At 38.3% G+C, this 115,343-nt stretch carries 101 protein-coding genes, 1 riboswitch and 1 other annotated feature (1 of these 103 running past the window's edge); of the genes, 84 read left to right on the top strand and 17 right to left on the bottom strand.

Annotated features, from left to right (window positions below; translation table 11 throughout):
* The first annotated feature begins 48 nt into the window (after positions 1–48).
* From TEPIRE1_RS09765 to TEPIRE1_RS09695, 14 genes are all read left to right on the top strand, one after another.
* Positions 49–1,107 carry a TRAP transporter substrate-binding protein gene (locus TEPIRE1_RS09765; RefSeq protein ID WP_013779009.1) on the top strand — a complete coding sequence of 353 codons (1,059 nt, stop codon included), beginning with the start codon at positions 49–51 and terminating at the stop codon, positions 1,105–1,107.
* Between the two features lie 94 nt (positions 1,108–1,201).
* On the top strand, positions 1,202–1,684 hold the full coding sequence (locus TEPIRE1_RS09760; protein WP_013779008.1) for a TRAP transporter small permease: 483 nt from the start codon (positions 1,202–1,204) through the stop codon (positions 1,682–1,684).
* Between the two features lie 3 nt (positions 1,685–1,687).
* Positions 1,688–2,962, top strand: a complete 1,275-nt coding sequence (locus TEPIRE1_RS09755; RefSeq protein ID WP_013779007.1) for a TRAP transporter large permease — start codon at positions 1,688–1,690, stop codon at positions 2,960–2,962.
* Between the two features lie 14 nt (positions 2,963–2,976).
* Complete coding sequence (locus TEPIRE1_RS09750) at positions 2,977–3,849, top strand: sugar phosphate isomerase/epimerase family protein (protein ID WP_013779006.1); 873 nt, start codon at positions 2,977–2,979, stop codon at positions 3,847–3,849.
* 16 nt (positions 3,850–3,865) lie between these two features.
* The gene (locus TEPIRE1_RS09745; RefSeq protein ID WP_013779005.1) at positions 3,866–4,684 is read left to right on the top strand and encodes a transketolase; all 819 of its coding nucleotides are present in this window, start codon (positions 3,866–3,868) and stop codon (positions 4,682–4,684) included.
* A gap of 2 nt (positions 4,685–4,686) precedes the next feature.
* Positions 4,687–5,637, top strand: coding sequence for a transketolase family protein (locus TEPIRE1_RS09740; protein WP_013779004.1), 951 nt, complete (start codon positions 4,687–4,689; stop codon positions 5,635–5,637).
* Positions 5,638–5,702: 65 nt separating this feature from the next.
* A complete protein-coding gene (locus tag TEPIRE1_RS09735) occupies positions 5,703–6,443 on the top strand; it encodes a FadR/GntR family transcriptional regulator (protein WP_013779003.1) in 741 nt (246 codons plus the stop codon).
* Between the two features lie 174 nt (positions 6,444–6,617).
* Positions 6,618–7,574, top strand: coding sequence for a 3-hydroxyacyl-CoA dehydrogenase family protein (locus TEPIRE1_RS09730; RefSeq protein ID WP_015295679.1), 957 nt, complete (start codon positions 6,618–6,620; stop codon positions 7,572–7,574).
* A gap of 1 nt (position 7,575) precedes the next feature.
* Positions 7,576–9,240 carry a dihydroxy-acid dehydratase gene (gene ilvD, locus TEPIRE1_RS09725; RefSeq protein WP_013779001.1) on the top strand — a complete coding sequence of 555 codons (1,665 nt, stop codon included), beginning with the start codon at positions 7,576–7,578 and terminating at the stop codon, positions 9,238–9,240.
* 607 nt (positions 9,241–9,847) lie between these two features.
* Positions 9,848–10,483: a cyclase family protein gene (locus TEPIRE1_RS09715; protein ID WP_013779000.1), complete on the top strand. Its 636-nt coding sequence runs from the start codon at positions 9,848–9,850 to the stop codon at positions 10,481–10,483.
* A 190-nt stretch (positions 10,484–10,673) separates the two neighbouring features.
* A complete protein-coding gene (locus TEPIRE1_RS09710) occupies positions 10,674–11,849 on the top strand; it encodes a M20 metallopeptidase family protein (protein WP_013778999.1) in 1,176 nt (391 codons plus the stop codon).
* A 53-nt stretch (positions 11,850–11,902) separates the two neighbouring features.
* A complete protein-coding gene (gene hflX, locus TEPIRE1_RS09705) occupies positions 11,903–13,144 on the top strand; it encodes a GTPase HflX (RefSeq protein WP_013778998.1) in 1,242 nt (413 codons plus the stop codon).
* Positions 13,145–13,244: 100 nt separating this feature from the next.
* Positions 13,245–13,425: riboswitch (cobalamin riboswitch) on the top strand.
* Positions 13,426–13,528: 103 nt separating this feature from the next.
* Entirely contained in the window at positions 13,529–15,364 is a 1,836-nt protein-coding gene (locus TEPIRE1_RS09700; RefSeq protein ID WP_013778997.1) for a ribonucleoside triphosphate reductase, read from the top strand.
* Positions 15,358–16,050, top strand: coding sequence for an anaerobic ribonucleoside-triphosphate reductase activating protein (locus tag TEPIRE1_RS09695; protein ID WP_013778996.1), 693 nt, complete (start codon positions 15,358–15,360; stop codon positions 16,048–16,050). The genes TEPIRE1_RS09700 and TEPIRE1_RS09695 overlap by 7 nt, the downstream gene beginning before the upstream one ends.
* Before the next feature lie 22 nt (positions 16,051–16,072).
* Here the strand turns inward: TEPIRE1_RS09695 and TEPIRE1_RS09690 are convergent, their stop codons facing one another.
* Positions 16,073–16,402 (bottom strand): hypothetical protein, encoded by a 330-nt coding sequence (locus tag TEPIRE1_RS09690; RefSeq protein WP_013778995.1) that lies wholly within the window; start codon positions 16,400–16,402, stop codon positions 16,073–16,075.
* Positions 16,389–17,801 carry a [FeFe] hydrogenase H-cluster radical SAM maturase HydG gene (hydG, locus tag TEPIRE1_RS09685; RefSeq protein ID WP_013778994.1) on the bottom strand — a complete coding sequence of 471 codons (1,413 nt, stop codon included), beginning with the start codon at positions 17,799–17,801 and terminating at the stop codon, positions 16,389–16,391. The genes TEPIRE1_RS09690 and hydG overlap by 14 nt, the downstream gene beginning before the upstream one ends.
* 809 nt (positions 17,802–18,610) lie before the next feature.
* Between hydG and ilvB (TEPIRE1_RS09680) the strand changes: the two genes are divergently transcribed.
* The 9 genes from ilvB (TEPIRE1_RS09680) (at position 18,611) to ilvE (ending at position 29,445) form a co-directional block, all read left to right on the top strand.
* On the top strand, positions 18,611–20,284 hold the full coding sequence (gene ilvB, locus TEPIRE1_RS09680) for a biosynthetic-type acetolactate synthase large subunit (RefSeq protein ID WP_013778993.1): 1,674 nt from the start codon (positions 18,611–18,613) through the stop codon (positions 20,282–20,284).
* Between the two features lie 3 nt (positions 20,285–20,287).
* On the top strand, positions 20,288–20,791 hold the full coding sequence (gene ilvN / locus TEPIRE1_RS09675) for an acetolactate synthase small subunit (protein ID WP_013778992.1): 504 nt from the start codon (positions 20,288–20,290) through the stop codon (positions 20,789–20,791).
* Between the two features lies 1 nt (position 20,792).
* Complete coding sequence (gene ilvC, locus TEPIRE1_RS09670; RefSeq protein WP_013778991.1) at positions 20,793–21,791, top strand: ketol-acid reductoisomerase; 999 nt, start codon at positions 20,793–20,795, stop codon at positions 21,789–21,791.
* Between the two features lie 144 nt (positions 21,792–21,935).
* Positions 21,936–23,471 (top strand): 2-isopropylmalate synthase, encoded by a 1,536-nt coding sequence (locus TEPIRE1_RS09665; protein WP_013778990.1) that lies wholly within the window; start codon positions 21,936–21,938, stop codon positions 23,469–23,471.
* Positions 23,472–24,746, top strand: coding sequence for a 3-isopropylmalate dehydratase large subunit (gene leuC / locus TEPIRE1_RS09660; protein WP_013778989.1), 1,275 nt, complete (start codon positions 23,472–23,474; stop codon positions 24,744–24,746).
* The gene (gene leuD / locus TEPIRE1_RS09655) at positions 24,736–25,239 is read left to right on the top strand and encodes a 3-isopropylmalate dehydratase small subunit (protein WP_013778988.1); all 504 of its coding nucleotides are present in this window, start codon (positions 24,736–24,738) and stop codon (positions 25,237–25,239) included. The genes leuC and leuD overlap by 11 nt, the downstream gene beginning before the upstream one ends.
* Entirely contained in the window at positions 25,227–26,297 is a 1,071-nt protein-coding gene (gene leuB, locus TEPIRE1_RS09650; RefSeq protein WP_013778987.1) for a 3-isopropylmalate dehydrogenase, read from the top strand. The genes leuD and leuB overlap by 13 nt, the downstream gene beginning before the upstream one ends.
* Positions 26,298–26,352: 55 nt before the next feature.
* Positions 26,353–26,620, top strand: a binding site (T-box leader).
* A gap of 164 nt (positions 26,621–26,784) precedes the next feature.
* A complete protein-coding gene (gene ilvB, locus TEPIRE1_RS09645) occupies positions 26,785–28,467 on the top strand; it encodes a biosynthetic-type acetolactate synthase large subunit (RefSeq protein WP_013778986.1) in 1,683 nt (560 codons plus the stop codon).
* Positions 28,468–28,566: 99 nt separating this feature from the next.
* Entirely contained in the window at positions 28,567–29,445 is an 879-nt protein-coding gene (gene ilvE, locus TEPIRE1_RS09640; RefSeq protein ID WP_013778985.1) for a branched-chain-amino-acid transaminase, read from the top strand.
* Between the two features lie 269 nt (positions 29,446–29,714).
* Here the strand turns inward: ilvE and TEPIRE1_RS09635 are convergent, their stop codons facing one another.
* The 5 genes from TEPIRE1_RS09635 to steA all read right to left on the bottom strand — a co-directional run bounded on the left by TEPIRE1_RS09635 (position 29,715) and on the right by steA (position 34,524).
* Positions 29,715–30,794 (bottom strand): DUF3866 family protein, encoded by a 1,080-nt coding sequence (locus TEPIRE1_RS09635; RefSeq protein WP_013778984.1) that lies wholly within the window; start codon positions 30,792–30,794, stop codon positions 29,715–29,717.
* Positions 30,795–30,801: 7 nt separating this feature from the next.
* Entirely contained in the window at positions 30,802–31,623 is an 822-nt protein-coding gene (locus TEPIRE1_RS09630; RefSeq protein ID WP_231848388.1) for an MraY family glycosyltransferase, read from the bottom strand.
* 197 nt (positions 31,624–31,820) lie between these two features.
* A complete protein-coding gene (locus TEPIRE1_RS09625; protein WP_013778982.1) occupies positions 31,821–32,519 on the bottom strand; it encodes a glycosyltransferase family 2 protein in 699 nt (232 codons plus the stop codon).
* On the bottom strand, positions 32,509–33,393 hold the full coding sequence (locus TEPIRE1_RS09620; RefSeq protein ID WP_013778981.1) for a copper transporter: 885 nt from the start codon (positions 33,391–33,393) through the stop codon (positions 32,509–32,511). Before TEPIRE1_RS09620 ends, TEPIRE1_RS09625 begins: the two co-directional genes overlap by 11 nt.
* A 12-nt stretch (positions 33,394–33,405) precedes the next feature.
* Positions 33,406–34,524: a putative cytokinetic ring protein SteA gene (gene steA, locus TEPIRE1_RS09615; protein WP_013778980.1), complete on the bottom strand. Its 1,119-nt coding sequence runs from the start codon at positions 34,522–34,524 to the stop codon at positions 33,406–33,408.
* A gap of 176 nt (positions 34,525–34,700) precedes the next feature.
* Here steA and TEPIRE1_RS09610 point away from each other — a divergent pair, with 176 nt between their 5' ends.
* From TEPIRE1_RS09610 to TEPIRE1_RS09550, 14 genes are all read left to right on the top strand, one after another.
* Positions 34,701–36,905, top strand: coding sequence for a hypothetical protein (locus tag TEPIRE1_RS09610; RefSeq protein WP_013778979.1), 2,205 nt, complete (start codon positions 34,701–34,703; stop codon positions 36,903–36,905).
* Positions 36,906–36,933: 28 nt separating this feature from the next.
* Complete coding sequence (hisS, locus tag TEPIRE1_RS09605) at positions 36,934–38,250, top strand: histidine--tRNA ligase (RefSeq protein ID WP_013778978.1); 1,317 nt, start codon at positions 36,934–36,936, stop codon at positions 38,248–38,250.
* A gap of 223 nt (positions 38,251–38,473) precedes the next feature.
* The gene (locus TEPIRE1_RS09600; RefSeq protein ID WP_013778977.1) at positions 38,474–39,760 is read left to right on the top strand and encodes an amidohydrolase; all 1,287 of its coding nucleotides are present in this window, start codon (positions 38,474–38,476) and stop codon (positions 39,758–39,760) included.
* Between the two features lie 13 nt (positions 39,761–39,773).
* Positions 39,774–40,553 (top strand): MTAP family purine nucleoside phosphorylase, encoded by a 780-nt coding sequence (locus tag TEPIRE1_RS09595; RefSeq protein ID WP_013778976.1) that lies wholly within the window; start codon positions 39,774–39,776, stop codon positions 40,551–40,553.
* Between the two features lie 351 nt (positions 40,554–40,904).
* Entirely contained in the window at positions 40,905–42,134 is a 1,230-nt protein-coding gene (locus TEPIRE1_RS09590; protein WP_013778975.1) for a dicarboxylate/amino acid:cation symporter, read from the top strand.
* Between the two features lie 310 nt (positions 42,135–42,444).
* Positions 42,445–42,657: a fumarate hydratase C-terminal domain-containing protein gene (locus TEPIRE1_RS14270; protein ID WP_081460141.1), complete on the top strand. Its 213-nt coding sequence runs from the start codon at positions 42,445–42,447 to the stop codon at positions 42,655–42,657.
* 234 nt (positions 42,658–42,891) lie between these two features.
* Entirely contained in the window at positions 42,892–44,079 is a 1,188-nt protein-coding gene (locus TEPIRE1_RS09585) for a trans-sulfuration enzyme family protein (RefSeq protein WP_041591443.1), read from the top strand.
* 44 nt (positions 44,080–44,123) lie between these two features.
* Entirely contained in the window at positions 44,124–44,930 is an 807-nt protein-coding gene (locus TEPIRE1_RS09580; protein ID WP_013778973.1) for a sugar phosphate isomerase/epimerase family protein, read from the top strand.
* Positions 44,931–45,255: 325 nt separating this feature from the next.
* Entirely contained in the window at positions 45,256–45,945 is a 690-nt protein-coding gene (pcrB, locus tag TEPIRE1_RS09575; RefSeq protein ID WP_013778972.1) for a heptaprenylglyceryl phosphate synthase, read from the top strand.
* A 100-nt stretch (positions 45,946–46,045) separates the two neighbouring features.
* Positions 46,046–48,685: a cation-translocating P-type ATPase gene (locus TEPIRE1_RS09570; protein ID WP_013778971.1), complete on the top strand. Its 2,640-nt coding sequence runs from the start codon at positions 46,046–46,048 to the stop codon at positions 48,683–48,685.
* Positions 48,686–48,767: 82 nt separating this feature from the next.
* Positions 48,768–49,064 (top strand): hypothetical protein, encoded by a 297-nt coding sequence (locus TEPIRE1_RS09565; protein ID WP_013778970.1) that lies wholly within the window; start codon positions 48,768–48,770, stop codon positions 49,062–49,064.
* A 185-nt stretch (positions 49,065–49,249) separates the two neighbouring features.
* Positions 49,250–50,146 carry an MBL fold metallo-hydrolase gene (locus TEPIRE1_RS09560; protein WP_013778969.1) on the top strand — a complete coding sequence of 299 codons (897 nt, stop codon included), beginning with the start codon at positions 49,250–49,252 and terminating at the stop codon, positions 50,144–50,146.
* Between the two features lie 25 nt (positions 50,147–50,171).
* Complete coding sequence (gene typA / locus TEPIRE1_RS09555; protein ID WP_013778968.1) at positions 50,172–51,995, top strand: translational GTPase TypA; 1,824 nt, start codon at positions 50,172–50,174, stop codon at positions 51,993–51,995.
* A 125-nt stretch (positions 51,996–52,120) separates the two neighbouring features.
* Entirely contained in the window at positions 52,121–52,300 is a 180-nt protein-coding gene (locus tag TEPIRE1_RS09550; protein ID WP_013778967.1) for a hypothetical protein, read from the top strand.
* A gap of 198 nt (positions 52,301–52,498) precedes the next feature.
* Here the strand turns inward: TEPIRE1_RS09550 and TEPIRE1_RS09545 are convergent, their stop codons facing one another.
* Positions 52,499–53,311, bottom strand: a complete 813-nt coding sequence (locus TEPIRE1_RS09545; protein WP_013778966.1) for a hypothetical protein — start codon at positions 53,309–53,311, stop codon at positions 52,499–52,501.
* 219 nt (positions 53,312–53,530) lie between these two features.
* On the opposite strand from TEPIRE1_RS09545, the gene TEPIRE1_RS09540 reads away from it, so the two are divergent.
* Both TEPIRE1_RS09540 and TEPIRE1_RS09535 read left to right on the top strand, forming a co-directional pair.
* Positions 53,531–54,526, top strand: a complete 996-nt coding sequence (locus TEPIRE1_RS09540; RefSeq protein WP_013778965.1) for a biotin--[acetyl-CoA-carboxylase] ligase — start codon at positions 53,531–53,533, stop codon at positions 54,524–54,526.
* Between the two features lie 104 nt (positions 54,527–54,630).
* Positions 54,631–54,834: a hypothetical protein gene (locus TEPIRE1_RS09535; RefSeq protein WP_013778964.1), complete on the top strand. Its 204-nt coding sequence runs from the start codon at positions 54,631–54,633 to the stop codon at positions 54,832–54,834.
* On the opposite strand, the gene TEPIRE1_RS09530 is transcribed toward TEPIRE1_RS09535, so the two are convergent.
* A complete protein-coding gene (locus tag TEPIRE1_RS09530) occupies positions 54,827–56,161 on the bottom strand; it encodes a CCA tRNA nucleotidyltransferase (protein WP_013778963.1) in 1,335 nt (444 codons plus the stop codon). The two genes, TEPIRE1_RS09535 and TEPIRE1_RS09530, sit on opposite strands and share 8 nt — an antisense overlap.
* Positions 56,162–56,351: 190 nt before the next feature.
* Here TEPIRE1_RS09530 and TEPIRE1_RS09525 point away from each other — a divergent pair, with 190 nt between their 5' ends.
* The 31 genes from TEPIRE1_RS09525 (at position 56,352) to TEPIRE1_RS09375 (ending at position 86,575) form a co-directional block, all read left to right on the top strand.
* On the top strand, positions 56,352–56,738 hold the full coding sequence (locus tag TEPIRE1_RS09525; RefSeq protein WP_013778962.1) for a GntR family transcriptional regulator: 387 nt from the start codon (positions 56,352–56,354) through the stop codon (positions 56,736–56,738).
* Positions 56,728–57,597 (top strand): ABC transporter ATP-binding protein, encoded by an 870-nt coding sequence (locus TEPIRE1_RS09520; protein WP_013778961.1) that lies wholly within the window; start codon positions 56,728–56,730, stop codon positions 57,595–57,597. The genes TEPIRE1_RS09525 and TEPIRE1_RS09520 overlap by 11 nt, the downstream gene beginning before the upstream one ends.
* Positions 57,594–58,256 carry an ABC-2 transporter permease gene (locus tag TEPIRE1_RS09515; RefSeq protein WP_013778960.1) on the top strand — a complete coding sequence of 221 codons (663 nt, stop codon included), beginning with the start codon at positions 57,594–57,596 and terminating at the stop codon, positions 58,254–58,256. Before TEPIRE1_RS09520 ends, TEPIRE1_RS09515 begins: the two co-directional genes overlap by 4 nt.
* A gap of 106 nt (positions 58,257–58,362) precedes the next feature.
* Positions 58,363–59,046 (top strand): DUF6391 domain-containing protein, encoded by a 684-nt coding sequence (locus TEPIRE1_RS09510; RefSeq protein ID WP_013778959.1) that lies wholly within the window; start codon positions 58,363–58,365, stop codon positions 59,044–59,046.
* Between the two features lie 159 nt (positions 59,047–59,205).
* Entirely contained in the window at positions 59,206–59,496 is a 291-nt protein-coding gene (gene gatC / locus TEPIRE1_RS09505) for an Asp-tRNA(Asn)/Glu-tRNA(Gln) amidotransferase subunit GatC (RefSeq protein ID WP_013778958.1), read from the top strand.
* A gap of 22 nt (positions 59,497–59,518) precedes the next feature.
* Positions 59,519–60,997 carry an Asp-tRNA(Asn)/Glu-tRNA(Gln) amidotransferase subunit GatA gene (gene gatA, locus TEPIRE1_RS09500; protein WP_041591442.1) on the top strand — a complete coding sequence of 493 codons (1,479 nt, stop codon included), beginning with the start codon at positions 59,519–59,521 and terminating at the stop codon, positions 60,995–60,997.
* Entirely contained in the window at positions 60,987–62,405 is a 1,419-nt protein-coding gene (gene gatB, locus TEPIRE1_RS09495; protein WP_013778956.1) for an Asp-tRNA(Asn)/Glu-tRNA(Gln) amidotransferase subunit GatB, read from the top strand. Before gatA ends, gatB begins: the two co-directional genes overlap by 11 nt.
* A gap of 561 nt (positions 62,406–62,966) precedes the next feature.
* Positions 62,967–64,625, top strand: coding sequence for an ABC transporter substrate-binding protein (locus TEPIRE1_RS09490; RefSeq protein ID WP_013778955.1), 1,659 nt, complete (start codon positions 62,967–62,969; stop codon positions 64,623–64,625).
* A gap of 87 nt (positions 64,626–64,712) precedes the next feature.
* Entirely contained in the window at positions 64,713–65,639 is a 927-nt protein-coding gene (locus TEPIRE1_RS09485) for an ABC transporter permease (RefSeq protein ID WP_013778954.1), read from the top strand.
* Positions 65,640–65,653: 14 nt separating this feature from the next.
* Positions 65,654–66,571, top strand: a complete 918-nt coding sequence (locus TEPIRE1_RS09480) for an ABC transporter permease (RefSeq protein WP_013778953.1) — start codon at positions 65,654–65,656, stop codon at positions 66,569–66,571.
* 11 nt (positions 66,572–66,582) lie between these two features.
* Positions 66,583–67,569, top strand: a complete 987-nt coding sequence (locus TEPIRE1_RS09475; protein ID WP_013778952.1) for an ABC transporter ATP-binding protein — start codon at positions 66,583–66,585, stop codon at positions 67,567–67,569.
* Positions 67,570–68,544, top strand: a complete 975-nt coding sequence (locus tag TEPIRE1_RS09470) for an ABC transporter ATP-binding protein (protein ID WP_013778951.1) — start codon at positions 67,570–67,572, stop codon at positions 68,542–68,544.
* Between the two features lie 154 nt (positions 68,545–68,698).
* Positions 68,699–69,949: a DUF1015 domain-containing protein gene (locus TEPIRE1_RS09465; RefSeq protein WP_013778950.1), complete on the top strand. Its 1,251-nt coding sequence runs from the start codon at positions 68,699–68,701 to the stop codon at positions 69,947–69,949.
* Positions 69,950–69,988: 39 nt separating this feature from the next.
* On the top strand, positions 69,989–71,047 hold the full coding sequence (locus TEPIRE1_RS09460; RefSeq protein ID WP_013778949.1) for an FAD:protein FMN transferase: 1,059 nt from the start codon (positions 69,989–69,991) through the stop codon (positions 71,045–71,047).
* Between the two features lie 133 nt (positions 71,048–71,180).
* Positions 71,181–71,810, top strand: coding sequence for a redox-sensing transcriptional repressor Rex (locus TEPIRE1_RS09455; protein WP_013778948.1), 630 nt, complete (start codon positions 71,181–71,183; stop codon positions 71,808–71,810).
* Positions 71,810–72,610: an ATP-binding protein gene (locus tag TEPIRE1_RS13505; protein ID WP_013778947.1), complete on the top strand. Its 801-nt coding sequence runs from the start codon at positions 71,810–71,812 to the stop codon at positions 72,608–72,610. The genes TEPIRE1_RS09455 and TEPIRE1_RS13505 overlap by 1 nt, the downstream gene beginning before the upstream one ends.
* A gap of 24 nt (positions 72,611–72,634) precedes the next feature.
* Positions 72,635–73,957 carry a [Fe-Fe] hydrogenase large subunit C-terminal domain-containing protein gene (locus TEPIRE1_RS09445; protein ID WP_015295657.1) on the top strand — a complete coding sequence of 441 codons (1,323 nt, stop codon included), beginning with the start codon at positions 72,635–72,637 and terminating at the stop codon, positions 73,955–73,957.
* Positions 73,958–73,969: 12 nt separating this feature from the next.
* On the top strand, positions 73,970–74,314 hold the full coding sequence (locus tag TEPIRE1_RS09440; RefSeq protein ID WP_013778945.1) for an HPr kinase: 345 nt from the start codon (positions 73,970–73,972) through the stop codon (positions 74,312–74,314).
* Positions 74,314–75,060, top strand: a complete 747-nt coding sequence (locus tag TEPIRE1_RS09435; RefSeq protein ID WP_013778944.1) for a PHP domain-containing protein — start codon at positions 74,314–74,316, stop codon at positions 75,058–75,060. The genes TEPIRE1_RS09440 and TEPIRE1_RS09435 overlap by 1 nt, the downstream gene beginning before the upstream one ends.
* Before the next feature lie 62 nt (positions 75,061–75,122).
* Entirely contained in the window at positions 75,123–75,611 is a 489-nt protein-coding gene (gene nuoE / locus TEPIRE1_RS09430; protein WP_013778943.1) for an NADH-quinone oxidoreductase subunit NuoE, read from the top strand.
* Positions 75,612–75,613: 2 nt separating this feature from the next.
* A complete protein-coding gene (locus TEPIRE1_RS09425) occupies positions 75,614–76,162 on the top strand; it encodes an ATP-binding protein (RefSeq protein WP_013778942.1) in 549 nt (182 codons plus the stop codon).
* Position 76,163: 1 nt separating this feature from the next.
* Positions 76,164–76,538 carry a (2Fe-2S) ferredoxin domain-containing protein gene (locus TEPIRE1_RS09420; protein WP_013778941.1) on the top strand — a complete coding sequence of 125 codons (375 nt, stop codon included), beginning with the start codon at positions 76,164–76,166 and terminating at the stop codon, positions 76,536–76,538.
* A 33-nt stretch (positions 76,539–76,571) separates the two neighbouring features.
* Positions 76,572–78,365 carry an NADH-quinone oxidoreductase subunit NuoF gene (gene nuoF / locus TEPIRE1_RS09415; RefSeq protein WP_013778940.1) on the top strand — a complete coding sequence of 598 codons (1,794 nt, stop codon included), beginning with the start codon at positions 76,572–76,574 and terminating at the stop codon, positions 78,363–78,365.
* Positions 78,366–78,392: 27 nt separating this feature from the next.
* Positions 78,393–80,147, top strand: coding sequence for an NADH-dependent [FeFe] hydrogenase, group A6 (locus TEPIRE1_RS09410; protein WP_013778939.1), 1,755 nt, complete (start codon positions 78,393–78,395; stop codon positions 80,145–80,147).
* Positions 80,148–80,359: 212 nt separating this feature from the next.
* Positions 80,360–81,199 (top strand): formate/nitrite transporter family protein, encoded by an 840-nt coding sequence (locus TEPIRE1_RS09405; RefSeq protein WP_013778938.1) that lies wholly within the window; start codon positions 80,360–80,362, stop codon positions 81,197–81,199.
* Positions 81,200–81,428: 229 nt separating this feature from the next.
* Positions 81,429–82,751 (top strand): electron transport complex subunit RsxC, encoded by a 1,323-nt coding sequence (gene rsxC / locus TEPIRE1_RS09400; RefSeq protein ID WP_013778937.1) that lies wholly within the window; start codon positions 81,429–81,431, stop codon positions 82,749–82,751.
* A 77-nt stretch (positions 82,752–82,828) separates the two neighbouring features.
* Positions 82,829–83,752, top strand: a complete 924-nt coding sequence (locus tag TEPIRE1_RS09395; protein WP_013778936.1) for an RnfABCDGE type electron transport complex subunit D — start codon at positions 82,829–82,831, stop codon at positions 83,750–83,752.
* Positions 83,749–84,291: an RnfABCDGE type electron transport complex subunit G gene (locus TEPIRE1_RS09390; protein ID WP_013778935.1), complete on the top strand. Its 543-nt coding sequence runs from the start codon at positions 83,749–83,751 to the stop codon at positions 84,289–84,291. Before TEPIRE1_RS09395 ends, TEPIRE1_RS09390 begins: the two co-directional genes overlap by 4 nt.
* Positions 84,292–84,293: 2 nt before the next feature.
* Positions 84,294–84,890, top strand: a complete 597-nt coding sequence (rsxE, locus tag TEPIRE1_RS09385; protein ID WP_013778934.1) for an electron transport complex subunit RsxE — start codon at positions 84,294–84,296, stop codon at positions 84,888–84,890.
* A gap of 31 nt (positions 84,891–84,921) precedes the next feature.
* A complete protein-coding gene (gene rsxA, locus TEPIRE1_RS09380; RefSeq protein ID WP_013778933.1) occupies positions 84,922–85,512 on the top strand; it encodes an electron transport complex subunit RsxA in 591 nt (196 codons plus the stop codon).
* 25 nt (positions 85,513–85,537) lie between these two features.
* Positions 85,538–86,575 (top strand): RnfABCDGE type electron transport complex subunit B, encoded by a 1,038-nt coding sequence (locus TEPIRE1_RS09375; RefSeq protein ID WP_013778932.1) that lies wholly within the window; start codon positions 85,538–85,540, stop codon positions 86,573–86,575.
* Positions 86,576–86,715: 140 nt separating this feature from the next.
* On the opposite strand, the gene TEPIRE1_RS09370 is transcribed toward TEPIRE1_RS09375, so the two are convergent.
* From TEPIRE1_RS09370 to TEPIRE1_RS13500, 3 genes are read right to left on the bottom strand one after another with little or no spacing between them, the layout of a single operon-like run.
* Complete coding sequence (locus TEPIRE1_RS09370; RefSeq protein WP_013778931.1) at positions 86,716–87,288, bottom strand: manganese catalase family protein; 573 nt, start codon at positions 87,286–87,288, stop codon at positions 86,716–86,718.
* A complete protein-coding gene (locus tag TEPIRE1_RS09365; protein ID WP_013778930.1) occupies positions 87,275–87,556 on the bottom strand; it encodes a spore coat protein CotJB in 282 nt (93 codons plus the stop codon). The genes TEPIRE1_RS09370 and TEPIRE1_RS09365 overlap by 14 nt, the downstream gene beginning before the upstream one ends.
* A gap of 19 nt (positions 87,557–87,575) precedes the next feature.
* Entirely contained in the window at positions 87,576–87,752 is a 177-nt protein-coding gene (locus TEPIRE1_RS13500) for a spore coat associated protein CotJA (protein WP_013778929.1), read from the bottom strand.
* 356 nt (positions 87,753–88,108) lie between these two features.
* Between TEPIRE1_RS13500 and TEPIRE1_RS09360 the strand changes: the two genes are divergently transcribed.
* The 3 genes from TEPIRE1_RS09360 (at position 88,109) to nhaC (ending at position 92,945) form a co-directional block, all read left to right on the top strand.
* Positions 88,109–89,686: a sigma-54 interaction domain-containing protein gene (locus TEPIRE1_RS09360; protein ID WP_013778928.1), complete on the top strand. Its 1,578-nt coding sequence runs from the start codon at positions 88,109–88,111 to the stop codon at positions 89,684–89,686.
* A 189-nt stretch (positions 89,687–89,875) separates the two neighbouring features.
* Positions 89,876–91,255 carry a tyrosine phenol-lyase gene (locus TEPIRE1_RS09355; protein ID WP_013778927.1) on the top strand — a complete coding sequence of 460 codons (1,380 nt, stop codon included), beginning with the start codon at positions 89,876–89,878 and terminating at the stop codon, positions 91,253–91,255.
* A 295-nt stretch (positions 91,256–91,550) separates the two neighbouring features.
* Positions 91,551–92,945 (top strand): Na+/H+ antiporter NhaC, encoded by a 1,395-nt coding sequence (gene nhaC / locus TEPIRE1_RS09350; protein ID WP_013778926.1) that lies wholly within the window; start codon positions 91,551–91,553, stop codon positions 92,943–92,945.
* Between the two features lie 266 nt (positions 92,946–93,211).
* On the opposite strand, the gene TEPIRE1_RS09345 is transcribed toward nhaC, so the two are convergent.
* Positions 93,212–93,718, bottom strand: coding sequence for a hypothetical protein (locus TEPIRE1_RS09345; RefSeq protein ID WP_013778925.1), 507 nt, complete (start codon positions 93,716–93,718; stop codon positions 93,212–93,214).
* Between the two features lie 324 nt (positions 93,719–94,042).
* On the opposite strand from TEPIRE1_RS09345, the gene brxF reads away from it, so the two are divergent.
* From brxF to TEPIRE1_RS09310, 7 genes are all read left to right on the top strand, one after another.
* The gene (gene brxF / locus TEPIRE1_RS09340) at positions 94,043–94,528 is read left to right on the top strand and encodes a BREX-3 system P-loop-containing protein BrxF (protein ID WP_013778924.1); all 486 of its coding nucleotides are present in this window, start codon (positions 94,043–94,045) and stop codon (positions 94,526–94,528) included.
* A 44-nt stretch (positions 94,529–94,572) separates the two neighbouring features.
* Positions 94,573–98,238, top strand: coding sequence for a DUF6079 family protein (locus tag TEPIRE1_RS09335; RefSeq protein WP_013778923.1), 3,666 nt, complete (start codon positions 94,573–94,575; stop codon positions 98,236–98,238).
* A 13-nt stretch (positions 98,239–98,251) separates the two neighbouring features.
* Entirely contained in the window at positions 98,252–100,801 is a 2,550-nt protein-coding gene (locus tag TEPIRE1_RS09330; RefSeq protein WP_013778922.1) for a DNA methyltransferase, read from the top strand.
* A 12-nt stretch (positions 100,802–100,813) separates the two neighbouring features.
* The gene (gene pglZ / locus TEPIRE1_RS09325; RefSeq protein ID WP_013778921.1) at positions 100,814–102,733 is read left to right on the top strand and encodes a BREX-3 system phosphatase PglZ; all 1,920 of its coding nucleotides are present in this window, start codon (positions 100,814–100,816) and stop codon (positions 102,731–102,733) included.
* Positions 102,734–102,736: 3 nt separating this feature from the next.
* Positions 102,737–103,444 carry a hypothetical protein gene (locus TEPIRE1_RS09320; RefSeq protein ID WP_013778920.1) on the top strand — a complete coding sequence of 236 codons (708 nt, stop codon included), beginning with the start codon at positions 102,737–102,739 and terminating at the stop codon, positions 103,442–103,444.
* Positions 103,445–103,508: 64 nt separating this feature from the next.
* Positions 103,509–103,862, top strand: coding sequence for an HIRAN domain-containing protein (locus TEPIRE1_RS09315; RefSeq protein ID WP_013778919.1), 354 nt, complete (start codon positions 103,509–103,511; stop codon positions 103,860–103,862).
* Positions 103,863–103,957: 95 nt separating this feature from the next.
* Entirely contained in the window at positions 103,958–106,693 is a 2,736-nt protein-coding gene (locus TEPIRE1_RS09310; RefSeq protein ID WP_013778918.1) for a sigma 54-interacting transcriptional regulator, read from the top strand.
* A gap of 107 nt (positions 106,694–106,800) precedes the next feature.
* Here the strand turns inward: TEPIRE1_RS09310 and TEPIRE1_RS09305 are convergent, their stop codons facing one another.
* From TEPIRE1_RS09305 to TEPIRE1_RS09290, 4 genes are read right to left on the bottom strand one after another with little or no spacing between them, the layout of a single operon-like run.
* Complete coding sequence (locus tag TEPIRE1_RS09305; RefSeq protein WP_013778917.1) at positions 106,801–107,757, bottom strand: DUF7916 family protein; 957 nt, start codon at positions 107,755–107,757, stop codon at positions 106,801–106,803.
* A gap of 22 nt (positions 107,758–107,779) precedes the next feature.
* A complete protein-coding gene (locus TEPIRE1_RS09300) occupies positions 107,780–108,106 on the bottom strand; it encodes a PTS lactose/cellobiose transporter subunit IIA (protein ID WP_013778916.1) in 327 nt (108 codons plus the stop codon).
* Positions 108,107–108,120: 14 nt separating this feature from the next.
* Positions 108,121–108,429, bottom strand: coding sequence for a PTS sugar transporter subunit IIB (locus tag TEPIRE1_RS09295; RefSeq protein ID WP_013778915.1), 309 nt, complete (start codon positions 108,427–108,429; stop codon positions 108,121–108,123).
* Positions 108,426–109,691 carry a PTS sugar transporter subunit IIC gene (locus TEPIRE1_RS09290; RefSeq protein ID WP_023211563.1) on the bottom strand — a complete coding sequence of 422 codons (1,266 nt, stop codon included), beginning with the start codon at positions 109,689–109,691 and terminating at the stop codon, positions 108,426–108,428. Before TEPIRE1_RS09290 ends, TEPIRE1_RS09295 begins: the two co-directional genes overlap by 4 nt.
* A gap of 295 nt (positions 109,692–109,986) precedes the next feature.
* Here TEPIRE1_RS09290 and TEPIRE1_RS09285 point away from each other — a divergent pair, with 295 nt between their 5' ends.
* From TEPIRE1_RS09285 to TEPIRE1_RS09270, 4 genes are all read left to right on the top strand, one after another.
* The gene (locus TEPIRE1_RS09285; RefSeq protein ID WP_013778913.1) at positions 109,987–111,735 is read left to right on the top strand and encodes a sigma-54 interaction domain-containing protein; all 1,749 of its coding nucleotides are present in this window, start codon (positions 109,987–109,989) and stop codon (positions 111,733–111,735) included.
* A gap of 288 nt (positions 111,736–112,023) precedes the next feature.
* Positions 112,024–113,256, top strand: coding sequence for a diaminopropionate ammonia-lyase (gene dpaL, locus TEPIRE1_RS09280; RefSeq protein WP_013778912.1), 1,233 nt, complete (start codon positions 112,024–112,026; stop codon positions 113,254–113,256).
* A 22-nt stretch (positions 113,257–113,278) separates the two neighbouring features.
* Positions 113,279–114,460, top strand: a complete 1,182-nt coding sequence (locus tag TEPIRE1_RS09275) for a YgeY family selenium metabolism-linked hydrolase (RefSeq protein ID WP_013778911.1) — start codon at positions 113,279–113,281, stop codon at positions 114,458–114,460.
* A 17-nt stretch (positions 114,461–114,477) separates the two neighbouring features.
* Positions 114,478–115,343 carry the 5' portion of an N-acyl-D-amino-acid deacylase family protein gene (locus TEPIRE1_RS09270; protein WP_013778910.1) on the top strand. The gene runs 730 nt beyond the window's last position, so only the first 866 of its 1,596 coding nucleotides appear in the window; its start codon is at positions 114,478–114,480; its stop codon lies off the right edge, out of view.

The following is a 115,343-nucleotide window of genomic DNA, read 5'->3' as shown; positions in this document are numbered from 1 at the left end:
AAAGCAAAAAATTGCCAAAAACAAATTAAAAGACAGGAGGAAAAAATCATGAAGAAGGTTTTTGCTTTAATGATCTGCGCAACACTGATATTTACTACCTGCGCATGTACAAAGCAGACTCCCGAAGAAGGCACTCCCAATGGGCAGCAATCCGGTGCTTCTGAGATTGATGAAGCTATAGGTCCTGAAATCACTCTCAAAATAGGTTACTCTACTAGCGAGGAAGATCCTAGAGGTTACGCGTCCGAGAAGTTCAAGGAAATTGTTGAAGAGCAAGCTAAAGGGACAATTGCTGTTGAGATTTATCCTGCAGGCCAATTAGGAAGCGATGCTGCTCTGATAGAGGCTTTAGCTATTGATTCTGGTACCGTTGATATAGTAATCTCAGATGCCAGTAATTTTGCTACATATGAACCCAAAATGGGTATCTCTGCACTTCCCTTCCTTTTTAAAGACTTTGAAGATGCATGGGCATTTATGGACAGCGATATAGTTGCAGAGGTTGAAGAATCTATAATTGACGACAATATGCGAGTTCTTTCACACTTTTGTAATGGTTTCCGCTGCGTAACAACCTCTAAAGTCAAGGTAGAGTCTCCCAAAGATATGAAAGGCCTACTTATACGCACTCCTGAGAACCCTGTTATAATGGCTACCATGCGAGCATTAGGAGCAAATCCGCAGCCTCTTGGATTTTCTGAAGTATACATGGCTCTAAAACAGGGCACATTTGATGGGCAGGAGAACCCAATACCCGTTATATATAACAACAAACTTCATGAGGTTCAGTCATATCTGTCAATAACAAATCACATATATTCCGGAATGTGTTTTACTATAGCTGAGAGCACTTGGAATAAAATGAGCCCTGCACAGCAGGAAATTGTTACCGCTGCTGCTAAAGAAGCAGAGGTGTTCAATAGGGACCTTAACAAGAAAATGACCGAGGAATTTATAACAAAGCTTGAAACAGAAGGTGGGATGACTATCATCGAACCGGAATTGGATCCTTTTATTGAAGCAACCAAGGGAGTAATAGCTGATTTTAGCGACTCCTATGGAAAGGAACTGCTTGACAAACTAGCCAAATGGCAAGCCAACAACTAAGAATAGTACAAAGCTTTAACGAACTGCCGATACAAGACGAAGTGCATTAATGCACTTCGTCTAATGTAACAGACAAAAGAAACGGAGGATGCTTATGCAAAAGCTGCAGCAGAGGATAGATTGGATAGCAACAGCCATATCCAGTATTCTGCTTGGTATCATGATGATAATCCTTGTATATAATGTTATAATGCGTTTTGCTATTGTTGGTGGTGGAGTGCAGTGGTACATGGAAAGCTCACAGTATCTTAACATATGGGCAATGTTTATAGTAGGTATAAGCCTGTGCGCAACTTCAGACCATCTACGAATAACAATTATTGAGGAAATGCAAACAGGTTGGCTTAAAACTGCTAATAAGATTGTCGTTGAGTTGTTGACTGTTATTTTTTATATTTTTTTGGCTTACGGAACATTCTTACTTGCAAGTAAATCCAGACAGCAGATTGCGACTATGCCCACATTAAAGATGGCTTATGTTTATTGGCTTTTGCCAATAACTTCAGTTTTAAGTGCAATTTCCACGATTATAAGTTTGATTGCAGAGCTCACAAGCAAAGACAAAGGAGGGGCATAGTAATTGATTAAATTTCTACTGATCAGTTTTTTTGTGATTTTGGCATTAGGAGCACCAATCGCTGTTGCTTTAGGGCTCTCATCAATTTTCGGTATAATCTTCGTAGGCGGAAGCAACATGGTTACCGTAGGTCAGCGTGTATTTGAGGGTATGAATTCCTTTGCTCTTTTGGCAGTTCCTCTATTTACATTTGCCGGTCTTGTTATGGGTAAAGGCGGAATAGCTAAACGTATCATAAACTTTTGTTATTCTATAGTAGGTCATGTGATTGGCGGCTTAGCTCATGTTAACGTTTTGGTAAGTATGATATTTGGCGGCATTTCCGGGGCGGCAGTTGCTGACACAGCAGGTGTAAGCGGACTTTTAATGCCTGAAATGATGGAAAAAAAATACAGCAAAGAATTTACCGTTGCAGTTACAGCCATATCCTCAACTATAGGCATAGTCATACCGCCAAGTATTCCAATGGTTGTTATATCAGGTATTCTAGGAATTTCTACAGGCAAGCTTTTCCTGGGTGGTATCATTCCCGGGATTCTGATGGGTATTAGCCAGATGATAGTATCTTATTTCATAGCAAAGAAGGAGGGTGTTCCGAAAGAAGAAGGTCATATTCAATTTAAGAACATAGTTAAGACCTTTAAAGAATCCTTTTGGGCACTTTTAATGCCATTCATTATTATCGGATCGATTATGAGCGGTATAGTTTCCCCCACAGAGGCAGGCGTTATTGCAGTTATTTATGGTTTAATTATTGGAGGTATAGTGTACAAAGAATTAAAGTGGGATGATATCAAAGCGGCTATGATGGATACTGCTAAGACTAGCGGCAAAATATTTATTATAATCGGCACGGCTGCCTTATTTACAAAGCTTTTGACTACAGCTGGATTTCATATATTCGTCAAAGATTTGCTGCTTTCAATTTCAACAAACCCAACAGTTATACTTCTGATTACTCTGTTAATAATATTGCTGGTAACAACATTTATGGAGGTTAATGCGACGATTACGCTGCTTATACCGGTTTTGTATCCGGTAATTCAGGCCGTAGGTATTGATGCTACGCTGTTTTGTGTATTGGTAGTTATTTGCTGCGGAGTTGGCCTTGTTACTCCTCCCGTAGGTATGTGTCTGTACGTAGCGTGTGATTTAGCAAAACTTGATATGGGCTCTGCTACGAAGGCATTGCTGCCATTTATACTGGCTACCCTAATCGTTATAATTATATTAATAATTTTCCCGGGTTTAATTTTATGGCCTGCAAGTTTAATTTAGCAAGGAGGTAAAAAATGGAATTAATAAATAGTGTTTGCACAACCTTGTTTTTCCCCAAATCACGCAACAGTATTGATGAGTTTTCCCGCATGGCGCATTTCCTTTCTGAAAAAGGAATGGACTGTATTGAATTTTACCATGACGGCGATGACCGTGATAAGGTTGGGAATATACTCAGTGATGCAGGATTAAACGGTGTATATATAGCAGTCATACCTTCCAAGGAGAAAAAGCTGCACCTTTGCGATGAAAATGAGGATGGAAGAATTGCGGCGGTAAAGCTGTTTAAGAATTGTATTGATGAGGCTCAGGCTAATGGCATAACAGAGGTAATGATGAATTCAGGGCATATTGGAAACAGTGTAGATAAGGGTCTTGATGCATTAGCCAAGTCCGTAGAAGAGTTGTTTGACTATGCAAAGAAAAAAAACTACAAGCTGCGTCTTTTAATGGAACCCTGTGACAGTAAAATGGATGCCTGCCAGTTGGTCGGACCGTATAAACGTGCATTAAAATTTCTTCAGCGAATGCATGCAGAAGGTATTCCTTTAGAGCTTACTATGGACACTGCACATACCGTTGAGGAAGGTGAAGATTTCTTAGAAGCACTGACAGCGGTCAAACCTTATTGTAATCATATACATTTTGCAAATTGCTACATTAAAGATGAACAAAGCCCATTGTATGGAGATAAACATTTGGGATATGAATATCAAGACACCGAATGGACAGTGCCTGCATTAGCATCTTTATTTGAAGGCCTGAAAGTTTTGTATAAAAATGAAGAGACTCTACGCATCGGGCTTGAAGTCCTTTGCAGGGTTGATGATTCATATAAGTATTTTAATGATGTTTGGAATAGTTTGGAGTTTTTACATAAACATTGATGAGGAGGAAGCAATTATGACGAATACGGAGCTGCAGCGTATAGCAAACAGGCTTCGCATGGATGTAGTAGAAACAGTATATGCAGTTAAAGATGGGCACCCGGGGCCTTGTATGTCTATAGCTGAAATTATGGCTGTACTGTATTTTGATGAAATGAACATTAACCCTAAAAATCCTCAATGGACAGAACGTGATAGATTTATACTTTCAAAAGGACATGCCTGCCCCATTATGTATGCTGCTCTTGCTCGCAAAGGTTATTTTGAGATGGAGGAGCTGAAAAAGTTGCGTATGTTTGAAGGCTCTCTTCAAGGACATCCGGATATGCATAAAACTCCCGGTGTAGATATGACATCCGGTTCTCTCGGCAACGGTGTCGGTATCGGACTGGGCATGGCACTTGGATGCAGAATGCAAGATATAAACAATTACATTTATGTTATAGTTGGAGATGGTGAACAGCAGGAAGGAGTTATCTGGGAAGCAGCAATGGCCGCTGCCAAGCATGAAGTTGGCAATCTGATTGTTTTTGGTGATTGCAACAACAATCAGTCAGGAGGGAAGGTTACAGAGCTCAGCTCACTTTATCCCACAGCAGATAAGTGGAGAGCTTTCCATTGGCATGTGCAGACTATTGATGGACATGATATTGATTCCATAAAAGAAGCAATAGCAAATGCTAAAGCAGTTAAAGATCAGCCTTCATATATAGAATGTAAAACTGTTAAAGGCAAGAATATTCCTTATATGGAAAACAATAATGCATGGCATAAAAAGACACCGACCGCAGAAGAGGTCGAAATTGCCAGAGAAGCTTTGAAAGGTGGCATGTAATAATGAGTATCAGTATAAAGAGTACACGTGAAGCAGTTATGCATGCTATTATAGAATTAGCTCAGTATGATGAGCGCATTGTTATCGTGTCAGCGGATTCCGTCTTAGCGGCTCGTGCTGTTCCGTTTGCGAATAAATTTCCGGACAGATTAATTGAGGTTGGTATAGCTGAACAGAATTCTGTTTTGGTAGCTGCCGGTTTAGCTGCTACAGGTATGCGGCCCCTGGTTTTCACTTATGCGGGTTTTTTGACTATGCGTGCCTGTGAACAAATTCGCACTTTTGTAGCATATCCTGAGCTTGATGTAAAGTTTGTGGGCTTAAACGGCGGCATGCTTGGCGGCGAGCGAGAAGGGGTTACCCATCAGTTTTATGAAGATGTAGGAATAATGCGTGCCATCCCCGGTGTTAAAATTATTACACCTGCCGATGCAGGTCAAGCATACAAAGCGGCAAAAGCGATGATGGAGCAGAAAGGACCTGTTTATCTTAGAATTGGCAGCGGACGGGAACCGGAAGTATTCCCTGATGAAACTCCGTTTGAATTTGGAAAAATTAGAGAGGTTAAACGATACGGTGACGATGTTGCTATATTTGCCAGCGGATTCATAATGAATCGGGCGATTGCAGCATTAGAGCAATTGAAAAATGAGGGAATAAATGGTACATTAATAGATGTTTCTACCGTCAAGCCATTGGATAGTGAAGGTGTCATAAAGGTATTAGAAAAAACAAATTGTGCTGTGGCTGTTGAAGATCACAATATCTATTGCGGCATGTCCAGTGCAGTTTGTGAAGTTGCGTCTAGTTATCATCCCTGCCCTATTGTACGTCTTGGTTTACGCGATATATATCCGCGCAGCGGTCATGCAGATAAGCTTCTGGATGCATATGGATTATCTGTTAAAGATATAGTAGACGGTGCAAAACAAGCAATGGCAAAGATAAAATAAGGGCGGTTATCAAAAACAAATGCAGGTTGGTTGCTTCGATTAATCCACAGGAGGTATCAAACAAAATGAATCAAAAACCAAACAATAATAATTTTGGAAGTCTTATGAATCCAGTACCCAACGAATCCGTTGTGGACCAAATTATAACTAGAATAACAGATGCGATTATAAGCGGTGAATTACAACCAGGGCAGAAAATACCAACAGAAAACTCACTTTCTGAAGCTATGAATGTAGGCCGTAACTCTGTGCGTGAAGCAATCAAAGTTCTTGAAGCGATGGGTGTACTCAATATCCGTAGACCGGAAGGTACATTTGTGGCAGAAGGATTTTCTGATAGGATGTTAAACCCAATGATATATGGGTTAATTCTCGAAGGCGGGAGTTCACCCGCTATGATTGAATTAAGACAGCTTTTTGATGTAGGTATCTTAAAGCTTGCCATTGAGAAAGCAACAGAGAAGGATATCAAACATATTTTCGAAACATTGACAGAACTGCGTAAAGTGGTTCAAAAGCAGCAACCTGATAAAAATGAGATTTTAGACGCAGATATAATGTTTCATAGGGCATTGGAAGCAGCTGTAAAAAATCCGTTAGTTAATAAAATAGGTATTGTAATAGAGCGGCTGTCGTATCCTACGCGTGCACGTGCTGTCGAGCAATTTATTCGAAATGGTGAACTAAATGAATTATTAGAAATGCATGAGCAGATGCTTAACGTCGTAATAGAGAGGAATGAGGCAGTAGTAGGCCAAATCATCGATGAACACTATAAGTATTGGAAAGAAGAATTGCATAAATAATAAAATTGAATTATAAGTTAAATGTTATCTAAAAAACTAAGTTGCTGTTGTATAGTTTTATGAAAAAATTTAGGATAAAGTTTGGATATTAATGGCTTTGGTTTTTATAAGTCCAAAGCCATTTCTTTAGATGTATATTTTGCAGTAAATCATATGAAAGAGAGGTTGCTTATTATGCAAGCAAAAGACGTCTGCCGGATTGCAATCGGCGGAGCTGGAATTATGGGAACCTCTATCGCCCAGATATTTGCAAAATACGGCTATAGTGTTGTTCTTTATGATATTGTTACAAAAAGTATCGAAAACGGAAAAAAACTAATTGCCATAAATCAAGAAACAGCTATTGCGGAAGGTGAAATCAAACCGGAAGACTCCAAGGAGCTCCTTGACCGCATCAGTTTTTCCATGGACCCCAAATGTTTTTCAAATGCTGATTTTGTAATTGAAGCTATAGTGGAAGATATGAAGGTTAAACATGACTTTTGGTTTCAGGTTTCTGAGATAGTGCCGACTGGTGCTATACTAACCACAAATACATCAGGACTATCTATAACTGAAATCGCAAAGGCAGTAAAAAAACCTGAGCGGTTTGCCGGTATGCATTGGGTAAATCCACCGCATATTGTTCCTTTGGTGGAAGTGATTTGCGGTGAAAAGACCGATCTGGCGGCAGCAGAAACCATTGCTGAAGTTGCTATAAAAATTGGCAAAAAACCGGTTATGGTGAAAAAGGATGCCCAAGGTTTTATTTTAAATCGATTACAGTTTTGCATTTTGAGGGAAGCCATGCATATCGTTGAAAGCGGAATCGCCGGTATTGAGGATGTAGATGCGGTGATGAAGTATGGATTGGGTATGCGCTATGCTTGCTTAGGACCATTTGAGATTGCCGACTTAGGCGGATTAGATACCTTCTATAGTATTGCTAGCTATTTATTTGCAGATTTAAGTGATATGAAGGAACCGCCAAAAATGTTCTCAGACCTGATTGATCAGCAGTTTTATGGAACAAAGTCAGGGAGAGGCTTCTATGATTACAGCAATGGCAAAGCCGAGAAAGTCATTGAGAAGCGGGATAAGGATTTCATCAAGATTGCTAATTGCTTGTATAAAAGCACAGGGAGGAAATGAAATGCGCAGTAATTTAATGAAAGAGGGAGTAAATAAGGTTCCCCACAGAGCACTGATGAAAGCCAGCGGCTTAATTGATGAAGAAATTTATCGGCCTATTATCGGTGTAGTGAATTCTTTCAATGAGGTGGTACCCGGCCATATCCATCTACGGACAATTGCTGAGGCAGTAAAAGCAGGTATTCGCATGGCAGGCGGCACGCCGATGGAATTCCCGACCATTGCTGTTTGTGATGGTATTGCTATGAACCATGATGGTATGAAGTTTTCTCTGGTAAGTCGAGAGCATATTGCCGATTCCGTTGAAATCATGGCTAATGCCCATCCCTTTGACGGTCTTGTGTTTATACCCAATTGTGATAAGATTGTTCCTGGCATGCTGATGGGTGCTCTAAGGGTAAATGTGCCTTCCATATTTATAAGTGGAGGTCCTATGATGGCTGGTCGGCATAAGGGAAAGAAAATGACGCTGACTACTGCCTTTGAATCAGTTGGTGCATATACTTCCGGAAAGATTGACGACCAAGAACTGTTAGACATTGAAAATTACTCCTGCCCCGGGTGCGGCTCCTGTGCCGGCATGTTTACCGCCAATTCTATGAACTGTATGACTGAGATTATTGGCATGGCACTTCCGGGTAATGGTACGATTCCTGCTGTACATGCTGAGCGGATTCGCTTGGCAAAAAAGACCGGTATTAAGATTATGGAATTGGTAGAGCGCAATATCCGGCCAAGCAATATTATGACTGAGAAGGCATTTAAGAATGCAGTGACAGCAGATATGGCTCTGGGATGTTCCACAAATACCATTTTGCATTTGCCTGCCATAGCCCACGAAGCAGGATTAAAAATTAATCTTAAAGATATAAATATTCTTAGTGCCAGCACGCCTCATCTGGTAAAATTGAGTCCTGCCGGTGATGACTGCTTGGAAGATTTGAATGAGGCCGGTGGATTACAGGCATTATTGAAAGAGCTTTCTAAACACGGTAAGGTAGAATTAGATACATTAACTGTGACAGGAAAAACTGTTGGCGAAAATATTGCACAGGTAGAAGTCTTGGATTATGATGTGATTAGAAAGTATGAGGCACCCTATTCTGAAAGCGGCGGTTTGGCAGTGCTTTGGGGCAATATTGCTCCCGACGGTTGTGTTGTGAAAAAGGGAGCTGTACTGCCTGAGATGATGCAGCATAAAGGACCGGCAAAAGTGTTCAACTCCGAGGAAGACTGTGTAAATGCTTTGTTGGACGGTAAAATTATTGCCGGTGATGTAATAGTGATAGCTTACGAAGGCCCAAAGGGTGGTCCCGGCATGAAGGAGATGCTTTCGCCTACATCGGTTTTGACTGGCATGGGCTTGGGCGGCTCTGTGGCTCTTGTTACCGATGGCCGTTTCTCTGGTGTAACCAGAGGCGCTTGCATAGGGCATGTTTCACCAGAAGCTGCAGAAGGTGGTCCTATTGCTTTAATACAGGACGGTGATCAAATTGAAATTGATATCCCAAATAACAAGATTAACCTTCTGGTGGATGAGGAAACATTAAATGAACGAAAGAGCCATACTAAGATTTCCTTAAAAGACGTGAAAAGTCCGTACTTGCGGAGATATCGCAGTCTTGTAACTTCAGCTAGTACGGGTGCAATTCTCAGAGACTGCTAAACAGATGCGATCTAGCATTACCAAAAGAGCCAATAATAAAGGAAATGGCATTAACAAAAGTTATGCCGTTTCCTTTATTTTTTGCAGTATTAATATGTGCTGTGTGTATTGTTGAATGTAACCTCGAGCTGGATAAAGCTGGCAGCCACAGGAACAGGGAATTAGTGTTTTCTATACCTTTAACACAGGGTGTGTCAATTGCAAGAGATGTTCTTGAAACTATAGGGAATCTTATCTAGAGTATAAACCTTGTTTGGAGATAAGCGGAAAGAAATGCAGGAGGAATTTTCATTAAAGATGTAGAAATATAACAAATATAAATGAAATTAAAGAGGGGGTATCATACCAAAAGTGCGCTGAAAAAAATGAAATTTATTAAAAATACTGTTTATATATTTTTATTGTTGTTATTTTTGTGATATAGATTAATAGGCAGACCAATGGAGCAGATTGGGCGGTTTCTGCCCGGTTTGAAATAAGTAATACATATTTCATCAGACGGCCATATTATTCCTTGAGATAATATTAATATATGAGAGAAAACAGCACGTATAAATCTGTAGGTATCTATTTTACTTATTATATTATTAGTATAAGGAGGATTGCCATGAGGATAATTGATCTGTCACAACTTTATGAAGTGGGAATGCCTCTGTTTCCGGGGACATCTCCTATTGTTATTGAGCAAATTGCCCAGATAGATGAGGGGGGTTTTACGGTTACGGATTTTCATGCCGGTGTCCATGTCGGGACGCATTGCGATGCACCTGCTCACTGCATAAAAGGAGCAAAAACATTGGATGAGATTCCCTTAGATACTTTTATAGGTTATGCGGTGATTGTAGATGCTCCGGTAGACGGAAAAAAGGCAATCGAGGCGGATGTATTAGAAGGCTGTGATATCAAACCCGGCGACATAGTGCTTATAAGAACCGGATATTCCAAATACTGGGGCAACCCCAAATATATTGAGGATTCACCTTATCTTTCGGAGGAACTGGCACAGGCTTTAGTAAAACTGAATATAAAAGCACTTGGAATTGACTTTATTTCACCTGATCCTGTAGAAAGCACAACCGCACCCGTGCATAAAATCCTTATGGGAGATGGCATACCAATAATAGAAAATCTTAACCGGCTTGATGAAATAGATGTGCAAAGAGTGTTCTTTTCTGCTGCCCCACTGCTTATAGATAAATCCGATGGTGGCTTTACGCGTGCATATGCCGTATTGGAGAAATAAGCGGTTTCCACTCATCAGCTATTAGCAGGGCAATTGTGATTTAAGTGCAGAACTCTTATTATGTAAAGATGAATATGACAACAAATGATTACATTTTAGAATAACATGTCTTGCTTGATGCTAAGGCACGTCAAATTTGCTAATATAATTTCCTGCACTGAAATCAATTATTACTAAAGGAGAGTTCGTAATGGATTATTTAAAAAGAGCAATGGAAATCAAGGAAGAAATAATTGCAAATCGCAGGTATCTGCACCAAATTCCGGAACTCGGAATGGAGCTTCCCAAGACCAGTGGTTTTGTGGTTGAAAAGCTAAAAGAAATGGGTTATGAGCCTAAACTAATAAGCGGTTATGGAGTAACAGCCACTGTCGGCAAAAAAACAGACGGCAAAGTAATACTGCTTCGAGCTGATATGGACGCACTGCCCATGGAAGAAGAAAGCGGCCTGCCTTTTGCAGCCAAGGGGAAATGTGCTCATACATGTGGACATGACTTGCATACGGCTATGCTGCTTGCTGCTGCAAAGATGCTAAAGGAATCCGAAGAAGAACTTGAAGGTATTGTCAAGCTTGTTTTCCAGCCTGGCGAAGAAACACTTGAAGGTGCGAAAGCTTTAATAGCGGATGGAATCCTGGAAAATCCGAAAGTAGATGCAGCTATGGCAGCACATGTTATACCGCTTTTGCCCACAGGATTTATAGGTTACAACAAAGGTGTAGTAGCTGCATCTGCCGATTATTTTATAATCACACTCCATGGCTTGGGAAGCCACGGTGCGTGCCCTCAGCTTTCAATTGATCCAATTAACATGGGAGTCCATCTGCACCTAGCACTTCAGGAACTTGTAAGCCGTGAAGCCAATCCTGAAGAAATGGTTGTTTTAACGGTAGGCAAATTTCAGTCCGGAGCGGCAGGAAATGTAATTCCCGAAAAAGCTGTTTTAGAAGGAACTCTTAGGACATTTAACGAAGAAGTGAGAAGCTATATGCTAAAGAGAATACAAGAGGTAACGGATGGAGTGGCTTCTACTTTCCGCGGCAGTGCAGAGATTAAATATAAAGGGTCTGTGTGTTCGCTCAGTATAGATTCTCAGATGGCTGATATAATAGGTGAAGCCTTAAAAGAGATGCTTGGTGAAAAGGGCGTAGCCCAAGTTAGTCAACGCATGAGCGGTTCGGAGGATTTTGCCGAAATTGCTGCTAAAGTTCCCTCCATGTTCTTTATAATAGGTACCGGCAGTGCTGAGGAAGGATATTGCTATGGTGGGCATCATCCCAAAGTGATTTTCAATGAGGATTGCCTGCCAATTGGAGCAGCAGCATATGCTCAAGGTGCGGCAAGATGGCTGGAGAGGGCAAAGTAATCTGCATTTCTTTGCTAATAAGATATATGTAACAAAATACAAGAGGTGTTGCAATGATTTCAACTTCAGATAAAAGCACAAGAGCACTGCTTTTAAGTATGTGCAATGATATATCTGATGAAGATTCCTTTCAGGAACTAAGACTCTTAGCCCAAACCGCGGCAGTGGAGGTAGTTGGGGAGGCAGTACAAAAAAGAAATAAAATAGATCCTGCTTACTATGTAGGCAGAGGCAAAGCCGAAGAAGTGGCACAAGCGGTAAAAGCTCTTGGGGCAAATGCTGTTATCTGTGATGATGAGCTTTCGCCGGTTCAAATTAGAAATCTGGAAAATCTCACAGGTGTTCAGATAATTGACAGGACTATGCTTATACTTGATATATTTGCCCAAAGAGCTAAGACCTCTGAAGGCAAGATTCAAGTTGAGCTTGCACAACTTCAGTATATGATGCCGAGGCTTACGGGAAAAGGTATAGAGCTTTCCCAAGAAGGCGGTGGAATTGGTACTCGTGGACCCGGTGAAACCAAGCTGGAAACCGATAGGCGCCATATTCGCCGTAGAATTCATCATCTAAAAGAGGAGCTTAAAAATGTACAAAAAAGCCGAAAGATTATCATCCAGTCCCGCAGCTATCCTGTAATAAGCCTTGTAGGCTATACAAATGCTGGTAAATCTACCTTGATGAATGCCTTAACAGATGCCGATGTAAAAACAGGAGACAGGCTTTTTGAAACACTGGATACCACCACTCGCAATCTTGTTCTTCCTGACGGGCGAAAGGTACTCTTATCAGATACAGTAGGATTTATACGCAAGCTTCCTCACCACCTGGTGGAAGCCTTTCGAGCCACATTGGAAGAAGTAAAGGAAGCAGATCTTTTAATTCATGTGGCTGACGGTTCAAGCCCCACAATAGACGAAGACATTTTTGTAGTAAATTCAGTCTTAAAAGAACTAGGCGCAGAACAAACACCTATAATAATTGCCATAAATAAAATAGACATAAGCGGGGATGCAAGTGTTTTTATCGAAGGATATAACAAAGATAATACCATAGGAATTTCTGCATTGACGGGCAAAAACCTAGATAAGCTTTTAGAGGCGATATGCCGTATACTTCCCTCCAATCGCCGCAAGGCTGAGCTTTTTATACCCTATGATAGCGGTTCGGCTGTTGATGAAATCCATAAAAACGGTCTGATTAATGAAATTGAATATAAGGACGATGGAGTAAAGATAAAAGGTGAAATTGACATTGCCATATTAAAAAAATACGAAAAGTATCTTATTAACTAAAGAAATACAGAATTTCTAAGATAAGTTTCCTCCATAATGTGGTAAGAGTATTGACACAATATATAGTATGAGTTACAATATAACTATCTATATGTTGATAATTTAATATTTAAGCACAGGTGCCGATACAATATTTCGGTTAAAAGGGAAGCAGGTAAAAATCCTGCACGGTCCCGCCACTGTGTTGGTGAGGTGCTGTAAATTTGCCACTGAATTTTTCGGGAAGGCCTACAGTATCCATGAACCTAAGTCAGAAGACCTGCCTGTGCCAAACATCTTACTCTACGGTCGATAGGGGGCAGGATATGAAATTTATATTCTATGGTTTTTTATAACCTCTTGACTACTTGTCGAGAGGATTAATTTTTTTGTGGAGGAATATCTATGATTACTCAAAGAATAAAATGCGATGAAGATAATGCACTCATCGAAGCCACAGTTGAAATGTTTTCAGATTACCTAAGCAACCGAGATTGGCATGTAGAGGAAAATGCCAATACCGGAAGAAGCGTAAATGGCCTTAATAATTATGTGCGAGAAGTATTTACGAAAAAGTACTGGCTCTATGAAGTATACCCTCCAGATGTGAGATTTGCTCATGAATCCGGCGACATACACCTTCATGACCTGGGTTTTTTCGGCCCTTACTGTGCAGGCTGGGATTTAAGGCAACTTTTAATGGAAGGTTTTGGAGGCGTTAAAGGAAAAGTTGAAAGCCGGCCGGCTAGACATCTTCGCTCTTTTCTCGGCCAGATTGTAAATTCAACCTTTACAACTCAGGGTGAAGCGGCAGGAGCTCAAGCATGGTCCAGCTTCGATATATATTGCGCTCCCTTTATTCGCTACGACGGCCTTTCATATACCCAAGTCAAACAATGCCTTCAAGAGTTTGTATTTAACTTAAATGTTCCCACGCGAGTCGGCTTTCAATGCCCCTTTTCAAATCTTACCTTTGATATCAAAGTGCCGAGGGGTCTAAGGAATCATTCGGTTATTATCGGCGGACAGGCTATGAGGGAGGTTTATGGTGATTTTCAAGAAGAAATGGATATATTCAACAGGGCGTTTTGCGAAGTTATGTTAGAGGGTGATGCAAGAGGCAGGGTATTCACCTTTCCTATCCCTACAATCAACATCACCTGGGATTTTGACTGGGAAAACCCGGTAGTTGACGATTTTATGAAAATTACTTGCAAATATGGCATACCTTATTTTGCAAATTTCATAAATTCGGACCTCTCACCGGAAGATGCTATATCTATGTGCTGCAGACTGCGGCTTGATACTTCGGAAATAAGAAAAAGAGGCGGCGGCCTTTTCGGCAGCAATCCTATGACTGGTTCTATCGGCGTTGTTACAATAAATTTGCCAAGGATAGGCTATCTTTCAAAAACAAAAGATGAGTTTTTTAAGCGATTGGAACAGATGGCGGAACTAGCCAAGATTTCCCTTGAAATAAAGCGAAAGGTCATCGAACGGCAATCCGAGGCAGACTTATATCCCTATTCGACCCATTATCTGCGCCATATCAAGGATAGGACCGGCGAGTACTGGTACAATCATTTTAACACCATCGGAATTATTGGGATGAATGAAGCACTGGAAAATTTTGTAGGTGCCGGGATAGCTGCTAAGGGCGGGCTCCAGTTTGCATTAGATGTTATGCACTTTTTACGGAAAAAGCTTGTCGAGTTTCAAAAAGAAACCGGTCATTTTTATAACCTTGAGGCAACACCGGCCGAAGGAGCTTCTTACCGTCTGGCGATGCTTGATACAAAAAAATATCCGTTTATTAAAACCGCAGGTAAGAATGTTCCCTATTATACAAATTCAACCCAGCTTCCGGCAGATTACACAGATGATATTTTTGAAGTTATGGAGCTGCAGGATGAGCTGCAAGCACTATACACCGGCGGCACCGTTTGCCATATTTATTTAGGCGAGTGCATAGAAGACATATCATTATGCAAAAACATCATACGCAAGATTTTTACCCATTATAAAATACCTTATATATCCATAACGCCCACTTTCAGTATTTGCCCAGACCATGGATATCTTCGAGGGGAACAAACTATATGCCCTAAGTGCGGCAAGGAAACTGAGATATGGACGCGGGTTACCGGATACCTTAGACCTGTAAAGAACTTTAACAAAGGTAAACGGGAAGAGTATGCTAATCGCAAGATGTTTAAAATCAAGGAACATCAATTATGCTGATAGGCGGGCTGCATAAGTGTTCAACAGTAGATTATCCGGGTTTGCTTGCATCTGTAGTATTTACATGCGGTTGTAATATGAATTGTATTTACTGCCACAACCGGCAGCTTATTTCAAAAGGCCTGGATTTCCCATATGAAGAAAATGAAATAATCAAGTTTCTACAAAAAAGAAAGGGCTTGATAGATGCGGTGGTTATAAGCGGAGGCGAGCCTACATTGCAAGAGGACCTCGTAGCTTTTGCACTAAAAATCAAGGATTTAGGCTTTAAGCTTAAACTTGATACAAATGGCACAAGGCCCGAAGCGCTCAATCAGCTTATTAAAAGCAATTTACTTGATTTTATAGCCATGGATATCAAAGCTCCACCGAAAAAATATCCGGCAATATGCAAAGGCTCAGTATCTTGCGATTCTATTTCAAAGAGTATGCAACTTATAAAACAAAGCGGCATTGATTATGAATTTAGAACTACCGGTTGGCCGACGCTTTACGAAGATGATTATGTCCAAATTTTAGAATGGATTTTTCGAGCTAAAAGGTACGTAATCCAGCGTTGCAGAACAAAGGATAATAAGCCTGTGAGAACTTCTTGCTTTGAAAATGCTCAAGCTATATCGTCCTTTTCAATAAAAGCTAAAGAATATGTTGAAATATTTAAAGCCAGGGGCTTTCAATTTACATAGAGAGCTCCTGGCTTTCTTAGATTTATTGGTGTTGGATGGTGGTGATTATCCTGAAAAGGTCTGTCAAGACGTCCTTTTCCTGCTCTTGCCTAAAAGCAAAGTTTTGCAAAAATGCTGCATAACCATCCTGATATTCGATTCTTTGAGGCTGAATGAAGGAGTCTACCCCTGCCCCGGCAATAAAGGACCATCTTTTGCCAAAACTTTTTGTAAACCATAACTTAGTATTTGGATAAAATGCTGTTATAATCTTAGAGGATTTTTCAAGGGCAGATTTTAGGTCTTTGGCATTTAGTGCCTCTGTAAGGCAAGATACTATCATATCTTTAAACTCATTATCAAACATAAACATCACGTTGACCTTGCTCGATCAGCTTTAGTTTGTCCTCAACATATTTCCTTCTTTCAGGGCTTTCCTTTTCAAAGGCCTCGAGCTGTTTTTGTATGGCTGCCTCGCCAACTGCACGTGTTTCTTCGGAAGCATAGTCTAAAAGATATTCTTTGAAAGTCAGCACAGCATTTGGCATGCAGTAGTTATGAACAAAACCGGGTTTAGCAAGGGACATAAAGTGATCGCCGGTTCTGCCTGCTCTATACCCTGCTGTACAGAAGGATGGAATACACCCAAAGCTGCAAATTTCACGGACAACTTCATCAAGTGACCTTATATCTCCCAAATGAAACTGCTCCTTCTCGGGGATATAGCCCTTTGCGGCTTCGGCATAGCCGCCGATGCCTATTCTTGAGCCTGCATCAATCTGCGATACCCCAAGCGGTATAACTTCTTTCCTTACTTGGGGGCTTTCTCTGGCGGTTAAAATCATTCCAGTATAGGGCACCGAAAGCCGGATTATGGCTACGAGTTTTTTAAAGTCGTCATCAGATACCCTATATTTTGTCTGCTGTACAAATGGTGTATCTAAAGCCGGTTCAAGTCTTGGAAAAGAAATAGTGTGAGGACCGACGCCTCCAAAGGTTTCTTCAAGATGAATAGTATGATACAAAAGGCCCATTACCTCAAACTTCCAGTCATACAGACCAAAAAGTGCTCCGATTCCCACATCATCTATTCCCGCTTCAAGAGCTCTGTCAAGCCCATAGAGCCGCCACTGATAGTCGCTCTTCATATCTCCTTTAGGATGTATCTTCGCATATGTTTCATGATGGTAAGTTTCCTGGAATATTTGAAATGTGCCGATTCCGGCATCCTTAAGTTTTCGATAACCTTCCACATCCATAGGGGCAGCATTGATATTTACTCTGCGAATCTCACCATTTCCCGTTTTTGTTTCATATGTTGTCTTAATGGTTTCAACTATAAAGTCGGCATCATACATGGGATGTTCACCGTAAACAAGTATCAGTCTTTTTTGCCCGCTGTTTTCAAGGGCGATAACTTCATCTCTTAGTTCATCCATTGTCAATGTCTTCCTGACGATAGACTTATTGTCGCGCCTGAATCCGCAGTATAGGCAGTTGTTGATGCAATTGTTTCCGATATAAAGGGGTGCAAAGAATACTATTCTGTTGCCGTAAACATCTTCCTTTATCTGCCTTGCCAGTGAAAACATCTCTTCCAGCAAATCTTCATCCTCGATTTGCAAAAGTTTTGCCGTTTCTTCCGGCTCCAGGCGATTTTTTTCCTTGGATTTGGCAAAAATCTCCCTGATTTCCGACTTTTCTGTGTCCTTCCCCTCCTCTAAAAGCCTTATAATCTTTTCATCATCAATAAAATCTTGTGTTTTGGACATCAAAAAACCTCCTAATTTTAATATTTATGGAGGCTAAAACACATATAACATATAGATTTTAACCTCCTCAATCCCGGAACGCATCCAAGATTTTAGAATATAAGCTAATGCAACCTCAAGGTCAGTAACTACTTTCCTCTTGGTGTACTGCATTTCTTTGTACATTTTATCACTATCTCAAGGAATTTACAATATCAAAACCGTTTACTCGATAATTTATCCAACGAAGTTGGACTATAATTTGCTTCCTCTGAAAAGTTGTAATGGGTATTGTTAAAAAGCTCGTTTCGTTTCTTAACTCTATTTATCTCATATGACTTATATACGAATGGAAAAATATCATTACCGGATAATGTAAACTTGATTGTGACTTTTTCATGTATTAACTCCTCATATGTGGCATTTTGCCGGAATAAATTTAACATGACATTATCGTAGAATAACTACAAAAATTAAAAATAACTCTTGACATAATTGAAAATCGTGATAAAATACATACCAACACTTAAAAGTTTATAGGTTAATTGTAATGATGGAGAGAATGATGAAGAAAGTGGCTAAAGAGAACCGGGTAAGGTGAAAGCCGGTCCGCCTATTCATTGTGTGCTCGCTCCTGAACAGCCCGAGCGAAGCAGTAGTAGTTCGGTGCCGCAATATTGCGTTAGAATGAAGTAGTTTTCTACTTCCCGAGGCCATTACATAAGGTAAGGCAAAACAGGGTGGTACCACGAGAAAAACCCCTCGTCCCTGAGATTTTATCTCAAGATGAGGGGTTTATTTTTATTAGTTTATGAAAGGTGGTGCAATAAATGAAAATTACCGGAGCACAAGCACTTATAAAATCATTAGAAATTGAAAAAGTAAAATACGTTTTTGGATATCCCGGTGGGGCGATACTTCCTGTGTATGATGCGCTTAATTATTCTAAAATAAAACATATTCTTACTCGTTCAGAACAGGCTGCTGCTCATGCGGCAAGTGGTTATGCACGTGTTTCCGGCAATGTGGGAGTGTGTATGGCAACCTCGGGACCTGGAGCAACTAATCTAGTAACAGGAATAGCCACAGCTTATATGGATTCAATTCCCATTATAGCTATTACCGGTCAAGTTTCCACATCGGTAATAGGCAAGGATGTCTTTCAAGAAGTTGATATAACCGGTGCTACAGCACCTTTTACAAAACATAATTATCTAATTAAAGATGCAAATGATATTCCGAGAATTCTTAAAGAGGCTTTTTATATCGCATCAACCGGCAGACCCGGACCGGTCTTGATAGACCTGCCTAAAGATGTAGCCGAAACTAAGATTAATTTTAAATACCCAGAAAACATCTCATTAAGAGGCTACAAGCCCAATATAATAGGGCATTCGCTGCAAATATCAAGAGCGGCGGAACTGATAAATAAATCCCGATGTCCGGTTATTTGCGCAGGCGGAGGTATAAACTCTGCAGGTGCTGAAGAAGAATTAATGCAGTTAGCCGAGAAGGCATGTATTCCGGTTGTAACTACATTGATGGGAATAGGGGCATTTCCGGCAAACCACCCGCTCCACATGGGCATGATTGGCATGCACGGCATACCAGCAGCCAATAAGACTGTTACCGAGGCAGATTTAGTAATTGCTGCGGGTTCGAGATTTGCCGATAGAACCGTAGGAAAGGTCGAGGGGTTTGCACCAAAAGCAAAGATAATACACATTGACATAGACCCAGCAGAGATAGGAAAGAACATCCAGGCACATATTCCTATTGTCGGTGATGTTAAGCAAATTCTTGGAGAAATAGTAAAAAAAGTAGAACATAAAGTGCCGTCTGCATGGAACGAATATGCTTCAAGCTTAAAAAAGTTAAAAGAAGAAGAAAACTTGGGCAGTCATAGCGATGAGCGCTTAAATCCCATTGAGATTATCCGGCAGCTTTCAAATAAGACTAAAGGAAAAGCAATTATTACTACTGAAGTAGGTTGCCACCAAATGTGGACTGCTCAGTATTACGAGTTTATTAAACCTCGCACATTTATTTCATCGGGTGGACTTGGCACCATGGGATATGGCCTGCCGGCAGCTATTGGAGCTCAAATGGCAAAGAAAGACGAAATGATTATCAATATTTGCGGTGATGGAAGTTTTCAGATGAATTTAACTGAGATGGCCACAGCTGTAGAGAATAACCTTCCGGTAAAGATTGTTCTATTTAACAACTCCGGTTTAGGTCTTGTCCGCCAACTTCAGGAATTCTATTGTGATAAGCGCTATAACCAGGTGTATTTCAGTTTTGTGCCGGATTTTATAAAACTTGCGGAAAGCTACAACTTTAAAGCAATGAGGATACAAAAGCAAAGCGAAATTTCTGATGCGATTGACAGCTTGATTTCACATGAAGGTCCGTTTTTACTTGAATGTATTTTAGATATTAATGAAAACGTATATCCAATGGTGTTAAACGGTTCTCCTATCAATGAAATGATTGGAGGGTGAGACATGAAAACGACGCTTTCAGTGCTGGTAGAAAACCAACCAGGTGTATTGTCTAGAATAGCCGGCCTTTTCAGCCGCAGAGGTTTTAATATTGACAGTTTAGCTGTTGGTACTACAGAAAATCCTGATATATCCAGAATGACTATAGTTGTTGAAGGAGATGAATATGTAGTAGAGCAAGTAAAAAAACAGCTAAATAAATTAGTAGATGTTATAAAAGTGAGTAAAATTATTCCGGAGGATTCGGTTACAAGAGAATTGGTTTTAATAAAAGTTGATGCAGATTCCCACATGAGGTCGGAGATAATTCAAATAGCGGAAATCTTCAGGGCAAGCATTGTAGATGTTAGTCAGAAATCACTTACAATAGAACTTACCGGTGATAAAGATAAAATAGCTGCATTTGAAGAACTTTTAAGACCATTCGGTATAAAGGAATTAGTTAGGACCGGCGTTATCGCCGTAAATAGAGGTGCTAATACCATAAAAATTGAGGAGGAAGTTTAAAATGGCAAAAATGTATTATGACAGCGATGCTGATTTACAATTATTAGAAGGGAAAACAGTTGCTATTATTGGCTATGGAAGTCAAGGGCATGGCCACGCATTGAATTTAAAAGAAAGCGGCATCAATGTAGTTGTAGGCTTATATGAAGGCAGTAAGTCATGGAAAATTGCCGAAGAAGCCGGCCTTAAAGTAAAAACCGTAAGTGAAGCATCTGAGGAAGCTGATATCATAATGATATTAATTCCGGACCACATACAGGGCAGGGTTTACGAGCAGGAAATAAAACCACATTTGAAACCGGGTAATGCCCTTGCATTTGCACACGGATTTGCTATTGTTTACAGTCAGGTTATACCGCCGGAATATGTCGACGTTTTTATGATTGCACCGAAAGGACCGGGCCATCTTGTAAGAAGGACTTATGAGCAAGGCGGAGGTGTCCCGTGTCTGGTAGCAGTTGAACAAGATTATTCAGGGCGAGCCAAAGACATTGCATTGGCTTATGCTAAAGGCATAGGAGGTACTCGTGCAGGTGTCATAGAAACAACCTTTACCGAGGAAACCCAGACAGATTTATTTGGAGAACAATGCGTCTTATGCGGCGGAGTTTCTGAACTAATCAAAGCTGGATTTGAAACTCTAGTAGAGGCAGGCTTTCAGCCGGAGATAGCATATTTCGAATGTTTACATGAAATGAAACTAATTGTTGACTTGATATATGAAGGCGGTTTAAGCCGGATGAGATACTCAGTCAGTGATACCGCCAAATATGGAGACTTTACCGTAGGTAAACGAATCATCACTGAAGAAACCCGCAAAGAAATGAAAAAGGTGCTTGATGAAATCGTAACAGGACAATTTGCTAAAAACTGGATACTGGAAAATCAAAGTGGCAGACCGGTCTATAGAGCCGTCCAAGCTAAAGAAGCTGAGCATCCTATTGAAAAAGTAGGAGAACAATTGAGAAGTATGATGCCGTGGCTCAAAAAAGATAAGTAACTGCTATACTGTTAAATATTAAATACAAGATTACTTATAAAGGGCAGGGCTTTCTTTAAAGTCGCCCTGCCTATAAAATATAACACTTTATTGAAGATGTTCAATAAAATAAATCAGAATTATCAAAAAAAGGTGGTATAAAAAATGCCCAAAAAAATAGAAATCTTCGATACCACTCTGAGGGATGGAGAGCAAACCCCCGGAATTTCTTTAAATGTTAAAGAGAAACTTGAAATAGCTCGACAACTTGAAAAACTCTCGGTGGATGTAATAGAGGCAGGCTTTCCCATAGCCTCCAACGGTGACTTTAACGCAGTCAAAGCTATAGCGGAAAATGTAAAAGGGCCGGTGATTACAGGCCTTGCCCGAGCTAATTTTAAAGATATAGACAGAGCTGCCGAGGCATTGAAAGCTGCAGAGCGGCCGCGAATTCATACCTTCATAGCATCATCTCCGATTCATATGAAATACAAGTTGAAAATGACAGAGGAACAAGTTTTAGAAGCTGCAGTAGCCGCAGTAAAAAGGGCTAAATCCTTCGTGGAAGATGTCGAGTTTTCAGCCGAAGACGCATCAAGATCCGATGTGGAATTTCTCTGTAGGTTATTTTCAGCTGCAATTAAGGCAGGTGCTACTGTCATAAATATTCCGGATACAGTAGGGTATACAACTCCCGGAGAATTTGGGCAATTAATAAAAACTATTATAGAAAAAGTGCCCGAAATTGACAAAGTAAAGGTAAGTGTTCACTGCCATGACGATTTGGGAATGGCTGTTGCTAACTCATTGGAAGCTGTAATTTATGGGGCAACTCAAGTAGAATGTGCGGTAAATGGCCTTGGTGAGCGAGCAGGCAATGCTGCATTAGAAGAAATTGTAATGGCGCTTGATACTCGAAAGGATTTTTACCAGGTCGAACATGGTATAAATACAAAACAGATTTATCGCACAAGTAAAATGGTAAGCACCATAACCGGGATATTCATACAGCCTAATAAAGCTATTGTAGGCGCAAATGCCTTTGCACATGAATCTGGAATCCATCAGCACGGTGTTTTAACAGAAAAATCTACTTACGAAATAATGACTCCGCAGTCTATAGGCCTTACTACTAACACTCTGGTGCTTGGCAAGCATTCAGGCAGACATGCTTTTGCTGAGAGGTTAAAGGAAATGGGATATGAATTGTCACAAGATGAACTTAACAAAGCATTTGAAAGGTTTAAAGACCTAGCGGACAGGAAGAAGGAGATATCAGATTTGGATATTGAAGCAATAGTTGAAGACCAGGTAATGAAACTTCCACAGCATATTGAATTGGAATGTTTCCAGGTTTCAACAGGCAATAAAGCTATTGCTACTGCAACAGTAAGAGTTAATGTGAACGGTAAGGTTATTGAAGAGGCATCCACCGGTGACGGTCCTATTGATGCAATATATAAAGCCCTTGAACGTGCCTGCAACATGAATTGTAAGCTTGTTGATTATTCAATAAGATCCGTTACTGCAGGAAAAGATGCTTTAGGTGAGGTTACCGTTAGAGTTGAAAAAGATGGGAGAACATTTTTAGGTCGAGGCCTTAGTATAGATATCATAGAAGCTAGTGCAATGGCATATACGAATGCTATGAATAAAACAATGTGGAATAACGGCTACAGCAAACCCCGGGAGGTGGATTAAATGGGGATGACTATTACTCAGAAGATACTTGCCAAACATTCCGGTAAGGATTTTGTGGAACCGGGTGAACTTGTTATGGCTGAAGTTGATTTAGCTCTGGCCAATGACATAACCGGACCTGTTGCTATAGAAGAGTTTAAAAAAGCAGGAGGCCGCACAGTTTTTGACCGCGAGAAAATAGCTCTGATTCCCGACCATTTTGCACCAAATAAAGATATTAAATCCGCAGAGCTTTGCAAAATGCTAAGAGAGTTTGCGAAGACTCAGCAGATTAAACATTACTATGAAGTGGGGCGTATGGGAATAGAACATGCCTTTTTGCCGGAGCAGGGCATTGTCCTTCCCGGAGATTTAGTAGTCGGTGCCGATTCACATACATGTACTTATGGGGCACTTGGGGCTTTTTCTACAGGTGTTGGTTCTACAGACCTTGCATTTGCTATGATGACCGGCAAATGTTGGTTTAAAGTACCGGAAACTATAAAATTTATTTATCACGGGAAACCAAATCCATGGGTAACAGGTAAAGACTTAATTTTGCATACCATAGGAGATATAGGAGTGGATGGAGCACTATATAAAGCCATGGAATTTACCGGTGATACCATTGCACATCTTACTATTGACGAAAGGCTTACGATGTCGAATATGGCCATTGAAGCCGGTGGGAAAAATGGTATCATGGAACCGGACGAGATAACCTTGGAGTATGTTAAAAATAGGGCTAAAAAACCTTATGAGGTGTTTAGAAGTGATCCGGATGCAGCGTATTCGGATATAATAGATTATGATGTTAAAAAAATACAGCCCAAGATCGCATTGCCTCATCTTCCGGAAAATGTAGTCGATGTAGAAGCTGTAGATAATATTGTAATAGATCAGGTAGTTATAGGTTCGTGCACTAATGGAAGGCTGGAAGACATGAGACTTGCGGCGAAAGTGCTTAAAGGTCATAAGGTTCATCCTTATCTGCGATTAATTATAATCCCTGCAACGCAGCAAGTTTACCAGGAGATGATAAAAGAAGGAATTACTGAAATTTTCGTTGATGCTGGTGCAGTTGTAAGTACGCCTACATGTGGGCCTTGTTTGGGCGGATATATGGGAATTCTTGCTAAAGGCGAAAGAGCTGTAGCAACGACTAACAGGAACTTTGTAGGCAGAATGGGCCATCCTGAAAGCGAGGTATACCTTTCAAATCCTGCAGTAGCAGCAGCCTCTGCAGTAAAAGGAAGAATAGCTCATCCCAAGGAGGTGGTTTGCTGTGATATTTAAGGGAAAAGCGTGGATTTATGAAGATAATATCGATACAGATGTAATCATTCCTGCTCGCTATTTAAATACTACAGATCCCAAGGAACTGGCCTCACACTGTATGGAGGACCTGGATCCTGATTTTTCGACAAAAGTTGAAGCCGGGGATATTATTGTTGCAGGAAATAACTTTGGATGCGGGAGTTCCCGGGAGCATGCACCACTAGCTATAAAGTCGGCCGGCATTAGTTGTGTGGTTGCTTCCTCTTTTGCACGAATATTTTACAGAAATTCTATCAATATTGGACTTCCAATTTTAGAATGTAAAGATTGTAATAAAAAAATAAAAACAGGTGATATACTAGAAATCGACACAGACAAGGGTATTATAAGCAATATAACTTCCGGAGAAATATTCGAAGCAAGGCCATTTCCAGAATTTATAAAAGGTATAATAAATGCAGGCGGGCTTATGAATTACGCAAAAGAGGTGGACAAAAAATGCAGACAATAGCCCTTCTACCAGGTGATGGCATAGGACCTGAAATAATTGACGAAGCAGTCAAGGTTTTAAAAGCTGTAGAGGCAAAATATGATTTAAAATTCCAGTTTAAAAAGAGTTTAGTAGGAGGTGCATCCGCAGATATTTACGGAACTCCTCTTACAGAAGATACAGTAGCTCTTTGCAAAGATTGTGATGCGATTTTATTTGGAGCAGTGGGAGGACCGAAATGGGACAAATTACCAAAAGAATTTCGACCCGAACAAGCTATTTTAGGTCTTAGAAAAAGCCTTGGTCTTTATGCAAATCTCAGGTCTGTGATTCTGTTTAACGCTCTTTCTGATGCATCACCGATAAAAAAAGAAATTATCGGTGAAGAACTGGATATTATGATAGTTCGTGAGCTTACAGGCGGACTTTATTTTGGCAAACCCAAGGGAATAGAGAGAACTCATGATAAGACACGAGCTTTTGATACCATGGAGTATACTGATGAAGAGATAAAGCGAGTGGCTCGTATTGCCTTTGAAACAGCCCAACGTAGGCAGAAACGCCTTACTTCGGTAGATAAGGCTAATGTCCTTGAAACCTCACGATTGTGGAGGACTATTGTAACTGATATGGCTGCCGATTACCCCGATGTAAAACTTTGCCATATGTATGTAGATAATTGTTCGATGCAGCTCGTGCTAAACCCTGGTCAGTTTGATGTGATTTTAACTGAGAATACTTTTGGCGATATATTAAGTGACGAGGCATCGGTGCTGACAGGTTCGATAGGCATGCTGCCGTCAGCCAGTATAGGTGACGGCAAACCATATCTTTATGAGCCGATACACGGATCTGCACCTGATATAGCAGGTAGCGGCAAAGCAAATCCTATTGCCTGCATTTTATCGGTCGCAATGATGTTGGAATATTCCTTTGGAGCCAAAGATGCCGCATCTGCTATAAAAAATGCGGTGGAAAGAGCTTTAAACGAAGGATATAGGACTTTTGACATTCAAGTCGGAGCAAAAAAAGTTGTTTCCACATCAGAAATGGGAGATATTATTGTTGAAAATTTATAGTTGTATTTTCCTGAATTAGGTGGTATAATCTAAGCTAATATATTTTATTTCGTTTTTAAAAGCTGTGAAGAGAAGAGTAGCGGTTTTTTCAGACTAAAGAGAGTCGGGTAAGGTGAGAGCCGATGTTGGAAATTACCGGTGAAAATCATCTCGGAGCTGCCAGGGTGAACTTTAAAGTAATTCTGGCCGGGTTCCCTGCAAGAGGGAAATAGGTTACCGTTAAAATAACCGGGTATCGGGCGCACTGCCCCGTACCTATTGAGATTTATACCGCGAGGTATAAATGAATACAGGGTGGTAACGCGAGATCCTTCGCCCCTTTTATAAAGGTTAGGCGCAGGATCTTTTTCATTCTTTAATGTTCTAATACAGTTTCAAATTATTAAGCTAGTAACTTTTAGGAAATTGTCGATTATAAACTTGTGTTTTATACTACTTTGCAGTTGACATAATTTTAATATTTATTACCATAAAAGAAGGTGAGAAAATGACTGGTGCAGAACTTTTGTTAAAAACATTGGATGAGTTGGGTGTTGATACCATTTTTGGCTTTCCAGGCGGTTCGGCTTTGCCGATTTATGATGCCCTTTATAACTATAAAAGAATAAGACATATACGAACTGTCCACGAACAGGGAGCAGCACATGCCGCAGACGGATATGCAAGGGCAACTGGGAAAGTTGGAGTAGTTCTGAGCACCTCCGGTCCCGGAGCCACAAACTTAGTTACCGGTATTGCTAATGCTTACATGGATTCGGTACCTATGTTGGCTTTCACAGGGCAGGTTGCTTTAGACCTCTTGGGCAAAGATTCATTTCAAGAGGTGGATATTACGGGGGTTACCCTTCCAATTACAAAACACAGTTTCTTAATTAGAGACAAAAAGGATATTGCAAAGAAAGTCAAAGAAGCATTTCATATTGCAACAACAGGAAGACCAGGACCTGTACTGGTAGACTTACCCAAAAACATAATGGCCGAACAGGTTAATGAAGATGAAATAAGAAGAGACATGAATGGATTTATTGCAACTTATTCTTTGAAACAACATTTGCCGGAGAACTTCAAGATATTACTTGAAAAAGCTGCGACTATGATTGAAAAAGCAGAAAGGCCGGTTATATATGCCGGCGGTGGAATTATAAACTCTGACGCCACTGCGGAGTTATTAAGACTAGCTGAAAAAATAAATGCACCGGTAACAACTACCCTAATGGGTATTTCGGGTTTTCCCACAGAACATCCTCTCTGCTTAGGCATGCTGGGTATGCATGGCACTGCTTATGCTAATATGGCAGTTACCGAGTGCGATTTACTGTTGGCTTTGGGAGCGCGATTTGATGACAGGGTTACCGGTAATGTAAAAAAATTTGCACCGAATGCAAAGATTATTCATGTTGATATTGATATGGCTGAATTAGGTAAAAATATAGATATAGATTTGGGAATCAAGGGAGATGTAAAGCGGTTTTTAACGGAAATATTAGAAATACTCCCCCAAAAGAAAAATGAACAATGGATAAAAACAGTGGCGAATTGGAAGGACTCTTACCCGCTAAAATATTGCTCAAAAGGCTTAAAACCTCAGTATGTAGTAGAAGAAATTTGCCGGCAAACCAAAGGAGAAGCTATTATTGTAACTGAAGTAGGCCAACATCAGATGTGGGCAGCACAATTTTACAAATTTAAGGAACCGAGAAGTTTCGTATCTTCTGGCGGATTGGGTACCATGGGCTTTGGCCTGCCGGCAGCTCTCGGAGCTAAACTTGGAAGACCGGATAAAGTTGTGTTTAATATTGCAGGTGATGGTAGCTTTGAAATGAACTGTCATGAATTGATAACTGCTGCCAGATACAACATTCCGGTTATAACGGTGATATTCAACAATCGCAGTCTTGGAATGGTTAGGCAGTGGCAAGAACTGTTCTTCGATGAAAGATATTCCCATGTGCATTTAGACGGTGCCAACGTTAATTATGTGAAATTAGCCGAAGCTTGTGGCGTAAGAGGTTATGAGGTTACTGAAAAAAGCGACTTACCGAAGATAATAAAACAAGCCGCAAAAATCCAAGAACCTGCTGTAATAGATGTCAGAATAGATCCCAAGGAAAATGTTATGCCGATGGTTCCAGCAGGTAAGGCCATAAATGAAATGCTGGGTTTTGATTAATTTTCTTAAGTATAACCTGATATATGAGTATAAAACATTTTGCCATATTTTTCTTATGAGCAAACATCAACTATATAATTATGAAGGAGGAAGCTTTACATGAGTATTCAAGTTTATGTAAACGGTCAGTACTTTCCAAAGGAAGAAGCCAAAATTTCTGTATTCGACCATGGGTTCTTATACGGTGATGGAGTTTTTGAAGGTATAAGGGCATACGGTGGTAAGGTCTTTAGACTTAATGAGCATATAGATAGGTTGTACAACGGTGCAAGAGGAATAATGATTGATATTCCTTTAAAAAAAGAAGAGATGGCTGAAGTTGTTTTAGAAACTCTTCGTAGAAATGAGCTGAAAGACGCATATATAAGGCTGGTAATATCCCGCGGAGCCGGCGATTTAGGCCTTGACCCAAGAAAGTGCAAAACTCCGACAATTATATGTATTACGGATAAGATAGTGCTCTATCCTGAAGAGCTTTACAATAAAGGGATGGAAATAATTACAGCGGCTACTCGAAGGAATAGACCAGAAGGTGTAAATCCTCAAATGAAATCACTAAACTATCTGAATAATATAATGGCAAAACTAGAGGCAAATTTAGCCGGAGCTCCTGAAGCTATGTTGTTGAACAATGAAGACTATGTAGCAGAGTGCACAGGCGATAATATCTTTATTGTAAAAGACGGTGTGCTAATAACTCCACCACCTTATGTCGGTATTTTGGTTGGAATAACGAGAAATGCTATTATGGAATTAGCGGAAAAAATAGGGATAAAAGTGGAAGAAAAAGTATTTACCAGATATGAAGTCTTCACTGCCGATGAATGCTTTTTATCAGGTACAGCTGCCGAAGCTGTTCCAGTAGTAAAAGTAGACGGACGACAAATCGCAGATGGCAAACCCGGGCCAATCACCAATAAAATCTTAAAAGAATTTAAAGAACTCATTAAAACCGAAGGAACAGAAATATATTCCTAAATATCAAACTGCTCAACGGGACAGAAATCGTAATTCCGATTCAAAAACCTTAATTTTTCAATTTAATTATCAACCAGTAGGGGCGGTCATCGACCGCCCGCCTTTTACAACAAAAACATTAAATATTAAATAGATATTTTTACGTCAAAACTGACTTTCTACAGTAGAATTAATTATAATATATGAAACCAATAAAAAATATCAATAAACTCCCAACAATACAGGAATGCAACTGTAGGGGCGGTCATTGACCGCCCGCCTTTTATATCTTATAAAATATTAGATGCAAAATATCCGGCTGCCCCTGCAGTTATGAAAAACTCCGGTTCCAGATCAATGCCTCTGCCCATGGTTGATAAATGAAAGTCAAAGCATGAAAGGTTTTCTAAAACTGATGAAGTTTCTTTAACATAGACAATCTCATGTTTTTTATCAATTTCATTTTGTGTGATTTGGTTTTTAATATATTCCATTCTATCTTGTTCCATTACAGGTATGACCACTTCAGCCCGGGTTTTGGCAATTTCCTTAAGTACAAGGATACTATGGTGACTGATGCCATGGTGTCTAATTCTTTTATCAGCAAAGCTTATTCTGGGGATGAAAATCGGCCTGCCGCCAAGAGTATTTACCGCATCTATAATGGGCCCTTGTTCGATACCGGAAAACCCATATTTCGTTCCTGTCCCGGTTATACCGGGTCCCATGGCTATAACTGCAACATCTGATTTTAAAATATCAAATGCGGTTATTAAAGCCGTATAAATATTAACTGCCTCGAAATCACCGCCGAAGGCCTGACCAAAAGTGACGGTGCCGTTTATTAAATCTTTTTGTTTTAAATAAGCTACACTTTTACTAAAGCTTATAGGCAAAGCACCGCCATCGGTCATTATATAAGATACACACGTATCCGGTCGATTTCTTTTTATATTAAAAACTACCGGCGGCAGCATGCTGTGTAGTTCGCCGATTATTACAGGCTTTCCTTGAAGACTTTGAAAATCATTAAAAATATGATGATAGGGACTTTGCTGCTCCTCGGCACTTAAAACGGAAAATTGAAGAGGGGTATACCGAAGCTTCATTATATGACCGATTTCTTTAGTGAAAGGGAAAAAAGTATTACCATCATTAACAGATACTACAAAGTGGTATCCGCCGCTTCCCAGTTTTAAATCTTGTGCTGTTGTATTTAAAAGCACGTAGTCGCCGGCCTTAACCGAACCTGTTAAACAGTCATAATTTACCGCATTGTAATCTTTGTTATTAATAATAACTGTTATTTCAGTGCAGCCTTCTCTTTTTTGTATAATATCTTTTACCTTAGCCTTTGTATAGTTAATCATAAATACCTCACGATCTTCCCAGATTATCCAGATAATTCAAAAAGCGATTGTTTTTAATCAAATCAGTCAGTGAATATTTTTCCGTAAAAACATGTATTCCTATAAGAAATGCCAGAACCAAAATTTTTACATATAGACCAAAAGTAGAAGTGATTAAGACACCAATTGAGATACCTAGCACATTAGAACCGGCATCTCCCATCATACATCTTGCCTTTAAGTCATAAGGCATGTAGCCGATAATAATACCTAGCAAAGGCATAAAGGGCAATATAACAACAGCTTTTTGGATGATAACTAATCCAAGTGATATGACAAGGAAAGAAAAAATATAAACCTTGATAGCTCTGCCCGGCCTTAAGTCCAGTAAGTTAAAGAAGTTGGTAAAAAGTGCTATTGTTAGTGTATTTATAACAGTTTCCAGAAAATTTGAAGTAAGATTTGAACTGATGATAAATGAAACGAGAAGCCCAACAATAGCCTTTAAAGCCCCGGTAGTAAGCCTGCCCGTAAATAAACTTTTAAAATGCCCCTTAAAACCCAGCACATCTCGGGCACCTAGCATATCATCAATAAAACCAATAAAACTTGCTGCTGTAATGGCAAATTGAACCAAGAGTGTATTTGCAGAACCGTTCTTAAACAACAATAAGAATAAGGCATACCACAACAAGGTTTGTATTGAAAACATAATACCGATTCCCTGGGGTATCATATCACCTTTATAATTTTTTACGAGCCTGCCACCTCCCTCGAACAAATCAATAAAGGCAGGAGTCAGAGCATAACTAACAATGGCAGCGGCAAAAAAAATCATGAATCTGCACATGTATATCAATATATTGTCCTCCTTAAAGTGATTAGGAGATCTCTAAAATTATATGATTCTCTTCAGATAATACCGTTCGCTCAGGTTTCTTTTTTTTGATGATTCTAAACCTCAATTTTTGCAAAAATCTCAGTAAGAACTATTAACAAAAAATAAAATTCGCTCTCTGGTATTATCTAAAGACCGAGATAGTTACTTTATATACCATAATTAATCATTTTAGAAACTAATACCTTCAGAATATGCCAAAACTGTTTTCCCCTATGCAAAAAACCTTTCAAATCTCTGTCCGTCACATCATGATGCATGTCCACATCAACTTCTTTTACGGTATAACCTTTTTTAAGTATGTCAATTAGCATTCCGACTTCTATGCCAAAGCCTTCAGGAATAGTTCCGATGTCATTTAGAACATCCTTCTTAAAGGCTCTTTGCCCGGATAAAGCACTTGCCACTTCTTTTCCGGTAAAAAATCTTACACCATAAAAAGCGAGAGCTTTGACAAAGCCAAAGCCCTTCTTTTTGTCAGGCGGTTTAAACTTTGCAATTGTCACATCGGCTTCGCCTTTTAAAATCGGTGAAACAAGTTTATATACTTCACTAGAGCTTTCCTGCAAGTCTGCATCCAAAAAAACAAAAATATCACCATCGGTACTCTTGAGACCCTCTCTGAGTGCACTGCCCTTTCCCATATTTTTGTTTAAGCTCAAGACCTTAGCACCGGCCTTTGATGCCTTTATGCCTGTTTGATCGGATGAGCCATCATCAATTACCAAGATTTCCAAATCCATCTGATTTTCCGTACAAAAAGTATCTTTAAAATACCCAAGACCTTTTAGAGTCTGTTCGATATTTTTTTCTTCATTAAAAGCCGGTATTAATACACTAACCTTCACCTGCTTTTTCCTCCTTGCTCAAAAAAGGCATAAGGGAATTAGCACTTTTCTTAACACCATAATGTCCTTCTTTTCCGGTCATCACTAAAACCAATGAAGTTTGACCTATAATAGTATCTACATTATCAATAGTTGACAACTTTTCCTTTTTATAAATATCGATATAAGAATTTTCCACATCGGTAATTTCTACACCTACAACAGGCAATGATAATTTTTTCATTTCTCTAATCAAAGGAATATCTATTACCTCATGCTTATTATCTTGTGTATGACTGCCGCCGGCCATTACAATATAATCGGCAGGATTTTGCAAATCTCCGCTTACATAAATAATGCCCTTTTCAATCAAGAATGCAATGTCATCTGCATTGTCTTTTCCTGCTGCGGTTTCTGCAATTTTTTTAAGAATAACCGGAACAATATTTTCGCTGATGCCGAAATGCTCCATTAATTGTTTTTGATCTTCGTCACTTATATAAAGCAGTTTTTCACTTATTATGGTTACGGAAGTGACATCGGCACCTGCCATCTTTAAGGCTTGTCTCATGTCGGTATATGTGTAATCATCAGTAGTTTCAATTGTTACAACATGTAAATCGGATAACTTATTCTTAATATAATCGGGGAATATGTTTTCGATATAAGTCTTATTTAATTCGTTAGAAGTCGAAAGCTGTTTTATTTCATTTTGAAGATCAAGGTTGATGCGATTAAGCTCATCAAACTTGTCTTCCATTTTTTGAACAGTAATTTCCTGCTGTTCAAAAATTATTTTCTGAGAATCAACTTGTATACCGATTAAAATACCTATACCAAGTGCCAAAAAAATAGATATTACAGTAATAACCAAATATTTTATATTGATTAACATGTCTTTGCTCCTTTAAGGTAAAAGCAATTTTAATCTAAGTTCCAAAAGCTTTATTGCATGCTTGATTGGAGGAGAAATGGTAGAAATTACAATAATAGGAACCATAGCAGCGGCGAAAAGACTTATCATATAAGAAGGTTTTAATTTTTGGTTGTAAAGCTTACTTACGCCTTTAGCATCTACTAAAATTGAACCGATTTTTAATCTGACCAAAAAAGTACTGCCCATTCCTTTGCGACCTTTTTCCAAAAAATCAATCATGCTTGAGTGCGTTCCTACGGCTACTATCAAATCAGCTCCTTTTTCATATGCCAAAAGCATGGCGATATCTTCACTTGTGCCCGGAGATTTAAAAATTACCGCGCCAAGACCTAATGCCTGCACTCTTGCAAGACCGGGAGCTCTGCCGTCGGAATAAGCATGAACTATGATGTCTTCACATATTTTTAAGGCATTATCAGATACACTATCCATATCCCCAATAATAATATCCGGAATATAACCGTATTCCAATAGAGCGTCAGCACCGCCGTCTACACCAACCAAGACGGGTTTTACCTCATCAATATACGTTTTTATGGCGGCTAAATCTTCTTTGTAATTATTGCCGCGTACAACAATCAGAACATGTCTGCCTTTAATAGCTGTTTTAACTTCAGGTATTTCAACTCCGCCCATTATTAAATACTTTTCTTTTTTGGCATATTCCAAGGTGTTATTTATAAATTGATCCAGAGAATTTTCAATGTTTTGTCTTGCCAATTCCAGCTCCGCTCTAACTATGTCAGGTTTAAGAAATTCTCCCTTGGCGACAAGTTTATTATCAACGTAGATTGCGCCATTATCTTCAATAGTAACAACTGAGCCTTCTTTAATGGCCATTATTTGTTCTCCGACATTATCTAAAACTGGAATATTTGCATCCAAAAGTATACTTGGACCGGGATTTGGGTAGCGGCCGGTGATGGATTTTGCCGAATTTACCACAGCTTTAACTTTGCAATCTACTAAACCCAAAGCACCAACTTCATCAATATCTTCATGGTTTATTATTGCAATATCACCCTGCTTCAATCGCTTAATGAGGTTTTTAGTTCTATGATCAATCTTTGCGGTGCCGATAATAGGCATTGACTACACTCCTAAACATAAGCTTGTTTCAAATCTATTCTAATATAATTTATCATAATAAAGCTGTCATCTCAACTCCTCAAAAACTCAGTATTTTGTTGCAAGGCATATCTTAGATTGGTATAATAGCGATATATAATGATAATACAATTTATTACATAAAAGGCGGAGAACATATGAAAAAAAATATTGCTTTATTTCTTGCAGCAGCAATAGTTATCCTTATTATACCCTATTATGGGTATTCAGCTCCATCCTCACAAAAAAAAGTTATAATGTGTATACTTGATAATGTAAATTATGAAGACCTTACTACTTATGGTCAAGACAATATAAAATATATATTGGAAAATGGAGCATTAGGCCTTATGAATACAAATTCAGGAGGCTCTTATACGGTTGCCAATGCATACGCTACAATTGGTGCAGGTTCTTATGCAGTAAGCTCAGCCTACGGAAGCTATGCAGGGGAATACGATGATTTATTTTATAATGAACCGATAAATACGGTTTACAAGAGGAATACCGGAAAAGAAATGAAGCAGGGTAATATTGCAAATATAGATATTTTAGGGCTTAAACGGCAAAATGAAAAATTAAAACGCCCTGTTAAAATAGGTCTCTTAGGGTCCCTTCTCAATGAGCATGGATATAAAACAGCTCTGATAGGCAACGAGAGTACAAGCCTTGATGATATTACGAGAAATGCTTCACTGATAACCATGAGCAGTGATGGAATTACAGATTTTGGCAAGGTTGATCAAAGTCTTTTAATAAAAGATTTCATGAGTCCTTTTGGAATAACAACAAATTACGATGCATTGTACCAGGCTTATAAAGATGTAGAAGAAAAGGCTGACTTTATTGTAATTCAGACAGGAGATACTTACAGATTAAATAAGTATATGTATATTTCCGATGAAAGGCATAAAGAAAGTAAAACAGATATATTTAAAGATGTTGACGAATTCTTAGGGAAAATAATAAAGGATATTGACAGCGACACACTTTTGATGCTGGTAACCCCTTTTCCTTCCGGAGACGATATTGCGATTGGTAAAAAGCTGACACCTGTGATAGTGCTTAATGAGTCGATTCCTAAAGGAGTGCTGACATCTGCAACAACAAAAAGAGATGGGATTATTACCAATACTGATTTAACTGCTCATATAGTCGATTATTTTGGGATTACCAAAAGTCCTTTCATGATAGGCCATAAATTGATTTCAAAAAATATGGATAAGCCTTTGGAATACCTGACAAAAATAAATGAAATTACTGCTTTTAATTATAAAATCCGTTCAACTGTGGTAAAGGCATATATTGGCTGTATTATCGCTATTCTTTTGATGTTTCTTATATTCATAACCTATTTTAAGGAACATCTGCACTATATAAAACCTTTACTTATTGCAGTCCTTATAACACCTACAGTATTACTTGTTTTGCCGATACTAAATCCGTGGAGTACGATAAAACTTGCTCTAAGCTTAATTGTGAGCGTATTGACATTAAGTCTGATTATTGCTTATTTTTTAAAAGACAACTTGCAAATATTTATAGTTACATGTTTGACTTCGACGGGTATTATACTGCTCGACACTTTCCTCAAGAACCCATTAATGAAGGTTTCGATTTTGGGTTATGATCCTATTGTTGGAGCCAGATTTTATGGAATCGGCAATGAGTATATGGGATTTTTGTTAGGGACAGCCATTGTAGGTACTGCAGCACTAATAGACCGTTATAGGAACAATCAGAACACCATCAAAATCTTAAGTATTGCTACCTATGTGGTCATACTTTTAACTTTGATGGCACCGACTTTTGGAACTAACGTAGGCGGTTCTATGGCGGCATTTATTGGTTTCGGAGCAGCAGCTATTTTGAACTTAAAAGGCAAAATAACCAAAAAAGATTTAATTGTTCTTGCATGCTTTTTGATAATAGGTTTGTTTGCACTCTTTATTTATGATGGGATGAGGCCTTCACAGCTGCAATCACATATAGGCCAAACAAGTTCGCTTATCAAGCATAGCAGCTTTATTGCGCTCTTTCAGATATTCTGGAGAAAGCTCTCCATGAACTATAAGCTTATAAGATACTCTACGTGGACATGGGTGCTTTTTGCGACCATGGCCACTTTGGGAATACTTTTTAAGTGGCCCGTAGGCATCTTGAAAGAAATCTTTCGCAAACATAACTATCTTTATTTTGGGTTCATATCCGGTATAATCGGGACTTTGGCTGCCCTTGCTTTTAATGATTCCGGAGTAGTAGCAGCGGCTATGTTCATGATACCAATTACAATTCCTTTGATTATGATGTGCATTGATGAAGAAATAGCTAGTCAAAAAAACTCAAGTCAAAAACAAGCGTAACGCAACATTTAAACGGAGGTATAAATTTATGAGTAAAGATATTGTAAAACCATCAACATTACCGGGCTTTTTAGAACTGCTGCCCAAAGACCAGATACTATTTAATGAGATTAAAGATATTATCAGAAATACATATGAGAAACACGGGTTTATTCCTATTGATACTCCCCTGATTGAAAAATCGGAAATATTACTGGCAAAAGGTGGGGGAGAGACAGAAAAACAGATATATCGGTTTACCAAGGGCGATACAGATATGGCTCTTAGATTTGACCTTACGGTACCATTGGCTAGATATGTAGCACAGCATTTCTCAGAGCTGACTTTTCCGTTTCGCAGATATCATATAGGTAAGGTTTACAGAGGAGAGAAAAGTCAGCGGGGAAGATTTAGAGAGTTTTATCAATGCGATGTGGACATTATTGGCAACGGCAAGCTCAATGTAATTTATGATGCCGAAATTTTAAGCATAATATATTGTACTTTTAAAAACCTCGGTTTTGAAAACTTTACTATAAAAATAAATAACAGAAAAATCTTAAACGGATTTTTTAGTTCCTTAGGTATAACAAATTCTGTAGAAGTTTTAAGAGCCATTGACAAACTGGAGAAAATCGGTGAAAAAGGCGTAATTGATGAACTTATTAATCTCGGCTTATCACGGGATGCCGTTACAAAGATTTTAAAGTTTATTCAAATAAGAGGAAATGATGAAGAAAAACTTCAATCACTAAAATCCCTTAATATCGAGTCTCAAATCTTCCAGGAAGGTATAAAAGAGCTTATAACGGTAACTGATTATACAAAAATTTTTGGCGTGCCGGAGAAAAACTACACCATAGACTTAACTATTGCTCGTGGACTGGATTACTATACAGGCACAGTTTATGAGACTTTTCTTGATGATTACCCCGAAATAGGCAGCGTGTGTTCCGGCGGCAGGTATGAAAATCTTGCGGAATACTATACCACTCAAAAATTGCCCGGCGTTGGAGTTTCCATAGGATTAACCCGCTTATTTTATCAGCTAAAAGAAGCGGGGCTGCTCGAAAATGATACACCGTCAACATTCACAAAAGTGCTTATTATACCAATGGATGAAAGCTTTAACGGCTATGCTATAAAGATTGCCAATACCTTAAGGGAGAATAATATAATCTCTGAGGTGTATTTTGAAGATGCCAAGATTGGCAAGAAGTTAAACTACGCAAACAATCTCAATATTCCTTATACCATATTTATAGGCGACGAAGAAGTAAAAAATCAGAAAGCTTCGCTAAAGGACATGAAATCAGGGTTTCAAGCTCTCATTACCGTTGATGATGTTATTAAGACTGTAAAGTAAGTGTAAAAAAGCAGCCGTGGTTTAAAACTTTGACCATGGCTGCTTTTTACGGTAGATCACTTTATTATATAGTTTTTGATATTGGAAGCTCTGTTTATTTGAAGTAAATAATATGTTAAACTGTATTAAAGAATTTTATCAAATTTATGGGAATTTAAGTTTGCTTTTACGGGTGTTAATTTAAAAAATAAAAAAATATTATTGTTCATAGGAGGTAAAAGCATTGAAAATACTTATAAAAAACGCTCAAGTTTTGGTTTTTGAGGGTGAAAAGGCAGTAGTAAAAAAAGCTGATATAGGTATAGAAGGTTCAAGGATTGTGCAAATCGGCGAGGTTAAAGCTGATTTCGATGCTCAAAGGGTTATTGACGCAAGTAATATGCTGGCCATGCCGGGCCTTATCAACACACATACACATCTATCGATGAATCTTTTCAGAAATTATGCAGATGATATGCCATTATGGGATTGGCTTACAAAAAAGATATGGCCGTTGGAAGAAAAGTTAACTGCCGAGGCTGTTTACTGGGGGTCGACTCTGGGAATTGCTGAGCTCATAAAAAGCGGTGTAACTGGATTCCTTGATATGTATTTCTTTGCAAAAGAGACGATAAAAGTTGTTTTAGATACCGGCATTAGGGCCTATATTGCAAGGGGATTAACAGATGAAGAAGAAGGCAAAGAAGCTCAGCTCGAAGAAACTCGTGAACTCTATCAAAAATATCATGAAAAAGAGGGCAGGGTTAAAATATTTGCCGGTCCACATGCTCCGTATACCTGTAGTCCCCGCTACCTCAAAAAAGTAAGAGCCCTTTCGGATGAGCTGGGTATAGGTATACATATACATCTTTCTGAAACCCAAAAAGAGGTAGACGAAAGTATCGAAAAGTGGGGAAAGACTCCAATTAAGCATGTTTATGATTTGGGAATTCTTGAAAGACCTACCATTGCTGCCCACTGTGTCCATGTTAATGATAATGATATTGAAATTCTTGCAAACTGCAAAGTTAGCGTGGCACATAACCCTACAAGCAACTTAAAACTTGCCAGCGGATTTGCGCCAATAGAGAAAATGCTAAAAGCCAATGTAAATGTAGCATTAGGTACAGATGGCGCATCGTCCAACAATAATCTTAATATGTTTGAAGAAATGCATTTGGCGTCTATTATAAACAAATGTGTAAACAGCGATGCCACATCGGTTCCTGCAGAAGCTGTAATTAAAATGGCTACAATCAATGGTGCTAAGGCTTTAGGTGTAGAGAAGGAACTGGGAAGCATTAAGGTTGGTAAAAAGGCAGATATAATACTGATTGATTTAAATAAACCTCATCTTTGCCCGCTGCACAATCCTCTTTCAGCTATCTGTTATTCGGCTCAAGGCTCCGATGTTCATACGGTTATAGTCGATGGAAAGATATTGATGGAAAACTATGAGTTAAAGACCATAGATGTTGAGAAGGCTATGTATAAAACTGCTGAGTGCTCTCGAAAATTAATTGAATCTTAGGAGGAGGCAGGAAGTGGTGAAAGTAGAAAAAGCCATCATAGGTGGAACGGGTGTATATGAAATCGGTAAATCCTCTCAACAAAAAATCAAAACTGAATATGGTTCGGTCATTGTTGATATTGTAAAGACAAGCAATGGCACAGAGATTGCTTTTTTGGCACGACATGGCAAAGGTCACTCAACGCCTCCGCACTTAATAAATTACAGAGCCAACATGAAGGCTTTAAAGAATTTAGGCGTAAAGTACATATATGCCACCGGCGCCGTTGGGTCTTGTAATGAAAACTTTGCGCCCGGTGATGTGGTAATATTAAAAGATTTTATGGATTTTACAAAAACTCGCCCCCTAACATTTTATGAAGGCAGTGAAACTGGTGTTGCACATGTAGCTATGGATGCTCCCTATTGCCGGAATTTACGAGAGAAATTCTTAAATAGTGCACAAAAGACAGGCCTTGAAATAAAGGGTGATGCTGTTTATGTATGTACAGAGGGTCCAAGGTTTGAAACAGCCAGTGAAATAAAAATGTATAAAATGCTGGGGGCAGATGTAGTCGGTATGACTAATGTACCCGAAGTGGTGCTTGCCAAGGAACTGGGCATGTGCTACCAGACGCTAGGAATAATTACTAATTGGTGCACAGGTATTAAGGGTGCAGTCATAGACCACGATATTACGGACATAGTGGAAAAAAATAAGCAGCTTATTACTGAAACTTTTATGCTTGCATTAACAGGTGAAGAACTTTCTCAGGATAATTGCAATTGTAAGGTTTCCTTATTAAAATTATGACCGACATTAGCTAAGCTGTTTTTTTGAGGTATTGGCAAGACATAAAAAGCCAAAGTAATTAAGAATGATGGTATAAAAATAATCATAAAATTATATTATAGGGGTAGGGGTATATAAAAAACGATATTGCTGTAACAGATGGAAAGCCAAATCTTGTTTCATATGCAGTAAAAAAAAGTATACTGTCCTTTCTTCAACAAATATTAATGGGCAGGATAAATCATAAATAGGACAAAATTATGCCTAAATAGAAAGGTTCATTTTTTAATATATAAGAATATTCAGGATTTTGGCACGCGACATGCAATTTCCATTATATTATCGATAGTAGTAAAACAAAGGGGGGTCTTTGTGAAAAAAGTTAGTTTGCCTGTAAAGATCTTTATCGGATTGGTATTAGGAGTACTGGCAGGTCTTATTTTTCAATCATCACCGGCAATTGCAACAACTTATATTAAACCTTTAGGGACTTTGTTTTTAAATCTCATCAAAATGATTATAGTCCCATTGGTCTTATCTTCATTAGTAGTAGGAAGTGCTAGCACTGGTGATGTCGGAAAGCTTGGCAGAATTGGTATAAAAACTTTGGCTTATTATTTATTTACTACTGCTTTAGCCGTTATGTTAGGGTTATTTACTGCTAATGTTTTAAATCCAGGTTTTGGCCTAAGCATACCAATCGATGCAGCAGCTGAAGCCAAGGAAATTCCCTCAATCGTAGATACGCTGTTAAATATTATTCCAACAAACCCCATTCAAGCTATGGCTAATGCTAATATGCTTCAAATCATTGTTTTTGCTATATTTTTGGGGGTTTCGATTACTTTGGTGGGCGATAAGGCTAAACCATTCCTTGTTTTTTTTGATAGCATGGCAGAAGTATGTTATAAGATAGTGGGCATAATAATGGAATTTGCACCTATAGGGGTTTTCGGTCTAATTACCCCTGTTGTTGCAGAACATGGAGCATCAGCGCTACTTCCTCTTTTAAAGGTTATAATTGCGGTTTATATTGGATGTTTCATCCATGCTCTTGTAGTTTACTCCGGCACGGTTTATATTTCTGCAAAAATGAGCCCTGCTACGTTTTTTAAAGGTGCGGCTCCTGCGATGATGCTTGCTTTTACTACAAGTTCAAGCTCAGGCACGTTGCCTGTTACCATGAAATGTGCAGAGGAAAATTTAGGAGTTCCCAAATCAATAAGCAGTTTTGTACTACCTTTGGGAGCTACAATAAATATGGATGGTACGGCTTTATACCAAGGAGTCTGTGCACTATTTGTAGCTCAAGTCTATGGTATAGATCTTTCCCTTGCTCAACAAATAGCTGTAGTGTTAGCGGCTACCTTAGCTTCAATAGGTACTGCCGGAGTTCCCGGTTCGGGACTTATCATGCTTACAATGGTTCTGCAATCAGCAGGTCTTCCTCTAGAGGGTATGGCGCTTGTCGGTGGAATTGATAGGATACTTGACATGGCAAGGACTTGTATCAACATAACAGGCGATATGGCTTGTGCCGTATTAATATCATCTACTGAAGGAGATTTGCAAGAACCCATTCAAAAATCGATTTCTGGTTAAATCTTTAGGATTTTGAAAACTACCATTTTGTTCAAAATAAATTTGAAAACCTGTTGCAGCTAAACAGACTGTTTAGCTGCAACAGGTTTTATTCTCTTAATACTTAAAATTTATTCTTGTGATTTTGAAAGCATTGGTGTATATGACGGGAAATAAATTTTCCAGACTATTTTTATGATGATTTAACTAAATATATAAAAGCAAAATACTTAACATGATATATGAAACAGCAATTTTCTTAAGAAACACTAAATAGATTGTAAAGATTATTTATTTTTAGCAACTAAAGGTACGTAATTGTCGGAAAGTTATAAAAATATTCAGTCAAATTTGCTTAAATATAATTGAACCAAGTAGCCATGATTTTCAAAAGTATAAAAAAGAGGGAGTAGTTTACTATGAAGACTTAGATGCTGAGGCAATACACAGATTCTATGTTGAAGATTTTCCTGCAATAGTTGTCATAGACTCTGAAGGAAATAATCTTTATGAAACTAAACCTCAAAAATATAGAATACAATAAAATCAACTAGAATTATAGAAATAGGATAGGAGGATTTTTTGTATTCGTTTCAACCGTTGAATAACTTTCCTGATATGATTGTAATAGTAAGATTTCTTTGTTAAAATTATGATTGTATGATAAGAATTATTTTAGTATAAAAAATAGAAGCAGATGATTCTTGCATTAATTGGAAAAAAGCCATTAAGCAGTTTTCCAAGAATATTATTATAGATAAAATTTATTATTGGAGGAATAACATTGGGTAAAGACTATGGCTTTGATACCCTTTCAATACATGGAGGAGCAGAGAAAAACCACCCTAAAAATGCTTTAAACCCCCCGATATTTATGACTTCTACATATGTTTTTGATGATGTAAAAGATGCTGAAGATATCATGAACTTTGAAAAGCAAGGTTTTATATATACCCGCGGCAATAATCCCACATTACAGCTTTTTGAGAAAAGAATGGCTGCTTTGGAAGAGGGTGAGGATGCTGTTGCATTCGCATCGGGGATGGCAGCCATATCCTCGGTTTTGTTTTCTTTGCTTTCACCGAAAGATAATGTGGTAGTACACAAGACACTGTACGGTTCCAGCTTTACTGTAACACATAAGCTCCTTCCCAAATATCACATAGATTGCAAAAGCGTAGATTTTACTGAACCAAAGGCAGTTGAAGGGGCTATAGATAAAAATACAAAGGTTTTGTATTTTGAAACACCGGCAAATCCGAATCTTGCCATCATCGACATACAGCAGATAGTAAGGATAGCAAAGACTTATGGTGTTAAGGTTGTTGTGGATAATACCTTTGCCACGCCTTATTTCCAAAGGCCTCTTGCTTTCGGCGCCGATGTGGTAGTTCACAGTGCAACCAAGTACATTTGCGGTCACGGCGATGCCCTTGGCGGTGTTGCGGTATCGAAGGATGCCGATTACATAAAAAAACTGAAGTTTGACTACATGTGCGAATTCGGCGGTGTTATGAGTCCTTTTAATGCTTGGCTGATGCTCAGGGGTTTAAAAACATTAGGCTTAAGGATGCGCCAGCATGAGGCCAATGCTATGGCGATTGCAGAGTTTTTGAAAAGTCACGATAGCATTGAAGAAGTTTTTTATCCGGGACTTGCCGACTTTAGAGGCCACGAGCTTGCAAAAAGGCAAATGGACGGGTTCGGCGCTGTGATGAGCTTTGAAGTTAAAGGCGGCTTGAAAGCGGCAAAACGATTTATAAACAGTGTAAAGCTTGCTAAAATTGCAGTAAGTTTGGGCGACTGTGAAACATTGATAGAACTTCCGGCAGCTATGACCCATGCCGGATATCCGAAAGCAAGGCTGCAGGAATTCGACCTTACAGATAGTATTGTTAGATTATCTGTTGGGATTGAAAATGTTAAGGATATTATCGAAGATTTGGACAATGCCTTAAAAGTCTGAAGAACTTAAAAAAATATGTTATTTTGCCGGAGGTCTATGGATTTATGGAAAATAAAAAATATGAAGATGCGGCAAAGGTAAAATTAGGAATATTTTCATGGTTTGGATTTGTAATGCCACTACCGGCAAGGCTTAAGCTTATTAAAGGTGCCTGTTTTGATGCGACTTCGCTTTGGTGGGAAGATGAGCAGGGATACCCAAACATCTCAAAAGATGAAATGCCCAAAATGGTAAAGGAATCCGGGTTAATATTGGAAAATATCCATGCTCCATTTACTAATTCCAGTGACTTGTGGAGTGAAAACTTGCCGGTTCGCAAAAAGATTTTAAGAGAGCATATGATTTGGCTGGAAGATTGTGCAAAATATGATATTCCAATTATGGTAATGCATATCATGGAAAATGAAATTCCTAAACTGAATAAGTATGGCATTGAAAGTATATCATACCTTACAAAAAAAGCCGAAGAATATAAAATAAAAATTGCGCTGGAAAATACAAAACTAAACGGTGGTATCCCCTTTGTATTATCTGAAATACAATCGGATTATTTAGGTCTTTGCTACGACAGTTCCCATGCAAGATTAAATGGCGAGGAAGCCTTGTTAGAGGATTTTGGCCACAGATTGATAGCCTTGCATATTTCTGATAATGACGGTCAAAAGGACAGGCACTGGCTTCCTGGAAATGGAATTATTGACTGGAATAAGTTTTTAGAATCATTTCCAAAAGACAGTTACTCAGGAAATCTAACTTTAGAAGTGTGTCCGACTGAAGAAGAGATAAGTGCCGGACCGAATGAGTTTTTATCAAAGGGATTTAAAAGGATTTCAAGCTTGGCAAGCGGTTAAATTTTGGATTATATTTCTATAAAATCATAATATAAAAAATATTTTCTAAAAATGCAATTGATAGCAGTGCTATTATGCTTTCTTATAATATAATACATAATACAGAACTTTAGATATTAAAAAAATCTTCCTGATGACAGCTTTGTAGGCTGTAGTTACTATTCGGAGATTGGAAACGACTTGTCATCCTGAACGCAGTGAAGGATCTTTGTAAGGATTAAATAAGATCCTTCGCAGCGCTTAGAATGACAGCAATATATAGCAAAATTACAGACATCTGAATAGTTATAGCTGTAAATAATAAGTAAAAGGGGAGGGTCAGCAGATGTTCCCGGAGTGGAAAAACTGGCGGCATGTAGTTAAACTTGACCCGGATAAGCCTGCGGATGAATGGCTAATAGAGCAGGTTATAGCAAGTGGCACTGATGCAATCATAGTAGGTGGCACGCAAAATATTACCCGGGAAAAGGTGCTAAAACTTTTTAAACTTTTAAAGCCTTATAAGCTGCCTAAAATTTTGGAAGTCTCTACAATAGGGTCTATAACATTTGGATTTGATGGTTATTTAATTCCCGTTGTTTTAAATGCCGGTGATCCTAAATGGATTATAGGTGCACATAAAGAAGCGGTAAAGCTGGCAGGAGACCTTATGGAGTGGGATGAGGTTTTACCTGAGGGTTACATAATATTAAATCCTGAATGTGCGGCTTTTAAACTGACCGAGGCCCGCCATCCTTTAAGTGAACAAGATATTTTAGCATATGCTCGCTGTGGTGAGAATCTTTTTTCGCTTCCCTTGATTTATTTGGAATACAGCGGAACATTTGGAGAGCCGGAATTGGTATCGCAAATTAAAAGCGGTTTAACTAAAGCTAAAGTTTTTTACGGCGGAGGAATTGATAATGCTCAAAAGGCAGAAACAATGAGTAAGGTGGCAGATACTATTATAGTTGGAAACATGATTTACACAGAATCTATTAAAAACTTAAAAGATACCGTAAAAGCCACCAGATAAGAATGGATATGCAGCTTTGCTGCTTTTTTTATTTTAAGACATATTCCCTTTTCCTATAACATATGTTTTTAAATGTAAGCACCTTGGTGGAGGGAATATGATGAGTATGTACCAAACAGATCCCTATAAAGGACTGTCCAGTAGAGAAATACCGCTTAAAAAGAAGCTTTTTGGGGAAAACAGGTTGGAACAAGTCAGCGGTGTTTCGGCAATGACAATTTTCATAAATCAGTTTAAAGATTTTATGATTCTTGTTTTATTGTGTGCGTCCTTAATTTCGGCTTATCTTGGAGAAATTGCGGATGCTTTAACTATTTCAGCCATAGTGATACTAAACGGCATACTAGGTTTTGTTCAAGAATACAGGACTGAAAAGTCACTTCAAGCGTTGCATAAATTGGCAGCACCTACGGCAAAAGTTATAAGAGATGGCAGAATACTTACAATACCTGCTTGCGATGTCGTTCCCGGCGATATTGTTCTTCTGGAAGGCGGTGATCGGGTACCGGCAGATGGCAATATATTGGTATCGGAAAATTTAAAAATCGACGAATCTCTTTTGACAGGGGAATCTGTACCCGTTGAGAAAATGGCAGGAACAGAGAATGAATCTCAAATCAAAATACATAGAAAAAATTATGTTTTTATGGGAACTTTGGTTGTGACCGGCCGAGGTAAGATGATAGTGGAAAAAATAGGCATGGATACACAGATGGGTAAAATTGCCGGTATGATGGGGGACATAGAAGATGAGCAAACTCCTCTTCAAAAAAGATTAGATCTTTTAGGAAAGCAGTTGATAACCCTCTGTTTGGCTATATGTGCAATAGTTGCACTATTGGGGGTTATTCGAGGTGAAGAAATATATGACATGTTTCTTTTTGGGGTAAGTCTGGCAGTTGCGGCCATACCTGAAGGACTACCTGCTATTGTAACGGTGGTTTTAACCCTTGGGGTTCAGAGAATGATACAAAAAAAGGTAATCATAAGGCGGCTTTCTGCAGTTGAAACATTAGGCTGTGCCACGGTGATATGCAGTGATAAGACAGGGACATTAACGGAAAACCGAATGAATGTAAGAAAGATGTATATTGCCAAAGAAACGATTATGGTTACAGGCACAGGATACACAAATGAAGGTGAATTTGTGACTCTTGAAGGTAAACTTTTAAAGAGTTTGCCTAAAGAAGTAAAAAAAATTTTAGAAATAGGCGTATCCTGTAATAATGCAAGAATCAACAGAGAAAAAAGCAAAAATATATTTTCTGCCTTTAGCGGTGATGAAGAACTTGTGCCTTATGGTGATCCTACGGAAGTTGCAATTTTGGTAGCGGGTTTGAAGGCTAAAATTGAGAAGGATTATATAGACCAAAAGTATGTAAGAATTAAAGAGATTCCTTTTGATTCAGACAGAAAACGCATGTCGGTAATAGCCAAATCCCAAAAGGGTGAAATCTTTCTTTTTACAAAAGGTGCACCAGATATAGTTGTATCTCTTTGTAAAAATATAGAAGACAAAGATGGAATTCGCTGCATCACCAAAAGAGATGAAAAGGACATTTTAACCGCTAATGAAGATATGGGGCGCGAAGCCTTAAGAGTGTTGGCTTTTGCTTATAAAAAGCTTTCTATAAATAATTTGCAAGATTTAAACCCTGAAAAGGGTCTTACATTTTTAGGGTTGATGGGTATTATTGACCCGCCCAGACCGGAGGCTGTTTCAGCAGTACAAAAGTGTTTTTCATCAGGAATCCGGCCCGTGATGATAACCGGAGACCATAAATCTACGGCTTGGGCGATAGCCCGAGAATTAGGCATGTTAACAAAAGACAGCAAAATTATAACCGGGCAAGAAATTGACAACATGAGTGAAAATGAACTTATAAAGCAAATTGATGACATAGCGGTTTTTGCTCGAGTTACACCTCACCATAAACTTAGAATCGTCAAAGCCTTAAAAAAGAAAGGGAATATAGTTGCAATGACCGGAGATGGTGTCAATGATGCTCCGGCTGTAAAAGAAGCCGATATTGGAATCTCTATGGGTATAAACGGCACTGATGTTACAAAAGAAGCCTCTGCCATGATATTAATGGATGATAATTTTGCAAGTATTGTGGCAGCAGTAGAAGAGGGCAGAGTAATATATGAAAATATACGAAAATTTATAAGGTATCTTCTTTCCTGCAATGTGGGAGAGATACTCACCATGGTATGGATATCAATACTTGGATTACCGCTGCCGCTGCTGCCTATACAAATACTATGGGTAAATCTTGTAACAGATGGACTCCCTGCCATGGCTCTTGGTATAGACCCGCCGGAAAAGGATGTAATGAACCGTAAGCCTCGAGGAAAAAACGAGAATATTTTTTCTCAAGGTCTTGGCAAAAAAATAATATACAGAGGTATCATTATAAGTCTTGCTACAGTAGCGGCGTTTATCATTACTAATATATATAGTCAAAGTAATCTTCAGATGGCTAGAACGGCTGCTTTTGCTACCTTGGTTATGTCCCAACTCTTATTTGTGTTTGAATGTAGAAGTGAAAAAGCCGATACTTATTGGTATAACCCCTTTAGCAATATTTACTTGACATTATCAACAATATTATCTGCAGGGATGCTTTTTGCAGTAATATACATTCCTTTTTTTCAGCCCATATTTCAAACGGTGGCACTTGAAAAAAATATACTCTTTTTGGTTTTAGGATTGGCCGGTTTGGGAGCAGTAATTTAAATATTGCTATTAGAAACCAGGAAGGAGTTTGCAGCTTTTTGTGGAATTATATAAGCAAAACGTTGGCCGAGGGGGTTGTAAAATGTCTAAAAATCTCGAATTTAATATTAATCTTTACACTGATGGTGAAATGCTTTTTAATATCTTAAAGGTGTTTATAAGAGATTATAAAGATTCAAAATGGCCTCATGAAGTTGAGCGTATGACCTTTGCCAGAGAACTGTTTAAAAAAGCCCTTGATACTTATGAAGAAGGGATTAAAGCCGATGAAGGTCGCATTCAAGAAGGATTTTACACTGATGCTGACATAAAAATCGTTAAAGAAATGAGAGGCAGGTACGATTACTGGAAAAAGAAATATGAAGAATTGGTAGGCTAGTAGAATCAAACATAAATCTTAGTCTATAAAAAACAGGATAGTATGCTTTACTATCCTGTTTCTGCATGTAATTACTATATGGCATTGATAAGCATTGTTTGATTTTCTTGCACGAATAAATGTATAAATGTATAATAGAATAGTAGTTCAAGTTAAATGTTTATTGTTGTATCGGAGGCAGTAATATGAATATGGAATTAATTAAACTCAGGGGACGCACCTACTACATTCCAGGTGCTACAAATGTGGGGGTATATCGATATAGAAACGGTTTGTGTACTTTAGTTGATACAGGTTTGGATAATACAACGGGCAGAAAAATTTTAGAAGTATTAGAAGATAACGGCCTGAAAGTAAAATATATAGTAAATACACATGCTCATCCGGACCATTTTGGGGCAAATAATTTTATAAAAGAAAACCAACCCGCTTCTCTTGCAGCAGCATCACATAAAGAAAAAATTTTCATGGAAAACAGTATTTTGGAGGGAATTGTTTTATACGGGGCATCTCCGATGCCGGGACTTTCTACTCGAGTTTTAAAAGCACGTGATACGATCGTTGATATCGAGATAACTGAAGACCATATTAATTTGGGAGATAAAAGGTTTGAGATACTGCCGTTGGAAGGCCACAGCTTTGGTCAGATAGGAGTGGCAACCGAAGACAATGTACTTTTCTGTGGAGATGCGTTTTTCAGTGAGGATAAAATAGAAAAATATCCGTTTCCATTTTTATTTGATGTTGGTGCTCATTTAGAAACATTGGAATATTTACTTGGAACTGATTATGATTACTATATACTTTCGCACTGTGACGAGCCTCCCGAGAAACCAAAATCGCTTATTCAAAAGAATATTGACAATGTGAAGGAAAATCTTGAGATTATAGCGGATTTCTTGACTCAGCCATTAACGAGGGAAGACTTGACAGAACTTATAATAAAAAAGTATGATATACCGATGAATACATCACAATATTTTATAACCATATCTTCAGTTGGTGCTTTTTTAACCTTCCTTCTCGAAAAACAGTCTATAAATATGGATATAATAGATGGGAAGATGTATTTTTATGCTTAAATTATTAGGGGAGATGCAATAAATAATGATTACCAAGAGAGATAATATCAGGAATATAGCCATAATAGCCCATGTAGATCACGGCAAAACAACGCTGGTGGACGGTATGCTCAGGCAAAGCGGTATATTCCGGCAGAATCAGAAGGTTGAAGACCGTGTAATGGATTCAAATGATTTGGAGCGTGAGCGCGGTATAACTATTCTGGCAAAGAATACGGCTGTGACTTATAATGGGATAAAGATAAACATTATCGATACTCCCGGCCATGCGGATTTTGGCGGCGAGGTTGAACGGGTATTGAAGATGGTGGACGGGGTGCTTTTGTTAGTTGATGCTTTTGAAGGACCTATGCCGCAAACACGCTTTGTCTTAAAAAAGGCATTGGCATTAAACTTACCTGCTATTGTAGTAATCAACAAAGTTGACAGGCAGGATGCACGAATTGACCAAGTACTTGATGAAATCCTTGAGCTTTTTATTGATTTAGGGGCCGATGATTCTCAAATAGAATTTCCGGTAGTCTATGCATCTGCCAGAGAAGGCTTTGCCAAAATAAATCTTAAAGATGAGTCCAATGATTTAAAGCCTTTATTTGATACTATTGTAAATTATATACCTGCTCCCGTCGGCGATAGTCAAGCACCGGTACAGGTATTAATCACTACATTAGATTATGACGACTATGTGGGCAGGGTTGCTATAGGCAGAGTGTTCAGAGGGACTATTAAGGCCGGTGATGAGTACGCATTATGTAAAAAAGACGGCTCAATTTCAAAGGTCAAGGTAAGCAATCTTTTCGAATTTGATGGCTTGAAAAGAGAAACCGCAGTTTCGGCTAGTGTCGGAGATATAGTAGCGGTTACAGGTATCGAGGATATTGAGATTGGAGAAACTATCGCAGATGTAGATAATCCGGAAGCCGTGCCTTATGTCAGTATTGATGAGCCAACACTGTCGATGATTTTCAGTGTAAACGACAGCCCGTTTGCAGGCCAGGAAGGAGAATATATTACTTCAAGACATCTAAGAGACAGATTACTTAAAGAGGCTAAAAGTAATGTGAGCTTAAGAATAGAAGAAACTGACAGCCCGGATAAATTTAAGGTTTCAGGGCGCGGCGAATTGCACCTTTCGGTTCTGATAGAAACCATGCGGCGGGAAGGCTTTGAGTTTCAGGTTTCAAAACCCATGGTTATTATAAAGGAAATAAATGGAAAGAAAATGGAACCAGTTGAATCGGTAGTTATAGATATTCCAGAGGTCTACCTAGGTACTGTCATGGAAAAAATGGGTATGCGTCATGGTCAATTGGTCAGTATGGAGAACCTTGGGGGGAACTCCATAAGATTGGAATTTGAAATTCCTACCCGCGGATTATTAGGATATCGTTCTGAATTTATCACCGATACGAAGGGAGAAGGAATTATAAATGCGGTTTTTGCAGGTTTTGCTCCGTTCAAGGGTGATATACCTACTAGAAATAGAGGGTCACTGGTTGCGTTTGAAACAGGAGAGAGCAATACCTACGGTCTTTACAATGCTCAGGAAAGAGGAACATTGTTCATTGGTCCTCAGGTAAAGGTATATGAAGGTATGATAGTAGGTGAAAATTCTAGGCCGGAAGATTTGGACATTAATGTTTGTAAGAAAAAACATATTACTAACTTGCGCTCATCAACAGCCGAAGAAACCCTGAGATTAACTCCTCCGAAGGAAATGACTTTAGAAAAGTGCCTTGAATTTATTCAGGATGATGAACTGCTTGAAGTAACACCCAAAAGCCTTCGTATGAGAAAATCCATACTCTCACGTCAGGACAGGCAGAAAATAAAGGGAAGGAACAAATAAAGGAGTTGCGCAAAACTACTTAAAAAATAGTTTCGCGCACTCTTTTTTTGCTTAAAGTATGGATTTATTTTAAAAAAATGGAAATACTAGCATTAGTATCAAATTTAGGATAAGGAGGCATGCACATGGCAAAGAAGAAGATTGAAAGGGAAAAAACGAAAAACAAGCTTATCGTAGGACAGGGAAAGCTTAAAGATGAATCAATAAATGATAATATGCAAGAAGACTATGAATTATCCGAAGAACTAACGCGAAACAAGCGTTCAAAAGAGCAGCAAAAAAAACCTAAAGAAAAGAAAATGTAAGGAAATTACATGCATTTATTAAAAGCCATTGCCCGATAAAAGATAGATTAAACTGGGGTTCCTGTAATCGGAACTTATAAAATTAAAAATTGAGTCAAAAAACCGCTAGAAAACTGATATGATACTTCCAAAGTAGACAGTCTAATTAATTAAAATTAGATTATCTACTTGGAGGTATTTTTTTATAAATTAATATTATTAATTAGCTCTTGGTATTTCAACGATCTGCTCAACCTTGAAATTGCCATATTTATCTTTTTCCTCTATGGGAACAAATTTAAATACCCTATCCCTGCCCCAAGAGTCTTTAATAACTGCTACCACCCAATCTCCTCGGCTTGATTCAAAAATATCCACAGCCGTTACTTTGCCGTAAGGAATAATCGACTTTAAGTCCTTAGAATTAATTTCCTTGCTATAAGTTTTAGATATATACTTTATTGCAAGGTCATAATTTCCATCCATTCTGGCTCTTAAGAGCGAATTTACCGCAAGGGCTCTTGCGTCTTTTATAATTTTTATGGGTTCCTCTTCAATAGGTTTTTCATAGTCAATATATCCGTCTTTAATGTAAGTTTTAGCATATCCGGTTCTTAAGAACTTACCATTACCCCACTGATAGGTGTAAGTTTCATAAAAATATCTGCCGTCATATTCCACATTAGTTATTGAAAAACTATTATTACTTACTCGAATCGAATTACCTTTACCGGAAAAAACTCGAATCATTTTCTGACCTAGGACTTTGTAAATTTCTAAATGCTGATATCCGAAAGTATCATAGGAAATTACTGCAGCTTCATATATGCCGTCGCTGTCAAAGTCTTTGTAGATTTTTTGTGTATAATAATAATCATTTGTGTAAGATACATCTGAGTAAATAATGCCCGAAGGAAATATCGTATTTTCTATGTTATAGTAAATACTGTTATCTGCCGCCAGAGCAAAACTCGAAAAAACTTGAGTTAACAACAGAACAATTATTAAAGCTAAATATTTTTTATTGAACAATTTTTTGTCCTCCTCTGATTAATCAACTTACACAGTTTATGTTAACATAATAATGTTTTATCAGTCGATGTAATTTTGAAGGAAAACAAGTAAAAAAGTAGAAAAGTATTAATAATGTGGTAAAGACAGTAAAGATTTAATCATAGTAATGCTTTAATATTGCTGAGGTTTGATGCAAATTGCTGTGTAAAAATAAATGCAGAAAGGTGCTGATATATATTGTCCGAAAATATTTCGTCAAACTCTGACAGGCTAAAACCAAATGAACTTTTAATGCTTTTGCTGGCAAATAAGGGAACTTATCTTTCTGGTGAAGATATAAGCAAGAAATTTGGTATAACTCGTTCGGCTATATGGAAACAGATAAATTCTTTAAGGGACATCGGTTATGTAATAAAATCATCTCCGCGTTTAGGCTACTGTCTGGACGAATCGCCCGATTTACTACTGCCTGAGGAGATATGGTCAAAATCTGATTTAACTGTTTTAGGCAGCAAAATTTACTATTATTCGATTACCGGTTCTACTAATGAAGATGCAAAAAAATTGGCCCGGGAAGGAGTTCCGGATGGAACTCTTGTAATAGCTGAGAAGCAACATAAGGCACGAGGGCGAATGGGGCGAGCGTGGAATTCTCCTGACGGAGGTCTTTGGCTTTCTGTAATTTTGAGACCGAATTTTGTTCCCATGGATGCACCAAAACTAACCATTATGACGGCTGTAGCTGTAACCGAGGCAATTATACAAACGACCGGAATTCATGCAGAGATAAAATGGCCTAATGATATACTTGCGGACGGGAAAAAGGTCTGTGGAATTCTTACGGAAATGAGTGCAGAAATGGATGCAATAAATCATGTAATAATAGGAGTGGGAATAAATGTAAATAATAACGACTTTCCTGACGAATTAAAGGGGATAGGCACATCTTTAAAACAAATAAAGGGAGAAAATATAAATCGCTTAGCACTACTATCAGCTTTACTAAAAAAACTTGAATATTATTATATAAAAGCTGAAAATGAAGGATTCCATGAAGTATTTGAAAAATGGCGATCATTATGCATCAATTTGGGTAAAAAAATTAATATTACAGGCAAAAATGATGTTTTTGAAGGAACCGCCATTGACATTGACGAGTTTGGAGCTTTGTTGGTCAGAACTGAAAACGGTGAAGTTGTTCGCGTATTAAGTGGCGATGTATCGCTGAGATAAAAGAATAAAACACCTTCCTGTGGTTAAAATAAAGATAACTTAGTCTTCTTATCTCCTGCACGGTAAATGTAGGATGTTTGAATATAAAACAGGAGGTGTTTTTATTGATAGAAAAAGAGAAACAAATTGAAGAAATACTACAATTTGTAACAAGACACAAGGGTTCACATGCAAGTCACAATGTATGCTCAAGGATTCTGGGCGGTGAATTTTACGGAATCGATGAGCAGGTAATAAATCAGTTGAAATCAAAACTTCCGGAAATTGACGATAATGAGATAGAATCGTGCTACTATATAATTAAGTAAGCTGTTCAGCAGCAAGAGTAGTTTTGGCAATCTCAAGCAATGCGGCTTTATTGTTCAATGATGGATTTTCTATAACCTTATCCAAGAGAATATTTAATATTTGACCGACTTGGGGTCCCGGAGAAATTCCCAGTTCCGACATAATATCTTCGCCGGTTACCGCCAAGTCTTTTATTTGGTAATCACCACATTGTTCATTTTTTATTATCTCAATATCCATAATTAATTTTTTTAATCCCGGCGAATACACCCTGTCAAAACCGCTTGCTATTTTATCTGCTACTCGCAAATCTATCAGATTGTATATATTCTCCCATCCTACTTTCGATATAAGCCTTCTGGCATCAGCTAAAGATGAGTTTTCCGTATAAAAAAACATATGGTTTTCAATCAAAAGAATCACTTTTTTTATAGTCTTATTGTCAAACCTTAATCTTTGCAAAATTTCTCGCGCAGCAGCCGCCGATTCAATCTGATGTTTGGGAAACCTCAAACCTTCTTCGCAGTTTACAGCAGTTTCAGGTTTTGAAATATCGTGCAGAAGTGCTGCAAGTCTTAAAGGCAGTGTATTCCTGATAACCTTGCAGGCGATAAGGTTATGCTCTAATACATCCACAGGTTTATTGGAATGCATGACTCCCATACCGGCCATAAGCTCAGGTATTATATAATTCATAAGGTCTGTTATGACAAGTGTTACTAACCCGTCAAAATTATAATCCGCCGTTAAAATTCTTGTAAGCTCATCGCGTATTCTTTCTTGAGATACGCCGGTAAGCTCCTTGGCATGAGATTTTAAAGCATATAATGTTGAAGCATCAATTGAAAATCCGAGCTGTGCCTGGAACCGAGCCGCCCTCATAGCTCTAAGAGGGTCCTCCCAAATTCTTCTTGTAGACCCGGTGCATTTAATTACGCCCTTTTTTATATCTTTTATTCCGTCGAATGGGTCTATAAGTTCATCATCAATAGGGTCATAAGCAATAGAGTTTATTGTAAAATCACGCCTTGCAAGATCAGTATATATGCTTCCTCCAAAAACATAATCGGGCTTTCTTCCGGGGGCATCATTGCGGAAAGGAGTTATCTCGACCTTGAATCCATCAGCAATTACCAACATGGTGCCAAAATTTCCATAAGGTTTAGCATTTGGAAAAACTGACTTTATTTCATTGGGAAAAGCACTTGTGGCTATATCAAAATCAGAATTTTGACGGTTCATTATCAAGTCCCTTATTGTGCCGCCGACGACATAAGCTTCAAACCCTGATGCTCTAAGTTTATTACATATTTTCTTTATGGCAGATGGCATGCTCATTTGAATCATAATAAAAAACTCCGAATTCATAGTATTTAAATATATTATACACTAATATACTTGCTTAACAAAGCATGGCAGGGAACAAAATATAAAAACAAAATTGTTTACATAGAACTTATATTTTTTTAACCTATTGACACCACCATATATATAATATATACTGTGTATATACGATATATACAGATTAGGAGGCACTATGTTTATACCAATTTCTAATAATGATCCGAGGCCTCTTTATGAGCAAATCTCTGAGGGAATAAAAACTAAAATATTAAGGGGCGAGCTTGTGCCGGGAGATGCCCTTCCGTCTATAAGACAGTTAGCTCAAGATTTAAAAACCAGCGTTATTACGACAAAGCGCGCTTATTTTGAGCTGGAGCAGCAAAAGCTTATTGTTACGCGCCCCGGTAAAGGCAGTTTTGTAGCGGATTATGATATGGACGAAATTGCATCTTTGAGTTTGCACAAAATCCAACAACAACTCAGAGAGATAGTTGTAGAGGCCGAAAAGACCGGGGTTTTACGTAAAGATCTTGAAAATATTTTTTATAAAATCTTGGAGGAGGAATATTGTGGAAGATAATATTTTGGAGATAATAAACCTAAATAAAAATTATGATAAATTTAAGCTGTCGGACATAAATATCACGCTGCCGCGAGGCTACATAATGGGATTTGTAGGTGCGAACGGTGCAGGAAAGACTACCACAATAAAACTTATCATGAATATGATTCGAAGGGATTCCGGTAAAATAAATGTAATGGGGAAAGACAATATAAAATATGAAATGCACATAAAAAATAAAACAGGATATGTAGGCGAACAGCCGGTTTTTTATGATGATTTGACGGTGAGATGGACAGCGAATTTTGCAGGGAAGTTTTATTCGGATTGGGATGGGGCAGCTTTTAATGAATTGTTGACAAGATTTGGTGTAGATAAAACAAAAAAAATAAAACAGCTTTCAAAGGGAATGAGGATGAAAACGGCATTAGCCATTGCACTTTCCCACCGGCCTGAGCTTCTTATACTGGATGAACCAACTTCAGGGCTTGACCCTGTTATAAGAGATGAGCTGCTTGATATATTGATGGAGTTCATTCAAGATGAAAGGCATGGAGTGTTTTTTTCATCACACATTACCTCGGATATAGAAAAAATAGCAGACTATGTAACACTTATCGACAACGGCAAGATAATCTTTTCGGAAGAAAAAGATAAAATCTTAAACCACTGGAAGTTGGTCAAAGGTGATATCAATAAATTAGATGATTATAGAGATGACCTAGCAGGTCTAAAAGTATCAAAGACAGGTTTTAGCGGTATCGTGAAAGACATGGATGCTTTTAAAGCTTGTCATGATATGTCTTTGCTTACTATAGATAAAATAAGTCTTGATGATGTACTACTGCATCTTGCAAAAAAGGAGAATCAAAAATGAGACATCTAGTTATAAAAGATCTTTATGTAAATAGGAAGTATATGTCATTTGTTTTGCTATTGTTGGCAGCTGTATTGGTTTTAAAGGGAAGCTCAGCTCCAATGGTATTATTTGGAGTGGGCATGATTTCATATGGTGTGCTTATAAGAAGCTGCTACTATGATGATAAAGATAGAGGTGACATATTCTTAAGGACACTGCCGATAAAAGCATCCACCATTGTTTTAAGTAAATACATTTTGGGTATCTCGGTATTATTTATAGTAGTAGCAATTTGCCTATTGTTTGCCATCTTGAACGGACAAAACTTGGATATCTATTTTGCAAGTTTTGCCTTCTCGATTTTAGCTATAAGTGTTATCTATGCCATTTACCTGCCGATATTTTTTAAGTACGGTTATGTAAAGGCTGCAACCTTTCAATCAGTATTGTTTATTATAATTATGGCAGTTTCTTTCGGCTTTAAAGAATTAATAAATATTACAAATTTCCCAGTGTCGGTTAATCAATTGCATCGGTTTCTTACTCCTCTAATCAACTTTATCAATGAGATTTCAAGGAGCAATATAATATTATTGCTGACACTTTCTGCAGTATCACTTGTTATACTTGCAGTATCGGCAACACTTTCTATAAAATTTTATGATGCGGGAAAATGAAAGGGCCATCACTTTACAGCTCATAACTTTTTAAAAGTCCTCATCGCAATTACTGCCTCATATGTTATAATAAACCAAGAGGTAAATTGTAAGGAGGTCGTGCATAATGATATTCTCATTGCTTATGTTTTTAATCATAGCTATGCTTTTCCCGTATTTGTTTATACCTATATTGATTTTTCTGGGTATAGGTTTTTTGTTTTTACTACCATATGTTGTTGTATTCAATTCCTTTTACAATATAATTACCATACCATGGCAGATCATAAAGATTGCTTCAGACCGTAGAATTAGAAAAAATCACAGCCTAGAGCACGCCACTATAAATGTGCTGGAGCAAAGATACGGAAGACCTCTGCAGGCAGGGGGGTTAGCGTATTCTAACGGATTTTCCCTTTCAGGTCCTGACCTTCCGCCAATTTACGAAGTTATGAGTGCAGTTAAGGAAGCACAATTTCGCATGATAAACGGCGAAAAGGAATTGGCCATTCATCCCAGATGCGGGACTTCTATTGCGGCAGCAAACTTCCTATTTTCCCTGGTTTTTATAATCGTGCTTTTTTCTTCACATCATTTATCCTTATTAAATGTAATACTTGCATTTTTGCTTGCTAATCTTTTGGCAAAACCCTTTGGGCGAGTTCTTCAAAAGTTTTTTACGACATATCCCGAAGTAGAAGATGTGGTTATACAGGATGTCTACGTACAAGCACAACATGATATGATTCCTTTTTTGACAATAATAAATCCAAATCGCTCTTACTTTATTAAAACATATCAGCTTAAATAAGGTTAATTAATAAGCGATAAGAATCAAAATGAGGACAAATGATATTATTTCTATCAAAGCAATTTTTATATCAGGATTAATCAACCCGTTGTATAATATGCCGTAAAATGATAAAATTAAGAAATGTTAGTGGCCGAAATAAATAAGAGAGGTGAAAACATGATTATGGATAAAGATACAGTTGGACGTATGGCCGATATAGCTCACATGTATATCTCTGAGGAGGAAAAAAGCAGAATTTCAAAAGAGCTAAGTTTCCTATTAGAATGTTTTGATAAACTGAACCAAGCTGATACTGAAGGGGTCATGCCCACAATTCATCCAATAACGGATAGAAATATTCTCAGAGAAGATGTGGTTTGGGAGAGCCTTCCTATAGAAGAAGTCTTAAAGAATTCTCCTGACAAGGACAACAGATTTTTTAGAGTGCCCAGGATAATCGAAGAATGAGAGATTTATGATTGGAGGCAGTATGTTGAAACTTCATGAACTTACGGTTAATAAGGCAAATGAACTTTTAAAGAAAAAGGAAATAAAGTCTGAAGAACTGACGAGTGCCCTTTTCAATAGGATAGACAGCACTGATGGCCAAATCAAAGCTTATGTCACACTTGATAAGGATAGAGCTCTTGAAACGGCCAGGTTGGCAGATGAGAAGGCCGATTTTATGCAGCCGCTGACCGGAATTCCAATGGCTGTAAAGGATAATATTTGCACAAAAGATTTAAAGACTACCTGCTGTTCAAAAATGTTAGAGAATTTTGTGCCACCTTATGATGCAACAGTAATATCAAAATTAAAAGATGTAAATGCCGTGATTTTAGGAAAGACTAATATGGATGAGTTTGCAATGGGCTCTTCTACTGAAAGCTCATTTTTCCAAGTGACAAAAAACCCATGGAATCTTGAATGTGTGCCAGGAGGCTCCTCCGGAGGTTCGGCCGCTGCTGTGGCTGCTGACGAATCCCTGTATGCCCTTGGTTCTGATACAGGCGGTTCAATAAGGCAACCTGCTGCTTATTGTGGCGTAGTAGGCTTAAAGCCCACCTATGGAAGGGTTTCCAGATTCGGAGTGTCGGCACTTGCTTCAACTATGGATGCAATAGGCCCTATTACAAAGGATGTTACAGATTGTGCTATTGTGCTTTCCGCTATTGCAGGCATTGATAGCTTTGATCCGACATCGTCGGATATATCGGTAAGTGACTATCTTAAATGTTTACATGATGAGTTAAATGGCATAAAGATAGGCATACCTAAAGAATTTTTAGATAATGCTGTGATTGACAAAGATGTAAAGGATGCTTTTTTAAATGCAGCTAAGATTTATGAAAAACTCGGTTGTGTTTGCGAAGAAATAAGTCTTGCAAATGCAGAGTATGCATTATGGGCGTACCACATTACCGTTGCGGCCGAGTCAAGCTCTGAGTTAGGTCAGTATGATGGTATCAGATATGGACACCGTGCTGCAAAATATGAGGATTTAAAAGACCTTTACAAAAAAAGTCGAGGCGAGGGTTTTGGCACTGAAGTTAAGCGGCGTATCATATTAGGTACATATCTATCAGATGCACAAAACTATGACAAATATTATCTGAAGGCTCAAAAAATCAGGACACTCATAAAAAAAGATTTTGAAAATGCTTTTAATAAATATGATCTTTTAATAACTCCTACGGTTCCCACCACGGCCTTTAAAATTGGAGAAAAAATCGATGACCCGCTGAAAATGTACATGAACGATTTATATACAACCCCGGTGAACCTTGCAGGCCTTCCTGCCATATCTATTCCATGTGGTTTTTCAGATGGCTTGCCCATTGGTCTTCAGATTATAGGTAAAGCATTTGATGAGGCATCAATTTTACGCGCTGCATATGCTTTTGAGCAGAATACAAGCTACCATGAAAAGCGGATAAAATGGGAGGAGGGTTCTAGTGATGAACTATGAGACTATTATAGGTCTTGAAGTACATGTAGAGCTTTTAACAAAAACAAAAATATTTTGCGGCTGCAGTACCGAATTTGGCAAAGAACCGAACAGCCACTGCTGTCCGATTTGTCTCGGGATGCCGGGGGCCCTTCCGCTTATGAACAGGAGTGTTGTAGAATATGCTGCTAAAGCCGGATTGGCTCTTAACTGTGATATAGCCGAGCTTTCCAGATTTGACCGGAAAAACTATTTTTATCCCGACCTTCCTAAAGCCTATCAAATATCTCAATACTATATTCCACTGGCAAGAAATGGATATATAGAGATTGAGCCTAATGGTCAAAAAAAGCGTATAGGTATAAGAATCATGCATATGGAAGAGGATGCCGGCAAATTAATCCATGAAGAGGGGAGCGCCTATTCCCTTGTGGATTTGGACAGGGCAGGTGTGCCGCTTGTTGAAATAGTATCAGAGCCTGATATGCGGTCAGCAGAAGAAGCGTGGCTTTACTTAAATAACCTGAAAACAATACTTTCATATATTGAAGTGTCTGACTGCAAAATGGAAGAAGGCTCTTTAAGATGTGATATAAATATTTCTCTTAGACCGGAGGGCTCCAAAGAATTCGGAACAAAAGTCGAAATTAAGAACCTGGGTTCTTTCAGAGCCGTAAGACGTGCGATAGAATATGAAGAAAAGCGTCAAAAAGAAATTCTTGAAAGTGGCGGAAGTATTACTCAGGAAACTCGCCGCTGGGATGAGGTGCAAGGTATTACTACTTTTATGAGAGGAAAAGTGGAGAATCGATATTCGCCTGAACCCAACCTGGCGCCCATTATCATAAAAGATGACTGGAAAGAGGAGATACGCAGCAAAATTCCCGAACTGCCCAATGCACGAAAAGCAAGGTTTATGCAGGAATACAGTCTCCCGGAATATGATGCCTCAGTTATTACCGCATCTAAAATCTTGGCAAATTTCTATGAGGAATGTGTAAAATATTATCATGATCCAAAGGTAGTCAGCAATTGGGTTATGGTAGAATTGATGAGTATATTGAATGAAACAGGGCAGGGCATCAAAAATTTAAAATTTACTCCCAAGCAATTATCAGATATGCTTGTGATGATTGACAAAGGCACTATCAGTGGTAAAATAGCAAAAGATGTCTTTAGGGATATGTTTGAAACAGGGAAATCCCCTGAGGATATAGTAAAAGAAAAGGGCCTTATTCAGATTTCGGACGAAGCCGAACTTGAAAGTATAGCACAAAAGGTTATAGATAATAACCCTAAATCAGTTCAGGATTATAAAAACGGCAAGCAAAAAGCACTGGGCTTTCTTGTGGGTCAAATAATGAAGGAGACAAAAGGTAAAGCAAACCCACAAATGGTAAATACCATATTAATTCGACTCTTGGGTTAAAAAATGATTTATAGATTTATTTTCAGAGGCTGTAGTGAATGGCCTCTTTTTTCAAATTTTGATTTTAATATAGAATCCATTTTCCTAAGTGGCGGTCATTAACCGCCTGCTGTAATTATTAAATCTAAAACAATATATTGATATTCCTAGGCGGGAATTAACTTTTTACAGTTAATTAATTTTAAGCAAGCAATTTATGTTTTGTAATGATAATTAGATTAATGCCATGTTAAAAACTAATATAGCAAATATGAAGGATTTTTTGATTAATTATCGAATAATTAAATAAGTAATATGGTAATATCATTGTCTTAAAAACACGTTCAAGTCAGCTATTACTCGATATGGATTGTTCTTATTAATACTTACAGCTGAAAGGTCATCATCCTCTGTTAGATAAAACAAAACTATCGGAGGAATAACTGTAGCCTTATACAATATCATATAAATGAGCAAATTTTGAGGGGGGGGAATTTTCTTACAAAATATAAAAGATTTATCGGGGGATTTAGCAAGTTAATGCAAAAGTTAAATATTCTAATTCTATTAGGAGGGGATTTAGTGTTAAAGAAAAGTTTAATAGTAATGCTTGCTTTGTTGATAGCTGCGACAGCTTTGGCAGGGTGTGGACAAAAACCGGCCGAGCAGGGTAAAGAGGAGCAACCCCAGAAAGAAGCATCTAAAATTCTCAGAGTAGGTATTATATCAAACCCACCCAAATTAGACCCGGTCTTTGCTACAGATACATCTTCCGCTAGGGTGATCTACCAGATTTTTGAAACACTTGTGGATTATGATAATGATGGAAATGTACAGCCGCTTTTAGCGGAATCCTGGGATATTTCCGAAGATGCATTAGAATATGTTTTCCATCTTAGAAAAGGCGTTAAATTCCATAGTTCAGTTGCGGGAGAACCAACTGCTAACGGTGGTCGCGAAGTAACTGCCGATGACTGGATTTGGTCCTTTAATTATATATTAAATCCGGACACCAATTCACCGAGAGCGTATTTCTTGGACATGATTAAGGGTTATGAAGACTATCAGAAAAAGAAAACCGAGCAAATTGCTGGAATTTCCAAGGTCGATGATTATACAATAAAAATAGAGCTGGATTATCCCTTTGCACCTTTTCTCAGCGTTTTGGCTTACAATACCTTTAATGTTCTTCCTAAAGAAGATGTGGAAAAGCATGGAACGGATCAATTTAATTTCCACCCCGTAGGCACAGGTCCGTTTAAATTTGAGGAATGGATACAAGATGATAAAATTGTGCTTTCTAAAAATGAAAATTACTGGGCAAAAGATGAAAATGGCAATCAGCTGCCCTATCTTGACGGTGTAGAATTCGGCATAGTTACAGACTTGGCAATGCAGTGGACCGAATTCGGCTTAGGCAATTTTGATATAATCGAGGAAGTTGATGACCCGTATTATCATGAAGCTAAAGAGATGCCGAACTTTATTGAAAGAGCGGAACTTGCCACATATTACTACGGATTTAATCTTACAATGGCCCCATTTAAGGACAATAAACCGCTGAGGCAGGCTTTCAACTACGCTATTGACCGTCAGGGCTTAATAGACATAGTAAGAAACGGCAGAGCTCTTCCTGCATCCGGTGCTCTACCGCCGGGGATGATGGGATATGATGAGAGTATTGAGCCCAAGTATACCTATGATGTAGAAAAAGCGAAAGCATTGCTTAAGGAAGCCGGATATCCCAATGGCATAAAAGTTGAGCTTACTTATAATACCAGCGATGCTCATAAACGAATAGCCGAAGCACTGCAAGCTCAATTTAAGCAGACTGGTATTGATGTTAGTTTAAAAAATATTGATTGGGGAGCTCTACTTGATGCTGCCGACAGGCTGGAGATGCCGTTCTTCCGCATGGGGTGGACGGCCGACTATCCTGATCCCGACAATTTCCTGTATGTACTCTTGCATTCCGATAATATCGGCCCAAATGGAAACTATACAGGATTTAGCAACAAAGATTTTGATGAAATTACAATGAAGGCAAGAACTGAAACGGATCCTGCCGTGCGTGAAGAACTTTATAAAAAGGCTGAGTCAATAGCTCGAGAAGAGGCACCGTGGTTATTTATATATCATTACACCACACATGGTCTAGCTCAGCCCTATGTTAAAAATATGAGAGTGCCTTTCTTTGGTGCATATTCACTTAAATATACCAATTTGGATATAGAAAAATAAAAAAGTCTAAGGCATGGCTTCCTTTTGAAAAGGAAGCCATGCACAAATATATTGCAGAGCATCCTAGATCTGAGGAGGGAAAAGAATTTGCTGAATTATGTCATAAGAAGGCTTGTAGGAGCAATTCCGGTATTGGTAGGCGTCATTGCCGTAGTATTTATACTCACTACAATTGTTCCGGGAGACCCTGCAAGAATTATGATGGGGCAGAGGGGGAATCCTGAAACTATTGCAAAAATACGACATGAAATGGGACTTGACAAACCACTTCCAATTCAATTTTTAGATTTTATGAAAAATGCGCTTACATTGAATCTTGGCAAATCTTATAGAAATAATATGACAGTGGTAGAGGCAATAACTACAAGGATTCCGGTTACATTTAAATTAGCATTTTTTGCTATGGTAATAGCAATCCTTGTTGGTGTTCCGCTGGGAATTATTTCAGCGGTAAAGCAATACTCATGGATTGATTATGGGGCAATGTTTTTTGCCATTCTTGGAATATCAGCTCCTGTTTTTTGGGTGGCACTGCTGGCTGTGGTGCTTTTTTGTGTAATACTGGGCTGGATTCCCGGCACCGGCACGGGAAACGGGGAGTTGATTTATTATGTGCTTCCGTCAATTGTTCTGGGATTAAGACCGGCAGCTCTCATTGCAAGACTTACCCGTTCAAGCATGCTGGAGATAGTCAGACAAGATTATATACGAACTGCCAGAGCAAAGGGACTGTCTGAGAGGGTAGTTATAATGAGGCATGCCCTGCGCAATGCATTAATCCCGGTAGTAACCGTCATAGGTATAGAGGTAGCAAGCCTTTTAAGCGGTGTGGTAATTACAGAGCAAATATTTTCATTGCCGGGCATAGGAAGGCTCAGTGTTGAAGCTTTAACAAATCGGGATTTCCCGGTTATACGCGGAGTTGTGCTGTTTATGGCATTTATTTTTGTTTTAGCAAATCTTATTGTCGATCTTTCTTATCCATTTTTTGATCCGAGAATAAAGTACGATTGATAGGGGGATGAGTTATGGAAACAAAAACAGAAAAACAAAAAGAAGAAAAGAATATCAATCAAAAAATGGAAGGTCGCAGTCTTTGGGCAGACGGATGGATTAGACTTAAGAGGAATAAACTGGCCATGTTTGGGATGTGGCTTATTATAATAATCTGTTTAGCTGCAATTTTCGCACCATATATTACCAGGTATGACCCTAATGAACAGTTTATTTGGACAGAGGGCCCCTCTGCCAAACTCGTTCCGCCTTGTTCCAAATACTGGTTTGGAACTGATGTATATGGTAGGGATATTTACACCAGAGTAATTTACGGGGCGCGAATCTCTCTACAGATAGGATTTGCAGCAACGGCCATATCAGTTATAATCGGTGTAATACTTGGGAGTATAGCGGGCTACTACGGTGGTATCATTGATGATTTTATAAGTTGGCTTACAAATGTAATTTTTGCATTTCCTTTTTTATTATTTGTTTTGGCATTGGTAGCGTATTTGCCGCCCAGTCTACCCCTGCTCTACATGGCCATAGGCGTTATTTCATGGGCGTCCTTTGCAAGGGTTGCAAGAGGTCAAGTTATTCAACTTAAGGAGATGGAATTTGTTGAAGCTGCAACAGCCATCGGTAGTCACGACAAAAGGATTATATTTAAACATATACTGCCAAATATTTTAGCACCTATTATAGTTCAAACTACCTTGGAAATTGGCAGTATAATTATGCTGGAATCATCCCTCAGCTTTTTAGGTTTTGGAATTCAACCGCCAAAACCTGCCTGGGGATATATGATAAGTGAAGGAAAACAGTATTTTCTTTCCGGTCAATGGTGGTGGTCTGTTTTCCCCGGATTAGCTATTATGATATTGGTTTTAGGATTTAATCTTTTCGGCGATGGTCTGAGGGATGCTCTTGATCCCCGGCTTAAGCAGTAAGGAGGGATATCGTGTCTGAAAATTTAGTTGAAGTAAAAAATCTAAAAACCTATTTTTATACTGAAGACGGCGTAGTTCCGGCTGTTGACGGAGTTGATTTTAAAATTAAAGAAGGAGAAACGTTGGGAATAGTTGGTGAGTCAGGATGCGGCAAAAGCGTTACATCCTTGTCTATTTTGAGGCTTATTCCCAGCCCTCCGGGGAAAATTGTGGATGGGGAAATACTCTTTAGGGGAGAAAACCTCTTACAAAAATCAGAAGCTGAAATGCGTAAGATTCGTGGAAATGACATATCCATGATATTTCAAGAACCTATGACATCGCTGAATCCGGTTTTTACCGTAGGGGAACAAATTGCTGAAGCCATAGAGCTGCATCAGGGTTTAAACAAAAAGCAAGCAATGGATAAAACTGTTGAGATGTTAAATCTTGTCGGCATACCATCGGCGGATAAAAGAGTAAATGATTTTCCTCATCAAATGAGTGGTGGCATGCGGCAGAGGGTAATGATAGCCATGGCTCTTTCTTGTAATCCGTCGCTGCTTATAGCTGATGAACCTACAACGGCCCTAGATGTTACCATCCAAGCTCAGATATTGGAATTGATGAAGGATCTGAAGAAAAGATTAAATACCTCCATCATGCTGATAACTCATGATTTGGGTGTAGTTGCTGAAATGGCTGAAAACGTTTTAGTTATGTATGCTGGCAAAGTAGTAGAATATGCAGATGTCAGGACTATTTTTAAAGAACCGAAACACCCATATACTATTGGCCTTATGGGGTCTATTCCACGGCTGGACCAGCCTAAAGAAAAGCTTTATGTCATAGAGGGAACCGTTCCGAACCCTTTTAATATGCCTAAAGGCTGTCGGTTTCATCCTAGGTGTCCCGAAGCCAGAGAAATATGTGTTACTAAGGAACCTGAGCTTATAACCATCAACGGTCATCAAGTGTGTTGTTGGAAATATTGCAACGAGTGGAAGGGGGCGGAATGAGTGGACTCTAGTCAGAATAAAATACTTGAAGTTAAAGGCTTAAAAAAATATTTTCCAATAACCGGGGGATTGCTTCGCAAGACCGTAGGTTATGTAAAAGCCGTAGATGGAGTAGATATCTTTATAAAGCGCGGAGAAACTTTAGGCCTGGTTGGAGAAAGCGGTTGCGGTAAATCTACTTTAGGTCGGGTTATATTGAGGCTAATAGATGCAACTGAGGGTGAAATCATATATGAGGGTCAAAATGTTTTAAAACTTACAAAAAGTCGTATGAGAGAAATGCGCAAAAAAATGCAAATAATATTTCAGGACCCATATGCATCGTTGAATCCACGTATGACAGTGGGAGATATTATTGGCGAACCCATGGATATTTTTAATTTGGCAAAAGGACGGGAAAAGGAAGAAAAAGTTCTTGAGCTTTTAAGTGTTGTCGGATTGGATATCCAGCATATAAGACGCTATCCCCACGAATTTTCCGGAGGTCAGCGCCAGAGGATCGGAATAGCTAGAGCATTGGCCGTGGACCCGGAGCTTATAATATGTGATGAACCAGTTTCAGCACTTGATGTTTCAGTGAGATCGCAAGTGCTGAATCTTATGCAGGAACTCCAACAAAAATTTGAGCTTACCTATTTATTCATATCACATGATTTAAGTGTGGTAAAACATATAAGTGATAGAGTTTGTGTTATGTATTTAGGTAAGGTCGTAGAGGTATCGGATAAAAATGAACTATACGATAACCCGCTTCACCCTTATACTAAAGCACTTCTTTCAGCAATACCCATTCCTGATCCTGAAGTTAAAAGAGAAAGGATAATTTTAGAAGGTGATGTACCGACACCGATAAATCCTCCGCAAGGTTGCCGCTTTCATACGAGATGTCGATATGCCATGCCAATATGCAGTCAGCAGGAACCGGTTTTAAAAGATGTTGGCAAAGAACACTTTATTGCATGTCATTTATACTAATTCTTATCAAATGTCTAATTTAATATTGAAAGGTATAAGCGCTATATGCTACAATCAGGTCATTAGGTAATAATTAATAATGATATTACTTGATGACCTTTATGTTATTGCAGATAAAAAACTAATAAAACCAAGTAAAATCAGGAGGAATAATATGGCAACAATAAAACCGTTCAAAGCTTTAAGACCGACAGTTGAGCTGGCACCAAAAGTTGCAGCACTACCCTATGACGTAGTAACTACAGAAGAAGCCAGGGAATTGACAAAAGATAATGAATACTCATTTTTACACATTGACAGGGCGGAAATTGCTTTTAAAGAACCAATAAATCTGTATGATCCGAGAGTATATGAAAAAGCTCGAGAGAAATTGTGTGCTATGATTGAAGCAAAGGTATACATACAGGATAAAAAGCCGTGTCTGTATATATACCAATTAGAAAGAGAAGGTAAGCGTCAAAAAGGTATAGTGACCTGTACATCTTTGGATGATTACTTAAATGATGTTATTAAGAAACATGAACACACTTTGCCAATTAAAGAGCAAGACAGAATAAATCATGTAAAGTATACTCAAGCCCATACAGGGCCTATACTTATGACTTATCGTGAAAATCGTGAAATTACAAGCATAGTTGATGATTGGACCTTATCACATACTCCGATTTATGATTTTGTTTCAAGTGACAAGGTTGTTCAAACTGTATGGATTATTGATGATGACAGAACCATAAAAAAAATTGTCGACTTATTTGCAGGTGTGGGAGCAATTTATATAGCCGACGGTCATCACAGAGCAGCCGCAGCCGTAAAAGTAGGATTGGCGGAAAGGGCAAAGAATCCTAATTATACTGGTAACGAAGAATACAATTATTTTCTTTCGGTTATTTTTCCCGATACACAGCTGACCATACTTGAATATAACAGAGTAATAAAAAAATTAAACGGTCTTGGCGAAAAAGAATTACTTGAGAAAATTGATAAAAATTTTGAACTTATATATAAAGGCAAAGAAGCTTTCAAACCCAAAGCAAAGCATTTTTTTGGTATGTATATGGGCGGACAATGGTATGGCTTTAAAGTTAGAACTAACAGCTTTAATAGAGATGATCTTGTAGAAAGTTTAGATGTATCAATACTCCACAATCTAATAATCTCACCTGTTTTTGGCATCACTGACCCAAGGACTGACGATCGGATTGACTTTGTAGGTGGAGTAAAAGGTGTGGAGGAATTAATAAGACGTGTGGACAGTGGCCAGATGCGTATAGCTTTTGCACTGTTTGCTACACCTATAGATGATCTTATGAAAATTGCCGATGCGGGTTTGATAATGCCACCGAAATCTACTTGGTTTGAACCAAAATTACAAAGCGGGATATTTATTCACTCAATAAAGGAATAGCAGAAATACAAAAACTTTTTACGAAGGGAGGAAATAGATATGAAATACGATGTTTTAAAAACAAAATTACAAGCCCTTACCCTTCTTGTTATTTTTATCTTTTGTATTTCTGCTTGTGGCAATTCCGAGAACAGTGAACCGGTTACGAAGACAAATTTTTTGCTCGATACCGTAATAAGTATAGAGGCTTTTGGGCCTTATGCCTCTGAAGCTATCGATAAAGCATTTGATCGAATTGCCGATATTGAAAAAAAAATGACGGTAAACGCTGAATCAAGCGAGTTAATCGAGCTAAACAAAAAAGCCGGAAAGGAGCTTTGCGAGGTAAGCCCGGATACTTTTTTCGTTATTAAAAAGGGTCTGCAGTATTCCAGACTGTCAAAAGGTAAATTTGATATAACAGTGGGTCCTTTGGTAAGGTTATGGGGTATTGGTACCGATAAGGCACATATTCCTGCGCTTACTGAAATAAAAAAAGCTTTATCACTGATTGATTACACACAAGTAAAACTTGATGAAAGCCAAAATGCCGTATTTTTAAAAAAGGCAGGCATGGCTTTGGATTTGGGCGGAATTGCAAAAGGATATGCTGCAGACGAGTCGGTTAAGGTTTTAATGCAAAGTGGCGTAGAAAGCGGATTGATTGATTTAGGCGGCAATCTTTATGCTATAGGTACAAAACCTGATGGTACGCCGTGGAAAATAGGCTTGCAAGATCCTTTTGATGTAAGGGGAAGCATCTTTGCTACGGTAGAAGTGGCAGATAAAACCTTAGTTACTTCCGGACCTTATGAAAGGTATTTTGAAGAGAATGGAAAGAAGTATCATCATATCCTAGATACAAATACGGGATTTCCGATAGAAAATGGTTTAATGAGTGTAACAATTATATCAGATAGTTCCATAGATGCGGATGCACTGTCAACTGTTGTCTTTTCCATGGGGTTAAGTGATGGAATAAAATTTGTAAATGGTCAAAAAAACATAGAGGCAGTTTTTGTAACCGGCGATTATAAAGTATATGCAAGTTCCGGAATCAATAAATACAATTTCAAAGTTACAAATAAACGTTTCAAAATGGAAAGTTGCATTGAGTAGATTATGGATTGAATTTGTTAAATAATTAACAAAGATTTTGATAATAATATAACATTGTGACTTATTTCACTTTTTCTATTGTAAAAAGAGTACTGTTGTGCTAAAATTAGTTGCGAAGGAGTGTTGCATAGCTATGCTAAAAAAGATTAAAATACCGGACGCTACCATCGGTCGTTTATCATTATATTCAAGATATTTAATTGAAGCTCACGAAAAAGGGATAACAACCGTGTCGTCGCAGCATATTGCGAAGGCAACCGGTGTCACTCCTGCTCAAGTTCGTAAAGACTTAGCATATTTTGGAGAATTTGGAACAAGAGGAGTAGGCTATAATTCTAAAGAGCTTTATAATTATATAATGAAGATTTTAGGACTGGACAAACATTGGTCGGTAGCCATTGTTGGAGCCGGCAATTTAGGAAAAGCCCTTTCTCAATATAAGGGTTTCTATCAAAGAGGATTTGATATAGCTTGTATCTTTGATAATGATCCAAAAAAAGTAGGAAAAAAAATATCTAATATAAACATCTGCCATCTAGATTCTTTAAACGAAAAAGTTAAGGAGCTAAAAATAACTCTGGGAATTATTGCAGTACCGGCGCAGGCAGCCCAAGAAGTAGCCGATAAATTAGTAAAAGCAGGTATAAGAGGGATAATAAATTTTGCTCCCATAAATATTACCGTAGATGAAAATATAATCTTAAGGAGAGTTGATTTATCTGCTCAATTGGAATATTTGACATATTATCTGGAGGATGCTTGATGAAACTGTCAAAAATAAAGGAGCTGCTTCAGGCTGAAGTGCTTTGGGGAGATGAATTTTTAGATACTGAAGTTTTGAGCGCTTGCGGTGCGGATCTCATGAGTGATATTTTAGCGGATACTAAAATCAATGCCGTTCTTCTAACGGGCCTAACCCATAGACAGATTATACAAACAGCGGTTATGGGCGATTTTGTTGCGATTACGTTTGTGCGAGGCAAAATTCCTCCTAAGGATGTCATAGAACTGGCACGACAAGTCAAAGTTCCGCTGTTGAGGACTAGTTTGCCGCTGTATGAAACATGCGGAATCTTGTATGAGGCAGGCCTTAGACAAGCTCATACAAAAGATATGAGTTTGAGGTCCGAACGAGCCGAGTCGGCTCAGACCATGAAACTTACTTATGACATAATCGGCAACGATTTTAATAATGCCGGTAAGGCAGCCGAACAAGCGAAAATGGTATTGAAACAAATAGGAATAGATCCTTCGATTATAAGAAGGGTTTCTATTGCTGCATATGAAGCCGAAATGAATATTGTAATCCATGCTCATAAAGGGCAACTTATTTTTGCTATTACACCCGCATATATAGAATTAGTTGCTGAAGACCAAGGCCCTGGAATTCCAGATGTACAAAAGGCTTTGGAAGAGGGATATTCTACTGCTCCGGCTCGTATAAGAGAATTGGGCTTTGGTGCAGGTATGGGTCTTCCTAATATGAAGAAATTTACCGATGTTTTCGAGATAGATTCTGTTGTTGGAAAAGGAACAAAAGTAAGAATGGTTATTAATTTATAGCATGGCTGAAAGCTGGTGATTTTTTTGCAACAACATTATCATTCGGTTACTCTTGATGTTGATAAATGTAAGGGTTGCACAAATTGTATTAAGGGATGTCCCACTGAAGCAATAAGAGTAAGAAATGGGAAGGCACATATTTTAGATAATAAATGCATAGACTGCGGCGAGTGCATACGGATATGCCCTAATAGTGCAAAATATGCAGCTACAGATAGTATATCAAGATTGAAAGAATTCAAGTTCAAGGTAGCACTTCCCGCTCCCAGCCTTTTCGGTCAATTTAAGGAAGGCACCTCAACGAAGAATATCATATATGCACTAAAGAAAATCGGGTTTGACGAGGTTTACGAGGTTCCATTAGCAGCTGAAGAAGTTACTATTGCTATTAGGGAATATATTAGCACACATAAAGATGTAAGACCGCTTATTTCGTCATCTTGCCCTGCTGTTATGCGTCTTATACAAGTAAGATTTCCGGAACTCATAAAAAACATTATACCCATCAAATCGCCAATGGAAATTGCTGCAAGACGTGCCAAGGAGATTTTAAACAAAGAGTTTGGCTATAAGGCAGAGGAAATTGGAGTCTTTTTTATCAGCCCTTGTCCTGCCAAAGCTACCTCCGTCAGACAGCCCATAGGTTCAGATAAATCCTATGTAGATGGAGTAATTTCGATTTCTGGGATTTTTGGTGATATAGTAAAAAATCTGGACGGCGAAGAATTTGAATCAATATTTAACAGTTCTTCCGGCCTTGGAATAGGATGGGGCAGGGCCGGTGGAGAAAACTTAGCCATAGGCGGCGACAATTACTTGGCTGTAGATGGAATTCACAATTGTATAGAAGTATTAGAAGAAGTTGAAATGAACAAACTTTTTGACATAGACTATATTGAGTGTCAAGCATGCATAGGCGGATGTATCGGCGGTGCACTTACTGTAGAAAGTCAGTATATAGCACGGGTCAAAATACGAAGATTATCAGAAAAACTTGGTTCTAACAGTCCCATTAATAAAAATGAAGTTGTAGAGCAGTTTAAGAATGGATATTTTAATTTAGAAGGAAAAATTCTTCCAAAATCTTCTCTTAAATTAGACGATGATTTGGTTGAAGCAATCCGCAAGATGGAACTTTTAGAAAAAACAGTAAAGGATCTTCCGGGACTGGATTGCGGCAGCTGCGGCTCGCCTAATTGCAGGGCCCTGGCCGAAGATATTGTAAAAGGTCAAGCAAATGAAGAAGATTGCATATTTAAGCTTAGAGATAGAGTAAAACACCTGGCCGGCGAGATGTATGACCTTGCACAAAAGTTGCCTCCAACCATGGATACAAAGGAAAGGTAGGAGTGATAACCGGTGAATTTAAAAGAAATGCAAGAAATACTTAACTTAAAGTTAGTTACTAAAAGCACAAACCTTGATAGAGATGTTCGAGGCGGATATGCTTCGGATCTTTTGAGTTGGGTAATGGCTCATGCTAAGGAAAATGAGGTTTGGATAACAATTCAAAGCCATCAGAATATAGTGGCGGTGGCTTCACTCTTAAATCTTGCAGCAATAATTGTGGCTGAAAATGTCAATATTGAAGAAAACACATTAAAAAAAGCGGAAGAGGAGAACATACCAATTTACTCCAGTGAAAAATCAATTTTTGAATTATGCGGTATACTGTATAATCTGTTATCAAGGGAGTCTAAGTAATGCTTGCCGAGTTTCCTGCAGATCTTCATATTCATACTTGCTTATCACCTTGCGCCGATGATGACATGGTTCCGATAAACATATTAAATATGGCAAAACTGATGGGCACTAAAATATTAGGTGTATGCGACCATAATTCGGCAAAAAATGCAAAGAGCATGTTAGAAACTGCAAAGGATTATGATATTCTCGTCATTCCGGGAATTGAAGTACAAAGCGCTGAAGAAGTCCATATGCTGTGTTTTTTTGAAAATCTAGATGAGGTGTTAGAATGGCAAGAATATGTTTATTGCTGTTTACCACAGATAGAGAATAAACCGCGTTACTTTGGTCATCAATGGATTGTGGATGGCCAGGGAAACATCTTGGGTGAAGAAAATCGAATGCTTTTGACGTCGACCTCGCTGACGGTAGAAGAAATATCGGAAAAGGTATCGAAGCTAAACGGTTTATTAATTCCTGCACATGTAGACAGAAAACATTACAGCATTGTTAGTCAGCTCGGCTTTATTCCAGAGAAATTAAAAATAGATGCGGTAGAATTTTCCAGAGCAATTTCAGAAGCGGATTTCAGAAAATCGTTTCACGGTATTAATAAATATACTTTAATAACATCTTCTGATGCTCACAGCTTGAAAGAAATGGTTTACCAGAAAACCTTTTTCTATATAGAATCTTTAGAATACAGCGAAATCGCGATGGCTTTTAGAGGCTTAGAGGGGAGGAATGTATTTATTAAAGAGTAGTTGCTAATTATTAAAGTAAATAGTGAAAGAGAGAACTATAACATACAAAGGAGAGAATGAATATGGCGGTAGCTTTAAATCAGCAGCAAGAATTTACTGATAAGCTCAAACAAATCGAAGAAATGTTAAAAAAGTATAAAGGCCAGAAGGGAACTTTATTGCAGGCGCTCCAAGAAGCTCAGAATATTATGGGTTATCTCCCCATAGAAGTTCAAGAAATGGTAGCAGAAACTCTAGATATTACTTTAAGTGAAGTCTATAGCACCATCACATTTTACTCTTTTTTTAGTCTTAAACCAAAAGGTAAGTATCAAATACGCACATGTTTGGGAACTGCCTGTTATGTAAGAGGAGCCGAGAAGGTACTTGATAGATTAAAAACTGAGCTAGGAATTGAAGTCGGAGATACAACCGATGACGGTAAATTTTCCCTCAATGCCTGCCGCTGCATAGGTGCTTGTGGCCTGGCCCCGGCTATTATTATCAATGATGAAGTATACGGCAGATTAACCCCCGACAAGATTCCTGATATTCTTAAGAAATTTGAATAATTATGAAAGAGCTTTCTCTGCATATTTTAGATGTAGTTCAAAACTCGCTAGGGGCTAAAGCATCCCTTGTTGAAATTGACATTATTGAAGATGTAAAAAATGATTTACTCACAATAAAAATTAAAGATAACGGGGCAGGCATGGACGAGGAAATGTCTAAGAAAGTTATTGATCCGTTTTTCACTACAAGGACAACTCGAAAAGTGGGAATGGGTATACCGCTTTTTGCTCAAGCGGCTAAAAGCTGTGGAGGAGATTTGAAAGTTTACTCTGAAAAAGGCAAGGGAACAGAAGTTATAGCAACTTTTGTCCTTAAGCATATTGACAGAGCTCCTATAGGCAGCATGGCTGATACTATGGTTTCTTTAGTTGCCGTGCATCCTGATGTGGATTTTATATATCGACATTGTGTAGGAGATAAAGCATTTGTACTGGATACTCGTGAAGTAAAGAAGATACTTCAAGAAGTGCCGATAAATAATCCTATGGTGTTGGATTGGATTAAAAGATTTATACAAGACAACTTAAAGGAAATTAACGGAGGTGCGTAAAATGTCAGTAATCAAGTCGATAGAGGATCTTGAGAAAATCAGAGAACAGGCCAAAGATATGATAAATTTAAGAGTTGACAATGAAACTAAGACCCGTGTAGTTGTAGGCATGGGGACTTGTGGCATTGCTGCCGGTGCCAGAGCTGTTATGTTAGCAATATTAGATGAATTAAAAAAGAGAAACATTGATGATGTTATTGTAACTGAAACAGGCTGCATTGGTCTTTGCCAGTATGAACCGCTTGTGGATGTTATTAAACCGGATAATCCAAAAGTGACTTATGTAAATATGACTCCAGAAAAGGCTAGGGAAGTTGTTGTCAAGCATATTATTAATAACCAAGTTGTTGATGAATATGTAGTACCAAATATATGATAATAATTACGAGGACTTGAGGAGGTTGTAAAAATGGAAATATACAGGGCTCATGTTCTGGTCTGCAAAGGCACCGGATGTGTAGCTTCCGGCAGTGAACCCATAATGGAAGCTTTTGAAAAAGAAATCGAAAAGAAAGGGCTTTCTAAAGAAGTAAAAGTAGTTCAGACAGGCTGTTTAGGCCTTTGTGAACTGGGACCTAATGTGCTTATTTATCCGGAGGGAAGTTATTACTGCACAGTAAAAGCGGAAGATGTGCCGGAAATTGTTGAAGAGCATTTGTTAAAAGGCCGTATTGTTGAACGCCTTTTATATAAAGAACGAGATACAAAAGAGCGCTATCGTTCTTTGATGGATATTGATTTTTATAAAAGACAAAAGCGCATTGCGCTAAGGCATTGCGGACTCATTAATCCGGAGATAATTGAGGAATACATTGCAAATGACGGTTACAGAGCTTTAGCCAAGGCATTAACCGAAATGACTCCACAGCAAGTAATCGATGAAGTAAAACAGTCCGGGCTAAGAGGCCGCGGAGGCGGAGGATTTTCAACAGGAACTAAATGGCAGTTTGCTGCAAATGCTCAAGGCGACATAAAATATGTGGTATGTAATGCCGATGAAGGAGACCCGGGGGCTTTCATGGATCGCAGTATATTAGAAGGCGATCCGCATACGGTGCTGGAAGCCATGGAGATTGCAGGATATGCCATTGGAGCAAGTGAAGGCTATATATATGTAAGGGCAGAGTATCCCATAGCCGTAAAACGTCTGGAAATAGCTATTGAACAAGCTAGAAACCACGGCCTGTTAGGTAAAAACATTCTGGGAACAGATTTTAGTTTTGACATCTTTATAAGACTTGGCTCAGGAGCTTTTGTATGCGGTGAAGAAACGGCACTACTTGCTTCTGTTGAAGGGCGCCGCGGTGAGCCGAGACCCAGGCCGCCGTTTCCGGCAAATAAAGGACTTTGGGATAAACCCACAATTATAAATAATGTTGAAACATATGCCAATGTACCCGAAATCATTCTCAAAGGTGCAAAGTGGTTTTCAAGTGTAGGATCTGAGAAAAGCAAGGGAACTAAAGTATTTGCTGTGGGCGGTAAAATCAATCATACAGGTCTTGTAGAGATTCCCATGGGAACTACGCTTAAAGAAGTTATTTACGATATTTGCGGCGGTATACCGAATAATAAAAAATTCAAGGCAGTTCAAACCGGAGGTCCTTCCGGCGGATGTCTGCCTGCATCTCTTCTAGATATGCCCATTGAGTATGATACACTGATTCAAGCAGGCTCGATGATGGGTTCAGGCGGAATGATCGTCATGGATGAAGACAACTGTATGGTGGATATAGCTAAATTCTTTTTAACCTTTACCCAAGAAGAATCCTGCGGCAAATGCCCGCCTTGCAGGATTGGAACTAAGCGAATGCTGGAAATTCTTGAAAGGATAACCAACGGTGAGGGAGAAGAAGGAGATATAGAACTTTTGGAAAATCTAGCCAATAGTATAAAGGCTTCTGCATTGTGCGGTCTTGGTCAAACAGCTCCCAATCCGGTGTTGTCCACAATTAGGTACTTCAGAGATGAATATGAAGCACATATTAAAGATAAAAAATGCCCTGCCGGTGCCTGTAAGGCTTTAGTGCATTACGAAATCATAGCTGATAAATGCAAAGGCTGCGGAATGTGTCTAAAAGTTTGTCCTACTCAAGCGATCAGCGGAGAAAGAAGGCAGCCTCATAAAATAGATACAGACAAGTGTATAAAATGTAACAGTTGTTTTGACAGATGCCCGTTTGGTGCCATTGTTAAAATATAGCATTAGAGAAGGGAGAGATAAAAACTCATGGATATGGTGACATTGACGATAGACGGTATAAAAGTGCAAGCTCCAAAAGATGCTACAGTGCTTGAGGCTGCCCGAAAAGCCGGAATCAGAATTCCTACACTTTGCTTTTTAAAAGGAGTAAACGAAATAGGTGCCTGCCGAATGTGTGTTGTAGAAGTAAAAGGAGCTAAGTCATTACAGACAGCTTGTGTTTTACCTGTGTCGGATGGTATGGAGGTTATTACCAATTCAGCGGCTGTAAGAGAGTCGCGAAAAGTAACTTTAGAATTGCTGCTTTCAGACCATAATTTAGAATGTCCGACATGTATAAGAAATCTCAATTGCGAGCTTCAGAAGTTGTCGGAAGAGCTTGGTGTTCAAGCAATAAGGTATCCCGGTGAAAAAAGCAAAGCACAATATGATGATTTTTCACCTTCTATAGTAAGGGATACATCAAAATGCATTTTGTGCAGAAGGTGTGTAAGCACATGCCATAAAGTGCAGGGCGTAGGTGTTATATCCCCTAACTACCGTGGATTCAATACTGTAATTGCACCGGTATACGACATGAGCCTCAGTGAAGTTTCGTGTGTTAATTGCGGTCAGTGCATAATGGCATGCCCGGTCGGTGCTTTAAAAGAAAAAGACGATACAGATAAAGTTTGGAAAGCTTTAGCTGACCCTGAAAAATATGTTATAGTTCAAACTGCACCAGCTATTAGGGTATCATTAGGTGAAGAATTCGGTGGGGAATTGGGCACTATTGTTACTAAGAAATTACCGGCAGCCTTGAGAAGACTCGGCTTCGACAAGGTCTTTGATACGGACTTTTCTGCTGACCTTACTATTTTAGAAGAAGGTTCGGAATTTCTGGATAGACTGCAAAACGGCGGTAAACTTCCGCTTATCACATCATGCAGTCCCGGCTGGATTAAGTTCTGCGAGCACTACTATCCTGAATTTCTTGACAATCTTTCTACATGCAAGTCACCGCAGCAAATGTTTGGAGCTCTTGTTAAGACCTATTATGCGGAAAAAATGGGAATAGATCCATCGAAGATTTTCTCAGTTTCCATTATGCCGTGTACTGCAAAAAAATATGAATGTAAGCGTCCAGAAATGTTCTCCAGCGGATATCAAGATGTAGATGTAGCACTGACTACCCGTGAACTTTCAAGGATGCTTAAAGAAGCCGGAATAAACCCAAACAAGCTACCGGATGAAGAATTTGACGAACCATTGGGAATATCTACGGGAGCCGGTGCCATATTTGGAGCTACCGGTGGTGTTATGGAAGCTGCCTTAAGGACCGTTTATGAAATAGTAACAAAGAAGGAATTGAAAAATATAGATTTTACAGAAGTTAGAGGTGTTGAAGGAGTAAAAGAAGCTACCATCGATATAGAAGGCATTAAGGTTAATATTGCGGTAGCACACGGCCTATCCAATGCCAGGGCTGTTTTGGATAGGGTAAAAAATGGTGAAGCAAACTATCATTTTATAGAAATTATGGCCTGTCCAGGAGGATGCGTTGGAGGTGGAGGCCAGCCTATACTAAGCGCCGATGAACGCTGGGAAGCCGACTATAGAGAAGAAAGAGCAAAGGCTATATATGAGGTTGACCGTAATATGCCGCTGAGAAAATCTCATGAAAATCCAGCAGTCAAGGCTTTGTATAAAGAGTTTTTGGGAGAGCCTCTTGGTGAAAAATCACATGAGTTACTTCATACACACTATACAAAGCGCGAATTATATCCTGCAACTAAACAGTAAGCAAATAGGATAGATATTATTTGACATATCAGGGTGGAAAGTTAAGGAACATGTGATATAGCCTTACTTTCCACCTATTTTCTTAACTTTTTGCTAATTAATTAACAAATATTAAAACTTGTTGAATACAGATTAGTTCTGTTATATAATCAGGTTAATATTTTTTTATTTTTAAAATTAATGTTAAAAAATTAACAAAGGAGGTTTAAATAATGAATAATTTTTATAGTCCTAAAGAAGTAGCAGAGGTATATGACAATATTTCTGTAAGTAAAGCAAAAAATTCTATAACCAACTTATTTATTTTAGGGGTTTTAGCTGGAATTTATATAGCTTTTGCAGGTTTTGCATCGCAAACCATATCTTATGCTATTAAAAATCCTGGCTTATCTAAATTTGCTAGCGGAGCGGTGTTCCCAGTAGGATTAATTCTTGTTGTACTTGCCGGAGCAGAGCTTTTTACCGGCAACAATCTGATGATAATCGGACTTATGGATAAAAAAATAAGTTTCAGTGAACTTCTCAGAAATTGGATTGTAGTATACATAGCAAACTTTATAGGATCAGTTCTGTTTGCATTTTTGGTCAGCCGCAGCGGCCTTTTTGACAGTGCCGGTGGGCTTTTGGGTGCAGCCGCAATCAAGACAGCTATTGCTAAAGTTTCATTACCTTTTAGTCAAGCGTTGATTAGGGGGTTGTTGTGCAATATTATGGTAGTTTTAGCTGTTTGGATGGCAACTGCCGCTAAAGATATTGTAAGTAAAATTTCTGCTATCTGGTTTCCTATTATGCTTTTCGTAATGTCCGGTTTTGAACACAGTGTTGCTAACATGTATTTTATACCGGCAGGCATTTTTGCTAAATCAAATGCAGATTATCTTAAAGCAGGTCAAATTGCGGCGGCATCTCTTGGTAAATTAAATTTGAGCGGACTTTTGGCAAATCTGGTTCCCGTTACTGTCGGAAATATTTTAGGCGGGGCTATCATAATCGGCTTGTCTTATTGGTATGTTTATAGATATACTCCTGATAAAATGAATTTTAAAAAGTAAAAGGGAAATATCAAATATTAACTTGAAGGATTTTAGATTAAAATCGACACAAAATTTATCTGCACAAGATAAATAAAATTTTTTTCCGAATATGATATTATATAAAAAGAGTTAATAAAAGTGTATACTATATACTTTATCAAAAACTTTTTCTAAAAATAAGAGGTTTTTAATAAATATTGTCGAATAGTATTTAAGTTAGCTCAAGCTCAAAGGAAGAGGTGAAACAATGCTTAAAACCTTCAAAGGAGGTATACATCCTCCGTATAATAAAGATTTAACAAAAAATAAACCAATTGAAAAGGCTGTCCTGCCTAAGAAGGTTACAATTCCTATGGGCATGCATATAGGTGCTCCATGTGAGCCGATAGTAAAAGTCGGAGATTTGGTTAAGAAAGGTCAAAAGATTGGCGAGGCAAAAGCTTTTGTGTCAGCACCTGTTCATGCCAGTGTTTCGGGGAAAGTAGTTGCTGTAGAACCTAGGTCTTGGCCGGGTGGAGGACTAATGATGTCGGTTGTTATCGAATCTGACGGAAAAGACGAATTATTTGAAGGTGTAGTACCTTCTAAACCAATCGAACAATTGACACAGGATGAGATAAAAAACCTTATAAGAGAAGCCGGAATAACAGGTCTTGGCGGTGCCGGTTTCCCTACTCAGGTCAAATTATCTGTACCTCCAGAAAAGAATATTGATACTATTATTGTAAATGCTGCCGAATGTGAGCCATACATTACGGCAGACCATAGATTGTTACTTGAACGCCCTGAAGATGTCATATTTGGTCTTGAGGCCATTATGAAGGCAACGGGTGTCAAAAAAAGCTTCATAGGAATAGAAGACAATAAACCGGATGCGATAGATTCAATCAGCAAAGCAATTGCAGGTAAGAAAGGTATTGAAGTAGTGGTCTTAGCTACTAAATACCCACAAGGAGGCGAAAAACAGCTAATAAAAGCTGTTACCGGTCGAGAAGTTCCTTCAGGCGGTCTGCCTATGGATGTAGGGGTTATCGTAAACAATGCAGGGACATGTGCGGCTATTGCAAGTGCATTGAAGACCGGCATGCCTTTGATTGAAAGGATAACTACGGTAACCGGCTCAGGAATAAAGGAGCCTAAGAACCTTTTAATAAGGATTGGGACTTCCTTGATAGATATTATTGAACAGTGCGGTGGTTTTAAAGGCATACCGGGTAAAGTTCTTATGGGAGGTCCTATGATGGGATTGGCTCAATCTGAGCTTGATGTGCCGGCGATAAAAGGTACTTCAGGTATATTAGTCTTGGAAAAGTCGGATGTTAAGTTATTTGAACCTTCGCCCTGCATACGATGTGCCCGATGCGTTGATGCATGTCCCATAAATCTTTTGCCGACAAATCTTGCTAAATTTACTGAAAGAGGCATGTGGGCAGAAGCAGAAAATTACCATGCATTAGATTGCATCGAGTGCGGATGCTGCTCATACGTATGCCCGGCTCATATACCATTAACTCAGCATATAAGAGTTGCCAAGAGTCATATTATAGCATTGAAGAAGAAAAATAAATAAATAAAAAATAAACTTTTCAGTAAAATTATTTAACTGTTCACGCTTAAACAAAGTAACGAGATGGGAGGTAGTTATGGATGGATGATTATAGGTTAATTACCACGTCTTCTCCTCATATACATTCGGGAGAAAGTGTTTCGGGAATAATGTTCAGTGTAGCAATAGCATTATTATTGCCTACCTTTGCCGGAATATATTATTTCGGCTTCCGAGCCTTAGCTCTTGTTATTATAACTAGTCTTTCGGCAATATTAACTGAAGCTGTATTCCAAAAGCTGAGGAATAAGCCTATTACTATAACAGACGGCAGTGCCTTGGTAACCGGTATGCTATTAGCTCTTAATTTACCGCCGGGTCTGCCTTATTGGATGGCTGTAGTTGGTGCGGTAGCAGCAATCGCTTTGGGAAAACAGATTTATGGTGGTTTAGGCTCAAATCCGTTTAATCCTGCTCTTATCGGCAGAGTATTTTTAATGATATCATTTACAACTCCGATGACTACATGGATAAATCCTGTTGATGGTACTACGGGAGCAACTCCGCTTTCACTGATGAAGATGCAGGGAATCACAACGGATTATACAAAGCTCTTTTTCGGGAATGTAGGAGGTTCTCTGGGAGAAACTTGCGCATTGCTTATTATTATTGGTGGTATGTACCTTATATTTAAGGGGTATGTTGATTGGAAAATACCGGCGAGCTATCTGGGAACCGTAGCGATTCTATCGGTAATCCTTGGTCAAGATCCCATTTTCAATTTGCTTTCAGGAGGCCTTATGCTCGGAGCTTTCTTTATGGCAACGGATATGGTAACAACACCGCTGAGCGGGCCTGGTAAACTCATTTTTGGTATTGGTGCGGGTTTGTTGACAGTAATTATAAGATTTTACGGAGGATATCCTGAAGGCGTATCTTTTTCCATTCTTTTGATGAATGCTTTTACCCCATTGATAAATCGCTTTACTGTACCTAAAATCTATGGGGAGGTGAAAGCCAAATGAATCAGTATGCAAAAATGATTATAGTGCTTATGATTATTTCTATTGCATCTGGAGCTGTGCTGGCATTATCCTATGAAGTAACGAATCCGAAAATTCAGGAACAGGCAAGGCAAAAATTAGAACAATCGGTGCTTAAAGTAATTCCGGGTGCTGCAAAGATGGAAGTAGTCCAAAAAGAAGACATGACAATTTATTTAGGCCTTGATGAACAGGGCAACAAGAAGGGGATTGCATTTAAAGCTGTCGGTTCGGGTTTTAATGGGGCTATTGAGCTGATGGTGGGTTATAACCCTTCGGAAGGCAAGCTTACAGGTGTAGAAGTTCTTTCAATGAGTGAAACCCCTGGTCTTGGTGCAAAAATAAAGGAAGAGGCTTTCACAAAACAGTTTAATGGGAAATCAGTAGAAGATAAATTCATTGCCAAAGAAGATGTGCAGGCAATATCAGGTGCCACAATATCTTCCACAGCCGTAGCAAAGGCAGTTAAAACTTCACTGGATAATGTTGTGAAAATATATCCTGTGGGAGGCGATTTCTAGTTATGCAATTATTTAAGGATTTTATTAACGGTATATGGAATGAAAATCCAATATTTAGGATGGTCATAGGAATTTGTTCTGCATTGGCTGTAACCACTGCCGCAAACAACGGCATTGCAATGGGTATGGCACTGACTTTTGTGCTGACATGTTCTAGCATATTAATATCATTACTTAGAAATATAATTCCTGCGAAGGTTAGAATACCCTGTTATATTATAGTAGTTGCAACCTTTACTACAGTTGTCGACCTTTTTATGAAAGCATATTTTCCATCATTATATGAGGTTATGGGAATATTCATTCCTCTCATTGTAGTAAACTGCATTGTCTTGGCACGAGCCGAAGCCTTTGCATCAAAGGTGGGACCTGTTCGAGCCACGGCCGATGCTTTAGGGATGGGTTTAGGCTACACATGGGCTATTACCTTAATCAGTATGATAAGAGAATTGATGGGAGCAGGGACGCTATTTGGTTATCCTATAATGGGAGAAGGATTTACTCCTTGGACAATTATGATAATGCCTCCCGGTGCCTTTATCGTAATGGGTATATTGGTGGGATTAATGAATATGATTACCAGAAAGCAAGTTGAATAAACTGATAGCCATTGAAGGGGTGTGGTGACAGATGGCAAAAGAATTGTTTTTTATTATAATAGGTTCAATTTTTGTTAACAATTTTGTATTTTCAAGATTTCTGGGAAACTGTCCCTTTCTCGGTGTTTCAAATAAAACTGAGACTGCCATAGGAATGGGCATAGCAACAACCTTTGTTTTGACTATGACGGCAGTAGCAGCTTATTTTATACAAAACTATGTATTAGCACCTTTTGGGCTAGAACCCTTTTTGCAGATAGTTTCCTTTATCTTAGTAATAGCGTCACTGGTGCAGCTGGTGGAAATGGTAATATTAAAAGTCAGTCCGGCCTTATATAATGCATTTGGCATTTTCTTGCCTTTAATAACCACCAACTGTATAGTAATGGCAGTGGCTCTCCTGATACCAATGAACAATTACAATCTTATAAAAAGCATTGCACTTGGTTTAGGAGCTGGTTTGGGATTTACATTGGCTCTAGCATTGATGTCCGGTATTCGCGAAGATTTAGAGTTTGCGGATGTCCCGGAAGCTTTAAGAGGGCCGGCCATAGTTTTTATTACGGCAGGCCTGCTGTCTTTAATATTTTTAGGATTTACGGGACTTGTTCCATTAGCATAAATACCGGAGGAGGGAGGTAAATAAGATGGCGGATATAATAATAACTTCCGTAATAAGCATGGGCGGTTTGGGTTTGTTATTGGGCGGAGGGCTTGCTCTTGCGTCTAAAAAGCTGGCTGTAGAGACAGACCCGAGAGTTGATGCCATAATTGAGGCCTTGCCCGGAGCTAACTGTGGTGCATGCGGATACCCCGGCTGTTCAGGTTTGGCTAAAGCAATTGTGGAAGGTAAGGCTCCAGTTAATACTTGTCCTGTTGGAGGCGCACCTGTTGCTGAAAAAATAGCAAAAATCATGGGTATGGATGAGGCTATAGCTTCAACGGAGAGAAAGGTAGCCAGAGTTTTATGCCAAGGAGGAAAGACCGAAGCTAAGCTTAAATCTGAGTATCATGGAATAAAAACATGCAAAGCTGCATCTATGATAAACAACGGTCCTAAGGCATGCCCATTTGCATGTATAGGATTTGGTGATTGTAAAAAAGTTTGTCCTGTTGGTGCCATAACTATGAGTGAGAATGGTCTTCCAAATGTAAATGAACAAAAATGCATTGGCTGCAGCCTTTGTGTGCAAGAATGTCCAAAGGATGTTTTGGCTTTGATTCCTGAAAAAAATGAGGTTCGTGTAAGCTGCCGAGCTACCATGAAAGCAAAAGACACCAGAGCCGTATGCAGTATTGGATGTATAGCTTGCAAACAATGCGAGAAAGTATGCCCGTTTGATGCCATACATGTTAACAATAATGTAGCAGCGATTGACTATGAGAAATGCCGTAATTGCATGTTGTGTGTAGAAAAATGCCCTACCGGAACTATAACATCGATTTTTGCCGAACGAAAAAAGGCCGTTATTATAGAAGAAAAATGCATCGGGTGTACACTATGTGCAAAAAATTGCCCGGTGAATGCAATTTCAGGCGAGGTAAAAAAGGTGCATAAAGTCGATCAAGATATATGTATCGGTTGTGGCATCTGTCAAGAGAAATGCCGCAAAGATGCCATCAAAATGGTAAGAAATGGCCAAAAAGATATAAGTAATTGTGATACTTGTACTGCTGTAAAATGATAGAAAATGCAAATGTAAATCAAGCATGATGTGCTTGCTGAAAAATTATATAAAACTTAGCATATAAAGCCTTCGGTTTTTACCGAAGGCTTTTTCCGATTTGGAGAATTGTTGTAAAGTAAAACTTAACGGCGATTTATTTAATATACATGTTTTTTATTCAAGTATTCCCTTACGAGCATCAGTGTCTCCCCAAAACGTTGAAAATGAACGACTTCTCTTTCTCTCAAAAATGAGAGGGCAGCAATTATACCTGGATCATCTGTCAGATTTATTAAGTGTTCATAGGTAGTTCGGGCTTTTTGTTCAGCTGCCATGTCTTCGTGCAAGTCAGTTATTGGATCTCCTGTTGACTGTATATATGCAGCGGTCCATGGAACTCCTGCCGCATCAGCAGGGTAAAGGGCATTATCGTGCTGGGCGTAATAATCGCCTAAACCGGCTCTCCTCATTTGTTCAGGAGTAGCACCGTCAGTAAGCTTATATATCAGTGTACCGATAATTTCCCAGTGGGCAAATTCTTCAGTGCCTATATCTGTTAATACGGCTTTAGCCTGCGGTATCGGCATGGTGTAGCGCTGAGTTAGATATCTTACAGCAGCGGAAAGTTCGCTATCGGGGCCTCCATACTGAGCGTAAAGAAATTTGGCCATGCCTAAATCTGTACGCGAAACATTGGCAGGATATTGAAGTTTTTTCTCATAATACCACATCGCTTTCCCTCCCTAAATATTGTATTTCCCATGGCCAAGGTTCATTTATATACTGATATGGAAACCCTGATATCGAATTGATATGCAAGGGACCATACTTTTCTTCATAGACGGTTTTTAGCTGATAAGATTTTTTTGTGAAACTATTATGATCTTCTAAAGCTCTTTTTTCGTTCGGATGGGTATCCAAGAAAAGCCCCAATTCATAGAGCACAAAGTCTACCGCCATGATTTCTTTTAAAAGATTTATCATATCTTTTGAATACATTCAAATCACCTCTTTAAATCTATACTTTAGGTCTTACGGGATAGGGTCTATATAATTCAGGGAACAATGTCCCGCGCATTAATGCTGCCTTTGGGTCAAAGGTTTCTCCGTAAACTTGAATGGGAATATAAACTTCGGCAAGTTTATAGGCAGCCAATAACCCTTTTTCCTTACCAACATCTTCAGGTACTGACATGTTATCTCCCTCCTAGGAATTTATATATTGTGTTGAGTCTCATAGCAGGATGCCTTTCAATACCATACTATTCCTTGGGTATATATTTGGTGTAAGTTCTAATAGAAATTGGATAACCAGGGTATATATAAATGAAAAACCTTTAAAATAGCTTATACTATTCATGATGAGAATTTTCATATATTCACGATACCTTAACATTCCAAAATCAAAAAGAAAGCTGATGGGCTTTCAACCTATAACAATTAATTTATACCTTTGATTATTTTTAATTTTTTTTATATAATTAAATTTGATATTTGAGGCAGATAGTTCATTTTCAGGGTTGTTAGAAATCATTTTTGGAGGGGAAGAAGTTGGGCCCAAGCAAAAGCAAGAAGAGTAAGAGAATAAGATTTATTGGAATTAAAAACAGAGTAGGTATGGCTAACGATATCTTGCAGGCAATAGCTTCTTACAACCTTAATATTATGACAATGGAAGTTAATCCACCATATATGTCGGTACAGGTAGAGTGGGGTGATATTTGTTGGGATGATTTTAAAGAGCATATGCGAAAAAATATAAAAGAGATTCATGATATAATAGAAATTAACATGATGGACTACGAGAAACAGCAAAAGGAACTGCAGACAGTAGTAAACAGCATGAATGATGGTCTTATAGCTGTTGATAGCTATGGTAGTATAATTTACTTTAATACTAAAGCCAAAATGATTTTTAATCTAAACGAAAATGATATTAATCAGAATATTAATGAAATAATTCCCAAAAATGTCTATGACCCACAACTTGATATAGAAGATAGAGATGGGGTTGAATTAAACGGTACATTTAGAAATAAAAAAGTAAATATAATTTCGGATATAAGAATTATAAAAAATGATATGGAAGTTAAAACAGGTGCTTTAATAATTTTAAGAGAAATGACAGATATAAGACGTTTAATGCATTCTATAACTCGACCTTCAATGATGACATTTGACGATATAATAGGGGAAAGCAGAGCATTAAAGGAGACTATAAGTATCGCAAAATCAGTGGCACCAAGCAATTCTAGCGTAATGATTCGAGGAGAAAGCGGGACGGGAAAAGAGCTTTTTGCTCGGGCAATACATGTAGAAAGTAATCGATGCAGCGGACCTTTTGTTGCAGTTAATTGTGCAGCAATTCCCGATACTTTACTGGAAAGTGAATTTTTCGGATATGAGAGAGGTGCTTTTACTGGGGCAAGTTCTTCGGGTAAACAGGGGTTTTTTGAACTGGCGACCCACGGAACATTATTTCTTGATGAAATAGGTGATTTACCGACGCATCTTCAAGCCAAAATACTGCGGGCTATTCAAGAACAAAAGATTCGCCGAATTGGTGGGAAAAATGAAGTAAAAATTGATGTAAGGATAATTTCTGCCACTCATAGAAATTTAGAAAAAATGATCAAAGAAGGAACTTTTCGCGAAGATTTATATTATAGATTAAATGTAATACCTATATTTATTCCTCCGCTTAGAGAAAGAAAAGAAGATATAATTACATTAGCCGAACATTTCGTAGAAAATTTTGGAACAAATATGGGAAAAGAAAAGTTAGTTATTACACAAGAGGCATTAAATGAACTCCTAAACCACGACTGGCCGGGAAATGCAAGAGAATTACAGAATGTATTGGAAAGGGCGACTATTTTAGCAGAAGATAAAATAACTGAAGAACATTTGCTTATAAGTCAAGCTGAGCAAATTAAGGCAAAAAAAAATAATCAAACAATAAAGGAAATATTACCGGTTGATTTACCTAAACTTTTAGAAAAAATAGAGCAAAATTATCTAGAAAAAGCCTATGAAGAATATCGATCTTCAAGGAAAATAGCGGAAGTTTTGAATATATCTCATACTACCGTAATAAATAAAATCAAAAGATACGGTATATGTAAATAATTTTTACAATTGTAAATATACATTACAATCTCTGTAAAAAAAGTTTACAGCTATCTAAGACACTAAAAAGCTGTAAGGCTAGGTATAAAGCGTTTCCTAGCCTATATTTTTTAGTGGCACGATTATTGCACTTGTACAACAACGAAAGACAAAAGTCTTTGTGAATAACTTTTTAAGGAGGAATATTATATGACAAAGAAGTATATGCCGGAACCGTTTAAAATTAAATCAGTGGAACCACTGCGAATCCTTCCGCGCGAAGAAAGGGAAAAAGTTATAAAAGAAGCAGGTTATAATACCTTTTTAACCAAATCCAGAGATACTTATATAGACCTTCTTACAGATAGTGGTACAAATGCCATGAGTGATAGGCAATGGGCGGGATTAATGGTCGGTGACGAAGCATATGCAGGAAGTGAGAATTTCTATCATTTAGAAGAAACCGTAAGAGACATATTTGGATTTAAATATGTCGTACCTACACACCAGGGTAGAGGAGCAGAAAACCTTATCTCAAGAATTCTAATTAAACCAGGAACTTACGTACCCGGTAACATGTATTTTACGACTACAAGGACACATCAAGAAATGAACGGCGGGACCTTTGTCGATGTTATCATTGATGAAGCTCATGAACCTGATAGGGCAGATGTTGACTTTAAAGGCAATGTAGATCTAGATAAGTATGAAGCACTTATCAAAAAGGTAGGAGCAGATAAAATACCTTATATTACTGTAGGAGTTACCGTTAATTTAGCCGGCGGTCAGCCTGTTAGCATGCAGAACTTAAAAGATGTTCATGCACTTTCCAAAAAATACGGGATAAGAGTAATATTTGATGCTACTCGCTGTGTAGAAAACGCATACTTCATTAAGACAAGAGAAAAAGGTTATGAAAATAAGACAATTAAAGAAATTGTAAGAGAGATGTTTTCTTATGCTGATGGTTGCACCATGAGCGGCAAGAAAGATGGCATTGTAAATATGGGCGGCTTTTTAGCCATGAATGAAGAAGAACTATATGATGCAGCCAGAAGCCTTGTGGTTGTATTTGAAGGTATGCCCAGCTATGGAGGAATGTCCGGTCGCGATATGGAAGCATTGGCAATTGGTTTTCAAGAAGCAATGGATTTTAACTATATAAAACACAGGGTACAGCAAGTAGAATATTTAGGTGAAAAATTAATGGAAAAAGGTATACCGATTGTTAAACCTATTGGTGGTCATGCGGTATTCCTAGATGCAAGAGCATTTTTGCCTCATATTCCACAGTCTCAGTATCCTGCCCAAGCTTTAGCTGCTGCAATATTTGTAGATTCCGGTGTAAGGACCATGGAAAGAGGAAATGTATCCGCAGGTAGGGATAAAGATGGCAATGAATATTTTCCAAAACTGGAATTAGTTCGCTTGACGATTCCGAGAAGGGTTTATACATATGCCCATATGGACTATGTTGCCGAATCGGTAATTAACACATATGAACATAGAGAAGATGTAAAAGGCTTGAAGTGGACCTATGAACCACCGGTACTAAGGTTCTTTACCGGAAGATTTGAGCCGATAGAATAAGATACTTATATACTTAAGATAAGTAAAGAATATTAAAAGAAGTTAAGAACTAACAATTGGTCTCTTTCCTAACTGAAATACTTAAGTTTCCATGGGGAGGAGACCAATATTAACATAAATCATAAAATAAGAATTTTAAAATGTTCTAGTAAATTTAAATTCAGGAATAGAACCAAGGTGCTTAAAATACATTAAGTAACTTGATTTACATTAATCATTTATAAATAAGTATGAGAAGATGCATCAGTGCTATATAAAGAAAATTCAGTTAATAATAATGAGAGGGGATGTAAAGATGTCCACAGAAAGAAAAAGAAGGCCCACAATAGGTGAAGCTGTAATAGCCATGATATTAGTCATAGTTTTGATTTTAATTTCGATTAGAACCGCACTTGTTTTAGAGACTGCTTTAGTGTTTGGGGCTGCGGCTGCTGCCCTTATAGCTATGTATTTAGGCTATTCATGGGAAGATATTGAACAAGGTATGCTTGACGGAATAAGGAATGGTTTAGGTGCTTGCATAATATTGATAGTAATCGGTATGGTTGTTGGCACCTGGATTTTAGGCGGCACTATTCAAACTATGATTTATTACGGATTAAAACTACTTACGCCTCAAATATTTTTACCCGTTGGATTTATGCTTTGTTCTTTAACTTCGTTATTGATAGGCAGTTCTTTCGGCACGATTGCAACTATGGGTATTGTCCTTATGGGTGTCGCTGAAGGCCTAAGCATTCCAAGAGCAATAACAGCCGGAGCTATAGTTTGCGGTGCTATGTTTGGAGACAAAGTTTCACCACTGTCAGACTCTACTAACCTTACGGCAGCCATGACCGGAACCAAGTTATTCGACCACGTTCGTTCAATGCTGTATGTATCAGGGCCCGGTGCAATAATATGTTTACTTATATATACCCTTATTGGGCGAAATTATGCAGTAGCAGGCAATGTCGATTTTGGAACTGTAGAAAGCATTTTGACAACCCTAAGCAGCAATTTTAATCTTTCTATTATGACTTTAATTCCGCCGGCAATTGTAATTATCCTTTCAGTATTAAAGTTGCCTGCCATTGCTGCACTGATGATTAGTTTTATTTCGGCAGGTGCTTTATCGATATTTACTCAAGGAGCTAGTCTTGCAGGCATAATTGAGGTGGGAGCTAATGGATTTATCTCTAACACCGGTCATGAGCTTATAGATAAACTCCTTACTCAAGGCGGGATAAATTCTATGATGAGTACTGTTGCCATAATTATGGCGGGAACTGCTATGGGAGGTATATTAGAAAAGTGCGGGATATTACAAGTATTACTTGAAAACCTTATGAAACATATAAAAAAGCCAAGAGACTTAATCTTAGCTTCACTAGCCGGTGCCTATCTAATGCTGCTTGCAACGGGAGAAATGATGGTATCCATTATAGTTCCCGGCAGGACTTTAGAGCCTGCATTTCACGAGATGAAGATACACACCAGCGTTCTTTCGAGAACTCTTGAAACCGGTGCCACTTTAATGTGCGGAGCATTACCGTGGGGAGTTGCATCTGTTTATGCACAAAATGTTCTCAATGTTGGTTTTGAATATATACCTTACTGTTACCTCCCCTTTATCGCTCCGATTATTGCTATAATCTATGCTTTTGTAGGTTTTGCAACGTTTCCGGCTGAACCGGAAGTAGATAGTTAAAATTAACAAGACCATACTCAAACCGATTTTACATGAAGTTCGGCCTAAATCTTGATTACAAAAGGTTTATCGCACTGGATCAAAGATAAGCATTGCAGGTGTAAACCAAATAGAAGAATTGGATATTTTAAAATCCATCTTGCTTTTACAGTGAGATGGATTTTAAAATAGGAAAATAAAAAGGAATTATGTTGTTAGCTAACTGCAAATAATTACTATTATGTGAGATCTAATCTAATTCATCTTTATAGCGAATAATATTAGAGCTAATTATTGGCTGAACTACCATGGCTGCCGCCGTCTTGGTGATTCACTTTATATATATAGTAAGTCATTGCAAATAGTGCTCCGGCGACTATAGGTTCTACATCTGTTACATATCCGGCAACATCCATTCCGATAACATCCCCGCCTAGCCGCCCTGTGACCTGATTTTCTAAAATATCAATTTCCACCTCAAAGCCAATTACAGGCCCACCGCATCGTCCGTATACTGAATTGTTGCGGGTTTCAAGCTCAAGGTCGTTACCGTCGATCATTCCGCCTATTCGCACTGAGAGAAAATCAGGGCTTATCTTCCCTTCAACGCTTTTTCCGATTATTGCCCCGCCCAATCTGCCGTTTATAAATCCTTCTTTCATAGAATATTTTAAATCTATATCGTCTCCAAAAATCATCCCACCGATTCTGCCGGAAATTACTCCGTTTTCTACAGTGGCATTGATATCATATCCTCCGATAGCGCCGCCGATTCTTCCCGAAACTGTTCCCATAAAACCCTACCTCCTTTTTCACCTATAAATACAATTCTTTAAAGCAAGGCCGATGTTATATTAAAGCGGTAAAACCTTTGAAAACATAAGTATATTCTATAACAAATAACTGGCAAAATAAAGGCGATATGTCATTTACTTCAGTCAGTTTGTCGCTTGAGTGATAATAATGTAAATCATAGCTGACTGATACCATATATTCGTAATACCCTCTAAATCGTTAGAAGGATTTCTTTAAATTATAACGAAATATAGATATTAGTGTAGGAAAAACTAAATGCAGATATTTTTTCGAAACAGATTGAAAATCGGGAGGCGATTTTTATGGGGTTAACAGACGAGATAACAAATGCACTTATGATTTTTTCACATAAGTTCTACCAACTACTTCTAATTGCCGGTGACGATTCGCATAAAAAAAGCCTTCTTTTAAAGCAGATAGCTGAAAGCGGCAACTATGCTTATGTAAACCTTAACCTCGCCCTGTCAGAACGCTTGATGATGATTCCAAGCCATGAACACAGCCTATTTGTGAATCAGTGCATTGATGAAATCATAAATGGCATCAGTGCTGAAACAGTTATTTTTGACCACATCGAAATACTGTTTGAAAAACCGCTGAATACAGACCCCATGGTACTTCTAAAAAATATCTCGCGGCACAGAAAACTCATATCTGATTGGCCAGGCATCATCAAAGATGATATTCTGATTTATGCTAAACCCGGCCATAGAGAATATGTAAAATACCCTGTTGAGGTCGATTATACAATTATTGATATAGACCAGAACTATAAGGCTAGTTTTTAACCGCCGCTATTGAAATGACTAGATTAATAGAGGGAGTGTTTCCAGTGAAATACAGGGAACTTGTCAGTTTTGATCCGGTAGAATCCGTTATAAAATTGGTAGAAGCAGACCAGCCTCAGGAGGCTATGAGGCTGGTTAAAACTTATGTAATGTCAGATAGTATGGCAAAAACATTAAAAGACATAGTTATTCCCCAGCTGCAGTTCGAAAATTCCTTTGATAATAAGGGTATATTTATCGTTGGCAACTATGGTACGGGTAAATCTCATCTAATGTCAGTACTATCTGCCGTAGCCGAAGATAAAAAGATGCTTGAGCTGGTAAATAACCAAATATTTCAAGAAGCAGCTCAAAGCATTGCCGGCAAATTTGAAGTCTTGAGGTTTGAAATCGGCACTTCAAAGATGGACCTTCGAGACTTAGTTATAGGGCACCTGGAGAAAGATTTGGCAAAAAGAGGCATCGACTACCGTTTCCCATCCATGGAGGAAGCCTCTAATACTAAAGATTACCTTTTAGAGATGATGGCACTATTTCAAGAAAAATATCCTGATAAAGGTTATTTGATAGTTGCGGATGAATTTCTGGATTATCTTCGAGGCCTTACCGAACAAAAAGTAGTCCTTGCGCTTAATTTTCTCCGCGAAATCGGCGAAATATCGAAGAGCTGTCGGCTACGTTTCATAGCAGGGGTTCAAGAATCCCTTTTTGACAGCGGGCAGTTTGCATTTGTTGCCGACTCACTTAGACGTGTAAGGGATAGATATGAACAAGTAGTAATCCGGAAGCAGGACATATCTTTTGTTGTATCAGAGCGGATACTGAAAAAAGATGAACGGCAAAAGGCGTGGATACGAGAACACCTGACCAAGTTTTCCCATCTATATTCAAATATGGCTGATAGATTGGAAGATTATGTAAATCTATATCCAATTCATCCGGCGTATATAGAAATCTTCGAAAAAGTTTACATAGCAGAAAAACGAGAGGTTTTAAAGACCATAACACATACTATCAAAAAAATCTTAGACAAAGATGTTCCTGAAAACGAGACCGGAATCATCTCATATGACTCATACTGGGAGTATATAAAGGAAAATATTTCCGTGCGCTCAGACCCCGACCTTCGGGAGGTAGTGGAAAAAAGCAGTGTATTAGAAGACCTTATACTAAAATCATATACAAGGCCTCAGTACCGACCTATAGCTCTGCGAATCATCCACGCTCTAAGTGTTCACAGACTAACCACTGGTGATATTAATGCACCCATTGGCATAACTGTCGATAACATGAAGGATGACCTTTGTATATATACACCTATGCCTGAAGTAGAGGAAAGTTTTTTAAAGACTACGGTAGAAACAGCGGTCCGGGAAATCTTAAAGACCGTTAGCGGCCAATTTATCTCTTATAACCGAGATAACGAGCAGTACTATCTGGATTTAAAGAAAGATATAGATTATGATGCAAAAATTCAAGCAAAAGCCGATTTCATGGATGATGATATGCTCAATAAATACTATTATGACGCACTGCTTAAGGTATTGAACTGGGAAAGGCCTGAACATAAAACCGGCCGAAGGATATGGCAGTATGAGATTATTTGGGAGGAGAAGAAGGTTGAGCGATATGGTTATCTGTTCTTTGGCGCTCCCAATGAACGCACTACTGCTCAACCCCCTAGAGATTTTTACATATATTTTTTACGCCCATATGGCAACAACGTCTATCAAGGTGAAATTGAGAAAGATGAGGTAATATTTGAATTCATAAACAGAGATGAAAAAGTTGATGAATATATAAAGCTGTATGCTGCTTCTATGGAACTTGCGATGGTATCCTCAGCAGATAGTAAACAGACTTATTTTAAAAAAGCCGAAGGTTATCTAAAGGCAATTGTTCAGTGGATAAAAGAACATGTCAAGGAGTGCTTTATAGTAAAGACTGCCGGCGAGCAACAGACTATACAATACTGGCTAAAAGGTAAAGCTGCCGAAGAGCATACCGTAAAGGAATTTGTGGATATGACTGCTTCTGCATGTCTTTCGACTTATTTTAATGATAAATATCCTTATTACCCAAGATTTTATACACAAGTAACACGCGAGAATATGAAAGAACTTTTTAAAGCAGGATTAAACTATCTTGCCGGAAGAAAAAATGAACTGGGTGCCAAAGTGCTAGATTCTCTGGGGCTTTTGGAAGGTGATATGATTGCACCGGAAAAATCAATTTATGCGCGCCGTTACATCAAGCTTTTAGAAAATTTGCCGGAAAAACATGTGCTAAACAGAGAAGATATCTTAGAATATTTAAGTGAAGTTACACTTGATAAAGAATTTCAATTAGAAGATGTATGGGTCACATTGATACTTTGCGCATTAGTATATAGTGGTCATGCTACTTTGACCATTTCTGGACATACTTTTGATGCTACAAAAATGGAAGAAATAGCTGCCGCCAATCCTGCAGATTTGATTTTATTCAAATACTGTCAGGTGCCGGAAGGTGTCCCTGTAAAAATATTAAAAAAACTTTTCGAAGGGTTGGGGCTGCCGCCTGGTCAAATAACCAATCCCAACACGCGAGAAGCTGCCATAGAAAAAATGCTTGTTCGAGCAGAGGAATTGACCAAAAGGGTAATCGAAACACAGCAATTTCTCATAGGTGATTTGGCACTTTGGGATAAACCTGCAATAGATGAAGATACAAAAGAAAACTATAAGGAAAGCTTAAAAACGCTAAAGGATTTCCTTGATGCCATAAAACAATATAACACCCCCGCAAAGTTAAAGAACTTCAGGTTTTCAGAAGACGAGGTAGCAAGTTCCTTAGCTAACATTGAAATAATGCAAGAAATCTTGAATATAAGGGATTTTAAACTAAAGGTTGATCCTTATGTATCCTATCTTACACGTACATGTATGATACTTAAAGATGATAAGTGGAATCAAAAAGTCCAAAAGGTCCGAGGTGAAGCACTAGACAAGGTACAAAAGCCGCAGGAACTGACAGATACGTATATCAAAGAATATGTAGGTAAACTTCAAGCACTGAAGAAAGAATATATTTCTATTTATATCAAGCTTCATAAAAAATATCGCCTGGATTTAAACGGCGATAAGCAAAAACAAAAGCTTTTAGAAAGTAGATTAAAACATAATCTGGATATGCTTACTTGTGTTGGTGATTTAATTTATCCAAAACCCTATGAAAAAATGTGCAATAGACTTTTGAAATTGAAAACATGTTTTAGCTTAATTGAAGATGATATTAATATGAGTCCATTATGCCCCCACTGCGGATATACACCTGATGAAGATGAGCAGCCGGTATTTGGAGTGGTGGAAGCCATTGAGAAATCTATGGAAGAGCTATTTTTCCAATGGGAAAAGATAGTCCTTGAGATTTTAGAAGATGAAAAAGTAAAGGAGAACATTGCTTTACTAGATAAGCCTCAACGGCAAGCTTTAGAGAGTATTACCCAAAATCAGCGGCTTCCTGATAAAATCGATTCACAGCTTGTTTCAACGATTAATATACTAATGAAGGGTCTTGATAAGGTAGAGATTACCACTGAAGATTTGGTAAGGGCAATATTTAAAGGCGGACCGGTTACTGTATCTGATATGAAACAGCGCTTGAACGATTATATTGATGAGATGGTAAAGGGAATGGATGTCGATCGTGTGCGGATAATGCTGAAATAATGGAGGAATGTAAGTGAAACTAACAAAAGAAATACTTGACAAAGTAAGGAATATTGAAGGCTTTCCACTAGGAAAGGATGAAGATATTATAGCACTTTCGGATCCGCCGTATTACACCGCATGCCCAAACCCGTTCATAGGTGAATTTATAGAAAAATACGGAACTTCTTATGACGAGTCCACAGATGAATACAATGTGGAGCCATATACTGCTGATGTATCCGAAGGCAAGAACGACCCCATATACAACGCCCATTCCTATCATACTAAGGTGCCACATAAAGCCATCATGCGATATATTTTACACTACACAAAACCGGGTGATATAGTTTTTGACGGCTTTTGCGGTACCGGCATGACCGGAGTAGCTGCTGCAATGTGCGAGAATCCTGACGAGGATTTTAAAATAAAATTAGAACAAGAAGCCAGACAGGACGGCAAAACCATAGAATGGGGAGCTAGAAGAGCAGTTCTATGCGACCTATCGCCGGCGGCTACCTTTATAGCATATAATTACAATACCCCAGTGGACGTGGAGGAATTTGAAAAGGAAGCTAAAAGGATATTACAAGAAGTGGAAGATGAATGCGGTTGGATGTATGAAACTAATCATACTATTAATGGTACATCCCAACTAAGCATTGACGGCAAACCCATAAAGGGACGGATAAACTATACGGTATGGTCCGATGTTTTTCTATGTCCTAATTGTATGGAAGAAATGATTTTTTGGAATATAGCGGTAAACAAAAAAACGGGCAAGGTCATGGATAAATTCCACTGTCCTCACTGCGGATTGCTAACTGACAAGAGGAATGTTGAGAAGGCAAAAACAACCATATATGATAAGGCATTAGGCAAGATGATAGAACAGGTAAAACAAGTACCTGTAATGATAAACTATTCAGTTGGCCGCAAAAGATTTGAAAAGACTCCAGATGAGGAGGATTTGAAATTACTCCAGAAGATTGAGGAGATGGATATCCCTTATTGGTATCCTACGGACCGTATGCCGGAGGGAGATGAGTCACGAAGAAATGACATTGCTGGGATAACACATATCCATCACTTTTATACTAAAAGGAATTTGTGGATGTTAAGTGCGATATGCGATAAGGCAAAAGAAAATCTTCGGTCTTTAGTTGCCTTTCAATCTATATGTGCGACTCTTTCTTCAAAGCTTTCTAGATATAATTTAGGTAGGCGAGGTAATGGACCTATCAGTGGAACCCTTTATGTAGCTTCACTACTTGCTGAAGCTAATATTCTTAATACCTTTGATGGAAAGATACGGGACTTTTCCAAAGCATTTTCAATTATTTGTAAAAAACCTTTATCTATAATTAATTGTTCATCTTCGACAGACCTCAAAAATATTCCTAGTAACAGCATCGACTACATCTTCACCGATCCGCCATTTGGAGCAAATCTCATGTATTCGGAGCTCAACTTTCTGTGGGAGGCATGGCTGAAAGTTTTTACAAATAACGAATCAGAAGCCATAATAAACAAAACACAGGGAAAGGGTTTAGTGGAATACCAAAGAATTATGGAAAGATGTTTTAAAGAGATGCATCGGATATTAAAACCCGGGCGCTGGATGACGGTTGAATTTCATAATTCTAAAAACAGTGTATGGAATGCCATTCAAGAAGCAATTATGAGAGCAGGTTTTGTTGTGGCAAATGTCCGCAGTTTAAATAAACAGCAAGGGAGTTTCAAACAGGTTACAACTACAATGGCGGTAAAGCAAGACCTTATAATCTCTGCCTATAAACCCAAAGACCGTTTTGTGCAAGATTTTGTGCGGCAGGCAGGTACTGAAGAAGGTGTATGGAATTTTGTACGCCAACACCTGGAGCGGCTGCCGGTGACGTTGGAAAGCGGCGGAAGACTTGATGTTATTCCGGAGAGGCAAAATTATCTGCTTTATGATAGCATGGTAGCATATCATATTCAGCGTGGGGCGACAGTTCCAATGGGAGCAGCAGATTTTTATCAAGGGCTAAAGCAGCGGTTTCCAGAACGGGACGGTATGTACTTTTTACCGGATCAGGTTAGTAAGTATGAGCAAAAGCGAATGGAATTGGAGTTAAATGAACAGTTATCTTTTCTGATTCTTGATGAGAAGACTGCAATTCAGTGGCTAAGACAAGAACTTTCAAAGGGGCCTAAGACCTATCAGGATATACAGCCTAAATTTTTACAAGAGCTCAAGCAATTGCGTCATGAGAATATGCCGGAACTTGGCGATTTACTACAGGAAAGCTTTCTGCAGGATGAAAAGGGTCGCTGGTACGTGCCGGATACAAGCAAACAGTCAGACTTGGAAAAACTCCGGGAACGGCGGCTTTTAAAAGATTTTGAGGAATATAAGACTGGCCGCGGCAAGCTGCGCTACTTCAGGACTGAAGCCGTTCGGGCAGGGTTTAAGGACTGTTGGAGCAAAAAGGATTATAATACCATTGTTAAAATAGGCGAGCGCCTGCCGGAATCTGTGTTGCAAGAAGACACTACCCTCTTGATGTACTACGATAACGCATTGACTAGACTGGGGGATTAGGAGGAACTTCCCATGAAATCAGCAGTTATTGCAAAACTTAAGCAAAGCCCTATACCATTCATATTATTATATGATATTGATGATATTACTTCATCGGAAGATATCCTAACTTCTATTACCTCACAGGGCTTTCAATTAGTAAATTATGATGATTCCATTGCATTTAGGTATTTTTTCGAGAAAAACTTTCGAGAAAAACCCGATTGCAACGTGAAACTTGTACTTAAGGTGACAGGCTATCACAACTATATGCCATATGATATTGAAAGCAGTTTCTATAATATTACTCTTTCACTTAAGGAATTGTTTCCGGGCCTTTCTTATAGTATATTAAAGGAACTGGACAGTGAGCTTTATAATAGGCTATATAGGGTATATAAGTATATGGGCCAAAACCTTAGCCAGCGGGAAACACTAGATTTTATTTTAAAAAACCTTTTTGGCATATACCCTGAAACAATTAACAAATTTACAGACCTAATAAAGGCTTTGATCGATTTTTACTATGAAAATGATTCGCTGCCTCAAGTAGTTTCAGATTATCTTGCTGATTTACTAATGTGCAAGGAAGATTTTAAGGAATATCCGGTGAAAAAACTATTAGAGGGTGCCGACTCTTTCTTTGATTACCTGCAGGGACAGTGGGAAATCTTTGTAAAGGGTTTAACTAGCACTTTGCCTATAAAAAGTGCGGTGGACTTTTCTCATAAAGATATTAAAATATATTTGGGCAGTCTTTTTGATGAAGGCTATCTAACTCCTGTCCGAAGTGATAACATTGACAACGTGCCTCTGTGGGTGCACCGAGGAATACTGATAGATGAACTTGGCCAACTTAGGGCAATTTATAATAATTTATTGGATCGCCTTTATGATACACTCGATAATATAACTTCTTATAAAGACTGGTTACAAGCAGCAAAAGATTGGGCTGAAATATTGGTTATTTACAATGATGAACGAATCCAAGGAAGGCTTGATGAGAAGGCTTTCATATCGATTTCCGATATGCTAAACAGCAGGTTTCGCACTTGGCTTTTTGACAACTATAATCTATTACCATCATTGTCGTATGCTCGTGCTCCGGTTATGGTTCATCACATCCCCTGGTATATTAACTATAGAATGGGAAAAGATGCTACGCAAAAAGCTGCTCTTATTGTAGTTGATGGTATGGCGCTTGACGACTGGCTTATCATTAGCCGGTATTTGAATCGGAATTCGAGTTGCCGCTTTGAAGAAAAATTTTGTTTTGCTTGGATTCCCACGATTACTTCGATATCCAGGCAAGCGATATTCTCCGGGCAAATTCCTAGGTATTTCGGCAAAACTATTTTCAGCACTAGTGAAGATGAACGTCATTGGAAGAAATTTTGGGCAGAGCGTGGCATTAGACCTGATGCTATTTATTACATGCGAGGCATAAAACATTTTAACGAAAATGGATTAAGAGATATCGTTGAAAACCCTAAATCTAAGATGCTAGGCTTGGTTGTAAATATGATAGATGATATGGTTCATGGTCAGCAAATGCTTCGAGCAGGACTGCATCAAAATCTTCGGCTTTGGATGGAAAAAGAAGGTTTTAAAAAATTCCTGCAGACTCTTTTAGAACGGAATTTTGATGTTTACATTACGTCAGACCACGGTCATGTTAGCAGTGTGGGTCAGGGCAACCTTCGGGAAGGCTTGGCGGTGGATAGGGCCGCTGACAGGGTAAGGATTTATGAACAGGGGAAGAATTATGAAACGGCTTTAAAAAGGTACAAGGCATACAAATGGGCAGGTTACGGTCTTCCTGAGGAGTATAACTATATTATCAGTGACGGATGTTACTCTTACGGCAAGGATAATGAAAAAAATCTTACTCATGGCGGTATTTCCATTGAAGAAGTAATCGTACCATTTATCCATATAAGGAAGGAAGAATAAATCATGCGAATAGTTGGTCTTGACAGATTTTTAAAAGGTGAGTGGCTGGATAAGACGATGGAGATTGCAAGTAATGAAAGCGATATTAGTTTAATAAGAGAGACCTTGGAAGAATACTTGAAACAAGAAATTCCCGGCGATATTACAAGGCGAAAAGCCAGGGATAAGCTGATGGCTATATGGGTAAATATCCCGGAAGAATTAGAATGTATAAAAAGTGAGGCAATTATACTTTCAAATAAAGTCTTTAATCAAGAGCGATTACTGCTTCATTGGACAATGATGTTTGCGGTTTATCCTATTTTTAGGGATATATCTACAATTATAGGCGCTATTACTGATTTTCAAGATGATGTCACTTTGTCGTTGGTGGAAAAGCGCATTTATGAAATTTGGGGAGAGCGCAGCACTGTAAAATATGCAGTACAGAAAATCATGAGTTCAATGGTTGATTGGCAGGTTTTAGAGCGAAGGGGTAATGGTAAATTTAAGAAGAAGACACCTATAAAAATAGAAAATACCTCGCTAAAACTTCTTTATTTAAAAGCGTATCTTTCGGTAAATAACAAAGATTATATAGAATTTTTCAAAGCAAATAATATAAAGAGTGTCTTTCCCTTTGAAATCCAATACAAAATGGAAGATTTTGCATTATCTGATGAATTTGCTTTAGTTAAAATGGGAAGTGATGTGGCCATTTCCCTAGCATAGAATTAATTTTCTTGCTAAATTAAAACATTTATTGCCCAGTTATTTTATTTGGGGGTATGATAGCATGAAACCAATTTATGTGGCGATAGTAGGGCTAAATCATTATTTTGGGTCAAGGATATTTAAACCGGGACAATTCTTGCGACTTGTTAAGGATTTTGAAAATGACTATGACGGAGAAGCAATTATGGCACTGTTAGATCCAGTCGGCATAGTGGGCTATGTGGCTAACAGTGTTCATACCGTTCCGCTTGGATGTTATAGTGCCGGCAGAGTTTATGATACATTTGACACCACAACATATGCAGTGGTGCGATTTGTAACAAAGGATGTAGCCATTGCAGAAATTATTGACAAGATACAAATTGAGATTTATATAGCAGAGGGAATGTCAACATCTAACGAGATAGGGGAATGAAATATTAGTTTAGTAAAATACGCTGCCTATATTATCGCGAGATTACAAAATGTGGCAGAATGTGAATAATAACAACTGTGAAAGTAGGGCACATAATGAAACGTTATCAGAAGGTTTATGAAATGGTAAAATCGCTGTGTATTCAACAGCTTGAGCAAACCGGGAAGATTAAAGGAGTTTGCGCAAAAGAAGTTGCTGAGAGTTTAGATATCTACCGCTCAAATACTTCTGCTGATTTAAACCGTCTGGTAAGAGAAGGTAAATTAAAAAAAACTACCGGAAAACCGGTGCTTTATAGTGTAAACATGGACGATATTGATACAGTAAATGTGCATAAAACTTCAGAGAAATTTAACAATGCATTGGAACAAAACATAATCGATAAAATCATCGGGGCAAATGACAGCCTTAAAACTGCTGTCCTCCAAGCTAAGGCAGCTATTATGTATCCTCCCATGGGTCTTCATACTCTACTTCTGGGAGAAACGGGCACGGGCAAATCCATGTTTGCCGAAGTTATGCTTAAGTATGCCAAACAAATCGGAGTATTTGACGATAAGGCTCCTTTTATTTCATTTAACTGTGCCGACTATGCTCACAATCCACAACTGCTTATATCGCAATTATTCGGAGTGAAAAAGGGAACATATACGGGAGCTGACAGGGATAGGGCGGGTCTGGTCGGCAAGGCTGACGGAGGCATTCTTTTCCTTGACGAAGTTCACAGATTGCCACCTGAAGGCCAAGAAATGCTGTTTTATCTTATAGATAAAGGGCTATACAGAAGGCTTGGCGAAATAGATACAGCACATAAAGCACAAATTCTTATAATATGCGCTACTACGGAAAATCCGGAATCTGCGCTTCTTGCAACCTTTATGCGGCGCATACCTATGGTAATAAAACTTCCGCCGCTTAGAAAACGGACATTTAGCGAGCGATTGCAGCTGATTAGAGCTTTTTTTACGGCAGAATCCGGATACTTAAAGACAGATATACATGTTCCTGCAAATTCAATTAAAGCTTTGATGCTATATGATTGTCCAAACAACATCGGACAGCTTAAAAGTGATATAAAATTAAGCTGTGCAAAAGCCTTCATCCACTATATCTCCGGTAAAGAAAATAATCTGTATATTCGCAGTGAAGACCTGCCTGAGTATGTAAGAAATGGATTATTACATTATAAAGAATATAGAGATAAACTGGAAAAACTCAAATTAGATAGTGAAATGATTTTTGGTGCTAGTGAAGATAAGTCTGAGGCCTATAAAACGACAGATACGTTTAATATCTATGAAGCCATTGAGGAGAAAAGGAGTCTATTAAAGAAGAAGGGGTTAGCTGAAAAAGACATCGACTTAATACTATATCTTGATATAGAAACTGCCATTAAGAAATATATGTCAAAGCTTAATGAGCAAAATATGGAGCAGCTTTACAAGGTGGTTGATAAAAAGGTTGTAGAAGTAGCAAGAACTTTTTTGGCCTATGCCTCAAATAAATTGGGTAAAAATTTCAGCGACAGGGTTTTATATGGCATATCAATGCACGTTTCCAGCACTCTGGAAAGAATTAAAGCCGGCAAATCAATTTTAAATCCGCATACTGAAGAAATTAAAAAGTCTTATCCTGCAGAGTTTAGTACCGCAACTAAGATGCCTGAACTGATAAAAGAAAACTTTGGAATTGATGTACCGCAAGATGAAATTGGATTTATAACTATGTTTTTAATAGCAGAGGATTACACGAAAAAAAAGGATTCGGCAAGAGTAGGCGTTTTAGTTGCAATGCACGGGGAAAGCACAGCTACTTCGATGGTTGATGTAACAGCAAAACTTTTGGGAGAAAGGCATGCCGTAGGATACAACATGCCCCTGGATAAAAAACCGGAGACTTGCCTTGAGGAACTTACGCAACTTGTTACAAAAATTGATGAAGGAAAAGGCGTAATTATCTTGGTAGATATGGGGTCACTGGTATTTTTTGGCGATATAATACATGAACGAACGGGTATACCCATAAAAACCGTAGAAATGGTAAGCACACCAATGGTACTGGAAGCTTCAAGAAAAGCGGCTATGATGTCAAGCCTTGACGAAGTATACGATGCGGTTGTAAATTTAAGCCCATATATCGGGCGCCTTTATTCTAACAGTATTGATTATAGTAATGGCATAAAAGATGATGTAATTGTAACTGCATGTTTTACAGGCGAAGGTGCTGCTTTAAAAATGAAGGGAATGGCAGAAGAAATAATAGAAAAAACCGGCTGTAAGGCAGATATAATTCCTATAGATATTGCCTCAATCGAAGAATACAATAGGAAAATTTCTCAGATAAAGCAAGAAAAAAACATTATAGCAGTTATAAGCTCGGTAAAACCCCAAGATAAAACCCTAACATATTTTTCGCCGAAGGATCTTATTAAAGGTAAGTTCAAAAGCTTCGTATATTCCAAACAACATGATAAGAATATCGAACTCTTAGACCAAATGCGAGAAGTAATAAGAGAAAATGCTAATATTGATGCTGAAAAATATATAGATGAATTTATTGCTTTTTATAAAAATCTAAAAGCTCATAATATAAATCTGAATGAAGATATGCTGGCGGGATTTGTTCTGCACATTGCGTGTGCTATAGAAAAAATTCAAACAGGAAACTTTAAACACCGAACTGATTACAGCCAAACTGATTTTTTGAAAAAAGAATACGAAGAGGATTTTTATATAATCAAGTCAGCCTTACAATCTATGGCGAAATCCTTTGATATCAAATTTCCGGATGAGATATATGCAAATTTGGTAAAGGTTATTCATTTTGTGTGATGATACTTGTGCTGTAATAAATGGTCATATAATAAATAAAAATATACAGTTTTAAAAAAAAGTATCGCAAAACACCTTTGAAGTTTTGCGATACTTGCATTTAAAATCTATTTTCTTAACGAATAAGCCATCCTGCGATATGTGTGTCTTTTTCCTCTTATCGCAATAGAAAGTGCTGCTATATTTTCCGGTAAAGCAATACCGCCATAACCTGCATCACCGATGTGTTGAATATCTGCTCCTGCCATTTTTGACATTAAGGCCATATCTTGTATCACGTTTAAATTCGCACCTTCTTGTGAAGTCCCTATGGCAGTTAAAGCCATTTTTCCAGTTTCGTGAATTGCGCTTATTTGACGGCGGCATAGTTCAAAATCCAATCCGGGTATCGTTCCCGGTGCTCCTATTAAAATAATATCTGCACCTGCCTTAGAAAAGTCTTGGAGCACTTTTGGATCGTAAATATTATCACTGCCGGCACCATGCATCTTCCCTGCGATTATTATAGCTTTATCACCTAAAATATCCGCAGCTTCTTTTATGCCGTTTAAGATATCCTCATTTGTAATTCCTGTTTTGGGATTTCCGGTTATGACTATGTAGTCAAAACCCAGTTCTGACGCTTTCTCCAAATTTTTCTTGTTTAGTTTTCTGCCCTCGCAATAATTAATATTTTTTGGAATCGGCTCCATGTTTACACCCAGCAATCTTCCAACTACATTTTTTATTTTGCGTATATAATCCCTATCAGCAGAATTTCTATGAAGGATTTTTTGAATTTCAGCAGATTTATTTACCATATCAGATGCATCTGATATTGCCAAGTCTTTATCATCTATACCGAAGATGAATGGTGCGTCAAAATCGAATAAATTCAGTGTAATCATATCTGCACCAAAGGCGGCAGCAAGTTCCGGATTGCTTACACCGTATACTATAGGTTGTTTTGCGACATCTGTTTCCGCCATCACTGTTCTGCCTTCTGATGAGCTTATTGATAAAAGCAAATCCTTTTTTGAGATATTCATCATGTCTTCAAAATTCAATTCAAATGTTCTTTTCACAAAAGTTCACTCCAACTTCTATTTATTCTGTCGATTTTTTGTTTTTGAAAGCATTTTCATAAAGCTCAATAAATTCTTCTATAAGGTCCTTTGCCAATGTTGCTGCCATAAGATGATCTTGAGCGTGAATAAGCAGTAGACTAATCTCGTATTTTTCACCGGCAGCTTCTTTATGCAAAATATCACTTTGTACATTATGAGCATTAAGTAATTCCGCTTTAGCTTCATTCATTTTTTGATAAGCACCTTGAAGATTGCCTTCTTTCGCAAGTTGCAATGCCTCAAAGGAGAGACTGCGTGCATTTCCGGCATGAGCTATAATAGCTAAAATGATCTGTTCATAATCCATTTTCAAGAACTCCTTTAATTGTTTATAAGGTTTATAGCAAGATCTAGAATCTTGGCGCTGTCTACTGCTCCATATATAGCAGGTGGAATTATTGTATATTTCTTGCCTCTTTGAGCACATAGGCTTTTTATATATGGTTCTTTATATCGAATTTGTGGACCAACCATAACTATATCATAATCATCAATGACTTGCTCTAATTCCTCAATAGTATTAGCGTCAACTTTAATGTCTTCTATTTTTCGTTTCTCAATTTCCCTTTTCATTTTTTCAACAATCAGGCTTGTCGACATACCGCCTGCGCAAACTAATAATATTTTCATATATTTACCTCCGTTACTTGTTTTGTTTCTTCCTCGAGTTTCATCTTATCCCACATTTTAAGGAATGGATAATAGATGATAGCGGCAATAATAATATTAACTAATTGCAGTATAACGGCTTTCCAATCTCCGGTTGTTAAGAAGCCACTGATAAAAACGGGAGTTGTCCAAGGGACTATTGCATAAGGCCTTGCAACTAAATTAGTTGCCATTGCGGCATATGTCGTAACAGCTGCTGCCAAGGGAGCCAGTATAAACGGAATAAACATTACAGGATTCATTATTATTGGCATACCGAAAGTTATGGGTTCATTAATGTTAAACATTGTGGGCCATATACCAACTTTACCAATAGCTTTTAACTGTGAAGACTTAGCATTTAATAACAAAAGAGCAAGAGCAAAAGTTGCACCGGCACCGCCGACAAAAACAAATACATAAATAAACTGGTTTGTTATAATGTTTGGCAGCATTTCTCCCGCTACTTTAGCTACTGCATTTTGTTCGGATAAAGATAACCATACCGGCCCTAAAAAGACTGCTACAATATCAGCACCTTGTATTCCTACACACCAAAGAAGCTGAATTACAACTATTGCTATGAGAGTGGCAGGTAGAGAAGAGCCTAAGTTCATGATAGGTATACCGAGAACAATGTTAATTGCTTCAGGCAAGGTCAATTTTGTAGTTGTCAATAATACAATGTTAACAATCCAAACTAAAAGCAACGCAACAAATCCCGGAAGCAAAGCTGCAAAAGACCTGGCAACAAAAGGCGGAACCTCAGCCGGCATTTTTATAAAAATGTTTTTCTCCATAAAAAATCTTTGAATTTCTACTGCCAGTATAGCTATTATCATAGCAACGAATAAGCCTTTGCTTCCCAGCCATTCGGCAGGAATATTACCATTATCTGTAGCTGGCATCGAAAGTAAAAATGCTGATACACTTATTATACCGGATGCTAGGCTGTCAAGCTTGTAAGAATTCGAGAGTGAGTATGCAACCGAAAAAGATGCTACAAGTGCAAGGATTCCAAAAGTAGCGTTAGAAACCTTGGAAAGTTCACCGCTAAAAGGTGCAACTGCTGCATCTAGAGCCTCTATAGGCGGGTCAGCTATTATCAAAAATAGAGAACCTACCAGTAAAAGCGGCATTATGGCAACAATTCCCTCACGCAATGCTTTAAGATGTCTCTGCTCCGCAAGCCTTCCTGCGAAAGGCATAAAGTGGTCATTTAAAAAATTCATAATAGCGTCCAAAATAATCATCCTTTCTTTTTTATCTTATAGTATTATCTGAAATTAACATATAAGCAAAAAGCATGCCATATCTTAAAACCTTGATTATATCAAGGCAATTTCACATGTGTATTAATGTGTATTATAAACTAAATACGTAAAATACTAACTGTATAGAATGTGTATTATTGTTTCTGAGAAAAAACTGTAAATGATTCTGCTTGATTGTATTATTTTTTAAAACTGATAAACTTAAATTATCAAAGTGATAAAAACAAAATTTTTACTAAAAGATAGCTTACAGGAGGAAATAAAGTTGGCAAGTATTTTAAAAAGCATGCAGAATACTGTTGAAAAATACGCCAAAGTCTTATCTCAAGTTTTGGGTGTTGATGTGGAAATCGTAGATGATAATTTTGAGCGTATAGCGGGCACAGGCATGTTTTCCGGCAGAATAAACAAGAATATGGAAAATGAAGGCTATGTGTATAAGGATGTCATGAAAACAGGTAAACAGCAAATTATTTCAGAACCCGGCAAGCATGAAATATGCAAAAACTGCCCTAAAATCGCTCAAGAAGGTCATTGTGAAGAAACCTTTGAAATGAGCATGCCCATAAAAATTGGAGAAAAGGTTGTAGGCGTGATGGGCTTTGTGTGCTTTAGCGAGATACAGAAGGAACACATTTTAAGTAATTCAGAGACCTTTATGGAATTTCTAGAGCAGATGTCTGATCTTATTTCATCAAAAGCAAAAGAAGAAATTGAAAAGCAGAATATGCTCACTCTTATAGATATGTTAAATGACATAATCGATAAAATAGATCAAGGGGTCATTGTGTTAGATAAGAATGAAAAAATTTTAAAGGCAAACAGTATAGCAAAGAGTATTTTTAGTATAAATGATACGGCAGATATATTCCCCAAAATAAAAATAAGAGCAACCGGAAATTCTCTTTTAAATATGAAAGAATATGAATTTAAGGCAGGAACTAAAAATTATATGTTAATTGGAGAGGAATATGAAATTTTTGAAGGTGACTTTAATTATAGCAAAGTATTCATATTTACTGATTTAAACTCACTAAAACAGAAAATGTTTTCTGCAACAACTACAAGAGAGAATGTGAATCTCGAAAATATTATCGGTGAATCCGAATCAATAAAAATGCTTAAAAATAAGGTCAAAAAGATCGCTCTATCATCTTCAACGGTTCTTATCACAGGGGAAAGCGGCACGGGAAAAGAGATATTTGCCAGAGCCATACATGCCGAAAGCGATAGAAAAAACAAACCTTTTGTAGCAATTAACTGTGCGGCAGTGCCTGACACACTTCTTGAAAGTGAGCTTTTTGGATATGTAAAAGGAGCGTTTACCGGAGCAGACCCCAACGGCAAAATCGGCAAGATAGAGTTTACTAATAAAGGCACTCTTTTTCTGGATGAGATAGGTGATATGCCTCTTTACCTGCAAGCAAAACTTCTTAGAGTTTTTGAACAAAAAGAGATTGTAAGGTTAGGTTCAAATACGCCTGTGCCTGTCGATGTCAGGATAATTGCCGCAACAAATAAAAACCTTGAAAAACTTATTGAAGAAGGGGCGTTCCGCGAGGATCTTTATTACAGGCTCAATGTCATACCCTTTTATATACCGCCCCTTCGTGAACGTAAAGATGATATACGGGTGCTGACAGATTACTTTGTTCATAAATATTCGGCGCTCTTTAAAAAGAAAGTTATCGGCTTTGAAAGCAAGGTTTGGGATTTGTTATATAGTTACAGCTGGCCCGGAAATGTCCGTGAACTTGAGAATGCAGTGGAGTACATGATAAACATGCTAGACGACAAAGGCATAATAACTGTAAACTTACTTCCTCAAAAAATAAAGAGTGATTTAAATAGAGATGACAGCTTAATTACATTGGAAGAGCTGGAAAAGGGTTTAATAGAGCGTGCCCTTCATTTATATGGAAATACCGTAGCAGGGAAGCAGCAAGCTGCGGATGCGCTCGGTATAGGAATTGCTACGTTGTACAGAAAACTTAAAAAGTATGATATACAATAAACTTACCAATTATCATTTTGATAATCATATATCATTTTGATAAATGATGTCACGCCTTCAACATTAGCCAAAACTGCTTTTAGGTAATTATATTTATCATAATGATAAATATAATCGAAACTTCAAAGAAACAATATAAAAATTAATTATTCGAAAAACCGCTTAAAGCCTTCTGATACAAGGCTTTTATTTTTTATCATTGATTTCGAAAGTTTAGGCATAATACTTGCATTATATTTTAGTAAAGAATCATGAAGCTTTAAAATACTAAAAGGCAGGTATCGACTAATGAACGATTTACCGATTAAGTTTATTTATAATAACAATGCTAGAAAAAATTATAGCGAAAAGGTTTCTGTAGATGTTATGTCACAAGAGCAAGTTAAAAAGGTGCGTAATTTTCACAAAAGCTTTCCTGAATATTCAGTGACACCGCTGCATACTTTAGACAACCTTGCTAAAAGATTTGAGGTAAATAAAATCTGGGTAAAGGACGAATCTTATAGATTCGGTCTTAATGCTTTTAAAGTTTTGGGCGGCTCCTTTGCTATAGGCATGTATTTAGGCCAAAAGCTTGGCATGCCACAAGAAGAAATAACCTTTGAAAAACTGCGTTCGAAGGAAACTAGAGAAAAAATAGGAGATATCACTTTTGTAACTGCTACCGATGGTAATCATGGGCGGGGCGTAGCATGGGCAGCGAGGCAGCTGGGGCAAAAATGCGTAGTTTTTATGCCAAAGGGTTCTTCAAAAATTCGCCTGCAAAATATAATAAATGAGGGTGCTGAGGCATCAATTACAGAATACAATTACGACGATTCTGTAAAAATTGCAATGAAATATGCCGAAAAGCACGGAGGAGTTATTGTGCAAGATACAGCCTGGGAAGGATATGAAGACATACCTTTTTGGATAATGCAAGGATATGGCACGTTAATTGATGAAGCAATAGAGCAAATCAAGGCACTTGGCGACGATAAACCCACGCATGTTTTTCTTCAGGCAGGGGTAGGTTCATTTGCAGGAGCTGTACAGGGCTATTTAGCATCACGTTATAAGGAAGAAAGACCTGTAACACTTATAATTGAGCCTGAAAAAGCTGCATGTATATATGAATCAGCGAAGGCAAATGATGGAAAGCCCCATGCCGTAAAAGGCAGTCTTGATACCATTATGTCAGGGCTTGCATGCGGCGTGCCAAATATAATAAGTTGGGAAATTTTAAGAGATTATGCTGATATGTATGCTATATGTTCTGATAATACGGCAGCAAGAGGTGTAAGGATACTTGGCAGCCCGATAAAAGGAGATGCGCAAGTAATTTCCGGAGAGTCAGGAGCTGTAGGCATGGGAGTTTTAAGTTTGATAGCAGAAGCTGAAAAACTCAGCAAAATGAAGGATCTACTTAGGATTGACGAAAAGTCAAAAATCCTCCTTATAAGCACAGAAGGCGATACAGATCCGGTGGATTACAGAAAAATAGTTTGGGATGGAAAATATCCTTCATACGATCTTTTGTAAAAATATGAGAGGTGAAAAAGAAATGCTAACAGAAAATCAACAAAAAGAAGTAATAAATCTATGTCAAGATTTAATAAGAATCAGAAGCTATTCCGGCCAGGAGGAAATGCTTGCCGCAAAACTGGCTGATACTTTCAAGGCAATGGGGTTTGATGAGATTTTAACTGATGATTATGGTAATGTAATAGGCCATATGAGAGGTAGTAAACCCGGCAAAGTTATTTTGTTTGACGGTCATATGGATACTGTACCTGCTGACGAAAGTCAGTGGAGCAAGGCACCTTTTGAAGGGATTATCGAAGAAAGGAGGATATATGGCAGAGGAGCTTCAGATATGAAAGGCGCTATAAGCGCGATGGTGTGTGCGGCTGCAAATTATGCAAGAAGCACAAAGAAGGATTTTGCTGGAGATATATATATTGCAGGTGTTGTCTACGAGGAATGCTTTGAGGGAATAGCATCTAGAAAAGTCAGCGAAAAAGTAAACCCTGATTATGTTGTCATAGGAGAAGCTTCAGAGTGCAACATTAAGCGCGGGCAGAGAGGAAGAGCGGAAATAGTCATAGAGACTTTTGGCAAAAGCGCCCACTCTTCAAATCCTAAAGCAGGAATAAATGCTGTCTATAGTATGACAAATTTGATTGATGAAATCCGCAAAATAAAGCCCGTCCATCACGACTTCCTGGGAGATGGAATCTTAGAACTTACAGATATAAAATCATCGCCTTATCCCGGAGCATCCGTGGTGCCTGATTATTGCAGAGCAACATTTGACAGGAGGCTTTTGGTGGGCGAAACAAAAGAAAGTGTTTTGCAGCCAATAAAAGATATTATTGCAAGGATGGAAAAAGATGACCCGAACTTTAAAGCAAAAGTGTCCTATGCTTTAGGGGAGGAAAAGTGCTATACAGGCACAAAAATACAGGGAGAAAGATTTTTCCCGGCATGGCTCTACGATGAAAAAGAAGATTTTATCCAAAAAACCTATGAGGGGCTAAAAAGCGCAGGCTTTCAGCCTGAAATAACCCATTACTCTTTTTGCACTAACGGCAGTCACTATGCGGGAGAGGCGAATATTAAAACACTGGGTTTTGGTCCGTCTAAAGAGAGTCTTGCCCATATAGTAGATGAATATATAGAAATCGAGCAGCTTCTAAAAGCAACATGCGGCTATTATGAAATAATCAAGGCTTTATTAAGCTAAATCAAGGAGGGTTTTAGATGAGCGTTTTCGATATCATAATTAAAAATGGCCTTGTGGTCGATGGAACAGGTGCCAAAGGCAAGAAGGCAGATATAGGTATAAAGGATGGTAAGATCGAAGCAATAGACGGCGACCTTAAGGATGCTGAAAGTAAAACAATAATTGATGCATCAGATAAGGTAGTATCCCCCGGATTCATCGATACCCACAGTCACTCGGATTTACACGTATTTGCAGAACCTTTTGTTTCGCCAAAGATTCGCCAGGGAGTTACAACTGAAGTTATTGGTCAAGATGGGATGTCGCTTGCACCTATAAAAGATGAATACATTTCTTCTTGGAAGAAAGCTATGGCAGGCTTAGAAGGCGAATATGAAGTAGAGTGGACATGGAGGAGTACAGGCGAATACTTGAGCCGGCTAGAAGAGCTTGAGCTTGGCCCGAATATTGCATTTTTAGCGCCTCATGGCAATCTACGCCTTTCGGCTATGGGGCTTGACGACCGCTTGCCGACTACTGAAGAACTTAAATCAATGGAAAAACTTTTAGAAAATAGCATTAAAGAAGGCGCCTTTGGCATGTCTACAGGAATGATATATCCGCCTTGCTGTTATGCCAAAGTTGATGAATTTATTACTCTAGGAAAAGTATTGCATAATACAGGCGCTGTTTTTGTAACACATCAGCGCAGTGAAGCAGATAGCATATTGGACTCAATGGATGAAATTCTCACCATTGGGAAAGAGAGCGGTTGCAGAGTCCATTTTTCTCATTTTAAAGTAGCCGGCAAGAAAAATTGGGATAAATTTCCAAAAGTAATGGAGAAGCTGGATAAAGCACATGAAGAAGGCATTACTGTATCCTTTGATCAATATCCATATGT

The sequence above is a fragment of the Tepidanaerobacter acetatoxydans Re1 genome (genome assembly GCF_000328765.2).
Taxonomy (GTDB): Bacteria; Bacillota; Thermosediminibacteria; order Thermosediminibacterales; family Tepidanaerobacteraceae; genus Tepidanaerobacter; species Tepidanaerobacter acetatoxydans.
Note: the sequence above shows the minus strand (reverse complement) of the source record. Positions and strands in the feature narration are given on the sequence as shown.

Coding starts and splice junctions, on each gene's coding strand:
- TEPIRE1_RS09765 (WP_013779009.1), top strand. CDS start 49: ATGAAGAAGGTTTTTGCTTTAATGATCTGCGCAACACTGATATTTACT.
- TEPIRE1_RS09355 (WP_013778927.1), top strand. CDS start 89,876: ATGACAAAGAAGTATATGCCGGAACCGTTTAAAATTAAATCAGTGGAA.
- nuoE (WP_013778943.1), top strand. CDS start 75,123: ATGGCGGTAGCTTTAAATCAGCAGCAAGAATTTACTGATAAGCTCAAA.
- TEPIRE1_RS09760 (WP_013779008.1), top strand. CDS start 1,202: ATGCAAAAGCTGCAGCAGAGGATAGATTGGATAGCAACAGCCATATCC.
- rsxC (WP_013778937.1), top strand. CDS start 81,429: ATGCTTAAAACCTTCAAAGGAGGTATACATCCTCCGTATAATAAAGAT.
- TEPIRE1_RS09365 (WP_013778930.1), bottom strand. CDS start 87,556: ATGTATTCAAAAGATATGATAAATCTTTTAAAAGAAATCATGGCGGTA.
- TEPIRE1_RS09710 (WP_013778999.1), top strand. CDS start 10,674: ATGGATTATTTAAAAAGAGCAATGGAAATCAAGGAAGAAATAATTGCA.
- leuB (WP_013778987.1), top strand. CDS start 25,227: ATGCAGACAATAGCCCTTCTACCAGGTGATGGCATAGGACCTGAAATA.
- TEPIRE1_RS09425 (WP_013778942.1), top strand. CDS start 75,614: ATGAAAGAGCTTTCTCTGCATATTTTAGATGTAGTTCAAAACTCGCTA.
- TEPIRE1_RS09345 (WP_013778925.1), bottom strand. CDS start 93,718: ATGGGAACAGTTTCGGGAAGAATCGGCGGCGCTATCGGAGGATATGAT.
- TEPIRE1_RS09435 (WP_013778944.1), top strand. CDS start 74,314: ATGCTTGCCGAGTTTCCTGCAGATCTTCATATTCATACTTGCTTATCA.
- typA (WP_013778968.1), top strand. CDS start 50,172: ATGATTACCAAGAGAGATAATATCAGGAATATAGCCATAATAGCCCAT.
- TEPIRE1_RS09700 (WP_013778997.1), top strand. CDS start 13,529: ATGATTACTCAAAGAATAAAATGCGATGAAGATAATGCACTCATCGAA.
- TEPIRE1_RS09735 (WP_013779003.1), top strand. CDS start 5,703: ATGAATCAAAAACCAAACAATAATAATTTTGGAAGTCTTATGAATCCA.
- leuC (WP_013778989.1), top strand. CDS start 23,472: ATGGGGATGACTATTACTCAGAAGATACTTGCCAAACATTCCGGTAAG.
- ilvN (WP_013778992.1), top strand. CDS start 20,288: ATGAAAACGACGCTTTCAGTGCTGGTAGAAAACCAACCAGGTGTATTG.
- TEPIRE1_RS09395 (WP_013778936.1), top strand. CDS start 82,829: ATGGATGATTATAGGTTAATTACCACGTCTTCTCCTCATATACATTCG.
- TEPIRE1_RS09730 (WP_015295679.1), top strand. CDS start 6,618: ATGCAAGCAAAAGACGTCTGCCGGATTGCAATCGGCGGAGCTGGAATT.
- TEPIRE1_RS09690 (WP_013778995.1), bottom strand. CDS start 16,402: ATGTTTATGTTTGATAATGAGTTTAAAGATATGATAGTATCTTGCCTT.
- nhaC (WP_013778926.1), top strand. CDS start 91,551: ATGTCCACAGAAAGAAAAAGAAGGCCCACAATAGGTGAAGCTGTAATA.
- TEPIRE1_RS09455 (WP_013778948.1), top strand. CDS start 71,181: ATGCTAAAAAAGATTAAAATACCGGACGCTACCATCGGTCGTTTATCA.
- TEPIRE1_RS09465 (WP_013778950.1), top strand. CDS start 68,699: ATGGCAACAATAAAACCGTTCAAAGCTTTAAGACCGACAGTTGAGCTG.
- ilvC (WP_013778991.1), top strand. CDS start 20,793: ATGGCAAAAATGTATTATGACAGCGATGCTGATTTACAATTATTAGAA.
- TEPIRE1_RS09740 (WP_013779004.1), top strand. CDS start 4,687: ATGAGTATCAGTATAAAGAGTACACGTGAAGCAGTTATGCATGCTATT.
- TEPIRE1_RS09300 (WP_013778916.1), bottom strand. CDS start 108,106: ATGGATTATGAACAGATCATTTTAGCTATTATAGCTCATGCCGGAAAT.
- dpaL (WP_013778912.1), top strand. CDS start 112,024: ATGAACGATTTACCGATTAAGTTTATTTATAATAACAATGCTAGAAAA.
- hisS (WP_013778978.1), top strand. CDS start 36,934: ATGAGTAAAGATATTGTAAAACCATCAACATTACCGGGCTTTTTAGAA.
- rsxE (WP_013778934.1), top strand. CDS start 84,294: ATGCAATTATTTAAGGATTTTATTAACGGTATATGGAATGAAAATCCA.
- TEPIRE1_RS09420 (WP_013778941.1), top strand. CDS start 76,164: ATGTCAGTAATCAAGTCGATAGAGGATCTTGAGAAAATCAGAGAACAG.
- TEPIRE1_RS09635 (WP_013778984.1), bottom strand. CDS start 30,794: ATGATTAACTATACAAAGGCTAAGGTAAAAGATATTATACAAAAAAGA.
- TEPIRE1_RS09565 (WP_013778970.1), top strand. CDS start 48,768: ATGTCTAAAAATCTCGAATTTAATATTAATCTTTACACTGATGGTGAA.
- TEPIRE1_RS09375 (WP_013778932.1), top strand. CDS start 85,538: ATGGCGGATATAATAATAACTTCCGTAATAAGCATGGGCGGTTTGGGT.
- TEPIRE1_RS09715 (WP_013779000.1), top strand. CDS start 9,848: ATGAGGATAATTGATCTGTCACAACTTTATGAAGTGGGAATGCCTCTG.
- gatA (WP_041591442.1), top strand. CDS start 59,519: ATGTTGAAACTTCATGAACTTACGGTTAATAAGGCAAATGAACTTTTA.
- TEPIRE1_RS09580 (WP_013778973.1), top strand. CDS start 44,124: ATGGAAAATAAAAAATATGAAGATGCGGCAAAGGTAAAATTAGGAATA.
- TEPIRE1_RS09295 (WP_013778915.1), bottom strand. CDS start 108,429: ATGAAAATATTATTAGTTTGCGCAGGCGGTATGTCGACAAGCCTGATT.
- hflX (WP_013778998.1), top strand. CDS start 11,903: ATGATTTCAACTTCAGATAAAAGCACAAGAGCACTGCTTTTAAGTATG.
- TEPIRE1_RS13500 (WP_013778929.1), bottom strand. CDS start 87,752: ATGTCAGTACCTGAAGATGTTGGTAAGGAAAAAGGGTTATTGGCTGCC.
- TEPIRE1_RS09460 (WP_013778949.1), top strand. CDS start 69,989: ATGAAATACGATGTTTTAAAAACAAAATTACAAGCCCTTACCCTTCTT.
- TEPIRE1_RS09630 (WP_231848388.1), bottom strand. CDS start 31,623: ATGTGCAGATTCATGATTTTTTTTGCCGCTGCCATTGTTAGTTATGCT.
- nuoF (WP_013778940.1), top strand. CDS start 76,572: ATGGAAATATACAGGGCTCATGTTCTGGTCTGCAAAGGCACCGGATGT.
- ilvD (WP_013779001.1), top strand. CDS start 7,576: ATGCGCAGTAATTTAATGAAAGAGGGAGTAAATAAGGTTCCCCACAGA.
- TEPIRE1_RS09570 (WP_013778971.1), top strand. CDS start 46,046: ATGAGTATGTACCAAACAGATCCCTATAAAGGACTGTCCAGTAGAGAA.
- TEPIRE1_RS09390 (WP_013778935.1), top strand. CDS start 83,749: ATGAATCAGTATGCAAAAATGATTATAGTGCTTATGATTATTTCTATT.
- brxF (WP_013778924.1), top strand. CDS start 94,043: ATGGGGTTAACAGACGAGATAACAAATGCACTTATGATTTTTTCACAT.
- ilvB (WP_013778986.1), top strand. CDS start 26,785: ATGACTGGTGCAGAACTTTTGTTAAAAACATTGGATGAGTTGGGTGTT.
- TEPIRE1_RS09480 (WP_013778953.1), top strand. CDS start 65,654: ATGGAAACAAAAACAGAAAAACAAAAAGAAGAAAAGAATATCAATCAA.
- TEPIRE1_RS09275 (WP_013778911.1), top strand. CDS start 113,279: ATGCTAACAGAAAATCAACAAAAAGAAGTAATAAATCTATGTCAAGAT.
- pcrB (WP_013778972.1), top strand. CDS start 45,256: ATGTTCCCGGAGTGGAAAAACTGGCGGCATGTAGTTAAACTTGACCCG.
- TEPIRE1_RS13505 (WP_013778947.1), top strand. CDS start 71,810: ATGAAACTGTCAAAAATAAAGGAGCTGCTTCAGGCTGAAGTGCTTTGG.
- TEPIRE1_RS09405 (WP_013778938.1), top strand. CDS start 80,360: ATGAATAATTTTTATAGTCCTAAAGAAGTAGCAGAGGTATATGACAAT.
- TEPIRE1_RS09550 (WP_013778967.1), top strand. CDS start 52,121: ATGGCAAAGAAGAAGATTGAAAGGGAAAAAACGAAAAACAAGCTTATC.
- TEPIRE1_RS09410 (WP_013778939.1), top strand. CDS start 78,393: ATGGATATGGTGACATTGACGATAGACGGTATAAAAGTGCAAGCTCCA.
- hydG (WP_013778994.1), bottom strand. CDS start 17,801: ATGTCCAAAACACAAGATTTTATTGATGATGAAAAGATTATAAGGCTT.
- gatB (WP_013778956.1), top strand. CDS start 60,987: ATGAACTATGAGACTATTATAGGTCTTGAAGTACATGTAGAGCTTTTA.
- TEPIRE1_RS09665 (WP_013778990.1), top strand. CDS start 21,936: ATGCCCAAAAAAATAGAAATCTTCGATACCACTCTGAGGGATGGAGAG.
- ilvE (WP_013778985.1), top strand. CDS start 28,567: ATGAGTATTCAAGTTTATGTAAACGGTCAGTACTTTCCAAAGGAAGAA.
- TEPIRE1_RS09315 (WP_013778919.1), top strand. CDS start 103,509: ATGAAACCAATTTATGTGGCGATAGTAGGGCTAAATCATTATTTTGGG.
- TEPIRE1_RS09695 (WP_013778996.1), top strand. CDS start 15,358: ATGCTGATAGGCGGGCTGCATAAGTGTTCAACAGTAGATTATCCGGGT.
- pglZ (WP_013778921.1), top strand. CDS start 100,814: ATGAAATCAGCAGTTATTGCAAAACTTAAGCAAAGCCCTATACCATTC.
- TEPIRE1_RS09515 (WP_013778960.1), top strand. CDS start 57,594: ATGAGACATCTAGTTATAAAAGATCTTTATGTAAATAGGAAGTATATG.
- TEPIRE1_RS09610 (WP_013778979.1), top strand. CDS start 34,701: ATGAAAAAAAATATTGCTTTATTTCTTGCAGCAGCAATAGTTATCCTT.
- TEPIRE1_RS09750 (WP_013779006.1), top strand. CDS start 2,977: ATGGAATTAATAAATAGTGTTTGCACAACCTTGTTTTTCCCCAAATCA.
- TEPIRE1_RS09530 (WP_013778963.1), bottom strand. CDS start 56,161: ATGATTCAAATGAGCATGCCATCTGCCATAAAGAAAATATGTAATAAA.
- ilvB (WP_013778993.1), top strand. CDS start 18,611: ATGAAAATTACCGGAGCACAAGCACTTATAAAATCATTAGAAATTGAA.
- TEPIRE1_RS09620 (WP_013778981.1), bottom strand. CDS start 33,393: ATGTTAATCAATATAAAATATTTGGTTATTACTGTAATATCTATTTTT.
- TEPIRE1_RS09370 (WP_013778931.1), bottom strand. CDS start 87,288: ATGTGGTATTATGAGAAAAAACTTCAATATCCTGCCAATGTTTCGCGT.
- rsxA (WP_013778933.1), top strand. CDS start 84,922: ATGGCAAAAGAATTGTTTTTTATTATAATAGGTTCAATTTTTGTTAAC.
- TEPIRE1_RS09745 (WP_013779005.1), top strand. CDS start 3,866: ATGACGAATACGGAGCTGCAGCGTATAGCAAACAGGCTTCGCATGGAT.
- TEPIRE1_RS09320 (WP_013778920.1), top strand. CDS start 102,737: ATGCGAATAGTTGGTCTTGACAGATTTTTAAAAGGTGAGTGGCTGGAT.
- TEPIRE1_RS09525 (WP_013778962.1), top strand. CDS start 56,352: ATGTTTATACCAATTTCTAATAATGATCCGAGGCCTCTTTATGAGCAA.
- gatC (WP_013778958.1), top strand. CDS start 59,206: ATGATTATGGATAAAGATACAGTTGGACGTATGGCCGATATAGCTCAC.
- TEPIRE1_RS09310 (WP_013778918.1), top strand. CDS start 103,958: ATGAAACGTTATCAGAAGGTTTATGAAATGGTAAAATCGCTGTGTATT.
- steA (WP_013778980.1), bottom strand. CDS start 34,524: ATGCCTATTATCGGCACCGCAAAGATTGATCATAGAACTAAAAACCTC.
- TEPIRE1_RS09560 (WP_013778969.1), top strand. CDS start 49,250: ATGAATATGGAATTAATTAAACTCAGGGGACGCACCTACTACATTCCA.
- TEPIRE1_RS09510 (WP_013778959.1), top strand. CDS start 58,363: ATGATATTCTCATTGCTTATGTTTTTAATCATAGCTATGCTTTTCCCG.